This window comes from Hydrogenophaga sp. (genome assembly GCF_965657535.1).
Lineage (GTDB): Bacteria > Pseudomonadota > Gammaproteobacteria > Burkholderiales > Burkholderiaceae_C > Hydrogenophaga.
This window is the reverse complement of sequence record NZ_CBFHOP010000008.1, coordinates 1-113,948: the sequence shown is the minus strand read 5'-3', so window position 1 is coordinate 113,948 and position 113,948 is coordinate 1. Positions and strand designations below refer to the sequence as shown.

At 63.8% G+C, this 113,948-nt stretch carries 96 protein-coding genes (1 of these 96 running past the window's edge); 37 read left to right on the top strand and 59 right to left on the bottom strand.

The window, feature by feature from the left end; translation table 11 throughout:
- Positions 1–397, top strand: partial view of an amino acid deaminase gene (locus ACTG4K_RS14800; RefSeq protein ID WP_439114979.1) — the end only. Its footprint begins 881 nt before the window's first position; only the last 397 of its 1,278 coding nucleotides appear in the window; its start codon lies off the left edge, out of view; it ends in the stop codon at positions 395–397.
- Between the two features lie 202 nt (positions 398–599).
- Positions 600–1,145, top strand: coding sequence for a phasin family protein (locus ACTG4K_RS14795; RefSeq protein ID WP_439114978.1), 546 nt, complete (start codon positions 600–602; stop codon positions 1,143–1,145).
- Positions 1,146–1,236: 91 nt separating this feature from the next.
- Here the strand turns inward: ACTG4K_RS14795 and ACTG4K_RS14790 are convergent, their stop codons facing one another.
- From ACTG4K_RS14790 to ACTG4K_RS14770, 5 genes are all read right to left on the bottom strand, one after another.
- Positions 1,237–1,683 carry a GNAT family N-acetyltransferase gene (locus ACTG4K_RS14790; RefSeq protein WP_439114977.1) on the bottom strand — a complete coding sequence of 149 codons (447 nt, stop codon included), beginning with the start codon at positions 1,681–1,683 and terminating at the stop codon, positions 1,237–1,239.
- A gap of 49 nt (positions 1,684–1,732) precedes the next feature.
- A complete protein-coding gene (locus ACTG4K_RS14785; RefSeq protein ID WP_439114976.1) occupies positions 1,733–2,203 on the bottom strand; it encodes a RidA family protein in 471 nt (156 codons plus the stop codon).
- 198 nt (positions 2,204–2,401) lie between these two features.
- Positions 2,402–3,445, bottom strand: a complete 1,044-nt coding sequence (locus ACTG4K_RS14780) for a transglutaminase family protein (RefSeq protein WP_439114975.1) — start codon at positions 3,443–3,445, stop codon at positions 2,402–2,404.
- Between the two features lie 2 nt (positions 3,446–3,447).
- Positions 3,448–6,132, bottom strand: a complete 2,685-nt coding sequence (locus ACTG4K_RS14775; RefSeq protein ID WP_439114974.1) for a circularly permuted type 2 ATP-grasp protein — start codon at positions 6,130–6,132, stop codon at positions 3,448–3,450.
- Positions 6,133–6,223: 91 nt separating this feature from the next.
- Positions 6,224–9,727: a DUF2126 domain-containing protein gene (locus ACTG4K_RS14770; RefSeq protein WP_439115113.1), complete on the bottom strand. Its 3,504-nt coding sequence runs from the start codon at positions 9,725–9,727 to the stop codon at positions 6,224–6,226.
- A 183-nt stretch (positions 9,728–9,910) separates the two neighbouring features.
- Here ACTG4K_RS14770 and ACTG4K_RS14765 point away from each other — a divergent pair, with 183 nt between their 5' ends.
- The 6 genes from ACTG4K_RS14765 (at position 9,911) to ACTG4K_RS14740 (ending at position 19,815) form a co-directional block, all read left to right on the top strand.
- Positions 9,911–12,358 carry a DNA internalization-related competence protein ComEC/Rec2 gene (locus ACTG4K_RS14765; protein ID WP_439114973.1) on the top strand — a complete coding sequence of 816 codons (2,448 nt, stop codon included), beginning with the start codon at positions 9,911–9,913 and terminating at the stop codon, positions 12,356–12,358.
- Positions 12,359–12,467: 109 nt separating this feature from the next.
- On the top strand, positions 12,468–13,907 hold the full coding sequence (locus tag ACTG4K_RS14760; RefSeq protein ID WP_439114972.1) for a circularly permuted type 2 ATP-grasp protein: 1,440 nt from the start codon (positions 12,468–12,470) through the stop codon (positions 13,905–13,907).
- A 159-nt stretch (positions 13,908–14,066) separates the two neighbouring features.
- Entirely contained in the window at positions 14,067–15,029 is a 963-nt protein-coding gene (locus ACTG4K_RS14755; RefSeq protein WP_439114971.1) for an alpha-E domain-containing protein, read from the top strand.
- A gap of 81 nt (positions 15,030–15,110) precedes the next feature.
- Positions 15,111–15,947, top strand: a complete 837-nt coding sequence (locus ACTG4K_RS14750) for a transglutaminase family protein (protein ID WP_439114970.1) — start codon at positions 15,111–15,113, stop codon at positions 15,945–15,947.
- Positions 15,948–16,330: 383 nt separating this feature from the next.
- Entirely contained in the window at positions 16,331–17,746 is a 1,416-nt protein-coding gene (locus ACTG4K_RS14745) for a hypothetical protein (protein WP_439114969.1), read from the top strand.
- A gap of 1,169 nt (positions 17,747–18,915) precedes the next feature.
- Complete coding sequence (locus ACTG4K_RS14740) at positions 18,916–19,815, top strand: hypothetical protein (protein WP_439114968.1); 900 nt, start codon at positions 18,916–18,918, stop codon at positions 19,813–19,815.
- Positions 19,816–19,866: 51 nt separating this feature from the next.
- On the opposite strand, the gene ACTG4K_RS14735 is transcribed toward ACTG4K_RS14740, so the two are convergent.
- Entirely contained in the window at positions 19,867–20,058 is a 192-nt protein-coding gene (locus tag ACTG4K_RS14735; RefSeq protein WP_439114967.1) for a hypothetical protein, read from the bottom strand.
- A gap of 36 nt (positions 20,059–20,094) precedes the next feature.
- Here ACTG4K_RS14735 and ACTG4K_RS14730 point away from each other — a divergent pair, with 36 nt between their 5' ends.
- The gene (locus ACTG4K_RS14730) at positions 20,095–21,411 is read left to right on the top strand and encodes a hypothetical protein (protein ID WP_439114966.1); all 1,317 of its coding nucleotides are present in this window, start codon (positions 20,095–20,097) and stop codon (positions 21,409–21,411) included.
- 317 nt (positions 21,412–21,728) lie between these two features.
- Here the strand turns inward: ACTG4K_RS14730 and ACTG4K_RS14725 are convergent, their stop codons facing one another.
- Both ACTG4K_RS14725 and ACTG4K_RS14720 read right to left on the bottom strand, forming a co-directional pair.
- Positions 21,729–22,088: a DUF6876 family protein gene (locus tag ACTG4K_RS14725; RefSeq protein WP_439114965.1), complete on the bottom strand. Its 360-nt coding sequence runs from the start codon at positions 22,086–22,088 to the stop codon at positions 21,729–21,731.
- A 325-nt stretch (positions 22,089–22,413) separates the two neighbouring features.
- Positions 22,414–22,986 (bottom strand): tyrosine-type recombinase/integrase, encoded by a 573-nt coding sequence (locus ACTG4K_RS14720; RefSeq protein ID WP_439114964.1) that lies wholly within the window; start codon positions 22,984–22,986, stop codon positions 22,414–22,416.
- Positions 22,987–24,095: 1,109 nt separating this feature from the next.
- On the opposite strand from ACTG4K_RS14720, the gene ACTG4K_RS14715 reads away from it, so the two are divergent.
- From ACTG4K_RS14715 to ACTG4K_RS14705, 3 genes are all read left to right on the top strand, one after another.
- Positions 24,096–25,562 (top strand): DEAD/DEAH box helicase family protein, encoded by a 1,467-nt coding sequence (locus tag ACTG4K_RS14715; RefSeq protein ID WP_439114963.1) that lies wholly within the window; start codon positions 24,096–24,098, stop codon positions 25,560–25,562.
- 348 nt (positions 25,563–25,910) lie between these two features.
- The gene (locus ACTG4K_RS14710) at positions 25,911–26,348 is read left to right on the top strand and encodes a DUF6641 family protein (RefSeq protein WP_439114962.1); all 438 of its coding nucleotides are present in this window, start codon (positions 25,911–25,913) and stop codon (positions 26,346–26,348) included.
- A 70-nt stretch (positions 26,349–26,418) separates the two neighbouring features.
- Positions 26,419–26,631: a hypothetical protein gene (locus ACTG4K_RS14705; RefSeq protein ID WP_439114961.1), complete on the top strand. Its 213-nt coding sequence runs from the start codon at positions 26,419–26,421 to the stop codon at positions 26,629–26,631.
- Positions 26,632–26,734: 103 nt separating this feature from the next.
- Here ACTG4K_RS14705 and ACTG4K_RS14700 read toward each other — a convergent pair whose 3' ends face one another.
- From ACTG4K_RS14700 to ACTG4K_RS14680, 5 genes are all read right to left on the bottom strand, one after another.
- Complete coding sequence (locus tag ACTG4K_RS14700; protein WP_439114960.1) at positions 26,735–26,965, bottom strand: TIGR02450 family Trp-rich protein; 231 nt, start codon at positions 26,963–26,965, stop codon at positions 26,735–26,737.
- Positions 26,962–28,086 carry a lytic murein transglycosylase B gene (gene mltB, locus ACTG4K_RS14695; RefSeq protein WP_439114959.1) on the bottom strand — a complete coding sequence of 375 codons (1,125 nt, stop codon included), beginning with the start codon at positions 28,084–28,086 and terminating at the stop codon, positions 26,962–26,964. The genes ACTG4K_RS14700 and mltB overlap by 4 nt, the downstream gene beginning before the upstream one ends.
- The gene (locus tag ACTG4K_RS14690; protein WP_439114958.1) at positions 28,083–30,074 is read right to left on the bottom strand and encodes a transglutaminaseTgpA domain-containing protein; all 1,992 of its coding nucleotides are present in this window, start codon (positions 30,072–30,074) and stop codon (positions 28,083–28,085) included. The genes mltB and ACTG4K_RS14690 overlap by 4 nt, the downstream gene beginning before the upstream one ends.
- A 142-nt stretch (positions 30,075–30,216) precedes the next feature.
- Positions 30,217–31,263 carry a DUF58 domain-containing protein gene (locus tag ACTG4K_RS14685; protein ID WP_439114957.1) on the bottom strand — a complete coding sequence of 349 codons (1,047 nt, stop codon included), beginning with the start codon at positions 31,261–31,263 and terminating at the stop codon, positions 30,217–30,219.
- Positions 31,264–31,375: 112 nt separating this feature from the next.
- Positions 31,376–32,296 carry an AAA family ATPase gene (locus ACTG4K_RS14680; protein ID WP_439114956.1) on the bottom strand — a complete coding sequence of 307 codons (921 nt, stop codon included), beginning with the start codon at positions 32,294–32,296 and terminating at the stop codon, positions 31,376–31,378.
- Between the two features lie 26 nt (positions 32,297–32,322).
- Between ACTG4K_RS14680 and ACTG4K_RS14675 the strand changes: the two genes are divergently transcribed.
- The 3 genes from ACTG4K_RS14675 to ACTG4K_RS14665 all read left to right on the top strand — a co-directional run bounded on the left by ACTG4K_RS14675 (position 32,323) and on the right by ACTG4K_RS14665 (position 35,484).
- Positions 32,323–33,276, top strand: coding sequence for a histone deacetylase family protein (locus ACTG4K_RS14675; RefSeq protein WP_439114955.1), 954 nt, complete (start codon positions 32,323–32,325; stop codon positions 33,274–33,276).
- Entirely contained in the window at positions 33,269–34,054 is a 786-nt protein-coding gene (locus tag ACTG4K_RS14670) for an enoyl-CoA hydratase (protein ID WP_439114954.1), read from the top strand. The genes ACTG4K_RS14675 and ACTG4K_RS14670 overlap by 8 nt, the downstream gene beginning before the upstream one ends.
- Positions 34,055–34,191: 137 nt before the next feature.
- Positions 34,192–35,484, top strand: coding sequence for a mechanosensitive ion channel family protein (locus ACTG4K_RS14665; RefSeq protein ID WP_439115112.1), 1,293 nt, complete (start codon positions 34,192–34,194; stop codon positions 35,482–35,484).
- Here the strand turns inward: ACTG4K_RS14665 and ACTG4K_RS14660 are convergent.
- The 3 genes from ACTG4K_RS14660 to ACTG4K_RS14650 form a co-directional block, all read right to left on the bottom strand.
- A complete protein-coding gene (locus ACTG4K_RS14660) occupies positions 35,461–36,756 on the bottom strand; it encodes a TRAP transporter large permease (RefSeq protein ID WP_439114953.1) in 1,296 nt (431 codons plus the stop codon). The genes ACTG4K_RS14665 and ACTG4K_RS14660 overlap by 24 nt on opposite strands.
- Positions 36,753–37,262, bottom strand: coding sequence for a TRAP transporter small permease (locus ACTG4K_RS14655; RefSeq protein ID WP_439114952.1), 510 nt, complete (start codon positions 37,260–37,262; stop codon positions 36,753–36,755). Before ACTG4K_RS14655 ends, ACTG4K_RS14660 begins: the two co-directional genes overlap by 4 nt.
- Positions 37,263–37,369: 107 nt before the next feature.
- Complete coding sequence (locus tag ACTG4K_RS14650; protein WP_439114951.1) at positions 37,370–38,383, bottom strand: TRAP transporter substrate-binding protein; 1,014 nt, start codon at positions 38,381–38,383, stop codon at positions 37,370–37,372.
- Positions 38,384–38,740: 357 nt separating this feature from the next.
- On the opposite strand from ACTG4K_RS14650, the gene ACTG4K_RS14645 reads away from it, so the two are divergent.
- From ACTG4K_RS14645 to ACTG4K_RS14630, 4 genes are all read left to right on the top strand, one after another.
- Positions 38,741–39,490, top strand: coding sequence for an electron transfer flavoprotein subunit beta/FixA family protein (locus ACTG4K_RS14645; protein ID WP_439114950.1), 750 nt, complete (start codon positions 38,741–38,743; stop codon positions 39,488–39,490).
- Between the two features lie 11 nt (positions 39,491–39,501).
- Positions 39,502–40,434 (top strand): electron transfer flavoprotein subunit alpha/FixB family protein, encoded by a 933-nt coding sequence (locus tag ACTG4K_RS14640; protein ID WP_439114949.1) that lies wholly within the window; start codon positions 39,502–39,504, stop codon positions 40,432–40,434.
- A gap of 84 nt (positions 40,435–40,518) precedes the next feature.
- The gene (locus tag ACTG4K_RS14635; RefSeq protein ID WP_439114948.1) at positions 40,519–42,309 is read left to right on the top strand and encodes an acyl-CoA dehydrogenase; all 1,791 of its coding nucleotides are present in this window, start codon (positions 40,519–40,521) and stop codon (positions 42,307–42,309) included.
- A 108-nt stretch (positions 42,310–42,417) separates the two neighbouring features.
- On the top strand, positions 42,418–43,398 hold the full coding sequence (locus ACTG4K_RS14630) for an NAD(P)H-dependent flavin oxidoreductase (protein WP_439114947.1): 981 nt from the start codon (positions 42,418–42,420) through the stop codon (positions 43,396–43,398).
- Positions 43,399–43,461: 63 nt separating this feature from the next.
- Here ACTG4K_RS14630 and ACTG4K_RS14625 read toward each other — a convergent pair whose 3' ends face one another.
- Complete coding sequence (locus tag ACTG4K_RS14625; protein WP_439114946.1) at positions 43,462–45,759, bottom strand: penicillin-binding protein 1A; 2,298 nt, start codon at positions 45,757–45,759, stop codon at positions 43,462–43,464.
- A gap of 407 nt (positions 45,760–46,166) precedes the next feature.
- Between ACTG4K_RS14625 and ACTG4K_RS14620 the strand changes: the two genes are divergently transcribed.
- The gene (locus ACTG4K_RS14620; RefSeq protein ID WP_439114945.1) at positions 46,167–46,388 is read left to right on the top strand and encodes a hypothetical protein; all 222 of its coding nucleotides are present in this window, start codon (positions 46,167–46,169) and stop codon (positions 46,386–46,388) included.
- A gap of 55 nt (positions 46,389–46,443) precedes the next feature.
- Here the strand turns inward: ACTG4K_RS14620 and ACTG4K_RS14615 are convergent, their stop codons facing one another.
- Both ACTG4K_RS14615 and ACTG4K_RS14610 read right to left on the bottom strand, forming a co-directional pair.
- Positions 46,444–46,932, bottom strand: coding sequence for a hypothetical protein (locus ACTG4K_RS14615; RefSeq protein WP_439114944.1), 489 nt, complete (start codon positions 46,930–46,932; stop codon positions 46,444–46,446).
- An 11-nt stretch (positions 46,933–46,943) separates the two neighbouring features.
- Positions 46,944–47,753 (bottom strand): SDR family NAD(P)-dependent oxidoreductase, encoded by an 810-nt coding sequence (locus ACTG4K_RS14610; protein ID WP_439114943.1) that lies wholly within the window; start codon positions 47,751–47,753, stop codon positions 46,944–46,946.
- 191 nt (positions 47,754–47,944) lie between these two features.
- Between ACTG4K_RS14610 and ACTG4K_RS14605 the strand changes: the two genes are divergently transcribed.
- Positions 47,945–48,406 (top strand): MerR family transcriptional regulator, encoded by a 462-nt coding sequence (locus tag ACTG4K_RS14605; RefSeq protein WP_439114942.1) that lies wholly within the window; start codon positions 47,945–47,947, stop codon positions 48,404–48,406.
- Positions 48,407–48,450: 44 nt separating this feature from the next.
- On the opposite strand, the gene xylB is transcribed toward ACTG4K_RS14605, so the two are convergent.
- The 9 genes from xylB to ACTG4K_RS14560 all read right to left on the bottom strand — a co-directional run bounded on the left by xylB (position 48,451) and on the right by ACTG4K_RS14560 (position 58,846).
- Complete coding sequence (gene xylB, locus ACTG4K_RS14600) at positions 48,451–49,902, bottom strand: xylulokinase (protein WP_439114941.1); 1,452 nt, start codon at positions 49,900–49,902, stop codon at positions 48,451–48,453.
- 180 nt (positions 49,903–50,082) lie between these two features.
- Positions 50,083–51,018 carry an AraC family transcriptional regulator gene (locus tag ACTG4K_RS14595; RefSeq protein ID WP_439114940.1) on the bottom strand — a complete coding sequence of 312 codons (936 nt, stop codon included), beginning with the start codon at positions 51,016–51,018 and terminating at the stop codon, positions 50,083–50,085.
- A 26-nt stretch (positions 51,019–51,044) separates the two neighbouring features.
- Positions 51,045–52,466 (bottom strand): D-arabinitol 4-dehydrogenase, encoded by a 1,422-nt coding sequence (gene dalD / locus ACTG4K_RS14590; RefSeq protein ID WP_439114939.1) that lies wholly within the window; start codon positions 52,464–52,466, stop codon positions 51,045–51,047.
- Positions 52,467–52,491: 25 nt separating this feature from the next.
- Entirely contained in the window at positions 52,492–53,226 is a 735-nt protein-coding gene (locus ACTG4K_RS14585) for an SDR family oxidoreductase (protein WP_439114938.1), read from the bottom strand.
- 31 nt (positions 53,227–53,257) lie between these two features.
- Entirely contained in the window at positions 53,258–54,301 is a 1,044-nt protein-coding gene (locus tag ACTG4K_RS14580; RefSeq protein WP_439114937.1) for an ABC transporter ATP-binding protein, read from the bottom strand.
- A 143-nt stretch (positions 54,302–54,444) separates the two neighbouring features.
- On the bottom strand, positions 54,445–55,275 hold the full coding sequence (locus tag ACTG4K_RS14575) for a carbohydrate ABC transporter permease (RefSeq protein ID WP_439114936.1): 831 nt from the start codon (positions 55,273–55,275) through the stop codon (positions 54,445–54,447).
- 10 nt (positions 55,276–55,285) lie between these two features.
- On the bottom strand, positions 55,286–56,146 hold the full coding sequence (locus tag ACTG4K_RS14570; protein WP_439114935.1) for a carbohydrate ABC transporter permease: 861 nt from the start codon (positions 56,144–56,146) through the stop codon (positions 55,286–55,288).
- Between the two features lie 83 nt (positions 56,147–56,229).
- Positions 56,230–57,537, bottom strand: a complete 1,308-nt coding sequence (locus ACTG4K_RS14565) for an ABC transporter substrate-binding protein (RefSeq protein WP_439114934.1) — start codon at positions 57,535–57,537, stop codon at positions 56,230–56,232.
- A 283-nt stretch (positions 57,538–57,820) separates the two neighbouring features.
- Positions 57,821–58,846 carry a LacI family DNA-binding transcriptional regulator gene (locus ACTG4K_RS14560; protein WP_439114933.1) on the bottom strand — a complete coding sequence of 342 codons (1,026 nt, stop codon included), beginning with the start codon at positions 58,844–58,846 and terminating at the stop codon, positions 57,821–57,823.
- A gap of 159 nt (positions 58,847–59,005) precedes the next feature.
- Here ACTG4K_RS14560 and ACTG4K_RS14555 point away from each other — a divergent pair, with 159 nt between their 5' ends.
- The 5 genes from ACTG4K_RS14555 (at position 59,006) to ACTG4K_RS14535 (ending at position 63,246) form a co-directional block, all read left to right on the top strand.
- Positions 59,006–59,551, top strand: a complete 546-nt coding sequence (locus ACTG4K_RS14555; protein ID WP_439114932.1) for a gluconokinase — start codon at positions 59,006–59,008, stop codon at positions 59,549–59,551.
- Positions 59,552–59,554: 3 nt separating this feature from the next.
- Positions 59,555–60,055 carry a TRAP transporter small permease gene (locus ACTG4K_RS14550; RefSeq protein WP_439114931.1) on the top strand — a complete coding sequence of 167 codons (501 nt, stop codon included), beginning with the start codon at positions 59,555–59,557 and terminating at the stop codon, positions 60,053–60,055.
- Complete coding sequence (locus ACTG4K_RS14545; RefSeq protein WP_439114930.1) at positions 60,052–61,329, top strand: TRAP transporter large permease; 1,278 nt, start codon at positions 60,052–60,054, stop codon at positions 61,327–61,329. The genes ACTG4K_RS14550 and ACTG4K_RS14545 overlap by 4 nt, the downstream gene beginning before the upstream one ends.
- A 71-nt stretch (positions 61,330–61,400) precedes the next feature.
- Entirely contained in the window at positions 61,401–62,417 is a 1,017-nt protein-coding gene (locus ACTG4K_RS14540) for a TRAP transporter substrate-binding protein (RefSeq protein WP_439114929.1), read from the top strand.
- Between the two features lie 52 nt (positions 62,418–62,469).
- Positions 62,470–63,246: a hypothetical protein gene (locus ACTG4K_RS14535; RefSeq protein WP_439114928.1), complete on the top strand. Its 777-nt coding sequence runs from the start codon at positions 62,470–62,472 to the stop codon at positions 63,244–63,246.
- A gap of 868 nt (positions 63,247–64,114) precedes the next feature.
- Here ACTG4K_RS14535 and ACTG4K_RS14530 read toward each other — a convergent pair.
- The 7 genes from ACTG4K_RS14530 to ACTG4K_RS14500 all read right to left on the bottom strand — a co-directional run bounded on the left by ACTG4K_RS14530 (position 64,115) and on the right by ACTG4K_RS14500 (position 70,299).
- Positions 64,115–64,744 carry a glutathione S-transferase N-terminal domain-containing protein gene (locus ACTG4K_RS14530; protein WP_439114927.1) on the bottom strand — a complete coding sequence of 210 codons (630 nt, stop codon included), beginning with the start codon at positions 64,742–64,744 and terminating at the stop codon, positions 64,115–64,117.
- Between the two features lie 193 nt (positions 64,745–64,937).
- Positions 64,938–65,513: an RBBP9/YdeN family alpha/beta hydrolase gene (locus ACTG4K_RS14525; protein WP_439114926.1), complete on the bottom strand. Its 576-nt coding sequence runs from the start codon at positions 65,511–65,513 to the stop codon at positions 64,938–64,940.
- Positions 65,510–66,190: a DsbA family oxidoreductase gene (locus ACTG4K_RS14520; RefSeq protein WP_439114925.1), complete on the bottom strand. Its 681-nt coding sequence runs from the start codon at positions 66,188–66,190 to the stop codon at positions 65,510–65,512. Before ACTG4K_RS14520 ends, ACTG4K_RS14525 begins: the two co-directional genes overlap by 4 nt.
- Entirely contained in the window at positions 66,187–67,245 is a 1,059-nt protein-coding gene (locus ACTG4K_RS14515; protein ID WP_439114924.1) for a 3-keto-5-aminohexanoate cleavage protein, read from the bottom strand. The genes ACTG4K_RS14520 and ACTG4K_RS14515 overlap by 4 nt, the downstream gene beginning before the upstream one ends.
- Positions 67,246–67,280: 35 nt before the next feature.
- Positions 67,281–68,129 carry a TauD/TfdA dioxygenase family protein gene (locus tag ACTG4K_RS14510; RefSeq protein ID WP_439114923.1) on the bottom strand — a complete coding sequence of 283 codons (849 nt, stop codon included), beginning with the start codon at positions 68,127–68,129 and terminating at the stop codon, positions 67,281–67,283.
- A gap of 29 nt (positions 68,130–68,158) precedes the next feature.
- Positions 68,159–69,139 carry a quinone oxidoreductase family protein gene (locus ACTG4K_RS14505; RefSeq protein ID WP_439114922.1) on the bottom strand — a complete coding sequence of 327 codons (981 nt, stop codon included), beginning with the start codon at positions 69,137–69,139 and terminating at the stop codon, positions 68,159–68,161.
- Positions 69,140–69,264: 125 nt separating this feature from the next.
- Positions 69,265–70,299, bottom strand: a complete 1,035-nt coding sequence (locus tag ACTG4K_RS14500) for an AraC family transcriptional regulator ligand-binding domain-containing protein (RefSeq protein WP_439114921.1) — start codon at positions 70,297–70,299, stop codon at positions 69,265–69,267.
- A gap of 142 nt (positions 70,300–70,441) precedes the next feature.
- Here ACTG4K_RS14500 and ACTG4K_RS14495 point away from each other — a divergent pair, with 142 nt between their 5' ends.
- From ACTG4K_RS14495 to ACTG4K_RS14480, 4 genes are all read left to right on the top strand, one after another.
- Complete coding sequence (locus tag ACTG4K_RS14495; RefSeq protein ID WP_439114920.1) at positions 70,442–71,422, top strand: tripartite tricarboxylate transporter substrate binding protein; 981 nt, start codon at positions 70,442–70,444, stop codon at positions 71,420–71,422.
- A gap of 159 nt (positions 71,423–71,581) precedes the next feature.
- Positions 71,582–72,751, top strand: a complete 1,170-nt coding sequence (locus ACTG4K_RS14490) for a porin (protein WP_439114919.1) — start codon at positions 71,582–71,584, stop codon at positions 72,749–72,751.
- 3 nt (positions 72,752–72,754) lie between these two features.
- Positions 72,755–74,383, top strand: coding sequence for a 3-(methylthio)propionyl-CoA ligase (locus ACTG4K_RS14485; protein ID WP_439114918.1), 1,629 nt, complete (start codon positions 72,755–72,757; stop codon positions 74,381–74,383).
- A gap of 15 nt (positions 74,384–74,398) precedes the next feature.
- On the top strand, positions 74,399–75,427 hold the full coding sequence (locus ACTG4K_RS14480; protein WP_439114917.1) for a YeiH family protein: 1,029 nt from the start codon (positions 74,399–74,401) through the stop codon (positions 75,425–75,427).
- 178 nt (positions 75,428–75,605) lie between these two features.
- Here the strand turns inward: ACTG4K_RS14480 and ACTG4K_RS14475 are convergent, their stop codons facing one another.
- From ACTG4K_RS14475 to ACTG4K_RS14445, 7 genes are all read right to left on the bottom strand, one after another.
- Entirely contained in the window at positions 75,606–75,980 is a 375-nt protein-coding gene (locus ACTG4K_RS14475) for a methylglyoxal synthase (RefSeq protein WP_439114916.1), read from the bottom strand.
- Between the two features lie 94 nt (positions 75,981–76,074).
- A complete protein-coding gene (pgi, locus tag ACTG4K_RS14470) occupies positions 76,075–77,661 on the bottom strand; it encodes a glucose-6-phosphate isomerase (protein WP_439114915.1) in 1,587 nt (528 codons plus the stop codon).
- 43 nt (positions 77,662–77,704) lie between these two features.
- A complete protein-coding gene (locus tag ACTG4K_RS14465) occupies positions 77,705–78,340 on the bottom strand; it encodes a bifunctional 4-hydroxy-2-oxoglutarate aldolase/2-dehydro-3-deoxy-phosphogluconate aldolase (protein ID WP_439114914.1) in 636 nt (211 codons plus the stop codon).
- Positions 78,341–78,464: 124 nt separating this feature from the next.
- A complete protein-coding gene (gene edd / locus ACTG4K_RS14460; RefSeq protein ID WP_439114913.1) occupies positions 78,465–80,291 on the bottom strand; it encodes a phosphogluconate dehydratase in 1,827 nt (608 codons plus the stop codon).
- A gap of 23 nt (positions 80,292–80,314) precedes the next feature.
- Positions 80,315–81,016, bottom strand: coding sequence for a 6-phosphogluconolactonase (pgl, locus tag ACTG4K_RS14455; protein WP_439114912.1), 702 nt, complete (start codon positions 81,014–81,016; stop codon positions 80,315–80,317).
- A gap of 99 nt (positions 81,017–81,115) precedes the next feature.
- Positions 81,116–82,591 (bottom strand): glucose-6-phosphate dehydrogenase, encoded by a 1,476-nt coding sequence (gene zwf / locus ACTG4K_RS14450; protein WP_439114911.1) that lies wholly within the window; start codon positions 82,589–82,591, stop codon positions 81,116–81,118.
- A 113-nt stretch (positions 82,592–82,704) separates the two neighbouring features.
- Positions 82,705–83,718, bottom strand: a complete 1,014-nt coding sequence (locus ACTG4K_RS14445; protein WP_439114910.1) for a PfkB family carbohydrate kinase — start codon at positions 83,716–83,718, stop codon at positions 82,705–82,707.
- A gap of 148 nt (positions 83,719–83,866) precedes the next feature.
- On the opposite strand from ACTG4K_RS14445, the gene ACTG4K_RS14440 reads away from it, so the two are divergent.
- The 5 genes from ACTG4K_RS14440 (at position 83,867) to ACTG4K_RS14420 (ending at position 88,696) form a co-directional block, all read left to right on the top strand.
- The gene (locus ACTG4K_RS14440) at positions 83,867–84,871 is read left to right on the top strand and encodes a sugar ABC transporter substrate-binding protein (RefSeq protein WP_439114909.1); all 1,005 of its coding nucleotides are present in this window, start codon (positions 83,867–83,869) and stop codon (positions 84,869–84,871) included.
- A 197-nt stretch (positions 84,872–85,068) separates the two neighbouring features.
- Entirely contained in the window at positions 85,069–85,998 is a 930-nt protein-coding gene (locus ACTG4K_RS14435) for an ABC transporter permease (protein ID WP_439115111.1), read from the top strand.
- Positions 85,999–86,805, top strand: a complete 807-nt coding sequence (locus ACTG4K_RS14430) for an ATP-binding cassette domain-containing protein (protein WP_439114908.1) — start codon at positions 85,999–86,001, stop codon at positions 86,803–86,805. It abuts the gene before it with no gap.
- Positions 86,806–86,957: 152 nt separating this feature from the next.
- Positions 86,958–87,410: an RbsD/FucU family protein gene (locus ACTG4K_RS14425; RefSeq protein ID WP_439114907.1), complete on the top strand. Its 453-nt coding sequence runs from the start codon at positions 86,958–86,960 to the stop codon at positions 87,408–87,410.
- Positions 87,411–87,544: 134 nt separating this feature from the next.
- Positions 87,545–88,696, top strand: a complete 1,152-nt coding sequence (locus ACTG4K_RS14420) for an ROK family protein (protein WP_439115110.1) — start codon at positions 87,545–87,547, stop codon at positions 88,694–88,696.
- 18 nt (positions 88,697–88,714) lie between these two features.
- On the opposite strand, the gene ACTG4K_RS14415 is transcribed toward ACTG4K_RS14420, so the two are convergent.
- From ACTG4K_RS14415 to ACTG4K_RS14335, 17 genes are all read right to left on the bottom strand, one after another.
- A complete protein-coding gene (locus tag ACTG4K_RS14415; protein WP_439114906.1) occupies positions 88,715–91,198 on the bottom strand; it encodes a glycogen/starch/alpha-glucan phosphorylase in 2,484 nt (827 codons plus the stop codon).
- Between the two features lie 23 nt (positions 91,199–91,221).
- Positions 91,222–92,676, bottom strand: coding sequence for a glycogen synthase GlgA (gene glgA, locus ACTG4K_RS14410; RefSeq protein WP_439114905.1), 1,455 nt, complete (start codon positions 92,674–92,676; stop codon positions 91,222–91,224).
- A 26-nt stretch (positions 92,677–92,702) separates the two neighbouring features.
- Complete coding sequence (gene glgC, locus ACTG4K_RS14405; RefSeq protein WP_439114904.1) at positions 92,703–94,010, bottom strand: glucose-1-phosphate adenylyltransferase; 1,308 nt, start codon at positions 94,008–94,010, stop codon at positions 92,703–92,705.
- A 60-nt stretch (positions 94,011–94,070) separates the two neighbouring features.
- Positions 94,071–95,714 (bottom strand): alpha-D-glucose phosphate-specific phosphoglucomutase, encoded by a 1,644-nt coding sequence (locus tag ACTG4K_RS14400; protein ID WP_439114903.1) that lies wholly within the window; start codon positions 95,712–95,714, stop codon positions 94,071–94,073.
- Positions 95,711–97,774: a glycogen debranching protein GlgX gene (glgX, locus tag ACTG4K_RS14395; RefSeq protein WP_439114902.1), complete on the bottom strand. Its 2,064-nt coding sequence runs from the start codon at positions 97,772–97,774 to the stop codon at positions 95,711–95,713. Before glgX ends, ACTG4K_RS14400 begins: the two co-directional genes overlap by 4 nt.
- Positions 97,761–99,959: a 1,4-alpha-glucan branching protein GlgB gene (gene glgB, locus ACTG4K_RS14390; protein ID WP_439114901.1), complete on the bottom strand. Its 2,199-nt coding sequence runs from the start codon at positions 99,957–99,959 to the stop codon at positions 97,761–97,763. The genes glgX and glgB overlap by 14 nt, the downstream gene beginning before the upstream one ends.
- Before the next feature lie 53 nt (positions 99,960–100,012).
- Positions 100,013–101,152 carry an ABC transporter ATP-binding protein gene (locus tag ACTG4K_RS14385; protein WP_439114900.1) on the bottom strand — a complete coding sequence of 380 codons (1,140 nt, stop codon included), beginning with the start codon at positions 101,150–101,152 and terminating at the stop codon, positions 100,013–100,015.
- A gap of 28 nt (positions 101,153–101,180) precedes the next feature.
- On the bottom strand, positions 101,181–102,824 hold the full coding sequence (locus ACTG4K_RS14380; protein ID WP_439114899.1) for an alpha-glucosidase family protein: 1,644 nt from the start codon (positions 102,822–102,824) through the stop codon (positions 101,181–101,183).
- A gap of 70 nt (positions 102,825–102,894) precedes the next feature.
- Positions 102,895–103,731: a carbohydrate ABC transporter permease gene (locus ACTG4K_RS14375; RefSeq protein ID WP_439114898.1), complete on the bottom strand. Its 837-nt coding sequence runs from the start codon at positions 103,729–103,731 to the stop codon at positions 102,895–102,897.
- A gap of 85 nt (positions 103,732–103,816) precedes the next feature.
- Positions 103,817–104,725, bottom strand: a complete 909-nt coding sequence (locus ACTG4K_RS14370) for a carbohydrate ABC transporter permease (RefSeq protein WP_439114897.1) — start codon at positions 104,723–104,725, stop codon at positions 103,817–103,819.
- Positions 104,726–104,805: 80 nt separating this feature from the next.
- Entirely contained in the window at positions 104,806–106,086 is a 1,281-nt protein-coding gene (locus tag ACTG4K_RS14365; protein WP_439114896.1) for an ABC transporter substrate-binding protein, read from the bottom strand.
- Positions 106,087–106,292: 206 nt separating this feature from the next.
- Positions 106,293–107,363 (bottom strand): LacI family DNA-binding transcriptional regulator, encoded by a 1,071-nt coding sequence (locus tag ACTG4K_RS14360; RefSeq protein WP_439114895.1) that lies wholly within the window; start codon positions 107,361–107,363, stop codon positions 106,293–106,295.
- 164 nt (positions 107,364–107,527) lie between these two features.
- Positions 107,528–108,448: a carbohydrate porin gene (locus tag ACTG4K_RS14355; RefSeq protein WP_439114894.1), complete on the bottom strand. Its 921-nt coding sequence runs from the start codon at positions 108,446–108,448 to the stop codon at positions 107,528–107,530.
- Between the two features lie 393 nt (positions 108,449–108,841).
- Positions 108,842–109,486, bottom strand: coding sequence for an ABC transporter ATP-binding protein (locus tag ACTG4K_RS14350; RefSeq protein ID WP_439114893.1), 645 nt, complete (start codon positions 109,484–109,486; stop codon positions 108,842–108,844).
- The gene (miaA, locus tag ACTG4K_RS14345) at positions 109,483–110,460 is read right to left on the bottom strand and encodes a tRNA (adenosine(37)-N6)-dimethylallyltransferase MiaA (protein WP_439114892.1); all 978 of its coding nucleotides are present in this window, start codon (positions 110,458–110,460) and stop codon (positions 109,483–109,485) included. Before miaA ends, ACTG4K_RS14350 begins: the two co-directional genes overlap by 4 nt.
- The gene (locus ACTG4K_RS14340) at positions 110,457–111,818 is read right to left on the bottom strand and encodes a multidrug effflux MFS transporter (RefSeq protein WP_439114891.1); all 1,362 of its coding nucleotides are present in this window, start codon (positions 111,816–111,818) and stop codon (positions 110,457–110,459) included. Before ACTG4K_RS14340 ends, miaA begins: the two co-directional genes overlap by 4 nt.
- Positions 111,819–111,974: 156 nt before the next feature.
- Positions 111,975–112,817, bottom strand: coding sequence for an alpha/beta hydrolase (locus ACTG4K_RS14335; protein WP_439114890.1), 843 nt, complete (start codon positions 112,815–112,817; stop codon positions 111,975–111,977).
- Between the two features lie 78 nt (positions 112,818–112,895).
- Between ACTG4K_RS14335 and ACTG4K_RS14330 the strand changes: the two genes are divergently transcribed.
- A complete protein-coding gene (locus tag ACTG4K_RS14330; RefSeq protein WP_439114889.1) occupies positions 112,896–113,300 on the top strand; it encodes an HIT family protein in 405 nt (134 codons plus the stop codon).
- 216 nt (positions 113,301–113,516) lie between these two features.
- A partial coding sequence (locus tag ACTG4K_RS14325; protein ID WP_439114888.1) for a transposase occupies positions 113,517–113,948 on the top strand: 432 nt, incomplete at its 3' end.

The window sequence follows — 113,948 nt, the reverse complement described above, 5'->3', positions numbered from 1 at the left end:
CTGTGTGGGCGAGCGGCTGAACCTGCGGGAAACGCTGAAGCCCGCGCTGGAAGTGCTGGCCTGCGTGCAGAGCCAGCCCGAGCCCGGCCTGGCGCTGCTGGGCATGGGCAAGCGCGATGTGTCTTACGACCTCGATCTGCCCCAGCCGGTGTGGCGCTCGAACGGCCGGGGAGGGGCAACGCAGCCGGTGCCGAGCCACTGGCACATAGACGCCCTGAACGACCAGCACGCCTACCTGCGCTACGATCCGGCCGCGCCCGAAGCCGAGTGGCCCCGGCTGGGCGACACCGTGGCCAGCGGCATCTCGCACCCCTGCACCACGTTTGACAAATGGCGCTGGCTACCCGTGGTGGACGATGGGTACTGTGTGGTGGACGCGGTAAGTACCTGGTTTTGAGCGTTACAGCGGGACACCCCGCGTGTACCGATGTGACATAGTTGGGGGAATGCCCCTAACTTTGTTGCAGTGCAGCAAAAATGCTTGCCATCCTCGGGAATACCCGTAGAATTGCGATCATGCTGCACTGCAACATAAATCGGCGATCCGATGCATGTTCAACCGGCGGCTCCTCTGTCACATCCACTTTAAGGAAACCGAAATGAACAACCCTGCCGACCAAATCATCGCCGCCAACAAAGCCAACATGGAAGCCTTCGAAGGCGCCTTCAAAAAGGCCTTCGCCGGTGCAGAAAAGCTGGTCGAACTCAACATGGCCGCTTCCAAAGCCGCCGTGAGCGAGTCCTTCAGCCACGCCAAAGCCGCTATGTCGGCCAAGACGCCCCAGGAATTCATGACGCTGCAAACCGGCTTCTTCCAGCCCCTGGCTGAAAAGTCGACCGCTTACTTCCAGCATGTGCAGAGCATTGCCACCGAAGGCAGCGCCGACATCACCAAGCAGATCGAAGCCAACATGGCCGACGCACAGAAAGCCTTCGGCGCTTCGGTGGACCAGCTCGTGAAGAGCGCCCCTGCCGGTACCGAAACCGCTGTGGCCGCTTTCCAGAGCGCGTTGAACAACAGCCAGAAAGCTGTTGAGTCCGCCCAGGCCAGCATCAAGAAAGCCACCGCAGCGGCCCAAGCCAACTTTGCTGTGGCCACCAAGCAGACCACCGACATGGTGAAAAAGGCCGCCAAGGCTGTCTGATACCGGTTTGGCGCAAATGGCTCTCGGGCCGTGTCATACCCCCAAAAAAAGAGGCTCCTTCGGGAGCCTCTTTTGCGTTGTACCGTGCGGGTCAGGAAACGGCAGCCCCGCCCACGCGCCTGGTGTAGGCCAAAAAAATACGCTCTCGCACCCAGCCCAGCGACTCGTAGAGCGCCTGAGCTTTCAGATTGGTCCGCGCCGTGGTGAGGTCCATTCGTACCCTTCCGTCTGCGAAAGCCCGTGCCTCGGCTGCCAGCAACAGCAGCCGACCGGTACCCCGTTTTCGTGCAGGCGGCGACACAAACAAGTCGTAAAGGGTGTAGGTGGGCGCAGCCTCCACCGAGCAGAACGAGGGAAACATTTGGCAAAAGCCGACCAACTCGCCCGATGCCACTTGAGCCACCAACACCACCGATTCTCCTCGCTCGAAGCGTTCGTGCAAAAAGCGCTGCGACAGTGCGAGGTCCGGGGCCTGCTCGTAAAACTGGCGGTACTGGTCAAACAGTTTTGCCACAGCCGGCAATTCAGTGGCTTGCATGGGATGAACCGACACAGACATAGACCACTGCAATGTGGGTGGCTTTGACTTACCCCAGTTCGGCGATCAACTCAATTTCGACACAGGCACCCATCGGGATCTGCGCCACGCCAAAGGCACTGCGGGCGTGGGCGCCGGCTTGGGGGCCGAAGACTTCTCCGAAGAGTTCGCTGGCGCCGTTGGTGACGAGGTGTTGTTCGGTGAAGGTGCCGGTGCTGTTAACCAGGCTCATGACTTTGACGATGCGTTTGACGTCATCGAGCGTTTTGCCCGTGGCCAGGCAGGCGGCGGCCAGGGTGCCCATGAGGTCAATGGCGATGGCTCGGGCGGCGGCTTTGCCTTCTTCGGTGTCCATGGTCAGACCGAGCTGGCCGACCCAGGGTTTGCCGTCTTTTTTTGCGATGTGGCCGCTGAGGAAAACGAGGTTGCCGGTTTGCACGAAGGGCACGTAGGCGGCGGCAGGAATGGCGACGGGAGGCAGCTCAATGCCGAGCTGGGACAGTTTGGTGTAGACGCTCATGGGGTGGTCTCCTGAATGGGGGAAAGCGGTTTGAATAGAGCGTTTCATTCTAGCGACCGGGCCTAGGCTGGACCCGCTGCATGAAGCAAATTCATGGGGTGGTGCGGTGGCTGCGGGGCTTTGACAGTCTCAGCCGCAACGGTCGTTGGTGCTCGGCCCAAGTGGCAAGCCGGGGTGGGCCCGACGGGTGCTTTGGGCTCAGTTGGCTGGCGCTTGTAGCGCGGCCAGTTCTTCGGGTGGTGCCACGGTCACGCCCACTTCCAGGGTGTGCCGGGCGCCGCCCTGGATGACGCCGCGCATGGGCGACACGTCGGCAAAGTCGCGGCCGGTGGCGAGGGTGACGTAGTCTTCGCCGGGGCTGCCCCAGCCGCAGCGGTTGTTGGTGGGGTCGAAGTCAAACCAGGCGCCGGCTGCCCCGGTGGACGGGCTTTCTGCGCCGGCTTGCGGTTCCTCTTCGCGCTCGGTTTCCGTGGGGTCTGGGTCTTGCGGGGCGCGGCGCGCATCGCGGCCCAGCATGTCTGGCGGGTAGGGCACGTACACCGATACCCAGGCGTGCGATGCGTCGGCGCCGATGAGGCGGGGCTTGCCGGGTGGCGGCTGGGTGAGCAGGTAGCCGCTCACATACCGCGCGGGCAGGCCCAGGCTGCGCAGGCAGCCTAGCATGATGTGGGCAAAGTCCTGGCAGACGCCTTTGCCTTGCTCCAGTGCCTGCAGCGCCGGGGTGTTGACTTCGGTGCTGGCGGTTTCGTATGTCAGCTCGGTGTGGATGCGTTCCATGAGCGCTCGTGCCGCTTCGAGCATGGGCATGCCAGGCTTGACCGCGGGGCGGGCGAAGGCGGCAAAAGCGTCGTCGCGCGGCACGTAGGGTGAGGCAAACAAAAATTCGCTGGCCGGGTCAAACGGGGCTTGGGCGCGGTAGCGGAAGTGTTCACGCACGCGCTCCCACGTGAGCTTTTGCCAGGCCGCGCTGTGGGGCAATTCCGATGGCGCGCAGGTCAAGACGGCGCTGTCGGCTTGCACGGTGAGCGTGTCGTGGGGGGCTTGCAGTGAAAAGAAGGTGCGCAAGTTGCCAAACACGTCGGTGGTCTGGCTGCGGCTGGCAGGTTCGGGCGTGATGCGCAGCGTGTGCTCTAGCACCCGCTGGCCCGCCGTGTTCACTGGCGACAAATGCACCATGTGCTGCGCCATGTCGATGCTGCCCTGGTAGCGGTAGGTCGTGCGGTGGATGATGCGAAGCAACACGCTCAGGCTCCCAGACTCTGGTTTTGCCGGTCGGCGTGGCTGAAGTGCAGGCGCGAAATGTCGTTGGACAGGTTGCCGGCGGCCAGCTCGCAGGCATCCAGCAGCGTAGCCAGGTCGCCCCAGGTGCGCTGGCCGTCGGCCGAGCGTTGCCAGCTGCTCAGGTCGTGGAGCAACCAGGTGTCGGGGTCGGGCAGGGCCATCGCCAGTTCGGCGTCTTGCGGAGTGGCGCTCTGGGCCAGCTTGGCCAGGCGCGAGCGCAGGGTTTGTACCACCCAGGCGAGCGAGCGGGGGTTGTCGCGGTCGAGCACTAGCAGATCGATCAGGGCGACCATGTCGCGCCGCTGCTGGTACATGGCGTGAAAGGTGATGGTGCTGTCAAACAGCGCCACCACCGCCTCAAAGCCTTCGGCGTCGTGCAGGCAGTGGTGTTCCAGACCGAGCATGAGCGCGCGCGACAGGGTGATGAGCCTTTCAATATGGCGGCCCACCGAGAGCAGGCGCCAGCCGTCGTCGCGCACCATGCGGTCGGTTTGCGAACCGGTGATGGCGGCCAGCAGTTCGCTGGCGTTTTGCAGCGCGCTCAGGGCTTCGGCGGTGGCGTATTCGGCGTCGGTGGACAGGGCGGCGCAGTCGCGTGCAAAGGCGGCCTCGGTGCGCTCGATCACGTTCCAGTGTTCTTGCGACAGGCGTTCGCGCACCTGCGCCGCCGAGGCCTTGAGCGCCCGCAGGTTGAAGCCCACGCTGAACGACTGCGCCGCCTGCGGGCTGCCCGCTGGTGGCGCCAGCGCTGCAATGAGGCTGCGGGCAAACACGCGGGGCGACTGCGCGGCGCCGGGCACGTCGGGCAGCACCAGCGAGTGTTCGCGCGCGGTGGCCGACAGCCAGGCCATGAGCGCGGGGGAGCTGGGTTCTTCCCCGCTCAGCTGGTTCAACACGATCTGCGCGAGCCGGATGCTGTTTTCGGTGCGTTCGGTGTAGCGGCCGAGCCAAAACAGGTTTTCAGCGGCGCGGCTGGTGACGGGGCGTTTCTGGGTGGCAATGGCGAGTGTGCTGGGCGCTGACTGCAGCAGCGTGGTGCGGTCGACCGCGCCTTCGGTGAGCACCCAGCAGTCGGCGCTGCTGCCGCCGCGCTGCATGGCGGCAATGAGCTGGCCGCGCGGCGCCAGCCGCACCAGGCCGCCCGGCAGCACGCGCCAGCTTTGCGGGCCGTCAGCCAGGGCAAACACCCGCAACATGGCCGAACGGGGCGCTATGGCCCCCACACCCGGCGTTGCCTGGCCGCCCGAGGAGGTGCCGTTGTTTTTGGGGCGTCCCGGCGAACCACCGATGCGCTCGTCGGCCCAGGTGGGCGTCTGGCTGAGCGGCAGCCAGGCCTGCACGGTGTAGTCCTCGGGGTGGCGCACCATGCGGCCCGACCATTCGTCGAGTTCGCGCGCGCTCAGGCTCTGGCCCATAGCGGTTTCCAGGCCCGAGCGCGGGTAGGTGGGCTTGATCACGCTGCCCTTGAGCAGCGGCAGCACCTCGCGCAGGGCGGCGTCTTCACCGCACCACCAGGTGGCCAGCGACGGCAGGGCCAGCTCTTCACCCAGCAGGTGGCGGCTGATGGCGGGCAGGAAGCCCAGCACGGCGCTGGATTCGAGCGGCGCCGAGCCGGGTGCGTTGGCCAGCAGCAGGTTGCCCGCGCGCAGCACCTGCAGCAGGCCGGGCACACCCAGCGTGGAGTCGGAGCGCAGTTCAAGCGGGTCTAGCCATTCGTCGTCCAGCCGCTTGATGAGCGCGTGCACTGGCTCCAGGCCTTTGAGCGTCTTTAGGTACAGGCGCTGGTCGCGCACGGTGAGGTCGTTGCCCTCCACCAAGGTGAGGCCGAGGTACCGCGCCAGGTAGGCGTGTTCAAAATAGGTTTCGTTGTAGGGGCCGGGCGTGAGCAGGGCAATGCGGGCGTTGTCACCCTCAGGCGCCATGGCCTTGATGCCGTCCATGAGCGCGCGGTAGCTGGCGGCCAGGCGCTGCACCTTCATGTCGGCAAATGCTTGCGGGAACTGGCGCGAGATGGCGATGCGGTTTTCAAGCAGGTAACCCAGGCCCGACGGTGCCTGGGCGCGCTGGCCCACCACCCACCAGCGGCCATCGGGGCCGTGCGCCAAGTCAAACGCGACGATGTGCAGCCAGGTGCCACCGGGTGGCTGCACGCCTTGCATGGCGCGCAAATAGCCGGGGTGGCCTTGCACCAGCGCGGCGGGCAGCATGGCCCGTTTGAGCAGTTCGCCCGGGCCGTACAGGTCGGCCATCATGGCGTTGAGCAGGCGGGCGCGCTGCAGCACACCGGTTTCTATGTGGGCCCAGTCTTGCGGGTTGATGATGGTGGGAAACAGGTCGAGCGCCCAAGGGCGCTGCTGGCCTGTGGCGGCGTCGGCGTAGACGTTGTAGGTCACGCCGTTGTCGCGCACCTGGCGCTGCAGGTTGTCGGCGCGGCGGTTCAGGTCGGTAAAACCTTCGGCGCCCATGTGCTCGAAGAAACTGGCCCAGTGGGGGGCCAGTGCATCTTCAGCGGCGGCTTGGCCGGGCCTGTGCTGGCGCAGCTCGTCGCGGTGGCCGGCGTCGGCCGGTAGGGACAGTGACAAAGCCCAGTCCCCGGGCTGGCCGGGGCTGGGCTTGTCGAGTGGCGGGTCGGATGCTTCTGTGTTCACTGCGCCCGAGTATGCCCGCTGGGTAGCGGGCTGCCCGTGCACAGGTGAAACCCCAGGTGTTTCCTTCACAAGTTTCTACGACCGCTGGTGCTCAGGTGCGCAGGTCGAGTGTGCACGGAAATTCCCGGCTCGATGCAGCGGGCGTGACCACCAGTTTGCCCGGTGTGTGGCCCATCTGGAAGAAGCGCGACATGCGCCGGCTTTCGGCCTCATAGGCGTTGATGGGGAAGGTGTCGTAATTGCGCCCGCCGGGGTGGGCCACAAAGTACTGGCAGCCGCCCAGCGAGCGCTGCATCCAGGTGTCCACGATGTCAAACGTGAGTGGTGCGTGTGCAGGAATGGACGGGTGCAGGGCCGATGGCGGGCTCCAGGCCTTGTAGCGCACGCCTGCGACGTAGTCACCCACGGTCCCGGTGCTGTGCAGCGGCAGGGCGCGGCCGTTGCAGGTGATCACATGGCGGCTGTCGTTCCAGCCGCTCACCCGCACTTCAATGCGTTCCAGCGACGAATCCACATAGCGCACGGTGCCGCCCGGCGCGCCCTCTTCACCCATCACATGCCAGGGCTCCAGGGCGCTGCGCAGGGTGAGTTCGATGCCGCGCGCAGCCACCTCGCCCACCAGCGGGAAGCGGAACTCGAAGTGCGGCTCAAACCAGGCCGGGTCGAAGTGGTAGCCAAAGTCGGCCAGGTCGGTGAGCACGTCCTGGAAGTCCATGCGCACATAGGTGGGCAGCAGGTAGCGGTCGTGCAGCTCGGTGCCCCAGCGGGTGAGCTTGCCGTGCCACGGTTGTTGCCAGAAGCTCGACACCAGCGCGCGCAGCAGCAGTTGCTGGGCAATGCTCATGCGGGCGTGGGGCGGCATCTCGAAGGCGCGCAGCTCCAGCAGGCCCAGGCGGCCGGTGGGCGCGTCGGGCGAATACAGCTTGTCAATACAAAACTCGCTGCGGTGGGTGTTGCCGGTCACATCGATCAGGATGTTGCGCAGCGTTCTGTCAACGAGCCAGGGCGGCATGTCCTGCCCGTAGGTCTGGCGGTTTTTCTCGATCTGCGCCAGCGCAATTTCCAGCTCGTAGAGCTGGTCGTTGCGGGCTTCGTCCACCCGAGGCGCCTGGCTGGTGGGGCCAATGAACATGCCACTGAACAAATACGACAGGGAAGGGTGGTTGTGCCAATAGGCCACCAGGCTGCCCAGCAGCTCGGGGCGGCGCAGAAACGGGGAGTCGGCCGGGGTGGCGCCGCCCATCACAAAGTGGTTGCCGCCGCCGGTGCCGGTGTGGCGCCCGTCGGTCATGAACTTTTCGGCACAGAGCCGGGTTTCGTGGGCCGCGCCGTACAAAAACTCGGTGTGGTCCACCAGCTCGCCCCAGTTGTGGGCGGGGTGGATGTTGACCTCGATCACGCCCGGGTCGGGCGTGACCTGCAGCGTTTTCAGGCGTGGATCGCGCGGTGGCGGGTAACCCTCCAGCACGATGGCCATGCCCAGCTTCTCGGCTGTGGCTTCCACGGCCGCGAGCAGGTCCAGGTAGTCTTCCAGCCGCTGCATGGGCGGCATGAACACGTAAATGTGCTGGTTCTTGCCACCACCCACTTTTTCGGCCTTGGGGCCGTTGGCACGGTGCGGGTCGCGCGTTTCCACACACAGGGCGGTGCGGGTGAGCCAGGCGGCCGATTCGTTGCGCTGCGGAAACTGGGCCGACAGCGGTTGCGCCGGCGCTGCGCCGGGGCCGGGTTGGCCGGGGCGCAGGCCGTCCACGGCAGGGCCGGTGGCGTTGTAGTCCATACCCTGCAGGGCCACGGTGCCCCCTTCGGCAAAACCGCCGCCCGCCTGGTGCGGCGACACCTGGTGCTTCACGGTGGCGCCTTTGGGCAGCGGGTCGCGGGCGGTGTGCGGGTCTTGTTCAATGTGGTACGGGTAGTCGCCGGCCGACACCCAGGGCAGCGAGTCCAGTGGCAGGCGGTAGCCCATGGGGGAGTCGCCGGGCACCAGGTACATGCGCTCATCACGGAAAAACCACGGCCCGGTGGACCAGCGGGTGCCCGAGACGCGGTGGTAGGCACCTTTGCCGGTGTTGGACAGCGGGCCGTCGCCGTCGGCCTGCAGCGGCAGCACAAAGCCCACCGTGGCGTCCAGACCCTGGGTGAACACGCGGCGCAGGCGGGCACGCTCCAGCTCGTCGTCCAGCTTGGCGTCAAACGGGTCCACGTTGACCGGCAGGCGGCGCTCGCGCCACAGGTAGTACCAGGTGTCCTCGTAGCCGGGTGTGATGTATTGGGTGGACAGGCCGAGCTTGCGGGCCAGCGCCTGCGTGAAGCGCCGGGCGTCTTCCGCGTCAAAGCGGGCCTGGTCGCGCTCGTCGGCCAGCAGCGCCGGGTTGTTCCAGCAGGGCTCGCCGTCGGCGCGCCAGAACAGCGACAAGGCCCAGCGCGGCAACTGTTCGCCGGGGTACCACTTGCCCTGGCCCATGTGCACGAAGCCGCCCGCCCCATAGCGCTCGCGCAGCCGGCCGAGCAGCTCGGTGGCGTAGCCGCGCTTGGTGGGGCCCAGGGCGTCGGTGTTCCATTCGGCGGCGTCGCGGTCGGCGGTGGCCACGTAAGTGGGCTCGCCACCCATCGTCAGGCGCACGTCGTGCTTGTCCAGGTCGGCGTCCACCGCTTCGCCCAGGGCCAGCACGCTGGCCCATTGTTCTTCGGAGTAAGGCTTGGTCACGCGGGGTGACTCGTACACCCGCGTCACACCCATGTGGTGGCTGAATTCGACCTCACACTTGTCCATGGCGCCTTCCACCGGCGCCGCGCTGGACGGCTGCGGCGTGCAGGCCAGCGGAATGTGGCCTTCGCCGGCCAGCAGGCCTGACGTAGGGTCCAGCCCGATCCAGCCAGCGCCGGGCAAAAACACCTCGCACCAGGCGTGCAGGTCGGTGAAATCTTGTTCGGGGCCGTTGGGGCCGTCGACCGACTTCACGTCCGACTTGAGCTGGATCAGGTAGCCCGACACAAAGCGCGCCGCCAGGCCCATGTGGCGCAGTATCTGCACCATCAGCCAGCCTGTGTCGCGGCAGGAGCCGCTGCCCAGCGTGAGCGTTTCCTCCGGCGTCTGCACGCCAGGCTCCATGCGGATGGTGTACGAAATATCGCGCTGCAGCATCTGGTTCACGTCGACCAGAAAGTCGATGGTGCGGCGTTCGGTACGGTCCACCTTCGTCAGGTAGGCCTGCAGCAGTGGTGTGACCGGTGCGGTGGCCAAGTAGGGAGCAAGCTCTTGAAGCTGGGCTGCGTCGTAGGCAAACGGAAACTTCTCGGCCTTGGGCTCCAGAAAGAAGTCAAACGGGTTGTGTACCGCCATTTCCACCACCAGGTCGATGGTGACCTTGAATTCGGTGGTGGGCTCGGGGAACACCAGGCGGGCCTGGTAGTTGGCAAACGGGTCTTGCTGCCAGTTGATGAAATGGTCTGCTGGCTCGATGCGTTGGGAATAAGACAACACCTTCGTGCGGCTGTGTGGCGCAGGGCGCAGGCGCACCACCTGCGGACCGAGTTTGACCAGGCGGTCGTACCGATAATGGGTGATGTGGCTCAGGGCAACATGAATGGCCATGCTGGTGTCTTTCAACAGGGGGGTAAAAACAATGAATTCGCTGGCGCGCGCGTTGCCGTCACGGCCTTTGCCCATGCTAGCAAGTCTTGCGCCAGACGGCTATGACTGCTGGCCAAGCCCCGCCACCGCCAGACGGCCGAAGCGCCGCCTGTTTTGTCAGCGTCGCCTTGGCGCGGCGTGAGCATGGCGCACCCCAGCCTGATTTTCTTGCTGGCCTGGATGCTCGGGGTGGCGCTGCAGTTGCAGCAGGCGACCCTGTGGTCCTTGGGGGTGTATGCGGGTTGCTTGCTGTCTGCTGGGCTGCTGCTGCCGTTGGGGCTTGTCGGGTCTGCGCGGGTGGGCTCGCGTGGTTTGTTGCTCGGCGCGCTGCTGGCGGGTGCGCTGGCCGGCCTGGGTCTCACGGGTGCCCGCGCTGCCCACCACGCCGCGCAGGCCATGCCCCACCACTTGCAGGGGCTGGACCTGGTGGTGACCGGGCGCGTGGCCTCGCTGCCGCGGCGCACCGAGCTGGGCGAGCGCTTTGATCTGGTGGTTGAAACCGCCACCCGAGCCGGGCAGCCGGTACCTTTGCCCGAGCGCCTGCAGCTGAGCTGGTATGGCAGCGCCGCGGCAGCGTTTGAAGAGGCCAGCGCCGGCACCCGGCAAAGCCCTGGTCTGCGCGCCGGCGACCGCTGGCGCTTCACTGTGCGCTTGCGCAGCCCGCATGGCAACGCCAACCCGCATGGCTTTGACCGCGAACGCCAATTGTGGGAACAAAGCATTGGCGCCACCGGCTATGTGCGCAACGGCCCGCGAGACCCCGCTCCCCAGCGCCTGGGCCGCACAGCCTGGCATCCGCTGGACGCAGCCCGCCAGTGGGTCAGCGAGCGCATTGACGCGCAGGTGGGCGATCCCCGCAGCGCCGGCGTGCTGGCGGCGCTGGTGGTCGGCGACCAAAGCGCCATCGAGCGCGCCGACTGGGACCTGTTTCGCACCACCGGCGTGGCCCATTTAATGAGCATTTCCGGCCTGCATGTGACCATGTTTGCATGGTTGGCGACCGCGCTCATGGGCGTTTTGTGGCGGCGTCTGGCTCGGGTGCGGCCGCAGGCCTTGCTGGCGGTGCCCGCCCCGCTGGCGGCTGGTGTGGGCGGGGTGGCGCTGGCCACCGCTTACGCGCTGTTTTCGGGCTGGGGCGTGCCTTCTCAGCGCACGGTGATCATGCTCGCGGTGGTGGTGGGCTTGCGCCTGTCGGTGCGGCGCTGGCCGTGGCCGGTGGTGTGGCTGCTGGCCATGGTGGCGGTGCTGTTGCTGGACCCCTGGGCCTTGCTGCAGCCGGGCTTTTGGCTGAGTTTTGTGGCGGTGGGTATTTTGTTTGCCACCGATCCAGGGCAACCCCTGGCCCGTGCGGCACAGGCCGAGCAGGAACCGCGAGCCCGGCGATCCCTGCGCGCCGCTGGCGGGCTGCTGCGCGAACAGGCGGTGGTCACGGTCGCACTGGCCCCGCTCACGTTGCTGTTGTTTGGCCAGTTTTCGGTGGTGGGCTTGCTGGCCAACTTGTTGGCCATTCCGTGGGTCACGCTGGTCATCACGCCGCTGGCCATGCTGGGCCTGGCTGTGCCGCTGCTGTGGGAAGCCGCCGCCCTGGCCGTACAGGCGCAAGCCGCGGTGTTGCAGTGGCTGGCCCAGTGGCCCTGGGCCGCCATTTACCGGGCCATACCGCCCGCGCCGCTGGCGCTGGCCGGGGTGCTGGGGGGTGTGTTGCTGGTGCTGCGCCTGCCCTGGGCGGTGCGCGGTGCTGGGCTGCTGCTGGTGTGGCCGGTGCTGCTGTGGGCGCCGCTGCGCCCCGCCTTGGGGCAGTTCGAGTTGCTGGCGATGGATGTGGGGCAGGGCAGCGCTGTGTTGGTGCGTACGGCCCGGCACACCCTGCTTTACGACACTGGGCCGCGCTACAGCCCTGAGAGCGATGCTGGGCAGCGCGTGATCGTGCCATTGCTGCGCGTCCTGGGTGAGGCGCCCCACACCGTGGTGGTGAGCCACCGCGACAGCGACCACGCCGGCGGCATGGCTGCCGTGCGCAGCGCCTGGCCGCAGGCGCGGTGGCTGTCGTCTTTTGACGCCGAGCCCGCGCAGCGTTGCGTGGCCGGACAGCGCTGGCAATGGGACGGGGTGGACTTTGAGGTGCTGCACCCGCAGCCCGCGCACTATGGGCCCGACGGACAGGGCCTGCTCAGCAGCAACGCCATGTCGTGCGTGCTGCGCGTTGCAAGCGCCCAGCACAGCGCCTGGCTCGGGGGTGACATCGACGCCGAGCAGGAAACCCGCCTGGCCCTGGCGCAGCCCGATGCGCGCGCCACCGTGTTGCTGGCGCCGCACCACGGTAGCCTCACGTCCAGCAGCCCGGTGCTGCTCAACACCCTGCGCCCGCGCTGGGTACTGGTGCAGTCGGGCTACCGCAACCGCTTCAACCACCCGGCGCCTGCGGTGCTGGAACGCTACCGCCAGCGGGCCATGCGCTGGGTGACGTCGGCCGAATGCGGCGCCGCCACCTGGCGCAGCGCTGAGCCCGATGCGGTGCACTGCCAGCGAGACGTGGCCCGGCGGTACTGGCACCACCCGGCGCCGGCATTCGCGGCGACGCAGCGCGATTGAACGCGGTTTCGCAACGGCTTCCCAGGTTTTTCTTTTGCACCGATTCGAGGCCGAGTTGGCGACGCCTGGCCCAGTCCTTGCTATGCTGTAACCAGGAGAGAAAACGCCCATGAGCCGACCCATGTTTGATGAAATGAACACCTCGCCCACCGAGGTGCGTGCCCATTACGAAAACTACGCCCGCTGGCTGGCGCAGCAGCCCGAGGAGGTCATGGCGTCGCGCCGTGAAGAGGCTGAAATGATCTTCCGCCGCGTCGGCATCACCTTTGCGGTGTACGGCGCCAAAGACGAAGACGGCTCGGGCACCGAGCGGCTGATTCCGTTTGACCTCATTCCCCGCATCATTCCAGCCAAGGAATGGAGCAGCATGGAAGAGGGTCTGGTGCAGCGCGTCACCGCGCTCAACCGCTTCATTCACGACGTGTACCACGAGCAGGAAATCATCAAGGCCGGCATCATCCCGGCCGACCAGATTTTCCAGAACGCCCAGTTTCGCCCCGAAATGATGGGCGTGGACGTGCCAGGTGGCGTTTACTCGCACATCTCGGGCGTGGACATCGTGCGGGCCCCGAACGCCGCCGGCGAGGGCGAGTACTACGTGCTCGAAGACAACCTGCGCGTGCCCTCGGGCGTTTCCTACATGCTGGAAGACCGCAAGATGATGATGCGGCTGTTCCCCGATCTGTTCGGCCAGAACCGCGTGTCCCCGGTGGCCCACTACCCCGACCTGCTGCTCGAAACCTTGCGCGCCGTCAGCCCAGCCACCACAGCCGAGCCCACAGTGGTGGTGCTCACGCCCGGCATGTACAACAGCGCCTACTTTGAACACGCCTTTTTGGCCCAGCAAATGGGCATCGAGCTGGTCGAAGGCCAAGACCTGTTTGTGAAAGACAACTTCGTCTACATGCGCACCACACGCGGGCCGAAGCGGGTGGACGTGATCTACCGCCGGGTGGACGACGACTTTCTGGACCCGCTGGTGTTCCGTCCCACCTCCACGCTGGGTTGCGCGGGCTTGCTGGGCGTGTACCGCAGTGGCAACGTGGCCATTTGCAACGCGGTGGGCACGGGCGTGGCAGATGACAAATCCATCTATCCCTACGTGCCCAAGATGATCGAGTTTTACCTGGGCCAAAAACCCATTTTGAACAACGTGCCCACTTTCATGGGGCGCAACCCTGAAGACCTGAAGTACATGCTCGCTCACATGGAAGAGCTGGTGGTGAAAGAGGTGCATGGTGCGGGCGGCTACGGCATGTTGGTGGGCCCGGCGTCCACCAAGGCCGAGGTGGAAGAGTTCCGCGCCCTGGTGAAAGCCAAGCCCGAGGGTTACATTGCCCAGCCCACACTGAGCCTGTCCACCTGCCCCACCTATGTTGAGAGTGGTGTGGCGCCGCGCCACATTGATCTGCGTCCTTTTGTGCTCAGCGGCAAAGACGTGCAGATGGTGCCCGGGGGCCTGACCCGCGTGGCGCTGAAAGACGGCTCGCTGGTCGTCAACTCGTCACAAGGCGGCGGTACAAAAGACACATGGGTGCTGGAAGACTGATCCCCCCGCGCAGCAGCACCGGCATGCACCCCCGCTCTGCTTCGCGTCACCCCCTCAAGGGGGCGGCACCAGAGGCCTGGCCAAGCCGGTTCCTCGGTGCCGCTGGAATGAATCACTTTTTGCGCTGCTTGTGTGGCGCTGTTTGCCGGAGTTATTGAAATGCTGTCACGCACCGCCGACCATTTGTTCTGGATGTCCCGCTACACCGAGCGCGCTGAAAACACCGCGCGCATGCTCGACATCAACTACCAGACCTCGCTGCTGCCACAGTCGGCCGCTGTAGCCCAAGTGGGCTGGGAAGGCCTGCTGGTGATCAGCGAGCTGATGCCCAGCTACACCGCCAAATACGGCAAGGACATCACGCCGCGCAACGTCATGGACTTTATGGTGCGCGACGAGTCCAACCCGTCGAGTATCTGTTCGTGCCTGCGCGCCGCGCGTGAGAACTCCCGTGCCGTGCGGGGTGCGCTGACCACAGAACTGTGGGAAACGCAAAATTCCACATGGCTCAAACTGGCGGGCTATCTCAAGTCCAAAGACTTCGAACGCGATCCCGGCGCATTTTTTGAATGGGTCAAACACCGTTCACACCTCTCTCGCGGCGTGGCCATTGGCACCATGCTGCAAGACGAAGCTTTTCACTTCTACCGCATGGGCACTTTTCTGGAGCGTGCCGACAACACCGCGCGCCTGCTGGACGTGAAGTTTCACGCCGTGCAAAGTGACTTTTTCGGTGCAGCCAGCGAGCTGGACCAAGAGTACGACTTCTACCACTGGAGCGCCATTTTGCGCAGCGTGAGCGGCTTTGAGGTCTACCGCAAGGTGTACCGCGACGTGATCACGCCCGAGCGCGTGGCCGAACTGCTCATCTTGCGGGCCGACATGCCGCGCAGCCTGGCCGCGAGCCTGAACGAAGTGGTGAACAACCTCAGCGTGGTGGCCAACGACCATTCCAGCGAAACCCTGCGCCGTGCTGGCAAGCTCAAGGCCGACCTGCAATACGCCCGTATTGACGAAATTTTGTCTACCGGTTTGCACGCCTTCCTGACGCAGTTTCTGGACCGCGTGAACGAACTGGGCGGACGCATCAGCCAGGACTTTCTGGTGCCGACCACGCACTGAGCTGCTGATCGGTTCACCAGCAGATATGCCCATGCGGGGCGTGCACAATGCGCGCTGACCCGAGCACGCCCCTACGCCCGCATGAAACTCCACATCAGCCACACCACCCGATACACCTACAGCCAGCCGCTGCTGTATTCGTTGCAAACCCTGCACCTGTGGCCTGCCAGCGGCCCGTGCCAAACGGTCGAGCAGTGGGACATTCGCACGCCCGGCACCCTGCACGCCCAGCCCGACGGCCAGGGTAACCAGGTACACAGCTTCAGTCTGGTCGCCCGTGCCGAAGCGGCCTTGAAGCGCATCACCGTGATCGCCCAGGGCCAGGTCACCACCCACGGTACAGCCGCGTTTGCCGACAACGGCCGTCTGCCACCGGCATTTTTTCTGCGGTCCACCCCGCTGGCCGAACCGCACCCCCGCATGGCCATGTGGGCGCTGCAAACCGTGCCAGCCCTGGTGGCAGCGCGTGCGCGTGGCGAGCAGCCCACCGTGGCCGATCTCGTGGCACTGGCCAGCGCTGTGGCCGACAAAGTGCAGTACCGGCCAGGCAGCACCGGCGTGGAAACCACCGCGCTGGAAGCGTTTGACTGGGAGCTCGGCGTGTGTCAGGACCAAGCCCATGTGATGGTGGCCGTGTGTCGCAGCATCGGCTTGCCGGCACGTTATGTCAGCGGCTATTTCTTCGCCGAAGGCGAGCCCGAGCTGGCCAGCCACGCCTGGGTGGACGTGTGCACCGATCTCCAGGCCAGCCACTGGCTCAGCCTGGACGTGACCCACCGCTGCCCCACCGACGAACGCCGCATACGCCTGGCCGCCGCCACCGACTACACCGCTTGTTTGCCCATCAAAGGGCTGCGCCGAGGCGGCGGTGAGGAGCGCATGACAGTGGACATCCAGATTGAACCGCTGGCAGGCTGACGCCGCGCCCGACACCTCAGCGGCGTTCCAGCAGCGCCTGTATGGTTTCTCCCAGCTCAATCACCGCCAGCGCGTAGTAGCTGCTCCAGTTGTAAAAGAGTTCTAAAGTATTCATTTACGGTATCCGAAGGTGCCGTCTAGGCGCCAAACACCGTCCGTAGTAGCTTCACGCCAGCGCCGTGCATTCGGGATCAATCTTGCCATCAAAAACGGCGTGTCACTCCATTGCCAGCTCCAGTGCCACAGCCACGGTCCTGCCATTGTTTTGAGCACAGGTGTAGCTAACCTTTCGGTGTGCTACAGGGCATGGAAGCACATTGGGTCTGGCCATGGCATCAGCGTAGTAACTCCCCACGCTACGGCCTCGGCTGTTCGACGGCGTCGTGCTGGACCGTTCACGAGCCTGTGTGGCAGCGCAGCCAACGCAGCTCGACCAGGTTAGCTACAAATTTTCGGTTTCAGGTTGCCCTTATCACGTGGCCGAAACTACGCTTGCAGCTATGCAGGATGTGGCAAGGCAGCAGGCAGCAAACGACACCCACTACCTGCCCGCACGGCACCGCACTCTGCCCATCGTTGCGTCCATCACGCCCATTGCCAACTACCCCAGCAAGTTGCGCATCTTCCAGACCAACGCCAGCCGGTATTGGCAAGTGCGCTGCTTCCTTAAAGGCCGAACCTACACGCAAAGCCTGAAGACCACGAACAAACAAGTGGCCATCAGCGCGGCCAAGCAGTTCTTCCACACGAAAACCGCCGAGCTGTATGCCGACCGGCTTGAAGTTCGTGAAGTCAAGAAGAAAAACAAGTTCGCCGATCTGGTGCCGGCAGTGGTGCAGGGCTTGCAAGCCCGGGTCAAGCGAGGGGAGTTCGCCGCGGCCAACATCCCCATCTTTTTGCAACGGATGCACAACAGCATCCTGCCCCACTTGGGCCATATGGCCATCGAAGACATCAGCTACCGCAACCTGAGTGACTTTATGGAGCAGCTGAGTGGCCGGGACTTGACGGCCACGACCGTGCATCAGCATATGGTGGCCATACGCAAAGTTTTTGCTCACGCACACGGCAGCGGCATCATCAAAACCTTGCCCAAGTTTCCGGTCATCAAGGTTTCGGACAAGCCTCGGGGCAGTTTTTCACTTGGTGAATACCGGGACTTGGTCAGACTGGCGAGGCAGCGAATCGGCCAGCCTGTGCCCGAACATTTCACAAAGAAATACCGCAGCAGCAATGCCATCTTGGCGCAACACGGCCAGATCAATGCCGACTTGCACTGGCTCATACGCTTTATGGTGAATGGGTTTATGAGGCCAAGCGACATCAAGTTCTTGAAGCACAAGCACGTCACCATCGTGCGTGGCCGGCACATCTACCTGCGTCTGAACCTGCCGGAAACCAAGAAGCACGACAAACCCATCGTCACGCTGCAGCCTGCCGTGTTTGTTTATGAACGCTTGTTGGCACGACAACGGGCCGAAGGCTATGGAAGGCCAGATGACTATGTGTTTCTTCCCCAGCTACAGGACAGGAAGTGGCTGTTGGTGGCGTATGGCTGGCAGTTTATGTATCTGCAGAGCTTGGCGGGCATCGAGGGCAATGCGGCCAACGGACAAACACGCACGATCTACAGCCTGCGGCACACGGCCATGACATTCAGGCTGCTGTATGGGGGCAACATTGATCTGATCACACTGGCCAAGAACGCCCGCACCAGTGTCGAGATGATCGAGCGCTTTTACACCTCCAACTTGACGGCTGAGATGAACATCGACCTGCTGCAGGGACGGCGGCAGTAGCTTGGCGGGGATGTCGTGAAACCCGACATCGCCAGTGTCGATTGAAGTGACGCTGGGGCTCTCATTTTGAGAGTTTGCACAGCAAGCCCTACACGCTGCCTTCAGGTCTTCCAGCAGCCCACGCCAGCACGCCGGGGAGATCAGCGCTTGTAGGGCTGATTTGACGTGCTGCAACACGGGTTGTCGTTTTTCAGGACAACCGACTTGCTCGCCGCGTGAACCGCTGGAGCATCACTTTGATCAGCAGTTTGATCATTTTTGTGCCATTCTGGTCCTGGCTGCGCGGCGGACGAGAGTTTTCAGGTAGCTGACTGCGAGTGGGGCAGCTGTGAGCTGCTGTAACTGGAGCAAGTGTGGGGAGCTGGACGGCGTGTGTCGGGTTACACGACCACGGCAACACAGCAGGCTTTACAAAAAATGTCATTTTTGACAACAATGGCTTGCACTCTGGTCTCGTCAGCGCGGCCATAGCCCTCGCTGGTGCTCAATCCTTTCACCTGTCTGCACTTCATTGCATTAAATAAGATGGACGAAAGTAAGCTACATCACATTGTTACAAGCACTTCCGATAGTGGAACATCAATCGACCTACATTTTGACGACGAGGGAAACCTGTATGTCAATAAAAAGCAGGTGATTGTAAAAACAAAGCTGTCACTATCACAAAGTGTTAATTGGTCGATCGTAATAACCGCGATCGCGACTGTGATCGCAACATTCACCTCTATTGCGGTGGCACTCAAATGGACGCCACAATAAAGCGACGTCGTGGGTTGAACTCCCATTTTGAGATCGCAAGCCCTACACGCTGCGATCAGGTGGCCCAGCTACCCGAGCCAGCGAAGGTCGGGCTGCGTGTGCTGCAGGGCTGTATTGACGTGCTGCAAGAGCTTTGTCCTGAGGCACGACTTCAGGTGGCTGCTGCTTTCTTGAAGAAAGCTCTCAAGCTGTGCCGGTCGGTCGCTGCTCGGTGGACTTGGCGCCGTTTGCCTGCTGCAACACAGATTGTGGTTTTTCAGGATAACCGACTTGCTCGCCGCGGAAAGTGCTGTGGCATCAATTTCGGTATTTTGGTGACAAAATATATGAAATTGTCAACGTGTGTCCAGTGTCTTAATAGATATATTTTGAGGTGTCTTTCAGAATGGCGTATTGATGGAGGAGGGTTTATGATGATAGGCGTTTTAAGAGGGTTTGCTACTGCTCTTTTTTTAATGATTGCTGGTGTATCTAATGCTCAGAATTGTGTAAAAGATTCAGTTACTACAAGCTTTAGATGTTTTGGATCTCAAGCTAGTCATCCTCAATATTATGGTGAATGGCAAGATGGGACACCTACTGGAGTAGGAGTGATAAAGTATAGTGACGAAAAAGTATACATTGGTGGAGTGGCTAACGGAATCCCAGAGAAGCGAGGTGTTATGTTGCAGGGCTGGAACTATGGATATGGGCTTTGGAGTAGCGGTTGGTTGGCGAGAACAGAGGACATGTCACATAGTTTTATATATGAGCAACTCTCATACATGGGAGAAAATCTCGATCCAAAAAAGAGTCCGGAGCAGCTTATTGAGACACTGGGAATTAAGCCTTCAATTGTCCCTCGGTTTGCCTATCTCGAATTGCCCCGTAATCCTTCAGGCCAGGAGAAAACACAAAGCACGGATGATATTGAATGCGCAAAATTTGGTTTCGTGCTTGGCACACCAGATTATTCTCGATGCCTGCAAGCGCTTGCAGAAGCAAGGGCGGAAGCAAAGCAGAGGCAGGCAGAGTATGAGCTTGATCTGAAGCGATATGAGGCCGAAAGGCGGGCTTATGAGCAAAGACTTGCCCAATACGAAGAGCAAAAAAAACAGGCGGATAAGCAAAAGCTTATTAAATTCGGTTCAGCTCTAATGGGTGGAAAATCATCGTCCTTTTGGGAGAATTTAAACAACGCAAACAGGGAATTGAGTGGCCTTCCACCTCAAGCGCCAAGTCAACCTCAATCTAGAAACTTTACAATAATCAGACCAAGCGGTGGCGCTGTTAATTGTAATGTTTTTGGGTCAATCATAACGTGTAACTAAATAGGGCTCAACAATAGTTGAGGTTCATATCTCTATTGCCAGGTTCTTGGATCACTTGCTGTCCATGCAAATGCGAACAACGTAATAAGCCATGAGATCTTTTGGAATGTCGCTAGGATCATCTGCGATGAGTTTAACGAGGATGCTAAATTGATCATCTGTAATAGGGTTTATATGATTATCTGGAAAGCCTCCCTCATAAAGGTATGAAAGTAATCGTTGAAGTAATTCTTCTCTTTCCATATGATTTTCCTATTGCAGATTTTGGGGTGAAATGAAATGCAGTTTAATGGTATCACATCTCTTCTAATTTCTCTCACTGCATCTATTGTGGGTTTTGGACTGGTTTATTTTATTGGCAGGCATTTGATGCCAGAAGTCAGTTCGAAGGCTAAAAATACACTGAGGAATTTAGCCTTGCTATCCGCGGGTTTTGGTCTTTCGATGAGCTTAAACGAATTGATTGGGTTTCCGTTGCAGGGGCTTAGCGTTCGTGTCGACAAGGTTGGTGGATATATAGTCTTTAACATTATAGTCTTGCCATTGTTGTTCTTGATTGTTCGAGCGTTCATAAAAGGCTCAAGCGGCATAGAGGCAAAACAAGCGATCCCAAATGGAGAAGAAAAACCCCTAAGATTAGATGCAACTATCGAGGATAGGCATTGGGAGCAAGCGTCACGTGAGTTGAACGGGGACAGGCACGAAGCAACTTGGGCAAAAGCAATGGCAAGTGCCGAAGGCGACGATTCCAAGACTAAGGCACTCTACATTAAAATCCGTGCTGCTGATTTGCATCGCGGTGAGCATTTGAAAGACCTAATATTAGGTGGTGTTGACAATGCTTCTTCGTCAAATCGGGTGCAGCAGAGCGAAGGTTTTCCGAAGTATGCGGCATCGGATGCTGCTACTTCATCGAAAGATGGTTTTACTACAGTGACTGATGTCACAGCTCCTTCGAATAACAAATTAAATGTGTGGGAGGCCGCGCTTAATGAATATGAGGGTGCCAATAGAGATAGAGGCTTGTATGCAAAACTTTTTGTTGAGCATGACGGCGATGATAGCAAGGTGAAAACCGCATACTTAAAAAGAAGGGCTGAGGAAATATCTCAAGAACAGAGTGCTGCAGCGGCAAAGGAAAGAACTATTGAGATGGCATCCATTGCCAAGGCAGTTAATGCTGCCATCGAAAGTGGCTCATTTACCGAAATAGAGGTGGGCGGTCGAAAATGCTTGAGGTTTATTGACGGCTACATCGGCTTTTTAAGCCTAAACAGATACTATGTGTTTAATGACGTTGATGTGCTGTGTCTGCAACTCGATGCCATCGAGAAGGACATTGGACATAAAGTGAATGGTCCGATCATTGTTCGCCCGCTTGAGGCAACGACCGATGAGGTGTGCCTGAAGGAGAAGAGATATTCGCAGGCTAGAATTGGAGGTGTCAATTACTATCTTCTGAATAATGGTAGGGTCGTTTACTTCTCGACTGGAAAATTTTATGCATTTGAGGATTTAGCTCTTCTGAGAAATGCTGTGCAAAAAGGCGATCATCACAAGCTTGCAGACTCTATTTATGGAATGAATTTAGGTTGAAAATAAAGCTCCCTGAGTAAACTAGATATTTTTGAGGAGTGTTGCAGTTGATGGTGGTCAAATAAGATTGGTGTGTGTCGTTCTAAATGCATCCTCATCAAGAAAAAAAGCCCACTGTGCATCAAACACAGTGGGCTTTTTCTATTAAGTGCGAGCTTTACTTGGCGGGCTTGGCTGCTGACAGCATCGCTGCTGCTACCAACGTCTGTGCCACCAGTGCCCGCTTTGTGCACCGTGTTGCACGCAGCTTGTCGTTTTTCAGGACAACCAAGCACCCCGTGCTTTCTTCAAGAAAGCACGACCTGTTCGTCGTGACCTCAATACTCCCCAGGTAGCATCAACACCCAATGCTCACCATCCCAGCAGGCATACAAAGTCTGCTGGGACAAGGGAAAGTCGGTGTATGGGATGGTCTGCTGGGCATGCACAAGACCATTCCCGTCTTCAAGTGACAACACAGCGGCCTTATCCTCGACCACAAGTCTGACCAAAACAAAGTGGTCACGGCAGCCAAGCTGGATCAAGTGACTTATAGCAGCATCCAAAAGCCAGTAGCAGCCAGCGTTGTCGGCCAGATATTTCACCCCATCTGTAATCAGAAACTTTGGGGCAATGCGGTAGTAGTGCACCGTTCCTGTGAATTGAGCGAGTGCAGATTCAAGTTCGTTGGCGTCCATTTCTGTGTCCTCATTGTGTTGCTGTGGACACAGTGTGCTTTCGGCCTGGCGGTCTGGGCAACCGAAAGCCCGATACAGTAATGGGCTATTGAAAATCAAGCCCTACAAGCTCTGATCGGCACAACCGAAGAGTCAGGGTGCTGGGCTTTGCTTGCGTTCGCTTGTAGGTCTGCTTGACGTGAAATAGACGGTGAAAAGTCTCAAAATGAGAGTTGTTCAAACATCACTCTCCTCGATGCCGACTGCGATGAAACCTTAATTTAAGGTTTTCACACGAGCTCCACAGCCCTTCGCTGCACATCCACAGTGTGGCGTTGGGTGGTGGTTATGACAGCTCAGCAGCACGGCGAAGCATGTCGTCCGATGCATCGATATAGACAGCGGTCACTGCCGGGTGCCTGTGTCCCATCAAGCGCATCAACACGCGAAGTCCCACGCCCGACCCGGCGATTTTTGTGGCGTATGACCGTCTTCCCGAGTGGCTTGAACATCCATCCAACTCGGCCCCACGATAAAGATGAATGAAATGCTGGGCAAGTGAGTTCGAACCAAAGCCTTCTCGGGGATTCTTTTGTGACGGAAACAAGGCACGCTGCCGATCATCCGTGCGTATGGTCGCCAGGTATGCGGTCCATACTTCTCGCAGGCGCTGGTTGATGAAAACCGTTCTGGCGTGTTTGCCTTTCGTCTGTTCGGCGGTCAATCTGATCTCTCTGCGCACATGGCCGTTCGGTGCCATCACATGACCGACTGTTAGTGCTGCAATTTCACCAACACGCATTCCGGATAAATGGCTTGTCAAGATCAAACAGCGGTCGCGTGCCGCGTGCTTGCGTGTCAGAGTGTAGTCGAGCACCTGCAGAAGTTCCTGCTCGTTCAGAGTGCGTGCCTGTGCCATTTTGTGCTCCTGCTGAAATCACATAATTTGTGTGCAATCAGCATAAATTCTGCGTTTATGGTCGAGCAACAAGAGCAGTGGTGTCCGGCCAAAGCGTCGGGTTATCGGTGTGATCTCTTGAAGATCAACAGGTTAGCGCAGCAATCCGATCTTTCAGCAGTTTTATTAGATTTCAATTGAGCGTTGCATTCGTGGCTAAATGGATACGAAATGAATTTATTAAGAATAGCAAGCCCTACAAGCTGCGATCAGGTCATCCAGCAACCCGCGCCAGCGAAGCCAAGTAAAAATGCGTTGTAGGGCTGATTTGACGCCGTGTGCGCTTGCTGCTGCGCTTTTGCGTCCTGTGTCGTGCAGTGCTATCCGTTGTCGGGAAACACGACTTCAAATTCTTTAAGTTATCGAGCATGGTGAGCAGCGGTCATTTCTTTAAGAAAGCAGGCGTCCTGTGTTTTTTACATGACCTCAAATGCTTGCCAAAATCTCATACCTAGATCAAAAAGTGGCTAGATGAAGGAGGGATGGCATAACGAGGGAAGTCCAATGAAGAAAGAGGGAATGGCATGCAAGCAAGCAAGCCAACAGGGGACTTCTGATGTTCCCATGTCTTTTGAACTTATTACTATAAGCGTGTGACTTTTTGCGATCATGAAAAAGTCACACACTTGTTTATGAGACTTCTTGGCAGAAGTGAAGCTGCCTAGTGGGCACCACAAGTTGTCCGGAAACACGACATCTCAAGTGTCAAGTAAAGCGACGCTGGCACATGTGAGTGTGCTTAAAGAAAGTCGCAGTGCTGTGTGTGCTGCACATGACCACAAGTGCAAGCTCAGACCTCTATAGCTGCCCCAAAAAACTGCGCTGCAATTTCAGCAGCATGTGGAGATCTCAGGCCATGGTGATTGCAGCACACGGCCTCTCGATCTACTGCAGATATTCGCAGCACCATTGTTCCTCACATAAATAAACATGCATTGAGCTACTGGCTTGATGTTATTCGCTACCGCCAGAATACGGGATTTGCAAGTCCCGTATTCACTTAAATGGCTGTGGTGAGTAGGACCGATGGTCGGTCCATGTGGAATGAATAACAACAAGGAAGAAGAACAATGAAAAGAACACAGATCACTGTGGATGCAAGGGGCGCGGGTCAAGGCAAAACACGCAAGGGCATCTACCCCATGCTGACCCACTTGGCAAAGACAAACACGCCCACACTCATCGTGGTGCCCAGCCAGCTGCTTCAAGAGCAATACTGCACCGACAACCCCACACTCAAGATCAGGAAGATCAACAGCTCACATGACTCGGGCAGTGGGCTGAATGTGTCTGCTGAAATCCTCAACGCCCTGTCCCATCGAGAGCAGATGGTGATCATTACCGAAGAGGCCTTTCGACGAACCCACATCAGCTGGGACATCAAGTGCGACTACCACTTGATCATCGACGAAGCCATCAACCCCTACAGCATCGAAGAGTTGCGCATTGATCCGAAGATCGCACTGCAGTTGGACAAGATTTTCAGTGTCGAAGATGAGGGCAAGGCGTGGGGTCAATACGATTCCTATTACAAAATCGAAATTGAAAAAATGGACATCTCTGCAGAAGAAAAGCAGCGGATGCACATGGAGCTTTCACCCAAAAGCTGGGCCTGCTTAAAACGCACGGCAGTGGAGAGCAGTTCGATTTTTGAAGAAAGTTTGCAGTGGCGTCGCCTGATGAATCCGAACACTCGGCTGTGGGTCACATGGGCGCATTGGCAAAAGATCAAGGCGGGCGACACACGGGAGCTGAGCATCGCCGTGGAGTTGAGTGACAGCATGATGAACGGCTGGATTTCTGTGCATGTTGCCGCAGCCGCATTTGACAGCACTTTCATGAGCATGTGGCTGAAAGCGAATGGCGTGAGCTATTTGACCAGTGTGCCTTTCGCTCCCCACAAGCAGGCCCCAATATTTCACATGCCCCAAGACGAATTCAGCTGGAGCAAATACAGACGCAACGCACAGCCCGATGCGCTGCCGGAGTTTTACCGTTATGTGGAAAGTCAGTTGCAGGGCGGTCCATGTCTGGTGGTTCGAAACAACGACGAGCTAAACGCAAAGCTGAGCAACGAGCAAAAGATCACACACAATGTTCATGGCATCAACACCTACAGCGAAAGCACGGCGGTGTGTTTGAGCACCGCTCTCAAGCCCGGTTGGTCTTTCAAGTCATTTCTTACTCAACAAGCAGAGATGGCCGGTATTGGTGATCAAGATCGTGATGGCTTCATCGCGAAGGCATTTGGCAGCTACATGTTCTATCAAATCCTCATGCGCAGTGCCCTGCGTGTTGAAAGCAACAGCAAGCCAGTTCATTGTTTCGTGCTTGATTATGAAATCGCAATGGGATTGATGGACTATTTTGACGCAGCAGCTCAGATCAAACAGATCAGTCCATTTGCTTTGACCTGCATGAACAAGAGCCCTCGTAAGAAGAGCAAAATCGCCATGACACCAGCTGAAAAGCAAAAGCGTTACAGAGAACGCAAGGCCAAGCAAGCCCAAGTTATCAGCAACATCAAGAGGTGTTGATTCCCCCGATAAAGTATGACCGTTACTTTTTTCTCTTATATAGCTTTATAGAGATTTTCGTAACGGAATTTGAGATGTGATATGTGGATGAATGTGTGAGATGCATGTGAGATATCTCTGAGGTGTGTGAGTTGTTGCTTGAACGAAAAAAACTCATTGCTATCGCCACTTTTGAATGGAGTGACTACGCGAAGCGATTCACTAAGAAAGACAGAATGGGAAGTAACGCATTCGAGCCCAGATGATCAAAAACCCGCCAACTCAATGGGACTCCCAACACATCCGGTTGCCCAGGCCATATGGCCGAAACTAAAGTTAGGACATCAACAACACACAGGAGAAATTGATATGTCCGCACTCGCAGCACTTAAATTGACCACTGCAAAGAAGTCACAAGCCATGACGCCCGCAGTGCATCGCCGCTTGAAGCTCTCAAAGAAGTTGTGGGAGCAGATCGAACTGGCCAAAGCAACTAGCACCGGGGGCACCTTTGTGGTGCGCCGCTTCAAGAATGTTCGTGATGATGAGGGCAATAGCCGCAGCGTTGAATTGCCCAAAAAAGTGCGGCCTTGGTGGTGGAACACAACGGATGGCAAGCTGGCGATGAACATCCGTTATGGTGCTCGTGCAATCGAACTCGGCAAGGGGAAATCCACTATCGAGATGGCCACAGCGGATGATCTGGTGCCCACACTTGAGCTGATCAAGCGGGCTGTGGAAGCAGGGGAGCTGGACGCTCAAATCGAAGCAGCGGGCATCAAGCTGCGTGAGGGCTTCGTCAAGTAAGGGCTCGTGGTGCCTGGGCTGCGCTGAAACCCCTCAGTCAAGGCCGTCAGGGCTGTGGGGTAAATACTTGATGCGATTTTATGAATTCAAACCCCACACCAAGCCCGTCAAGCCTCTGACGCCCCCACAAGCCCGCCTCAACAAGCTCAAGCAAACAGTGGAACTAGGCAAGACCGCCCTCAAGACCGAAAAAGCCTTCCAGAAGCGCCAACGCGGCTTGGTCAAGCAGAGCAAGCAGGCCAACAACGGCCGCAGCACCAACAACCCCAATCAGACCTTGTGATTCGGGAAAACCCCCTCGAACCCCGGCTTTCTTGAAGAAAGCTTTGGGTGCACCGTGGCCTCGACTGGGGCGTCAGGCAGGCATAGCTGCAATGCCCATCCACTCACACCCAACCTTGTCGCCACACCTTGGCATTTTGTAGCTCACGCCACGAGAGGAACTGCGTGGCTCTGGAGGACGCGGCTTCCAGTTCCACAAACTCGATGGGTGCGTCATGTAGCTCAGGCTTGATCACGCGGCTGACCAGAAAGTGCTTTTGTTTGGCCACCGGCGGCACCGTGATCCACTTGCTGAGGTGTAGCTTGTTGGGCTTTACGGGGTTACCTGCAGTCATCTGAGCCGGAATGATCGAGTTGCCATGGCGGTCTGAATCTCCTGACCCAACTCGATCACGGCCATCGCGTAGTAGCTGCTCCAGTTGTAGCGGGTCACCACGTAGAAGTTGTCGGTGCCGGCCACGTAGCTTCGGGGGTCAGAGCCGTTTTCCAGTTCCACCAGGGCGAGCTGACCGGGGTGTTGCAGCGCAGCGCCATCCAGCACAGCGCCTTTGGCGGTGAAGCTGGCCACGCTGAAAGTGGGCAGGATGTCGGGGGCCAGCAGGGCGTCTTTGTCGAGCTTCTCTGCATCGAAAGTGACCGGGTAGTGCGTGGGTTGGCCGGTTTGCCAGCCGAACACTTTGAAGTAGTTGGCCACCGAGCCAATGACGTCGGCCGTGCTGTTGAACAAGTCCACCTGGCCGTCGCCGTCGAAGTCGATGGCGTATTTGGCCCAGCTGCTGGGCATGAACTGGGGCCAACCCATGGCGCCTGCGTAGCTTCCGCGCAGGGCTTGGGGGTCCATGCCGGTGCGCTGGGTGAGGTTCAGGTAATGCTCGAGCTCGCTTTTGAAAAATTCGGTGCGCGCAGCGGCGCGCGGGTGGCTGGCGGGAAAGTCAAAGGCGAGTGTGGTAAGTGCATCAATGACGCGGAAGTTGCCGGTGTGCTGGCCGTAGAGCGTTTCGACACCGATCACGCCCACGATGAGGCTGGCGGGCACACCGAACTCGGCTTCAGCGCGGGCCAGTGCGCTGCGGTTGTCTTCCCAGAAACGCTGGCCAGCACGCAGGCGCACCGGCTCAATGAAGCGGGCACGGTAAGCGGCCCAGTTTTTTGGGGTGCCGCTGGGTGCGGGCGCCATGAGCCGTGCCACGGTGGGAATGCGCTGGGCTTGCGCCACTTGCTGGCGCACCCAGGCCGGGTCGAGGTTGCGGCGGTTGGCCAGGTCGTCTGCAAAGGCCATGGCACCGGGGTGCTGGCCGTAGGTGTACGCCGGTTGTTTGGCCGCTGCGGCCGGTCGCACCTTGGCCGGGCTGGCGGTTTGGGCGCTGGTGGCGGTGGCGCCGGTGGCGAGGTACAGAGCCACCACGGCGCTGGCTGCGCTGCGAAACGGTAAAAATCGACGACCCTTGAAAATCACTGGTTACCCTCCTTGGGCCATGCAAGCTGCTGGAATTCGCGTTGCAGTGTAGCCAGCGAAACGGGGCTTTCGCGGCTGTAGCGGTGGGATTCGAGCTTGAGCAGCCATTGCGTCACGCTCTGGCTGAAGGGGGTGTCGCCAAAACGCTGCTGGGCCTCTTGGGCCAGGGCGCGCGGCGGCAGGTTTTCAGTGTTGCTCAGCCCCAGTTTGTGCAGGCGCTGGCGGGCGCGCTGTAGCAGGCGCAGCCAGGGGTCGTGTTGCTGGCGTTCCCACAGCGTCCAGGCCGCGCCTGCCAGGCTCACCAGCACCACCACGGCAATGAGGATGTAGGCCAGGTCGGTCCAGCTGGGGCTTTTGAAGCCCAGGTTCTTGAGCAGGTCAAGCTGTTTGCCTTGGGTGTAGTTCAGTACCCACTGGTTCCAGCGGTTGTTCACCGCTTCCCACACGGCGCGCAGTTGGGCCGACAGGTCGGGGTTGAGCGTGCGGATGGCACCGGCCAGCACGCCTTCGGGAGCGCGCAAGCGATCCAGCGAGCCGGTGCGCCCCGGCGCCACGGCCGAGGTGGGGTCGACCCGCACCCAGCCCTGGCCTTGCAGCCACACCTCGGTCCAGGCGTGGGCGTCGCGCTGGCGCACGGTCCAGAAGCCGTCCACCGCGTTGAGTTCGCCACCCTGGTAGCCGGTGACGATGCGGGCCGGAATGTCCAGCGCACGCATCAGAATCACAAAGCTGCTGGCAATGTGTTCGCAGAAGCCTTCGCGCCGGTCGAACCAGAATTCGTCGGCGGTGTGCTGGCCGTACACGCCGGGCTCCAGCGTGTAGGTGTAGCCGCCGGTGCGCAGGCGTTCCAGGGCGGCGTTTACCAGGGCTTCGCTGAAGGCGGGGCCGGCGCCCACCTCGCGCCGCAGCTGCTGCGCCAACATGAGGGTGCGGGGGTTGTAGCCGGCGGGCAGCTCGATCTGGTCCTGCAGGGCCACGGCGGTGGTCAGCGGGCCGTGCCGGAACACCGGGTGGCTTTCGGCGCGGTAGCGCACCAGCTCGTTCATGGGGCGGCGGGTGAGCCATTGCAGCTCGGGCGTCATGAAAGCCTGGGTGCCGGGCAGCAGGGGTGCACTGGCGGCGGCTTCCAGCAGAAACAGCCAGGGCCGTTGGTGCGGTTCCATGGTTACTTCGTAGCGCACTGGCTCGCCGCTCACCTGCAGGTTGGCCTGCAGTTCCATGTGGGCCGGGAAGCCCGAACGCAGCGGGCGCCATTCCGCGCCGTCAAAGTCGGTCAGCACCGGGCCACGAAAGTACAGGTCGCGTTGCGGTGGGGGCTGGCCGTCAAAGCGCACGCGCAGCGCAATGCTGTCGTCGAGCACCAGTTCGGCGATTTGGCCCACCCGCATTTGCCCTGAAAGGCCGCTGCGGCCGGCCATGCCGTCGTTGGGAATGCCCCAAAGTGGTGCCATACGGGGAAACAGCATGAACAGCACCAGCATGATGGGCGCACCCAGCAGAGCCATGCCCCCCGCGATGCGCGCCGCCTGGGCCAGCGGCGGGCGGCCCACTGGCATGTGCGCGTTGACCAGCGCGGTCAGCAGCCCCAGCAACGCGATGAGAATGCCCGCTGCCGTGAGCAGCGACTGCGAATAGAAGAAGTGGGTCAGCAGGGTGAAGAAAGCCAGGAAGAACACCACGAAGGCGTCGCGCCGGGCGCGCAGTTCCAGCGTTTTCAGGGCCAGCAGCACCACAATGAGCGTCACGCCCGCGTCGCGCCCCAAAAGGGTGCGGTGGGTGGCCCAGGTGGCACCCAAAGTGAGCACCAGCAAGCCCATGCGCCAGGCCCAGCCCGGCAGTGGCAGGCCTTTGAGCGCCAACACCGTGCGCCAGACCAGCACACTGGCGGTGAGCGCGGTGCACCACCAGGGAATGTGGCCGATTTGCATGGCGACCACCCAGGCGATGACCACCAGCAAGAACAGCGTATCGCGGGTGTCGCGGGGCATGGATTTCAACGATGTCAAAGCCATGGCATGCGCGGACTTTGGTCGACGGGGGAGGTCGGGGAGCGGTTCACCGGGGGACACCGCCGGACCGGGCGGTGGGTGTCGCAACCTGGGGCGTAGGGCGAAGCGCTGCGGGCAGATCTCATACCAGTGCCAATGCCTCCAGGCAGCGGGCGCGGTGCCCCGGGCCCTGGTCTGGCGCAATGTCGCGTCCGGGCAGGCGCAGGCCGTAGTCGAGTCCCAGGCGGTCGGCCATGAGCACCCAGGCGGTCAGGCGAGAGAGCCGTGCTTCCAGCGCGCTGTGGCCGCACTGCGCGTGGTCGAGCCAGAGCTGTTGGCGCTGGGACGACAAGGCGTCTCGGCTCACCAGTTCGTTGCGCCCAGCGGCAAATGCCTGAGCGGCCTTTTTCCACACCACGGTTTTGAGCGGGTCACCACGGCGGTAGGCGCGCACGCCGTCAAATTCACCGGTGCTTTGCACCCGCGCGCTGCCTCCATGGCCGGGCTGCGGCTCGCCCGCCGGTAGGGCTGGCGGATGCGCTTCTGGCGTGGGGTACACCAGCACCTGGGCGGCGGGGCGCCACACGGTCCACACCCGAAAGGTGCCGAGCGGAAACAGGGTTTGCACTTTCAGCGCAGGCAGCGCGTGCAGGCCGCGTTGGGGTGCTGCCCAGGCCACTTGCACCTCGGCGCTGCCTTGGGCGGGCACGTCAGTCCAGGCCAGGGGCGTGTGGGCAGCGTCCACCCCGATCACGCCCGCGCCCAGGCCGTAGCGCGTGCGCTTGTGTGCACTGGCCAGCCGAATGTCCAGCGCCACGGCCTGCCCTGCGTGCACCGGGTTCGGCGGGTTCAGGTGCAGCGTCACACCGCGTAGGTTGCCGTGGCACACGTGCATGCCCACCACAGCGCTGCCCGCCAGCAAAAAAGTAAGCAGGTAGCCCAGGTTGAGCTGGTAATTGATGCTGGCCACCAGCAACAGCAGCAAGGTGAGCGCCAGCATGGCGCCCGCCCGCGTGGGCACGATGTAGACGTTGCGCTGCGTCAGCGTGAGCGTGTCGGTGCGAGGCAGGCGGTTGTGAAACCAGCGCTGAAAGCGGCCACGCAGATGGCGCAGCGGGTGGCGCCAGCCAGAGGCTGCAGACGAGGGAGAAAGTTGCGGCTCGTGGGAGCGTGCTGATGTCAACGTCATGACCACCATGTTGGCGCGAGAGGGCGGTTATTAGAAACACCGCGGAACCGGCTTTGCCGGGCCGCTGGTGTTGCCCCCTCGAGGGGGTCGCGCGCAGCGCGGCGGGGGTGGTTCATGGTAGTTGCGTGGCGTCGACCATGGCGCGCACCTGTTCCACCGGGCCCCGGCCCGCGTCACTCACCGGCACCAGGCGGTGCGCCACGGTCTGCGGCAAGATGGCGGCGATGTCGTCGGGGGCCACGTAGTCGCGGCCCTGCAGGTAGGCCTGCGCCTTGGCCGCGCGCACCACGGCCAGCGCTGCCCGGGGCGACAGGCCTTGTGCAAACCAGCGCCCCGAGCGGGTGGCGGCTACCAGGTCTTGCAGGTAGTCCAGCACCGGCTCGGCCGTGTGCACGGCGGCCACTGTCTGTTGCAGGCGCGTCAGGTCCGCTGGGGTAAGCACGGGCGGCAGGTGCTCCAGCATGTCGCGCCGGTCGGCGCCGCGCAGCAGTTCGCGCTCGGCGGCGCGGTCGGGGTAGCCCAGCGACAGGCGCATGTGGAAGCGGTCCAGCTGCGATTCGGGCAGGGCGTAGGTGCCCAGCTGGTCGTGCGGGTTTTGCGTGGCAATGACGAAAAACGGGTTGGGCAGCGGGCGCGTTTCGCCTTCCACGGTGACTTGTTTTTCTTCCATCGCTTCGAGCAGCGCGCTTTGCGTTTTGGGGCTTGCGCGGTTGATCTCGTCGGCCAGCAGCACCTGGGCAAACACCGGACCGGGGTGAAACACAAAACCTTCGCGGCCGCGCTCGTAGATGGACACGCCCGAGAGATCGCTGGGCATCAGGTCGGCGGTGAACTGCACGCGCGAGAACTGCAGCCCGAAGGAGCGCGAAAGGGCGTGGGCCAGGGTGGTTTTCCCCACCCCCGGCACGTCCTCAATCAACAGGTGACCACCGGCCAAAAGGCAGGCCACACAGTCGGAAACCTGCTGTGATTTGCCCACAATGACCGTGTTAAGCTGATTCAAAAGTTGGTGTATTTTTGTGTCGGCGTGCATGCCGCGAACCATACCGTAAAACCCAAATGAGCCAGGCCACCGGATATTTCACCCACAAGCATTGTTGGCGACATGAGATGGGCAACGGGCACCCTGAATGCCCGCAGCGGCTCGACGCGATTGAAGACCGCTTGCTCATCACCGGGCTCGACCAGGCGCTGGAGCGCCGCGAAGCCACCCCGGCTTCCATGACCGACATGGAGCTGGCCCACGGCCGCATGCACCTGGCTTCGTTGCGGGGCCTGAGCGACGGCCTGCGCGACGAGATCGCCGCCGGCGGCCCCAGCCATGCGCAGGTGGACCCCGACACGGCCATCAACATCCACAGCTGGGACGCGATTTTGATGGCCGCGGGCGCTGCCATTGACGCCACCGACGCCATCATGGCCGGTGAAATGGTGAACGCTTTTTGCGCCGTGCGCCCACCGGGCCACCACGCCACACGCAACCAGGCCATGGGCTTCTGTTTTGTGAACAACGTGGCGGTGGCCGCCAAGTACGCGCTGGAGCGCCACGGCTTGAAGCGCGTGGCGATCATCGACTTTGACGTGCACCACGGCAACGGCACCGAAGACATCGTGGCCGGCGACGAGCGCATTTTGATGTGCAGCTTCTACCAGCACCCGTATTACCCCGCCTGCGACCACGCCAGCGCGCCCAATCTGGTGAATCTGCCGGTGCCGGCCTACACCAAGGGCATGGAGATTCGTGAGTTGATCGACATGATGTGGATGCCCCGGCTGGACGCGCACAAGCCGCAAATGGTCTTCATCAGCGCCGGGTTCGACGCTCACCGAGAAGACGACATGGGCCAGCTGGGCCTGGTGGAGCAAGACTACATCTGGATCACCCAGCGCATCAAGGAAGTGGCGCAGCGCCACGCCCAGGGCCGGATCGTGAGCTGCCTGGAAGGCGGTTACGACCTGAGCTCGCTCGCCCGCAGTGTGGAGGCGCATATTCGCGTGTTGGCCGATGTCTGAGAAATTACCCCACGAACCGCTGCGCTCAGAGCGCGACGCGCGCGGCGTCTACACCCTCACGCTCAACACCCCGCGCAGCTTCAATGTGTTGTCCGAAGCCATGATGGCGGCGCTGCAACACGCGCTGGACGCGGTGGCCGCCGACCCGCAAGCCCGGGTGGTGGTGCTGGCCGCCGAGGGCCGCGCGTTTTGCGCTGGGCACGACCTCAAAGAAATGAAGGCCAAGCCCGATGTGGCTTATTACCAAACGCTGTTTGCCACCTGCTCCAGGCTGATGATGAGCATCCGCAAACTGGAGGTGCCGGTGATTGCACGCGTGCAGGGTCTGGCCACGGCGGCGGGTTGCCAGCTGGTGGCGCAGTGCGACCTGGCGGTGGCGGTGCAGGGTGCCACGTTTGGCGTCAACGGCATCGACGTGGGCCTGTTTTGTGCCACGCCCAGCGTGGCCTTGTCGCGCAACATGGGCCCAAAACAGGCGATGGAAATGCTGCTCACCGGCGACTTCATTTCAGCCGACCAAGCGCAGGCACGCGGCCTGGTGAACCGGGTGGTGGCCGCCGACGGACTGGATGCCGAAGTGGACCGGCTGGTGGGCCGCATCGTGGCCAAACCGCGCCTGGCCATTGCCATGGGCAAGACCCTGTTTTACCGCCAGCTGGAAACGGGCATGGAGTCGGCCTACCAGCTGGCCGGGCAAACCATGGCCTGCAACATGGCCCATGACGTGGCGCAGGAAGGTGTGCAGGCGTTCATTGAAAAACGCCCGCCCAACTGGTAGAGCCGCTAGGCCGCAGCATGGGTGTGCGGTCTGATTTCCGAGATTTGTTTGCTTTCATTGCGTGGTCTTCCATGACGCCTACCGTTTCCATTGCCGCATCCACGTCCAACACCACGGCCGCCAGCGAACTGGCGCCCATGGCAGACCTGGACGTCTGGTTGGCCGGCTTTCTGCAGCCCACCGTCTGGATAGAGCTCCTGGCGTTGGCGCTGTGCGTGTTCGTCGCCTGGGGCTTCACTGCCTTGCTGCGCCGTAGCCTGGGCATGCGGGACGAAAAACTGTCCGTCATGTTTGGCCGCCGCGTGGTGGACGGCGTGATGTTTCCCTTGCTGTTGCTGGCACTGGCCTACCTCGCCCGTGCTGCGCTGGTGAAATTTGTGTCGCTGGCGGTGTTCAAGGTGGTCATTCCGGTGTTTGTTTCGCTGGTGGTGATTCGTGTGGGCGTCAAGGTGCTGCAAGTGGCTTTTGCCAGTGCGCCCTGGGTGCGGGTGCTGGAGCGCACCATTTCGTGGGTGGCCTGGCTGGCCATGGTGTTGTGGGTCAGTGGTTTGCTGCCGGTGGTGTTGCATGAGCTGGACCAGATCACCTGGAAGGTGGGGGCCTCCACCATCAGCGTGCGCACCCTGATTGAAGGGGCGCTGACGGCCGGTGCCGTGCTCATTCTGGCCTTGTGGGTGTCGGCCGCCATTGAAACCCGGCTGTTGAAATCGGCCGTGGGGGGCGAGTTGTCGCTGCGCAAAGCGGTGAGCAACGCCACGCGGGCGCTGCTTATGTTTGTGGGCCTGATCATGGCGCTCTCTGCCGTGGGCATCGACCTGACCGCGCTGTCGGTGCTCGGTGGTGCGATCGGCGTTGGCATTGGCTTTGGCCTGCAAAAGCTGGCCGCCAATTACGTGAGCGGTTTTGTGATTTTGGCCGAGCGCAGCATGCGCATTGGCGACAACGTGCGGGTGGACAACTTCGAGGGCCGCATCACCGACATCAACGCCCGCTACACCGTGATTCGCTCGCCCACCGGGCGCGAGTCCATCGTACCGAATGAGATTCTGATCACCAGCCGGGTGGAAAACCTCTCGCTGGCCGACGCCAAAGTCTGGCAGTCCACCGTGGTGGGTGTGGCTTACGAGAGCGATGTGGACCTGGTGCGCCGGCTTCTGGTTGACGCAGCGCTGGCACAGCAGCGTGTACTTAAAGACCCGGCCCCCAGCGCCGCGCTTTCGGCCTTCGGCGCCGATGGACTGGAGTTCACGCTGGGCTACTGGATCGCTGATCCGGAAAACGGGCAGCTCAACCTGCGCTCAGACATCAACATGGCTATCTTGAGCGCCTTGCGCGCGCACGGCATTGAGATTCCGTACCCCCAACGCGTGCTGCACATGAAGCACGCGCCCGGGGCGCTGCCGCCATCAGCGGGTCATGAAGCTGGGTAACCACAAGGCGATGGCTGGCACGGCAATCAAAATGCCAAGCCGCACGATGTCGGCCAACACAAACGGCCAGACCCCCTTGTAAATGGTGCCCAGCTTGACGTTGGGCAGCAGCGAGTTGAGCACAAACAGGTTCAACCCCACGGGCGGCGAAATCATGCCGATTTCCACAATCGTCACGATCAGGATGCCGAACCAGATCGGGTCGAAACCCAGGCCGGTGATGACCGGGAAAAACACCGGAATGGTCAGCAGCACAATGGCCAGCTCTTCCATCACCATGCCCAGCGCGAGGTAGATGCCCATCATCATCACCACTACCATGAGGGGGTTGGGGCTGAACTGCAGCACGAAGTCGCGCAGGTCGCCTGGCATGGTGGTGAAGTTGATGAAGTTGGTGAAGATCATTGCGCCGATCAGGATCGTGAACAGCATCGCCGTGGTGCGGGTGCTCTCGATCAAAATGTCCAGCAGTACCCGTGGCGTGAGTGCGCGGCGCGCCAGCGCAAAGAAAAAAGCCCCAGCCGCGCCCACACCGGCGCCCTCAGTGGCGGTGAACACGCCGCCGTAAATACCGCCAATGACCAGCGCAAACAGCACCGCCACGCCCCAGATACCGCGAATGGCACCCAAACGCTGCGCCCAGGTGAAGCGCTTGGCCGGTGGGCCGGCTTCGGGGTCGCGCCAGGTGACAAACACCACCGCCATACACAGGCAGGCAATGGCCACGATGCCCGGGAGAATGCCGGCCACAAAGAGCTGGCCAATGTCGGTCTCGGTGATGATCCCGTAGATGACCAAGATGGTGGAGGGCGGGATCAGAATGCCCAGCGTGCCGCCGGCGGCGATGGAGCCGGTGGCCAGCGTGTCTTTGTAGCCGTGCGCCTTCATTTCCGGGTAAGCCACGCGCGACATCGTGGCGGCCGTGGCAATGGACGAGCCGCAGATGGAACCAAAGCCACCCGACGCGATGATGCTGGCCATGGCCAACCCGCCGCGGCGGTGCCCCACAAAAGCATTGGCGGCGGTGAACAGCTCTTTGGCCATGCCGGCGCGCGCCACAAAGTTGCCCATCAGCACAAACAGGGGAATGACCGACAACACGTAGTGAAAACCGGTTTCAAAAATGACCTGGCTGGTGCTGGCGTAGGCGGGCATCCAGCCGCGCATGAGGCCCAGGCCCACCACGCCGGCAATGGTCATGGCCACGGCCAGCGGCACCCGCAGAAACGCGAGGATGAAAACGGCCAGAAAGCCCAGGGTGGCTTCGATCATGAGGAGGCTCCTGCGCCTTGGGTGTCGCCGTGCAACACAGGCGCCGGCGGAACAAAAACAAACAACACATGCACCAGCGCGGTCAGCAGCAGCAGAGCCGCCATGAGCCAGGCCACGGGCGCAATGGCCAGTTGCAGGTGAACGGTGGTGTCACCGTATTCGGCAAACCGTTCAGCCCGCATGACCATGAGCCGTGCGAGGAAACCAAACACGCCCGCACACACCAGGTGCACCAGGCGCGCCTGGAAGCCTTTGAGCCAGTCGGGGATGAAGGCGTCCAGCGAGTCGAACACCACGTGTTCGCTGCGCCACGAAACCAGTGGCATGGCGCCAAAGATCACGATCACCATGAGCATTTCGGTCAGCTCCAGGCCGCCCGGCACCGAATGGCTGAAGAATTTTCGGCCGGTCACGTCCACCAGCGTGAGCCACATGATGGAAAACAAAGCCATGGCTGCCATCAGACCGGTGGACCAGGTCAGCAGCTTTTCGAGGTTCTTGAACATGGTCTGGGTATCAGGACATCAAAAAAAGGCCGGTTGGGCAGTAACGCTGGTCACTGCCCCTCCGGCCCGACGGGCTGAGCGCGGTGTATGAAAACCGAGCCGCCGCCTTACTTTACCTTGGCGATTTCAGCACGGAACTCGGCCAGCACTTTCTTGGGGTCTTTCAGGCCCTTGACTTGTGCGCTTGCAGCCCACTTGGTTTCCAGGTAGTCCTGCTTGTCGGCCACAGCCTTCACAAAGGCGGGGTTCGCCATGATGCGCGTCACGCCCTGCGTTTTTTGCAGTTCGCGGCTGGCGGCGTCTACCTTGTCCCAGCCTTCGCCAAACATGCGAGCGGCCACTTCACCCGAAAGCTTGTCCACCACGGCTTTGTCTTGTGGGGCCAGGGCGTTGTATTTGCCGGGGTTCATCATGAAGACGAAGCTGGTGTTGTAGAGGCCACCCGGAAAGGTGGTGGCGTGCTTGACCATGCTGAGCTTGAACGAGGCCACCGACTCGTCGGGGAAGAAAGTGCCGTCCATCACGCCGGTGGACATCAGTTCGAAGGACTCAGGCGCAGCCTTGAGCGTGGTGTTCCAGCCCATGGCTTTGGACAGCTCGTTGATGTTGCCGCCACCAATGCGGAACTTGAGCGAGGCCGCGTCAGCGGCCGAAGCCACCGGTTTCTTGCTGTTGAAAATGATGCCAGGGCCGTGGGTGAACACACCCAGCACCTTCACGCCGCGGTGCTCGCCCAGCGGGGCGAAGTATTTGCTGTAGATGCGCTGATAAGCCACTGAGGTCGGCACGGCGCTGTCGCCCAGAAAGGGAAATTCGGCTACCTGCGTGTTGATGAAGCGCCCGGGGGTGTAGCCGTCCACCGTGTAGGAAATGTCGGCCAGGCCGTCGCGCACCGCGTCAAAGGTGCCAGGTGCTGCCACCACGCCTTTGGGCAAGATGTTGCACTTCATGCGGCCAGTGCTTTCTTTTTCCAGCATGTCGCACCAGTTTTTCTGCACCGTGCTCAGCGTGTGGGTGGGTGGCAACCAGCTTGACACCGTGAACACGGTCTGGGCGGACACAAGGCCGCTGGACAGCACGGTGGTAGACAGGGCAGCAGCGAAGACGTGACGAAGTTTCATGCGGTATCTCCTGGCGGTATGAATATGGTTACTGAATATAAATAAAAAGCCCTTTTTGACTATAGGCGAATAGTCGTTGCGAGCGTCTCCAGACTTACCCGAATTAGCCGACCGATGGGTTGGTTAATGGTCGCTCGAATGACAGTGTTCGGCGGCTCGGGGTTTTTGCCTTGGTGCGCGTGAGGCGTTCACCTATAATCTTTAAAAAGCACGGTCGTTCGTTTTTGTTGGGTTCGGGTGAAATCCCGGCGAATGGCCGCTAAAACGGCGGTTCGCAAAAGGCCCGGCTTACAATGCGTTAGTTGACGTATACGTCAATTGAGATCACCCACTCACAACCATCAGGAGCATCCCAGCATGAAGATTCTCGTCCCCGTCAAACGCGTGGTGGACTACAACGTCAAGGTGCGCGTCAAGAGCGACGGCAGCGGTGTGGACATTGCCAACGTCAAGATGAGCATGAACCCGTTTGACGAGATTGCGGTGGAAGAAGCCGTGCGCCTGAAGGAAAAGGGCGTGGCGACCGAAGTCATTGCGGTGTCTTGTGGCGTGACCCAGTGCCAGGAAACCCTGCGCACCGCCATGGCCATTGGCGCAGACCGCGCCATCCTGGTGGAAACCGCCGAAGAACTGCAGCCTCTGGCCGTGGCCAAACTGCTCAAGGCCCTGATGGACAAAGAGCAGCCCGGCCTGGTGATTCTGGGCAAGCAAGCCATCGACGACGACTGCAACCAGACCGGCCAGATGCTGGCTGCGCTGGCTGATTTGCCCCAAGGCACCTTTGCGTCCAAAGTTGAAGTGGTGGATGGCAAGGTCAACGTGACCCGCGAAGTCGACGGTGGCCTGGAAACGCTGGCGCTGAGCCTGCCCGCCATCGTCACCACCGACCTGCGCCTGAACGAGCCGCGCTACGTGACGCTGCCCAACATCATGAAGGCCAAGAAAAAGCAGATGGACATCGTCAAGCCCGAAGACCTGGGTGTGGACGTGAGCCCGCGCATCAAGACGCTGACGGTGAGTGAGCCGCCCAAGCGCGGCGCGGGTATCAAGGTGGCCGACGTGGCCGCCCTGGTGGACAAGCTCAAGAATGAAGCCAAAGTGATCTGAGGAAGCACCCCATGACCGCACTCGTTATTGCCGAACACGACAACGCCGCCATCAAGGGCGCCACCCTCAACACCGTGACCGCCGCCGCAGCCTGTGGTGGGGACGTGCATGTGCTCATCGCCGGGCACAACGCCGCCGGTGCCGCCGCCGCTGCGGCGCAGATTGCTGGCGTGTCCAAAATCATCCACGCCGACGCTGAGTACCTGGCCCACGGCCTGGCAGAAAACATGGCCGCCCAGGTGCTGGCCATCGCCTCGAACTACAGCCACATCCTGTTCCCGGCCACCGCCAGCGGCAAGAACATCGCCCCGCGCGTGGCCGCCAAGCTCGACGTGGGCCAGATCAGCGACATCACCAAGGTGATGGCTGCCGATACGTTCGAGCGCCCGATTTACGCCGGCAACGCCATGGCCACGGTGCAGAGCCTGGACGCTACCAAAGTCATCACCGTGCGCACCACGGGCTTTGACCCGGCCGCCGCCACCGGTGGCGCGGCCACCGTAGAAACCGCAGCGGCACAAGCCGACAGCGGCAAGAGCACCTTCCTGGGCAGCGAAATCGCCAAGAGCGACCGCCCCGAGCTGACCGCCGCCAAGATCATCGTCAGCGGTGGCCGGGCGCTGGGCAGCGCCGAAAAGTTCAACGAAGTGATGACGCCGCTGGCCGACAAGCTCGGCGCCGCACTGGGCGCCAGCCGCGCTGCGGTGGACGCGGGCTACGCGCCGAACGACTGGCAAGTGGGCCAGACCGGCAAGATCGTGGCGCCACAGCTCTACATTGCCGCCGGCATCTCGGGCGCCATTCAGCACCTGGCTGGCATGAAGGATTCCAAGGTGATCGTGGCGATCAACAAGGACCCTGAGGCCCCGATCTTCTCGGTGGCCGACTACGGGCTGGAGGCCGATTTGTTCACAGCTGTGCCTGAGTTGATTGCAAAACTTTAAGCCGCTGCCAACCCTGTCAGGGCATCGTTCGCGATGCCCTTGTTGTATCTGCTGACATTTGACATTTCCAAAGAGACACACCCCATGAGCTACACCGCACCCCTCAAAGACATGTTGTTCAACATGGAGCACATCGCCGGCATTGCGGCGGTGTCACAAATGCCCGGGTTTGAAGACGCGGGTCTGGAAACCGCGCAGGCGGTGCTGGAGGAGTGTGCCAAGCTCAACGAGGGCGTGATTGCGCCGCTGAACTGGGAAGGCGACAAGAATCCGTCGTTCTTTAAGGACGGGGCGGTGACCACCACGCCCGGTTTCAAGGAAGCCTTCAAGCAGTACGCCGAAGGCGGCTGGCAGGGTTTGCAGCACCCCACCGACTTCGGTGGCCAGGGCCTGCCCAAGACCATCGGCGCGGCCTGCGGTGAAATTTTGAACAGCGCCAACATGAGCTTTGCGCTGTGCCCTCTGCTTACCGACGGCGCCATTGAAGCGCTGATCACCGCCGGCAGCGACGAGCTCAAAGCCATCTACCTGGAAAAGCTGGTGAGCGGCGAATGGACCGGCACCATGAACCTGACCGAGCCGCAGGCTGGCTCCGACCTGGCCGCCGTGCGCAGCCGCGCCGAGCCGCAGCCCGACGGCACCTACAAGGTGTTCGGCACCAAGATCTACATCACCTATGGTGAGCACGACATGGCCGAGAACATCGTCCACCTCGTGCTCGCCCGCGTGACCGGCGCGCCCGAAGGCGTGAAGGGCATCAGCCTGTTTGTGGTGCCGAAGTTCATGGTCAACGCCGATGGCTCGCTGGGTGCGCGCAACGACGTGCACTGCGTGAGCATCGAACACAAGATGGGCATCAAGGCCTCGCCCACCGCCGTGCTGCAGTACGGCGACCACGGCGGCGCGGTGGGTTACCTGGTGGGCCAGGAAAACCGCGGCCTGGAGTACATGTTCATCATGATGAACGCCGCACGCTACGCGGTGGGTGTGCAGGGCATTGCCATTGCCGAGCGCGCTTACCAAAAGGCCGTGGGCTACGCGAAAGACCGCGTGCAGAGCCGCCCGGTGGACGGCTCGCTGAGCGCGGCTGCGCCCATCATTCACCACCCCGACGTGAAGCGCATGCTGCTGACCATGCGCGCCAGCACCGAAGGCTGCCGCGCCATGGCCGCTGTGGCCGCTGCGGCCTACGACGCTGCCCACCACCACCCCGACGCCGACACCCGCAAGCAAAACGCGGCCTTCTACGAATTCCTGGTGCCGCTGGTCAAGGGCTACAGCACCGAGATGAGTCTGGAGATCACCAGCCTGGGTGTGCAGGTGCACGGCGGCATGGGCTTCATTGAAGAAACCGGCGCGGCGCAGTACTACCGCGACGCCAAGATTCTCACCATCTACGAAGGCACCACGGCCATTCAGGCCAACGACCTGGTGGGCCGCAAGACCGCGCGCGATGGCGGCACCGGCGCCAAGGCGATCGCTGCGCAGATCGAGAAAACCGAAAGCGAGCTGGCCCAGCGCGGTAGCCCCAATGCCCAGGCCGTACTCAAGCGCCTGAAAGCGGCGCGCGAAGCGTTTGTGGACGTGGTCGAGTTCATTGCGGCCAACACCCGCAGCAACCCCAACGCCGCGTTTGCCGGCAGCGTGCCTTACTTGATGCTGGCCGGCAACCTCATGGCAGGCTGGCAACTGGCGCGCTCGCTGATGGTGGCCGAAGACCAACTGGCCGCCGGCACCGACGCGGTGTTCATGCAGGCCAAGATCACCACCGCGCGTTTCTACGCCGATCACATTCTGAGCCGCGCCCCTGGCGTGCGCGACAGCATTGTGGAGGGCGCTGACGCTGTGACCGCGATGGCGGTGGACGCCTTCTGAAGCACTGTTGAGCCCCGGGTCTGTCGCACCAGCTACAGACCGCCGCGCGGGCCTGACCCAGAATGCACCCGCGCCTTCAAGCCTACACAAAACCACAACGGAGACCCCATGACGACCCGCCAACGCTACCTGCCCCCGGTGCTGCAGAAGATCCGGTTTCCGGTGATCGGCTCGCCGCTGTTCATCATCAGCAACCCCAAGCTCGTCATTGCCCAGTGCAAGGCGGGCGTGGTGGGCTCCATGCCCGCGCTCAATGCGCGCCCTGCCTCGCAGCTCGACGAGTGGCTGGCCGAAATCACCGAAGCCCTGGCCGCGCACGACGCTGCCAACCCGGACAACCTGGCGGCGCCCTTTGCCATCAACCAGATCGTGCACAAGAGCAACGACCGCCTGGAGCAGGACATGGCGCTGTGCGCCAAATACAAGGTGCCGATCATCATCACCAGCCTGGGCGCGCGCGAGGACGTGAACCAGGGCGTGCACAGCTGGGGCGGCGTGGTGCTGCACGACGTGATCAACAACGTGTTTGCCCACAAGGCGATTGACAAAGGCGCCGACGGCCTCATTCCCGTGGCGGCCGGTGCTGGTGGTCACGCCAGCGTGAAGAGCCCGTTTGCGATGGTGCAGGAAATCCGCGAGTGGTTTGATGGTCCGGTGGCCCTGTCGGGCTCCATCGCCTCGGGCGGTGCCGTGCTGGCGGCGCAGGCCATGGGCGCCGACTTCGCCTACATCGGTTCTGCCTTCATTGCCACCGACGAAGCGCGCGCGGTGGACGGTTACAAGCAGATGATCACCCAGAGCAATTCGGACGACATCGTTTACAGCAACTTCTACACCGGCATTCACGGCAATTACCTCAAGGGCAGCATCCAGAATGCCGGCATGGACCCGGACCACCTGCCCGAGAGCGACCCGAGCAAGATGAACTTTTCCACCGGCGAGGGTGCCAACGCCGCCAAGGCCTGGAAAGACATCTGGGGTTGTGGCCAGGGCATTGGCGCCATCCGCGAAGTGGTGCCCGCTGCCGACCTGGTGGCGCGTTTCAAGCGCGAATACGCTGAGGCCAAAGCGCGTATTTGTGGCAGCTGAAACCCAAGCTGCACATAAAAACCGACCCAAGGGTCGGTTTTTTTACGCTGGTCGTTTCCAGGTTCAGGGTTTGAACAGTTCTTGCAGCGCGTCCAGCAGCGTGGGCGGGCCGGCGTATTGCGTGCCGCCTGCGTCTGAAATGCTGCTGACCCAGCCGCCGCCGTCCACCCATTCGCTGTAGAGCCATTCGCCGTTCACCCGGCTCAGGCCGGCTGGGGGTTGCGGCGGCTGCGCTACAGGCACGCCTTTCAGGGCCGCCGCCATGAAATCGATCCAGATGGGCAGCGCCAGAGCGCCGCCAGACGCACCGCCACCGAGGCTGCGCGGCTTGTCGTAACCCATCCACACGGCGGTGGCCAGGCTGGGGTGGTAGCCGGTGAACCAGGCGTCCACCGCGTCGTTGGTGGTGCCGGTCTTGCCGTAAATGTCGGTTCGATTGAGCAAGGCTTGCGCCCTGGCGGCCGTGCCCGTGCGGGTCACGTCGTTCAGCAGGCTGCTCATCACGTAAGCGTTGCGTTCGGGCAGGGCGCGGTTGTCTTCCGTCAGGGCGGCAGGGGGTGGTGCTTCAAACAGCACCTTGCCTTGTGCGTCGGTGATCTTTTCAATGATCACGGGCGCCACGCGCCAGCCGCCGTTGGCCAGCGTGGCATAAGCGCCGGCCATTTGCAGCGGCGTCACCAGGCCAGTGCCCAGCGCCAGCGTGAGGTTGTCGGGGTGGCGCTGGGCATCCATGCCAAAGCGGGTGCTCCATTCGCGCGCGCGCTGGGTGCCCACGTGCTGCAGCACCCGTACGCTGGCGAGGTTGCTGGATTGGGTGAGCGCCGTACGCAGCGTGATGGGGCCGCTGTATGCGCCGTTGCCGTTGCCGGGGCTCCAGCCGTTGGGCGCCGTGAAGGGCAGGTCGTCCACCAGTGTGGCCGGCATCACGCGAGCTTCCAGCGCGGCCGAATACAAGAGCGGCTTGAAGGCCGAGCCGGGTTGGCGCCAGCTTTGCGTGACGTGGTTGAACGGCTGGCGCGTGAAGTCAAAGCCCCCCACCAGCGCGCGTACCCGGCCACTTTGCGTGTCCAGCGCCACCAGCGCGGCTTCGGCCTCGGGCCACTGGGCCATGGCCCAGGTTTCACTGGTTTTGGCATGGCCTTTGCTGAGCACCCGAACCACCGCGCCCCGGGTGAGTTTCAGCGCGGGCTTGGCCTTGGCGCTCAGCCCGGGCTGTACCCAGCGCAGGCCTTCGCCTTTCACGCTCACACGTTCGCCGCTGGCGAGTTGCACGCGCAGTTCCTTGGGTGATGCTGAAAGCACCACCGCCACGCGCAGGGTCTCGTCGTCGCGGTGGTCTTTCAGGGCCAGCGCCGCAGCACTTTCCAACTCTGGGCCGTTGCTGGCAGGCAGGGCCTCAAAGCCTTCCGGGCCGCGCCAGGCGCCCCGGCGGTCAAAGGCCAGCACACCGCTTTGCACCGCATCAAACGCGGCGCGTTGCTCGGCCGCGCGCAGCGAGGTGGTGACCCGCAGGCCCGTGGTGTAGGCGCCGGCGCCGAAGCGGTCGACCACGGTACGCCGCGCCATTTCGGCCACGTGTTCAGCGTTCACGCTGCGCTGGCCGGGCGGGCGAATGCTCAACTTTTCGGCGCGTGCGACCGCCAGTTGCTGCTCGGTGATGGCACCGGTGGCGCGCATGCGCTCCAGCACCACCCGCTGGCGCTGCACCGCGCGGTCAAAGTTGGCCACCGGGTTGGCGTAATACGGGTTTTGCGGCAGGCCAGCGAGCATGGCGGCTTCCGCCAGCGTGAGTTGGTCCATGGGCTTGCCGAAATAGGTGCGCGCTGCGGCGGCAAACCCGTAGGCGCGCTGGCCCAGAAAGATCTCGTTGAGGTAGATCTCCAGAATGCGGTCTTTGGACAAGGCTTCTTCCACCTTGAAGGCCAGCAAAATTTCTTTGGCTTTGCGCTCCACCGTCAGCTCCCGCGTGAGCAGCATGGTGCGCACCAGCTGCTGCGTGATGGTGCTGGCGCCCTGCTTGCGTCCGCCGGTCAACATGGCGAACGCGGCGCGTGCCATGCCCTTGGGGTCCACACCCGAGTGCTCACGAAAGCGCGCATCTTCCACCGACAGCACCGCGTCTTGCAGCAGCTTGGGGGTGCGGGCCAGTGGCACATAGTCGCGCCGCTCGGCGCCAAACTGTGCAATCTCCACGCCGTCGGCGGTGAACACCTGCAGCGGCAGTTTGGGTTGGTAGTTGACGATGCGGTCGATCGGCGGCAGCTCAAACGTAGCGGCGGCCGCAGGGCGCGCGCCGAGCCACAAGGCGGCGGGTGCCAAGACCAGGGCCATAACCGCAGGGCGAAGGGATATCAGGGGCATGGAGCCGAATTATCCGGGGCGCGTGTGAACCGGGGGTGAAGTGGGGCGCAAAGGCTGTAACGGCATGTCAGAGGCGGAGCGTTTGGCGGGTGTGTGTACCCACCACCCCAAGGCCCGCGCGAGCAGCAGCCGGGTACGCGCCGGTGCACAGGGCTGCGGTTGGCAGGGGCATGGGCGCTTTGTGGGCCGCCGTGTCGGGCTTGGGTGCAACGGGGTGCCAGCTTGCTGGCTGCGCCGGGCCCGAAGCTGGGCCTGTCGCATTCCTTCAAATGGGCCCCGGTGTTTGGGACCCTGCCGCGACAGGAACGCAAATGCATTAACCTGACACCGTTGTTCGGTTTCATGGGAATGGTTCCCAGCGACACCGAGCACGTGGCCGCATGTGCCAAGACCCACCCGATCACGCGATGAAAACCATTGACGAAATGCTCAACCTGGCGTTGCTCACCCCCGAGCAGCACCACCAAATCAGCACCTGGATTGCGCAAGCCAATTCGCCCGACGAGATTTTGAAGATGCCGCCAGCGCTGTGGAAGGCCGTCGAGCGGGCCAGCGCGATCATGGGCATAGACGAAGACCTGGTGCGCCCGCCGGCCCTGGACGCGGACGACATGGCACACCACGGTTGAGCCAGCCCGGTTGGTGGGATCAAAAGGCCACGGCCTGGGCACAGCCCGCAGCGCTTCAGCGGGGCATTGAATGGAGCGCAGACAAGTAGTCAGAACCCCGGGCCTCGGCAAAGATGTCCAGTGTCAGCGTCAAGGCGGCCTGCAAGACCAGGCCCACGCCGATACCTGCAGCCAGGTCGTGGCGCTGCAGAAAAGCAATCAGCCCCACCCCGACGATCAGCAACAGCATTTCGACCGCCTTGTAGATCGAAAAGTTGTTCATGACCGTCTGCATGCGGGTGGTTTCTTCGGCTTTCAGCGCCACCGGGTTCGCCTGCAGCTGAGCGCTCAAGGTGGACAATTGGGTGTCGGTGCGGAGGTAGACCGAGCCACCCACCACCATCTGCATCAGCGCAATGACCACCAGCGGGTAGGCCATGGACTTCAGGCGATGACCGTTCAGCCAGAGCCACACACCGATGCCGATGGCCACCAGGCCAACGGCCAGAAAAATCAAGCTCTCCTGTTTTTCTGCACTGAAGTAGCTGCTCATGTGGTTGATCATGGTGCGGGCCATCAGGCGATGGGTCGGGTCAAGGCTTTGACCACCTTGGTGGCCAGGTTGCGGGGTGTGAATCGCATGCTTTGCGCCATGACCGCATTCATGAAGCCCGGGATGTAAACCCGCTGCCCACGTTGCATGGCGCGGTAACCCAATGCGGCCACTTCTTCAGAAGTGGGCAGTTTTTTGCCCTTCACCAACGCCGAGTTGCCCAGGTCGGCCTTGTCCTGAAAGCCCGATGCCGTGGGGCCGGGGCACAGCGCCGTCACGGTCACGCCGGTGTCTTCCAGCTCGGACGCAATGGCCTGCGAGAAGCTCAGCACAAACGACTTGGTGGCGTAGTAGACCGCCATGTAGGGGCCTGGTTGAAAAGCCGCCGTCGATGCCGTGTTCAAAATCTTGCCGCGTGTGGCCAGCAGGTCGGGCAAAAAGAGCTTGGTCAGCACCACCACCGTATGCATGTTGAGCTGCATCATGGCCAGTTCCTGCGGCAGTGCCGAGTCTTTGAACTCGCCAAAGGCGCCGAAGCCCGCGTTGTTGACGAGGGCGCTCAGGACAATGCCGTGCGCTTGTATGTCGGCGTGCAGCTGGGCTGCACCACCGTGGGTTTCAAGGTCTGCACCAATGACCGTGACGCCCACCTTGAACTGCTTTTTCAATTCATCGGCCAGGGTCTGCATTTTGGCCACGCTGCGAGCGGCCAGCACCAGCTGGTAGCCATCTCGCGCGAAGTGATGGGCCAGCGCCTGGCCAATGCCGGATGAGGCGCCCGTGATGAGCGCTGTTTTGTGGGGTGTTGGGTGGGGTCTTGGGTGGGTTGGCAAAGCGATGCTCCAAAGTGCTTGTGGCGATAGAGGCATTAAAAACCCGGCACCTTGGTGCCAGGTCAAGGGGCTTTTTTTGAAACCACGCGATTGAAATGCCTTGACCTGGTACCTGGGTACCGGGTTTAGCATGAGCAAAAGCGTTTTGATGCCTTTGAAGACCCACCCTGGCCACCTGACACCACCCCACCATGAACACCGTCATCACCGCTCAGGCTTTCCAGGCTTTGCAGACCACCAGCGCTTTGTGCAAAGCGGCCAGCGTGACGCGCGGGCAGTTGCGCTTGTACGAGGAAGCGGGGTTGATCGCGCCACAGAGCCGCACTGAGGCCGGTTACCGCCAATACGGCGGCGACACGCTGGACCGGCTCAAGGCCATCATGCATTTGAAGGAACTCGGCTTTACGCTGGCCGAGATCGCGCTGCTGCTTGCCGAGCGCGACCACGGCGAACTCGATGAACGCGCCGTTCAGCAACTCGCCGGTGACGTCCTGTCAAAAATCGACAAACGCATCGCTGGGCTGCAAGTCATTCGCGGCTATGTCGCACCAGTTGCTGTGGGCGACATGGGCGTTTTGCAGGACGAAGACTGCCACTTTGTTGTTGAATTCATGACCGCTTTGTCGGCTGCTAAAACCAGGCGCCGCGCCTGAACCTGCGCGCCCAGCGCCCAGCAGTGAACCGACCGTGGTGGGTCTCAAGCCAGTGCCGCATACAACGCCACGAAGCGCGCATGCCGCTCGCGCAGCCATCTGGCGCGCGTCGCATCGGGCGTGAAGCTCTGCAGCACGGGCGGGGTGGTGCATACCGCGTCCAGCGCGCCACCGGTGGCGAGCCAGGCCAGGCGGGCTGCGCCCATGGCGCCGCCGCTTTCCGAGTCCTGGTGCACGGTGAGCGTGAGGCCAAAGGTGTCGGCCAGCTGCTGGGCCCACCAGGCGCTGCGCGAGCCGCCGCCCACCAGCGAGAGTGTGTGAAGCGGTGGCTCGGTGGGCGGGATGGTGCGCAGGCCGTCGAGCAGGCCGAAGCCCACGCCTTCGGCCACAGCGTAGGCCAGGTGCGCGCGGCCGTGCTGGGCGCGCAGGCCGGTCCAGGCGCCGCTGGCGAGCGGGTTGTTGTGGGGTGAACGTTCGCCGCTCAGGTAGGGCAGGAAGACCGGGGCGGTTTGCTGCTCGCCGGGGCTGAGGGTGCCGGCGGCGCCCAGCAGGGTGGCTTCGTTGTCAAAGCCGAGCATCTGGGTGGCCCAGGTCACGGCGCTGGCGGCGCTCAGCATCACGCTCATCACATGCCAGCGGCCGGGCAGGGCGTGGCAAAAGGCGTGCAATGCCTGGGCTGGGTTGGGCGCGAAGGCCGCGCCGCTGACGAAGACCACGCCCGAGGTGCCGAGCGACACAAACCCCTCGCCCGGGCGCACCAGGCCCATGCCGACAGCGCTGGCGGCGTTGTCGCCCGCGCCACCGGCCATCGGTACGTGCGCTGGCAGGCCCCAGCGCTGGCACAGCTCGGGCTTGACGAAGGCTGAGACCGCGCTGCCGTCCACCAGGCGCGGCATGTGCGCGCGGCTGAGGCCGGTGGCTTGCAGCACCGTGTCGGACCAGTCACGCCGGCCCACGTCAAGCCACAGGGTGCCGGCGGCGTCGGACATGTCACTCACCGCTTCGCCGGTGAGTTTCAGGCGCAGCCAGTCTTTGGGCAGCAGCACGCGCCGGGTTTTGGCAAACACGGCGGGTTCGTGTTCGCGCACCCACTGCAGCTTGGGCGCGGTGAAGCCGGGCATGGCCAGGTTGCCGGTGATGGCTGCCAGATCGGGCACGTCGCGGGTGAGCTGTTCACATTGCGCACCGCTGCGGCCGTCGTTCCAGAGGATGGCCGGGCGCAACACGGCATCGCAGGCGTCGAGCAGGGTGGCGCCGTGCATCTGGCCCGACAGGCCGATGCCCTGGAGCTTTGCAAGCGCTTGGGGGTGTTCGCGCTGCAACTGGCCCATGACGGTTTCGAGCGCCTGCCACCAGGCCGCCGGGTCCTGTTCGGACCAGAGGGGCTGCGGGCGCTGCACGGTGAGCGGCGCGCGGGCGGTGGCGATGACCTGGTGCTGGTCGGAGAGCAGCAAGGCTTTGAGTTCGGAGGTGCCGAGGTCGAGACCGAGGTACATGTTTTGTGTTGGATGGAGAGGACGATCTGGCGCGTCGGGTCGCCCCAGGCCAGATCAGCCCCTGCAGGGGCTTGCCCGCAGCGCGAGGTCCAACCCAGGGCACCGTCGGGCCGACTTTGCCGGACGGCCAGTGCCGCCCCCCTGGGGGGGTGACGCGAAGCGGCGCGGGGGGTGCTTCACCTAGGCGGCACCGCGAAAGCGTGTGAAGGACTGCTTGCGGAACTCCGTCGGCGTCATGCCCCGGATTTCCAGAAAGCGGCGGTTGAAGTTGGCCACGTTGTTGAAGCCCACGTCAAAGCAGATGTTGGTCACTTGCTGGTCGGTGTCCATCAACAACTGGCAGGCGCGGCTGATGCGCACGCGGTTGACGAAGTCGGTGAAGGTGTTGCCGGTGGCCTTGCGAAAGAAGCGGCTGAACTTGCTCTCGCTCATGTCCAGTTCGGCGGCCAGTGCAGCAGCCGAGTGTTCATCGGCCAGGTGCTCGGTGATGCGGCTGACCAGGGCGTTGATCTGGTCGAGCGAGGCGTCGTCGTCGGTGCTTTGCAGCTGCACGCTGGAGAGCAGGCGGTAGTCGGTGCAGGCGGCCAGGTCGCTCAGAAAATCGCAAAACGCGGTGAAGCGCTTGAGGCCTCGGGTGCCTTTCACCTTGCGCCAGTGTGCTTCGGCAGACTCGGACATGCCGAAAAACTCAATGCCGTGTTTGGCGCGCTCCAGCAGTGGCAGCACCTCGGCCAGCTCGGGGATGTTTTCGCTCGCGCGCACCAGCGGCTCGTGCGAAAACTGGATCACCAGGTCGCGCTGGGCCACGCCGCCCTCGGGCATGTCCAGGCTGACCCAGTTGTGCGGCAGGCGCGGGCCGGTGAGCACCAGCTGCCCGGCCTGGAAAGGCCCGATCCAGTCGCCCACAAACAGCTTGCCGCTGGTGCTGGTGATCAGGTGCAGCTCGTATTCGTCGTGGTAGTGCCAGCGCGCCAGCGGCGTGGGGAAACCGTGCGCCAGGCAGCGCACAAAGCCCACGTCGGTGGACGACTCGTAGCCCAGGTTGGGCGAGCGGGCCAGCTCCAGCTCCAGTTCGGGCTTGATCTGGCGCGGGACGGTGCGGCTGCGAACGGTCATTGGAGTTCCAGGTCTGGCCGCCCCGATCAGGCAGCGGCGGTTGCGCTCACGCCGGTGTGCGCAGTCACGAAGCGGCCCACGCGCTCGCGGGCGCGCCGCACAGCGTCGACCAGCCGGGCGTCGCCGGCCAGCTCGCCCCACAGCGTGGCGTCGGCACAAAAGGCGGCCACGGGGTCGGGCGCTTCGCAGATGGCTTGAGCAACTTCTGGTTTCATGGCCTGGTCCTGGTAGGTGTACGCAATGTCGCCCGCGTGCCAGCGCTGCAAGTAAGCCAGGAACAGCGCCGGCAGCATGGCCACGCTGTCTACCGTTTCGCCGCGCGCCAGCCGCTCGCGCAGGGTGGGCGCGATGAAGCCCGGGATTTTGCTGAAGCCGTCCATGGCCACGCGCTGGTTGGTGTCGGCAAGGGCCGGGTTGCTGAATCGGTCGAGCACCACATCGCGGTATTGGGGCAGGTTGATGGGGCAGGGTTTTTCGGGTGTATGCAGCACGGGGATCACGTCGTCGGTCACGTAATCGTAGGCGAACCGGCGGATCACCGCGTGTTGTGTGCCCTCGTGGATGTAGTGGTAGCCCACCAGCGTGCCGGCCCAGGCGATGCAGCTGTGCGTGGCGTTGAGCAGGCGGATCTTGGCTTCTTCAAAGGCGTCAACCGAGTCCACCATGTCCACGCCGACCTTTTCCCACTCGGGGCGCCCGGCAATGAAGTTGTCTTCAATCACCCACTGGATGAAGCTTTCCCCCATGAGGGCCGCCGGGTCGTCCACGCCGGTGGCCGCTTTCACGCGCTCGGCCACCTCGGGCGTGGGGCGCGGGGTGATGCGGTCCACCATGCCGTTGGGGCTGCTGGTGTGGGAATCGACCCATGCCATGAGCGGTCCGTCGCCCAGCGCGTCAATGAACTGCAGCAGGCCGCTGCGTGAGCGCTCGCCGTTGTGGCGCAGGTTGTCGCAGTTCATCAGCGTGACCGGGCCGGCGCTGGCCGCCATGCGCGCGCGCAGCAGCGTGACGAGGCTGCCGTAAAGGGTGTGACCGGCCTGGCCGGCTTTCACCGCTGCCAGATCGGCGCGCAGGTCGGGGAAGCTGGCCCAGTCCAGCTGGTTGGCTGCGTCCAGGTAATAGCCGGCCTCGGTGACGGTGAAGCTGATGATGCGCGTGGCCGGGTCGGCCGCCACCGCCACCAGGGGTGCCAGGTCGGGCTGGTACGGCAGCACGCGGTCAATGGATGTGATGCGCGTGTAGCTGCGCTCGCCTTGCGGTGTGACCGTTTCCAGCGTGTAGGCACCACCTTGCGCTTGCAGGGTGGCGATGGTGTCCAGCATGTCGGGCCGCAGGTTGCCCGCAGCGATGCTCCAGCCGGTGTCACCGAGTTGGCGCAGCTGGTGGACATAAACCGCCTGGTGTGCGCGGTGGAACGAGCCCAGGCCCAGGTGCAGGATGGTGTTCATGGTTCGTGTGGCAGGTGGAAAAGGTTCAGAGGTCGAAGTTCGTCGGCATCATGACCACGTCGCGGATCGTCATGCCGCGCGGGCGCGTGAGCATGAACAGCACGACGTCGGCCACCTCCGCCGCATCCAGCAGGCTGGCGCTGGCCTTGGCCTGGGCCAGCTTGTCGGCCGGCCAGTCGGCGAGCAGCGAGGTGATGACTGGGCCCGGCGAAATGGCGCCGACGCGGATGCCGTGCTTGAACACCTGGCGGCGCACGGTCTGCACAAAGCAGTCGATGGCCCATTTGCTTGATGCGTAAACCGGCTCCCAGGGCGTCGGAAAGTGCGCGGCCAGCGAGCTGGTGACGATGATGTCGCCGCTGCCGCGCGCGATCATGTGCGGCAGCACGCCGCGCACGTTTTTCATCACCACGTTGATGTTCAGCTGGAGCATGCGGTCGATGGCATCGTCGGTGGCGTCCACCAGGTCACCGCCCACGTACAGGCCGGCGTTGGCGTGAAAAACGTCGAGCCGCCCGGCCAGCGCCAAAATGCGCTCGGGCAGGGCTGCGCACTGTGCGGTGTCCAGCAGGTCCAGCGTCAGCGGCAGGGCGGCGGCGCCCAGTGTGTTGCAGGCTTCGGCCAGGGCTTGGGTGTCGCGGTCGATCAGCACGACCTGCGCACCGGCTTCCACCAGCGCCTGGGCGCTGGCAAAACCGATGCCCGATGCGGCGCCTGTCACGGCGGCTACCTGGCCGTTCAAGGGGTGTGGAGCGCTCATGTGCTTGGTAGGGTGTGTGAACGGGGCGTTTTCACGCGGCTTTGCGGCGCACCACATGGCCGGTGGCGTCAAACCAGTGGGCGTGGTCGGTGGCCACGTCCAGCGTGACCGGATTGCCGGCCACCAGGGGCGTGCGCTCGCTCAGGCGGGCCACCAGCTGAGCGCCTTCGGCCGTGCTCACATACACCAGCGTTTCGGCGCCCAGGGCTTCCACCAGGTCCACCTGGCCCCGAATGGCGCCTTGCCCGCTGGGGTGCAGCACCACGTTTTCGGGGCGCAAACCCATGGAGCCGCCCGCAGTGCCTGCCGGGGCCAGTTGCTGCACGGCTGCGGGCAATTGCGCCAGTGGCACCACGTTCATTTGGGGTGTGCCAATGAACTGGGCCACGAACTGGTTGGCCGGGTGGTCGTACAACGCCAGCGGCGTGCCCACTTGCTCAATCAAGCCGTCGCGCAGCACCACCACGCGGTCGGCCAGCGTCATGGCTTCCACCTGGTCGTGCGTCACATAAATGGTGGTGGCGCCCAGGTCGCGGTGCAGCTTGGCAATTTCTACACGGGTCTGGCCGCGCAGCGCCGCGTCCAGGTTGGAGAGCGGTTCATCAAACAGAAACACCTTGGGCGCACGCACGATGGCGCGGCCAATGGCCACCCGCTGGCGCTGGCCGCCCGAGAGGTCTTTGGGCGTGCGCTGCAGGTAGGGCGTCAGGTTAAGAATCTTCGCGGCCCGTTCCACCTTGTCTTTGATGACCGCCGGGTCTTCCTTGGCCAGCTTGAGCGCGAAGCTCATGTTTTCATACACGCTCATGTGCGGGTACAGCGCGTAGCTCTGGAACACCATGGCCAGGTCGCGCTTGCTTGAAGGCAGGTGCGTGATGTCGCGGCCCTCCAGGCTGAGCGTGCCGCCGTCGATGTGCTCCAGCCCGGCAATGAGCCGCAGCAGGGTGGACTTGCCGCAGCCCGATGGGCCCACAAAAACGATGAACTCGCCGGGCTGGATGTCCAGGTCGATACCTTTGATGGCGCGGTGGTCACCGAAGAATTTTTCGATGCCTTTGAGTTGCAGGTAGGCCACTGGAATGACTCCTCAGATGTTCGATGCTGCAGGAGCGCTGCGAGCGAAGGGGTGTTGGTCAGAGCGACCGCGGAACCGGCTTTGCCGGGCCGCCAGTCGCGCCCCCTGGAGGGGGTCGCGCGCTGTGCGGCGGGGGTGTGCCGTCATTTGACGGCGCCGAAAGTCAAACCTTGCACGAGCTGTTTCTGGCTGAACCAGCCAAAGATCACGATGGGCGCAATGGCCATCAGCGAGGCGGCGGAGAGCTTGGCCCAGAACAGACCTTCGGGGCTGGAGTAGCTGGCAATCAGCGTGGCCAGCGTGCCGCCCTTGGCAGCGGTCAGGTTCAGGCTCCAGAAGGCTTCGTTCCAGCTCAGCACCAGGCACAGCAAGCCGGTGGACGCAAACCCGCCCATGGCCAGCGGCAGCAGCACCAGGCGCGCCTCTTGCCAGAGCGTGGCGCCGTCCATGCGCGCGGCTTCCAGAATTTCGTGGGGAATGTCCTTGAAGTGCGAATACAGCATCCAGACCATGATGGGCAGGTTGGAGAGCGTGAACACGATGATCAGCGCGAGCTGGGTGTCCAGCAGGTGGCTTTTCTGCGCCAGCACGTAGATGGGCACCAGCGCACCCACGGCGGGCATCATCTTGGTGGAGAGCATCCACATCAAAATGTCTTTGGTGTATTTGCCCTTGATGAAGGCCATGGCGTAAGCCGCCGGGGCCGCGATCAGCAGGCCGATGAGCGTGGACAGCACGCTGGTGATGACCGAGTTTTTGGCGTACAGCAAGTAATCGCTTCGCTCTTGCACTTCGTGAAAGTTTTCCAGCGTGGGTGCAAAGATCAGCTCGGGCGGTACCGCAATCGCTTGCAGCTCGGTTTTGAACGCGGTCAGCAGCAGCCAGCCCAGCGGAAAGAACAGCAGCAGTGCCACGCCCCAGGCGCCCAGGGTGCGCACGGCGTAGGCCGGTGTGTAGGTGGATTGACGTGCCATGGTGGTGTGCTCACTTGTCCAGGTTTTTGCCGACCATGCGGATCATGAAAATGGCGGCGATGTTGGCCAGCACGACCGCAAACAGCGCACCCGCCGATGCCACGCCGGCATCAAAATTGAGCAGGGCTTGCTTGAAGATGAGGAAGGCCACGTTGGTGCTGGCGTCGCCCGGGCCACCACCGGTGGTGGTGTAGATTTCGGCGAACACGCTGAGCAAGAAGATGAGTTCGATCATCACCACCACGGCCACCGAGCGGCCCAGGTGGGGGATGTAGAGGTAGCGCAGCTGCTGCAGGTAAGTCGCCCCGTCCATGCGCGAGGCCTCAAGCTGCTCGCGGTTCATGCTTTGCAGCGCGGTCATGAAGATCAGCGTGGCAAAGGGCAGCCATTGCCACGACACCATGATGATGATGGAGAACAGCGGGTGGTCGGTGAGCCAGTCCACGGGCTCCATGCCAAAGAAAATCCACACTTGGGCCAGCACGCCGTAGATCGGGTTCATCATCATGTTCTTCCACATCAGGGCATTGACGGTGGGCATGACGAAGAAGGGCGAAATCAGCAAGACGCGAACGAGGCCACGGCCAGCGAAGGGCTCGTTGATCAGCAGTGCCAGCGCAATGCCCAGCACCACAGTGATCAGAATGACGCTGCCCAGCAGGAGCACCGTATTGAGCACCGCCGCGCCAAAGGACGGGTCGGTGACGAAATATTCGAAATTTTCCAGACCGACGAAGCCGGTCTGCTCGGGGGCGAGCAGGTTGAAGCGGATGACCGAAAAGTAAATCGTCATCACCAGCGGCACGATCATCCAAAGGAGGAGCGTGGCCACCGCGGGGGTGAGCAGCAGGCGGGGGAGAAGGCGGTTCATGGCGTGCCTCGGGGGCTTGAGGGGCAACTCCCTCTCCCGCGAGCGGGAGAGGGGAGGGAAGAGCCGCAGCGCGGCTCCCTGGCTCACTTGTAGTAACCGGCCCGCTTCATTTCGCGGTCAGCAGCCACTTGGCCCGCCTTCAGTGCGGCATCCACCGAAACCTTGCCTGCCAGCGCAGCGCTCATCTGCTGGCCCACCGCGATGCCGATCGACTGGAACTCGGGAATGGCCGCGAACTGCACGCCCACGTACGGGCTCTTGGGCAGCGTCGAGTCGTTCGGGTTTGCCGAGTCGATGGCCGTTTTTTCAGCCGTGGCAAAGCGTGCAGCCTTCAGGAAGTCCGCGTTGGCGTAGGTGCTCTTGCGGGTGCCCGTGGGCACGGTGCCCCAGCCGTTGGTTTTGCCCACCAGCTGGATGTAGTCTTTAGAAGTGGCCCAGCCGATGAACTTCTGCGCAGCGTCCACTTTCTTGGAGCCCGCTGGAATCGCCAGCGACCAGGCCCACAGCCAGTTCGCACCCTTGGGCGTCACTTGCGTGGGCGCCTGGGCAAAAGCCATCTTGTCGGCCACCGACGATTGCTTGGGGTCGCTCACGAACGAGGCCGCAATGGTCGCGTCAATCCACATGCCGCACTTGCCCGAGTTGGTCAGCGCCAGGATCTCGTTGAAGCTGTTGGCCGACGAGCCTGGAGGGCCGTAGTTCTTCAGCAAGTCCACGTAAAACGTGATCGCGTCTTTCCAGGGTTTGCTTTCCAGCTGGGGCTTCCAGGTCATGTCGAACCACTGGCCGCCAAAAGTGTTCACCAGCGTGCTCAGGAAGGCCATGTTGTCGCCCCAGCCCGGCTTGCCGCGCAGGCAGATGCCGTACACGCCCGCCTTGGGGTCGTGCATCTTGGCGGCCAGGTCTTTGATCTGCGTCCAGGTGGGGCGCTCGGGCACGGTCACGCCGGCTTTGTCGGCCAGGTCCTTGCGGTACATGAGCATGGAGCTTTCGCCGTAAAAGGGTGCTGCGAACAGCTTGCCGTCCACGCTCAGGCCATTGCGCATGGCGGGCAGCAGGTCGTCTACGTCGTAAGCAGCGTCGGTTTTCAGCTCTTGCAGCCAGCCTTTCTTGCCCCAGATCGGCGTCTCGTACATGCCGATGGTCATCACGTCAAACTGGCCGCCTTTGGTGGCGATGTCGGTGGTGACGCGCTGGCGCAGCACGCCTTCCTCCAGCGTGACCCATTTCAGCTTGATGTCCGGGTTGGCGGCCTCGAAATGCTTGCCGAGCTTTTGCATTTCGATCATGTGACCGTTGTTCACGGTGGCAATCACAAGCTCGGTGTTGGCGTGTGCCAGGCCGGCGCTGAACAGCGCGGCGGTGAGGGCGGTGGCGAAGCGAAGTTTCACGGTTGTCTCCTGTTGGGGTGTGTTGCCATTCGACGGTCATCGCAGACCGTGTGGGAATTGTGAAGACGAAGCCCTTCGAAATTTGTACGCAAAAGGGCATTTCTTGTACGCTCTTGCATATCTTGGCTGGGAATTACCCTAGTTTGTGGCGCAAAGTTTGTGCTTGGTGGGGCCGGTGGAAATTGGGCAGGGGCCGTTTCGCGTGGTGGAGGGCACTGGGGCGCCCACCAGATAGCCCGGGCAGAGCGCCCGCTGCGGTGGTGTGAATGGCTGTGGTGTGCGCTCAGCTGCTGCCGCGTACCACCAGCTCGAAACCCAGGTCCAGCGAATGCTGGGCGGGCAACTCGCCACGCATCAGGCTGAGCAGCATGCGGGCGCTGGCCTCGCCAATGGTGCCACGTGGGGTGCGCACGGTGGTGAGTGGCGGCACCATCTGGTCGCTGCCCGACAGGTCATTGAAGCCCGCCACCGCCAGGCGGCCCGGGACGTCAATGCCCAGCCGCAGGGCGGCCAGCAGTGCGCCCTGGGCCAGGTCGTCGTTGCAGAAAAAGACGGCGTCCACATCCGATCGGGTGCGCAGCAGGTCTTGCAGCAGTTCACCACCCAAGCGCATCGACGAGGGTTGGGGGCTCAGCAGCTCCAGGCGAGCGTCGTACAGCCCTTGCTCGCGCAGGCAACGCCGGTAGCCTTCGGCGCGTTGCATCGTGCGCGGGTCGAGTTGGGCCGCCACAAACGCGATGCGCCGGCGCCCGCGCTGCAGCAGGTGCTGGGTGATGGCGTGACCCGCGTCGACCTGCGAAAAGCCCACGCAATACACACCGCTGGCGCTGGTGAGTTCCATCAGGTGCACGCAAGGCACGCCGCTGCCCGCAATCAGCTGGCGGGCCGCTTCGGTGCGGTCAAAGCCGGTGAGCAGCAGGCCGGCCGGGCGGTGTGCCAGGTAAGAACGCAGCAGCTGTTCTTCTTGCTCGGCGCTGTAGTGCGTCACGCCAATCAGCGTTTGAAAACCCTGCGGCAGCAGCGTGCCGTGTACGGCCTCCAGCACGTCAACAAACAGGGCGTTGGACAGCAGCGGCACCAGTACCGGCACCTGGTTGCTGCGCTGCGAAGCCAGCGCCCGGGCGGCCGGGTCGGGCACATAGCCCAGTTGTTTGGCGGCTTGCTTCACGCGCTCCACCAGCTCAGGCGCCACACTGCGTTCGCCCCGCAGCGCGCGTGAGGCGGTGATGGGGCTCACTTCAGCGGCGCGGGCCACGTCGCTCAGGGTGGTGCGGCCACTGGGGCGGCGCTTGCGGTCGGTAGGGTTCAAGGGTTTTCCCTGATTTTTGTGGGTTGGTTTTTTGCATAGGATAGCGCTATCCAAATCAGTTCGCAACCGCGGACTGAGCACGCAGACCCTGCCGGTTTTTTCTATTCGAATCCCGCCAGCGTCTGATTTTTTTGACCCCGTTGGGACAGCGCTATCCAAATGCCTTCTGCGTTAAAAGAACTGACTTCAGGGCCGTTTCTGGTGGTGATGGGTGTGGCCGGTTGCGGCAAATCCAGCCTTGGCCAACGTTGCGCTGAGGCCCTGAACATTCCGCTGCTGGAGGGCGATGATTTCCATTCCGCCACCAACATCAACAAGATGCGCAGCGGTACCCCACTGGACGATGCCGACCGCGAAGCCTGGCTTGACCTGCTGGCGCAGCAGTTGCAACAGCACCCCGGCGGCGTGGTGTTGACGTGTTCTGCGCTGAGACAGCGCTACCGCAACCGGCTGCGCACAGCCGTGCCATGTTTGCGGTTTGTGTTTCTTGATCTCACGCAAGAGCAGGCGCGTGAACGCGTGGCCTCCCGCGCAGCGCACCTGTTTCCGGTAAGCCTGGTGGCCAGCCAGTTCGCCACGCTGGAAGACCCGAGCCTGGAGCCCGGTGTGTTGCGGCTCGACGCCAGCCGCCCGCTGGACCAGCTGCTGCCCGAGGTGGTGCGCTGGGCGCAGGCGGCGTTTTCTGTCAACCCGCTGGAGGCCTGAGCCATGTCATTGGGCAAATTCCTGAAAAATCTGGTCGAAGGCCTGATGGCCTTGTGCATGCTGGGCATGGTGCTGGCGGTGTTTGGCAACGTGGTGCAGCGCTACTTTTGGGGCACGGGCTGGGTGGTGTCTGAAGAGCTGTCGCGGCTGCTGTTTGTATGGCTGGTGTGTCTGTCGGCCACGCTGGCGTTTGGCGAGGGCAAGCACCTGGGCTTTGACTTGGTGACCGCCCGCCTGAGCGGTGCCAAGGCGGCGGTGCTGCGTTGGCTGTCCCGGGGCCTGATCGCAGTGGCTTTGTATTACCTCATCGACGGTTCCTGGTCACAAGTGCTCGTGGGTATGGACAGCCGCAGCCCGGTGATGAACTACCCCCTGGCGCTGGGCGCCGCGGGCACGCTGGTCATGGGCGTGTGCATGGCCGTGTTGCTGCTGCTGCAAAGCTGGAACGATCTGCGCGGCCACACACCACCCCACGGCACGGCCAACGAGGGAGCGCAAGCATGACCATCGCGATTTTTCTGGCGGTGCTGTTTGCCACCATGACGGTGGGTGTGCCTATTGCGTTTGCGCTCATGCTCACTGCGCTGGCGCTGATGGTGCACCTGGACTTTTTCGATGCCCAGTTGCTGGCGCAAAACGTGCAAGCCGGGTTTGACAGCTTTCCGCTGCTGGCGGTGCCCTTCTTCATCTTGGCCGGCGAGCTGATGAACGCGGGTGGCTTGAGCCGCCGCATCATCGACCTGGCACGTTCCATGGTGGGGCATATTCCGGGCGGCTTGGGCTATGTGGCCATTGCGGCATCGCTCATGCTGGCTTCCATGAGCGGCTCGGCCATTGCCGACACCGCAGCCCTGGCCACGCTGTTGCTGCCCATGATGCGCAAGCAGAACTACCCCGACGGCTCCAGCGCGGGCCTCATCGCCTCGGGCGGCATCATCGCGCCCATCGTGCCGCCGTCCATGCCCATGGTGATCTACGGCGTGACGACCAATACGTCCATCAGCAAGTTGTTTCTGGCCGGCATCGTGCCGGGCATTCTGATGGCCTGTGCGCTGGTGATGGTGTGGCGCGGCATTGCCCGCAAAAAGCAGCTGCCCGTGGCTGAAAAAACCAGCTGGACCGAGCGCCGCAGCGTGCTGGGCGACAGCGCCTGGGCGCTGATGATGCCGGTGATCATCATTGGCGGTTTGCGCTTCGGCTTTTTCACGCCCACCGAAGCCGCCGTGGTGGCTGCGGTGTACGCGCTACTGGTGGCCACGCTGATTTACCGCGAACTGAACCTGCAGCGCCTGTACCGCGTGCTGGTGGACGCATCGCGCACCACGGGCGTGGTGATGTTTCTGTGTGGTGCGGCCACAGCCGCGTCTTACATGATCACGCTGGCCGACTTGCCCAGCCAGCTGGCCGCCAACATGGGTCCACTGCTGCAAAGCCCCATGCTGTTCATGGCCGTGGTGTGCCTGTTTTTGCTGGCTGTGGGCATGGTGATGGACCTCACCCCCACCATCTTGATTCTGGCGCCGGTGCTGGCGCCGCTGGCCGCCAAGGCTGGCATCGACCCAGTGTATTTCGGCTTCGTGTTCATCTTTGTGGGCTGCCTCGGCCTGCTCACTCCGCCGGTGGGCACCGTGCTCAATGTGGTGGCCGGTGTGGGCGGTCTGCGCATGGAGCCGGTCATCAAAGGTGTGATGCCGTTCCTGGCCGTCTATTTCACCATGCTGGTGCTGCTGATTCTGTTCCCCGCCATTGTGTTGTGGCCTTTGAAGTTGATGTTCTAGCCGCTGCGCACGCGCAGTTCGTTTTCGTTCCCCCCGCGGCCTTGGTCGCTTTCATCCTCAGGAGACAAACCATGAAACTCAAACAACTCGCCGTGGCCGCCGCGGTCACCCTGGCCACACTGGGCGCCAGTCTGGCCCAGGCGCAAGACATCAAGAACCGCATCATTCGCTTCGGCTATGGCCTCAACGAGGTGTCTAACCAAGGCCGCGCCGCCAAGGTATTTGCCGACGAGGTGGAAAAAGCCTCGGGCGGCAAGATGAAGCTGCGCGCCATCGGCGCTGCTGCGCTGGGCTCCGACGTGCAGATGCAGCAGGCGCTGATTGGTGGCGCGCAGGAAATGATGGTGGGCTCCACCGCCACGCTGGTGGGCATCACCAAGGAAATGGCGATCTGGGACACGCCTTTCCTGTTCAACAACACCAAAGAAGCCGACGCCGTGCTCGACGGCCCCGTGGGCCAGAAGGTGATGGACAAGCTGCAGGAAAAAGGTCTGGTGGGCTTGGTGTATTGGGAGAACGGCTTTCGCAACCTCACCAACAACAAGCGCGCCGTGACCAAGCTGGAAGACATGGACGGCATCAAGCTGCGCGTGATGCAGAACAACGTGTTCATCGACAGCTTCAAGACCCTGGGCGCCAACGCCGTGCCGCTGCCCTTCTCGGAGCTGTTCACCGCGCTGGAAACCAAGACGGTTGATGGCCAGGAGAACCCCTACAACACCATCCTGTCCAGCAAGTTCTACGAGGTGCAGAAGTACCTGACGGTGACCAACCACGTCTACAGCCCCTGGATCGTGCTGGTGAGCAAGAAGTATTGGGACGGGCTGAGCAAAGACGAGCAAAAGGTGTTGCTCGACGCCGCCAAGAAGAGCCGCGACTTTGAGCGCAAAGACACCCGCGCCGAAGCCGACAAAGCGCTGGCCGACCTGAAAGGCAAAGGCATGCAGATCAACGAGCTGTCACCTGCTGAGGCCAACCGCATGCGCGAAAAGCTGGGCGCCATCAACGCCAGTATTTCTGCCAACGTGGGCGAGGCCCTGTGGAAAGAAGTGCAAGGCGCGGTGTCCCAGGTGCGCGGCGGCAAATAAGCCACGCCAGCACACCCCCGCCAGCCTGGGTGCTCGCGGGTAACATGCCCGCATGACCCGCCTGCAAACCCAGCACCAACGCCTGTACCAACTGCCCACCGCCGACAGCACCACCCAAAGCATGTCCGGCGGCGGCCTCATCGGGCCAGAAGGCCAGGTGCGTGCCATGGTGCTGGCGCTGGGCAAGCCTGCCGACTGGGCCACCCTGTCACCCTTGTGGCGCGGTGTGCAGGCCGACCTGGCCTTGCCCGCGCCCGCCATCGCCGTGAACGGTGTCGATGCGTTTGAACTCTGGTTTTCACTCGCCCAGCCCGTGCCGCTGGGTGAAGCGGTGGCGTTTCTCCAGGGCCTGCAACAGCACTACCTGGCCGACCTGAAGCCCGACCGGGTGAAGCTGTGGCCTACCGCAGACGCCACGCCATGGCCAGCACCCCGCATTCCTGCGCGCCACGCGCCCGACCGCTGGTCCGCCTTCGTCGCCCCCGATCTGGCCGCTGTGTTTGGCGGCGACGATCCGTCGCTCGACCTTCAGCCCGGCGAAGACGCCCAGGCCGAACTGCTCAGCCGGCAGGGTTGCATTGCACCAGACGACTGGCGGGCTGCACTGAAGCTGTTGCAGACCGCAGCGCCTGCGCCTGCGCCAGCTGTGGCAGCCGCACCGGTAGCGCCTGCGTCGTCGGCTGCAACAGCCCCATCAGCCCCAAGCCCGCACCATGCCGCGCTGGTCGGCCCCTACGAAGACCCGCGCCTGTTTTTGCTGGATGTGATGAACGACAGCAGCGTGGCGCTGGCGCTGCGTGTGGATGCGGCCAAGGCTTTGTTGGGGTGAGGGGAACGGGGCTGGAGTTCATGGGCTGTTTTCGAGCCGTTGCGGTCGTCCGGTCACTCAAGGTCAAAGTCTCGTGTGCAGGGATATCGGCCGGTGGGTGCTGCCAAGTGTGCTGATGACGATTGCCTCGAACCGGCTGTTGGGCATAGCGACCGGCGCTGGTCTGTGTGGCGTTTATACGAGGTGCAGGAGTCATAGGGCTTCTGCGACCTGGCAGGCGCAGCAACACTATTGCTCCGGCCCAATGAAGTAGCAACCGTTCGGGCTGAGCCTGTCGAAGGGTTTCGACAGGCTCAGCCCGAACGGAATTCAAGACTTCACCGGGCCGGATCTGTAACCGCTTCACCATCGCTTAGACAGGCGATTTCGACCCAGTGAAACCGTTCAATTCAGAGCAGCGGCTGAGCGTTTTGCAACGACGGACTGTCATTGGGTGCTGACCAGGGTGCTCGCGCTGATTGCCACGTAGCGGCTGTTGGGAACAGCGACCGGTGCTGGTCGGACTGGCGGTTGCATACGGAAAGCCCGTAACAAGGTTGCCGCGACCCGGCTGACGCCGCTTCACCGACAGCTCATCCCTGGTGATTGGGATGCTATCGGTAGAGAAGGCAGAAACTCATCACGACGCACGACGCACGACGCACGATGCGCTGCCGTGATGACCGGGAGCGACTGGTTTCGTGAAAGGTTATGTCGCGCTGCCTCCAAGCCTCGGACCACGGGTGAATCAGGTGTGCGGATGATGGAGCCCCCACTCGCCATTCTTTTTGGCGTGTAGCGACAAATTTTTAACTTGTGACGAATTCATTGGATGGCTTGAGAAGGCAAAGGCGGGGTCTTGTCACCCGGTTGAAGCGCTGGTGGCAGCTCAAGGCTGCGTCGTCGATTCCCAGGCTCTTGCACGCATGACACTGGCTCGCTGTTCGTACCCACGTCCAAAGCGATGCAGTTCGGTGAAGCGATCAAAGTCGGCACCCAGTGCCCGCACCCACGCGCCGAACACGCCGAGGTAAGCGTCAGCGATGGTGAAGTGTTCGCCGTCCAGCGTGGCCCGGTCTTGAAGAGCCGATTCAATGGGCTCCAAAGCTTCTTGCAACCGCAGCAGGGCTTGCTCGCGAACAGTGGCTTGCCCTTTCATATCGAGGCAGTACCGTTGCGGCCGGTTGATGGCTCGAAAACACCCCGTATGAATTTCGGCGTTGAGGTAACCCACCCATGCCTGGGTGCGTGCGCGCAACACCGTGCCCACGGGCGCCAGCAGGCCACTGCTTGGCGACTGATCGGCCAAGTAAGGTAGCAATGCCGAATTTTCTGTCAGTACCTCGCCTGCCGCCGTGATCAGAGTGGGCACACGGCCCAGCGGATTGACTGCCCGGTGTGGTGCCGCCGGGTCTCTGAGGTCGACGGGGACCACATGGATGGGCAACCCTGCCTCTAGAACCACCACATGGCAGGCCAGGCTGCACGCGCCTGGCGAGACGAACAGCGTCGCCCTCATGCCCGCTCAAAAATGCTGGCGATACCCTGACCGCCGCCGATGCTCACGCCCCAAGCACTTGCCCTCCACGCCGGCACGAGCCAGCGATTCGCGCACCGCGGTGTCGCCCGATTCGGCGTGTAGACCTTCTTTGAGGCCGCCGACAAAGGGGTTACGGCGGTGCGCACTGCGCTGACCACGTCAACGTCTCGTTTCATGGTGACCGCTTCAAGGGGACCAGGCGCTGGAGCAAGGTGGTGGCCAGTGGCCAGGGGCCAAAGCCCGAGGCCGGGTTGAGATGGCCCACTTCGCCCAGATCTTCGACATCACTGCCCCAGTCGCGCGCGAGTTGGCAGACCGCATCGAACTCTCCCAGTACATCGTTGCGGCTGGCGGCCACCAGCGAGGGAAAAGGCAGGCGCCGGCGCGGCACAGGCAGCCAGCCGGCAGCGTCCAGCGCGTCGAGCGGCGGGTAGGCTGGGGGCAAAGGTCTGTCAAAGATGGGCGGTGTGGCCAGCAGCGCACCGCTCACGCGCTGGGCCAGGGCAGTTTGCCGCACCCAATGGGCTACCAGCACACAGCCGCCGCTGTGGGCCACCAGCAGCACTGGCGCGCTCTGGCGAGCGATGGCTGCCTCCAGGTCGGCGATCCGCGCACCCAGGGACAGGTTGTCGCGCCCTAGGGGCGTGAGGCAGTGGGCGCGGGGCAGACGCTCGGCCAACCAGGTCTGCCAGTGCTTTGCCACGTGGTCGCGCAGACCGGGGACGATAAGGGCGATGGGTGCGGTCACGGCAAGGCGGGGGAAAGTTCGTCGGACACAGCGTCGGACAAAGCGGCCTGCATGGCCTGCAGCAGCACGGCAGGCGCTTGCGCACCCGACAGCGCAACCCGCTGGTTGAAGACAAAAAACGGCACACCCGGCACTGATGGGGCAGCGGGCAGTGGCAGCGCCCAGCAGGCGACCACATCGGTGTGGTCCAGCCCCAGAGTCTGGGCCTGCAGCAGCAGCCACGGCCGCTCGGCGATGCGTTCGCCGCGCTGAAAGTGGGCCTCAAACAGGCGCTCAAGCAAAGCCAGGCGGCCTGTTTCGCCCAGCTGACGACCGGCCAGCGCCAGCAGTTGATGGGCCGGGCCGCTGTCCGGAAAGACGCGAATGCGCGCGAAGTCAATTGTCACGTCTGCCTGTTGCGCGGCGGCCTGCACTTCGGCCTGGCGGCTGCGCACCGCGCCGGGGCCGCCCAGCCGCTGCTCGTAAAACGTGTTGTAGTCCCAGCCCTCGGGAGGCACACCCTCGATCAGGCGAACCGAGTGCCAGCGCATCACCACGGCGTCCTGTGGCCGTGTCTCACGCCACTGTGCGACTGCTTGGTCGAGGTGTCGTTTGCCGATCAGACACCAGGGGCAGACGAGATCGAACCAGACGTCGATCTGCACCGCCGCTGGCGGTCCGTCGGATGCGGTGCTCATGCCACCTTGCGCAAAAAACCCTGTTGTCCGCCGCGCGGGTTGGGCGCGAAGCCATTGGCGGCCAGGGTCTCTTCCACGGTGTCGTAGAACACGCCGATCTTCAGGATCTCGCGCGCTTCTTTGCCGTTGGCCACCGGGCGACCGAACTCGTTGGCGATACGCACCAGCTGTTGAATCTGCTGGACGGTGCCCATCTTCTCGCTGCGCGACTGGTTCCAGATGTTGTCTTCGATGCCGCAGCGCACATGCAGGCCCAGCGCCATGCCCATCATGTTGATGGGCAACACGTTGCGCATGCTGCTTTCCACGGTGAGCATGGAACCATCGGGAATGGCGCGCACGAAGTTGCTCAGGTTGTAGAGGTTGGGCGCGTCCATGCCGCCGCTGATGGCGACCCAGTTCATCACCAGCGGGCCTTTGTAGACGCCGCGGCGGATCAGCCGCTCCACGGTCTCGAAGCTGTTGATGTTGTAGAACTGGAACGCACTCTGGATGCCGGCCGCCGAGAGCCGGCGGATGTGTTCCTCGAACCACGCCGGGTTGGAAGGCACGATCATTTCGCTGTAGGCGCGGCGGTTCTCGGGCAGGGCGAGCGAGGTGCCGGCGATGTCGCGTTCGTCCATGTGCTCCAGCACGTTCATCTGCGTGGTGTTCACCGTTACCGTCACCTGGTCGGGCTTGGGGTCGAGTTCGGCGAGCATGTGGCGCGTGTCGTCGCTCAGCCACTTCGCCGCGGCGCCGTCGCCTTCGGGCGCGAAGCTGATGGAGCCGCCGACCTGGATGATCATGTCGGGCACGGCTTGGCGCACACCGGCGATCAGCTCGTTGAATTTGGACAGGCGTTTGCTGCCCTTGCCGTCGAGCTCACGCACATGCAGGTGCAGCACGCTGGCACCAGCGTTGTAGCAATCCACCGCTTTCTGGATCTGCGCCTCCATGGTCACGGCGATGTCGTCGGGGAAGTCGGAGGGAATCCACTCCGGGCCATAGGGCGCGGCGGTGATCACCAGCTTGTTCTGGTTTTCGGGGAAGAGCGAGCCGTCGAGGAAGTTCATGGGGGATCTCCGGAATCAATTTGAAGATGTGGCGTTCAGAAGGTGGGCGTGCCGACGATGCCAGCGCGTTCCATTTTTCGGTGGCAGGGCGGGTAGTCCATCACCGCGTAGTGCTGCGTGGCGCGGTTGTCCCAGATGGCCATGCTGTTGGGCTGCCAGCGCCAGCGCACCTGGTATTCGGGGATCAACGCCTGGCTGATCAGGTACTGCAGCAGCGCGCTGGCGCCCTGCGTGTAGTCCTGCCCCACGCGCACGTTGTCGGGGGTGTGAAAGTTGGTGAAGTGGGTGGTGAAGGCGTTGACGAACAGCACCTTCTCGCCGGTCTCGGGGTGGATGCGTACCACGGGGTGCTCCGGGTCTGGGAACTGGGCCTTGAGGGCCAGGCGCTTTTCGATGGGCATGGCGGCGCCGAAGCTGGCCTCGATGCTGTGGCGCGCACGCAGGTGCGCGATCTGCGCCTTCACCGGCTCGGGCAGGCGCTCATAGGCCAGCGCCATGTTGGACCACATGGTGTCGCCGCCCACCGGAGGGCATTCCACGCAGCGCAGCACGCAGCCCATGGGCGGGGCGTCGCGCCAGGTGGCGTCGGAGTGCCATGAGTTTTCGTAGCGGTCGTTCGGCGCGTCGGGCGTCTTGTAGATGCGAACCAGGCCGGGGTGTTCCGGGTCGCTGCCGGCCACGGGGTGGTCTTCCAGTTCGCCGAAACGACGGGCGAAGGCCACGTGGTCGGCGCGAGAAATATCTTGATCACGCAGGAACAGCACCTTGTGCTGCAGCAGCGCGGCCTTGATCTCTGCGAACAGGCCATCGTTGCTCACGGCGTCGGCCAGGTTCACGCCGGTCAACTCGGCGCCGATGGCGCAGGTGAGGGGTTCGATCTTCATGGGCTTGTCTCTTTCTTTTGGGGTCGGCTTCAAATTACGAAGATCGACGAGCCGGTTGTCTTGCGCGACTCCAGGTCGCGGTGCGCTTGGGTAGCGTCTTCGAGTGTGTAGCGCTGCTGGATGTCGATCCGGATGCGACCCGCGCCCACATGGCCGAACACTTCGGCGGCGAGTTCGGCCTTCTCGGCCGGGTCGGCGATGTAGTCAGCCAGCGCCGGACGCGTGAGGTAGAGCGAGCCCTTCATGGCCAGCAGGTTGGGGTTGAAGCCGTCGATGGGGCCGCTGGCCGTGCCCACGCAGACCATCAGACCGCGGCGCTTGAGCGAGTCCAGCGATGCCATGAAGGTGGTTTTGCCTACGCTGTCGAACACCACGTCCACGCCTTGGCCACCGGTGAGGTCCCTCACCCGGGCGGCCACGTCTTCGTGGCTGTAGTTGATGGTGTGGGTGCAGCCGTGGGCCTTGGCGACTTCGGCTTTCTGATCGGTGGACACAGTGCCGATGACGGTGATGCCCAGCAGCCTGGCCCACTGTGAAACGATCAGGCCCACACCGCCGGCGGCGGCGTGCAGCAGCAACGTGTCGCCGGCCTTGAAAGGGTGGATGCGGCGCATCAGGTAGGCCGAGGTAAGGCCGCGCATGGTCATGGCGGCGGCGGTCTCGAAGCCGATTGAATCGGGCAACTGGATCAGCGGTGCGGCGTCGATCAGGCGCTCGGTGCTGTAGGCGCCCAGGGTGTTGAGGAAGCCGGTGTAGGTAACGCGGTCGCCCACGGCGACGTTGCTCACACCTTCGCCCAGCGCTTCCACCACACCAGCCGCTTCCACACCCATGCCGGCAGGCAGCGGAACGGGATAGCTCCCGTTGCGAAAATAGGTGTCGGCAAAGTTTAGTCCGACAGCGGCGTGGCGCAGGCGAACCTGGCCAGGGCCGGGGTGGCCGACTTCGACCTGTTCCAGTTGCAGGACTTCGGGACCGCCGGTGCGGTGCATGCGGATGGCAGTGGCCATGGTGGGTGTCTCCTTCGTGCGTTCGTGTGGCCTGGTGTCCAGACCATGGAATGCATCGTAGGACCAGCACCTCGAATTTGCTTGTCTGATTGGGACATTGATTTGCGAATGTGGGACAGTCAGGGTCAACCCTGACGCACATCCGCTTTTGCTTTTTCCTGTCTTCTCCAGGCGGTCACGCTGCAACCAAACGTGCTGCGAAACCAGTGCGAGAACGCGGCTGGCGCGGCAAAGCCCAGCAGCTGCGTCACCTCGGCCAGCGGCAGGTCGCTGTCGCGCACCTGGCGCAGCACCAGCTCGGCGCGCACCGACTGCAGCAGCTTGGCAAAGGTCTGATCGTCGCGCGCCAGGTGGCGGTGGATGGTGCGGCGGTCCACGCCCAGGTGCTGCGCCACCTGCTGCGAGGTGCAGCGCCCGCCTGGCAACAGCGCGGCAATGAGCTGGCGCACCGTGGCCTGTGTGCTCTGGTGCTGGCCAGATAGCGCACGATCCAGGTACTGTCGCGCGAAACGGGCCATCTCAGGGTTGGCGCCCTGCTGGGGCACCAACAGGTCTGCTGCGTTGCAGACGATACCGTTGAAGTCGCTGTTGAAGTCCACCACGGTACCGAAGAAAGCGCGGTGGGCGCTGGCGTCGCGCGGCGGTCGGTGGTTGAAACAGACGCGCACCGGTTTCCACTGAGGCCCCAGCAGCTCGCGCACGATGCGGTACATGACACCAACAGCTAACTCCATCGACTGGCGCGTGCTGGCCGTCTGCGCCACCAGGATCTCTTCACGGATCATCAGGAATTGTCCGTGCTCCTCGATGCGGGTGAGCAGCGAGGCATTAAGCAGGCGCAGGTAGCGGCAGAGGGTGTCGAGCGCGGCGCGCGCGGTCGGCTCCTCTTTCAGCACCAAGCTGATGGGTCCAAGGTTGGAGAGCTGGCGCCGGCCGGCCAGGCGCAACGCAAAGTCATCCACGTCGCTGGCTTGGGCGCTGTCTTCTAGCAGGGCCCGTACCGCGACCGTGCTCAAGGGTGTTTCGGGGTCTTCCAGGCTGCGCGGGGAGAGCCCCGCGTGGCGCAGCATGGCGTGGGCATCGAGGCCCACCTCCTGCGCGAGATCGAGGTAGCCCGCCAGACTGGCGCTGCGCACGACGGGAACGTAAGGGTAATCCATGAATGTCCCAATTTCGAAAATAGCTGTCCCAAATTATCAAGCAATCTCGTGGATCGAAACCTAGGATTCACCCCACGGTCCAGTACAGAGACCGCATGAGACCGGTACCCCGGTCGACATCCCCACAGACAGGAGACAACGCATGACAACTCGCCCCTTCTTCCCGTTGCGCCGCAGCTTGTGTGCCGCCGCCCTCGCATTCGCCCTGCCCGCCGCCATGGCCTGGCCTGACAAGCCCATCCGCATGATCGTCCCGGCGCCGGCCGGCGGCACCATGGACGTGGTGGCTCGCATCGTGGCCGACCGGCTGCAGGCCAACACCGGTCAGCCGGTGGTGGTGGAGAACAGGGCCGGCGCCGGCGGTGCCATCGCCGTGCAGGCAATGCTGGCCGCACCGCCCGATGGCAACACCATCATGATGACTGCGAGCAACGTCTTGACCGAGATCCCGCATGTGATGAAGACCTCTTTCGATCCGCTCAAGGATGTGAAGCCGGTCACGGCCATCGCGCGCGCCACCTTGTTGCTGGTCGGCTCGCCCAATGTGCCAGCCAAGGATGCCAAGGGAGTGGTCGCCTGGGTCAAGGCCAACCCGGGCAAGGTGAGCTTTGCCTCTTACAGCGCGGGCACCAGCTCGCACTACGCCGGCATGATCCTCAACCAGAAGGCTGTGCTGGACATGCAGCACGTCCCTTTTGCCGGCTCGCCACCCGCGCTGGCCCAGGTGATGGGTGGCCAAATCCCGTTGATGTTCGACGGCATGGCCACGTCCAAGAAAATGGTGGAAGCCGGCAAGATCCAGGCTTTCGGCGTGGCTGCGAAGAAGCGGTCGCAGCACCTTCCTAACGTGCCCACCATGGCCGAGCAGGGCTACCCCGAGCTCGACTTCAGCAACTGGGTCGGCATCATCGTGGCGGCTGGTGTTCCCTCCGCCATGGTGGACAAGATCAACGCTGCGGTGGACAAAGCGGCTGCAACGACTGAGGTGAGCGACCGCCTGCTGAGCGCTGGCTTCGAGCTCGGCGGTGACGAGACCGCCGAGCAGATGGCGAAATCCGTGCGCGCCGACTTCGAGCGCAATGCAGGCATCGTCAAGACCTTCGACATCAAGCTCAACCCATGATGTGTTGAGCTGAAATCCAGCGCATCGCCGTCAAGGCGGCGCTGCGCTGCCCCAGATTCCTAACGTTTTCCCTACCGGCTGACCTGAGCCCGCCGGTGAGGCCCCCGTGCGCGAATTCAACGCGCCCCTGTTTTGCCCCAACCACCAAGGAACCAGAAAATGAACACCTCCAATCACCCCACCCTGTACACCCAAGCCCGTTGCAAGGGCTCAAGCCCGCGTTTGCTGTCGCGAAAAGCCTGGCTGAGCGCTGCCATGCTGATGGCCAGCGCCCCTTGCGTCCTGGCGCAGGACGCTCCCTCCGTGCAGCTCTTCGGTACCGTGGCAGCGTCGGCCGTCAACCTGAGCAATCAGGCCGTCGGGTCCGGCACCCGTCTTGTGAGCGGACCCTGGACTGCTCCTTCCTACGGTCTGCGCGGCAGCGAGTCGCTGGGCGGCGGTCTGACGGCCAGCTTCCGTCTGGAATCCTCGCTGGAACTGCCCACCGGCGTCGGTGGCCGCACCGTGCTCGGCAGCGCCAAACACTTCGATAAGGCTACCTGGCTGGGCCTGGGCAACCAGCAATTCAACCTGACGGTCGGTCGTCAGCTCCACGCCGGGATCGACCGCATCGCGGAAACGCTGGACGTGTTCCACGCCAATGCCGATGGCAAGCTGCTGCTCTCCATCCTGGCACTGAACGCGACCAACACCTTCGGCGGCTTTGATACCCGGGTGGACGACTCCGTCAAGCTGCGCGCGCAGCTGCCAGGGGGCGTCAAGCTGGGCCTCAGCCATGCCTTCGCTAGCGCGGGCCGCGTTGGTCGCAGCCAATCGATGGACGTGGGCCTGCAGACCCCGGGCTACGGCCTGGGCGCCTACGTCCTGAGCTATAACAGCGATGGCACCCAGCTGAAGCAAAACACGTGGGGCCTGGGTGGTAACGTTCTGGTGGGAACCGCTCGTCTGTATGCCCACTACATGGAGGCCCGCCACGACAAGTCGGCTGGTGGCGCCACCGAGCAGCACAACCAGGTGTGGGGTCTGGGCGTGGGCATGCCGATCACCTCGGCGCTCTCAGCAAAGGCCGCCTACTACCGCGACAACGCCAGCTCGGTCGGCGGCACCACAGGCCGCGAAGGTAAGCGCAGCACCGTGGCGCTGATGGGCGACTACGCGTTCTCCAAGCGCACCAGCCTGAACTTTGGTGTGTTCCGCAACAGCCTTTCGGGCGCGCTGGCGGCCGACCCGACGAGCCTTGTCGTGCTGGGTCTGATCGATCCGGCCACGCGCAACGTCAGCGGCAGCGCAATGACTGGCGTGTCGGTCGGCCTCAACCACCGGTTCTGAACCATGCTCGGCCAAATGATGCAGCAGCCGCTGCTGATCTCCTCGCTGCTGCTTCACGCCGAGCGCCACCACGGTTCGCAGGAAGTGGTGTCGCGCCGGGTGGAGGGCGATATCCACCGCTGCACCTACGCCGAACTGGCCGCGCGCTCGCGCCGCTTGGCCAAGGCGTTGGCCTTGCTGGGCGTGGCCCACGGCCAGCGTGTGGGCACCATCGCCTGGAACGGCTACCGCCACTTGGAGCTGTACTACGCCGTGTCCGGCTCGGGCGCGGTGCTGCACACGCTCAACCCGCGCCTGCACGCCGACCAGCTGGTCTGGATCACCGACCACGCGCAGGACCAGGTGCTGTGTTTTGACCAGTCTTTCTTGCCGCTGGTCGAAGCCGTGGCAAGCCGCCTGCCCACGGTGAAACACTTCGTGCTGATGGCCGACAAGTCCCGCATGCCCGCAGACTCGAAGATCCCGGGGCTGATCTGCTACGAGGACCTGATCGACTCACAGCCCAACGATCACTTTGACTGGCCCGGGTTAGACGAGCAGACCGCTTCAAGCCTGTGCTACACCAGCGGCACCACCGGCCACCCCAAGGGCGTGCTCTACAGCCACCGCTCCACGGTGCTGCACACCATGGCCTCGGCCCTGCCCGACGCGCTCAACATCAGCGCCCGCGACGTGGTGCTGCCCGTGGTTCCCATGTTCCATGTCAACGCATGGGGCCTGCCGTATTCGGCCTGTCTGGTGGGCGCCAAGCTGGTGTTCCCCGGCCCCGCCCTGGACGGCAAGAGCCTGCACGAACTGTTCGAAACCGAAGCCGTGACGGTCTCGGCCGGTGTGCCCACGGTGTGGCAAGGTCTGCTGGCGCACGTGGCCGGTCACGGTCTGCGCTTCAGTACCATGCGCCGCACCATCATTGGCGGCTCGGCTTGCCCGCCGGCCATGATGACCAGCTTCGAAGACACCCATGGTGTCCAGGTCATCCACGCCTGGGGCATGACCGAACTCAGCCCCATCGGTACGGTGGGCGTGCTCAAGGGGCACCAGGACATGCTGCCGCTCGAAAAGCGCCGCGCAATCCAGGCCAAACAAGGCCGAAGCGTCTTCGGCATCGACATGAAGATCGTTGGCGAGAACGGCGCAGAGCTCCCCTGGAACGGCACGGCGAGCGGTGAGCTGCTGGTGCGTGGGCACTGGGTGGTGGAGCAATACCTCCAGGGTGAGCAGAGCCCCTTGATCAACGGCTGGTTCCCCACCGGCGACGTGGCCACCATCGACCCGGACGGTTTCATGAATATCACCGACCGGGCCAAGGACGTGATCAAGAGCGGCGGCGAGTGGATCGGCTCCATCGACATCGAGAATATCGCCATGGCGCACCCGGCCGTTGCCATGGCTGCCTGCATTGCGGCGCGCCACCCCAAGTGGGACGAGCGCCCGCTGCTGGTCGTGGTCAGGAAGCCCCAGGCCGAGGCAACGAAAGACGAACTTCTGGCCTTCTTCGACGGCAAAATCGCCAAGTGGTGGACGCCCGATGATGTGGTGTTCGTGGACGCCATCCCCCTGGGTGCCACTGGCAAGATGCTCAAGAACCGGCTGCGCGATTTGTTCCAGGACCATTTGCTGCCCCCTGCCTGAGAGACACAACACGCCATGACCGATCCCCTCGCTCGCGCGAAGCCCCTGCTGCCCGGCTTGGCCGTCAGCGCCGTGGTGGCGCTGTCGGCCATGTTTCTGGCTGAGCACTACGGTGCGCCGGTCATGCTGCTCGCTCTGCTGCTGGGCATGTCGCTGAACTTCCTGACGCAAGAGGAGGGTGGTCAGATGAACCGCAGCGCCACCGGCATCGACTTCACCGCCAAGCAGGTGCTGCGCCTGGGGGTGGCCCTGCTGGGCCTGCGCATCACGGCCTACCAGGTGATGGCGTTGGGCTGGCAGCCGGTGGCCATGGTGGTACTGGCGGTGGCCCTGACCATCGTCTGCGGGATCGTGCTGGCCCGACTCATGGGATTTCAGATGTTCTTCGGCCTGCTCACGGGCGGAGCGGTCGCCATCTGCGGTGCCTCGGCTGCGCTTGCCCTGTCGGCTGCCATGCCCAAGCACCCGAAGAAGGAGCAGGCCACGCTGTTCACCGTCATTGGCGTGAGTACGTTATCAACCCTGGCCATGGTGCTTTACCCCACGCTCACGAAGGCGCTGGGCATGGACGTGGTAACCGCGGGTTATTTCATCGGAGGCACCATCCACGACGTCGCGCAGGTGGTGGGCGCGGGCTACAGCCTGTCGCACGAAGCGGGCGATGCAGCGACGCTGGTCAAACTCATACGGGTGGCGATGCTGCTGCCGGTGATCGCGCTGGCGGCCATGCTGGCGCGCCGCCAGATGGTCACGAATGGCGAAGCCATGAGCGGCCCGCGCCCGCCGCTGCTGCCGTGGTTCGCGGTGGCCTTTGCGGTGCTGGTGGTGATCAACAGCACGGGCTGGCTGCCGGCGGCGGTGGTGAGCGCGGGCAAGAGCGCCTCGCAAGGGTGCTTGATCGCCTCAATGGCAGCCATCGGAATGAAGACCCACCTGAAGGACATTCTGACCGTGGGCTGGAAGCCTGTGGCGCTGATGGTGCTAGAGACGGCATTCCTTGCCGTCTTGTTTTATGGTTTGTTGGTGTTTCTACCTCTGAACTAGCGCATTGAGGTCGGTCGCCCCAGTTCGGCTGATCGAGCTGCAAGCATGCAACTGCCATAGAGCGTCGATCAGATCCTTCGGAACACGATTTGCTGTTTCAGAAAAATGGCGTGTTTGATCGGCTATCGCTAGATGGCGGCTTTGCCTCGCCAACAGCCGCCCACCCAGCCACCGCTGTTCACGCCCGCAGCGAAACCATCTCACCCAGCAAAAGGCGCGCCGTCGCCACATTCGTTGCACACGGCACGTTGTGCACATCACACGCGCGCAGCAGCGCGCTGATATCGGGTTCGTGGGGTTGGGCGGTCATGGGGTCGCGCAGGAAGATCACGCAGTCCACCTCGCCCATGGACAGGCGCGCGCCTATTTGAAGGTCGCCGCCCAGCGGACCGCTGAGCAGTCGTTCCACGGTAAGGCCCGCCTCGGTCTGCAGGCGCCCGCCAGTGGTGCCGGTGGCCATGAGCGTGTGTTGCCGCAGCAGGGGGGCGAACTCGGTGGCCAGGGCCACCATGTCGTCTTTCTTGCGGTCGTGGGCGATGAGGGCGATGCGCATGGGGTTCATCCTACGGCGATCCGGCGCCGGGCCGCCCCAAGCCGGATCAGCCCCCTTGGGGGGCAACGACCCGCGCAGCGGTGGCGTGTGGGGGTCATTCAGCCTCCATCTGTTTCGCCATGGTTTTCCCAAGCTCCACGCCCCACTGGTCGTAGGCGTTGATGCCCCAGATGGCGGCTTGCACAAACACCTTGTGTTCGTAGAGCGCAATCAGCGCGCCCAGGCGGTGCGGGGTGAGGGCGTCGAGCCAGACGGTGCTGCTGGGCACGTTGCCTTTGAAGCTGCGCTGGCTGACAAACACTTCGGCTTGCTCTGCGCTAAGGCCTTCGGCCATGAGGGCTTGCAGGGTGTCGGCCTCGTTGCGGCCCAGGGCAAGTGCCTGGGCTTGCGCGCGCAGGTTGAGGTTGACCACGCGGTGGTGCTCGGCGGCCAGCGGCAGGGGTGTGTCTTCGGTTTCTACGCCAATGAATTCGACCGGCACGCAGTGCGTGCCCTGGTGCAGCAGTTGGAAGTAGGCGTGTTGGCCGTCAATGCCCAGGCCACCCCAGACGATGGGGCCGGTGTCGGTGTCGCAGGGTTGGCCATCTTTGCGGGTGCGCTTGCCGTTGCTTTCCATGTCCATCTGCTGCACGAAGGGCGCAAAGCGCACCAGGCGGCTGGGGTAGGTGGACAGCAGCTGGGTCGGGCGGTGCAAAAAGTTGCGGTTCCACACGCCGCTCAGGGCCAGGATGACGGGCAGGTTGTGGGCCAGCGGCGCGCTGCGGAAATGCGCGTCCATGGCCTGGCCGCCGGCCAGGAATTCGCGGAAAGCTTGTGAACCAATGGCCACGGCCAGCGGCAGGCCGAGCGCGGACCAGATGGAATAGCGGCCGCCCACCCAGTCCCAGAAGGTGAAGGTGTGTTCAGCCGGGTAGCCGGCGGCGCCGGACTTTTGCGGGGCTGCGGTGATGGCGACCAGGTGCGGGCTTTGCGCGGCGCCTTCGATGCCGGCGTCCGTCAGCCAGCGCCGCGCAGAGGCGGCGTTGGTCATGGTTTCCTGCGTGGTGAAGGTTTTGCTGGCCACGATGATGAGCGTGGTGAGCGGGTTCAGGCCGCGCAGCGTGCTGTGCAACGCCCAGGCGTCGGGGTTGCTGACGAAGTGCACGCGCACCCCGGTTTGGCCGTCGCTGCACAGCGGGGCCAGTGCGTCGGCCGCCATGCGGGGGCCCAGGTCGGAACCGCCAATACCGATGTTCACCACGTCGGTGATGGGCAGGCCGGTGCTGCCTTTCACATCACCCGTGCGCACGCGGTCGGCGAAGGCGCACACGCGGTCCAGCTCGGCTTGCACCAGGTGCTGGATGCTGGCGCCCCAGGGCGCTTGGTTGCCGGTGGCGCCGGGTGTGCCGCGCAGGGCCGTGTGCAGCACCGCGCGCTGTTCGCTGGTGTTGATGGTGTCGCCGCGGAACATGGCGTCGCGCTGCGCTTCTACCTGGGCTTCACCGGCCAGTTGCAGCAGGGCGGACAGGACAGACCCGTCGAACGCCTGGCGCGTGAAGTCAACGCGGATGCCGGTGCCTTCAGCGGTGGCTTGCATGGCGCTGCGCTGGGGCTGGGCCAGGCGCTCGCGCAGGTGCGGCTGTGGCAGGGCGGCGAGGGCGGCGAGCTGCTGCCAGGCGGGTAGGGCGGTGGGGCTGGTCATGGTTTTTCCCTGATTTTTCTTGCTGCGATTGTCGCGGCGAAGGTCAGCGCGCTGCCAGGGCTGTGGCCTCTTTGGCCAGCTGCGTGATCTTTTTCCAGTCGCCAGCCGCCAGTGCGTCGGCCGGGGTGAGCCAGCTGCCGCCGGCCATGGCCACGTTGGGCAGCTTCAAAAAGTCTTTCAGATTCTCGGGGCTGACGCCGCCGGTGGGGCAAAACGCCACATCGGGGATGGGTGCGCCCAGCGCCTTGAGCATGCCCATGCCGCCGGCCTGCTGGGCGGGAAACAGCTTCATGAGGCTGAAACCCTGTTCGCGGCGGTGCATCACCTCGCCGGGCGTCATCACGCCGGGTATGAAGGGCAGTTTGGCCGCTTTGACGGCGTCGACCAACGCATCGGTGCAACCGGGCGACAGGGCGAAGGTGGCGCCCGCGTCGATAACGCGCTGCACCTCGGCCACGTGGGTCACCGTGCCCGCGCCCAGGTGCATGTGCGGCACGGCTTTGGCCACGGCTTCGATGCTGGCCAGCGCGGCGTCGGAACGCAGGGTGATCTCCATCACGTCAATGCCGCCTTCGAGCAGGGCGTGCGCCAGTGGCACGGCGTGGGCCGGGTCGATGAGCACGATGACGGGCACGACGCGGGATTGGAAGGCGGGGCGGGAAAAGCAGGTGGTGGTCATGGTGTCTTCTGTGCGGAGCGGATCGAAGGAGATGGAGCCAACCGGGGTCAGCGCGGAACCGGCTTTGCCGGGCCGCTGCTGGCGCCCCCTGAGGGGTGACGCGCGCGGCGCGGCGCGGGGGGAATCAAGTGAACAGCGGAGACGCGCCGGATTCAGCCGTGCTCGCGTGCGAGCGAAACAAGCCAAACAGTTCGCGCCCAGTGCCGTGGCTGTTGTGGCTGAGGTCGGGGTGGGTCACGCTGCGGGCGGCCAGGGTGGCGGCGTCCACTTCCAGCTCCAGCACGCCACGCTCGCAGTCCAGCGTGATCCAGTCGCCGTCCATCACGCGGGCAATCGGGCCGTCGGCCAAGGCTTCGGGGCTCAGGTGGATGGCCGCGGGCACCTTGCCCGAGGCGCCGCTCATGCGGCCGTCGGTGACCAGCGCCACTTTGAAGCCTTTGTCTTGCAACACGGCCAGCGGCGGCGTGAGTTTGTGCAACTCGGGCATGCCGTTGGCGCGCGGACCCTGGTAGCGCACCACGGCGATCAGGTCCTTGTTGAGCTGGCCGTCGTTGAACAGGGCCAGCAGGTCTTGCTGGTCGCTCACCACCACGGCCTGGGCCCGCACAAAGCGGTGCTCGGGCTTCACGGCCGACACCTTGACCACGCTGCGGCCCAGGTTGCCTTGCAGCAAGCGCAGGCCACCGTCGGCGCTGAAAGGCTCGCTTACCGGGCGCAGCACGCTGGTGTCTCCGCTGAGCGCGGGCAGGTCGCGCCAGGCCAGGGTGTCGCCGTCCAGCCAGGGCTCCTGGGTGTAGGCGGTCAGGCCAAAGCCCATCACCGTGTTCACATCGCCGTGCAGCAGGCCGTGGGCCAGCAGTTCGCGCATCAGAAAGCCCATGCCGCCTGCGGCATGGAAGTGGTTCACGTCGGCGCTGCCGTTGGGGTACACGCGGGCCAGCAGCGGCACCACGGCCGAGAGTTCGGCGAAGTCGTCCCAGTCGATCAGCACGCCGGCAGCGCGCGCCATGGCGATGAGGTGAATGGTGTGGTTGGTGCTGCCGCCGGTGGCCAGCAAGCCCACGATGCCGTTGACCACGGATTTTTCATTGACGATGTCGGCCAGGCGAATGTGTGGCTGCCCGCCGCGCCCGGTGTTGATCAGGGCGCGCTCCAGCGCGGCTTTGCTGAGCGCTTCGCGCAGCGCGACACCGGGGTTCACAAACGACGAGCCCGGCAGGTGCAGCCCCATGATTTCCATCAGCATCTGGTTGCTGTTGGCGGTGCCGTAAAAGGTGCAGGTGCCGGGGCTGTGGTAGGCCTGGGCTTCGCTTTCCAGCAGCGCTTCGCGCCCCACCTGGCCCTGCGCGTATTGCTGACGCACCTTGGCTTTGGCGTCGTTGGACAGGCCGGTGGTCATGGGGCCTGCGGGCACAAAGGCGGCGCTGAGGTGGCCGAATTGCACCGCGCCCATGAACAGGCCGGGCACGATCTTGTCGCACACGCCGAGCATGAGGGCAGCGTCGAACACGTTGTGCGACAACGCCACGGCCGTGCTGAGGGCGATCACGTCGCGCGAAAACAGCGACAGCTCCATGCCGGCTGCGCCCTGTGTGATGCCGTCGCACATGGCGGGCACACCACCGGCCATCTGGGCCGTGGCACCCAGCGTGCGGGCGTGGCTGCGCAGCAGTTCGGGGTAGTGCTCGTAGGGCTGGTGGGCCGACAGCATGTCGTTGTAGGCGCTGACGATGCCCACATGTGGTGTGCGCTCGGCGTGGATTTTGAGCTTGTCCGCCAGCGGCAGCGCGGCCGTGGTGTGGGCCATGTTGGCGCAGCCCATGCCGGCGCGCTGGGTGCCCGCCCTGGCGTTGGCGACCATGGTGTTCAGGTAGTCGGCGCGTGGGCCGGCGCTGCGCTCGGTGATGCGTTGCGTGACGTGGGCGAGGGTGGTGTTCAGCGGTGTGGACATGGCGGTGTTCCGTTCTGTTCTGGTTAAGCGATCCAGACGCTGACCGGCGTCTTGGACTGGTTCAGCACGAGGGAAATGGGGAGCGTTTCGGTGGCCTTTTCAGCGGCGCGGCGGTACACGGCCAGCTTGGCGTCACCAGCGATGGCGAGCACCAGCTCGCGCGCGGCGAGCAGGGCGCTGAGCGTGAAGCTCAGGCGCGCGTGCGGCGCGGTGTCGGGCACCAACCAGGCCAGGTGCTGGTCGGTGGCAATGGCCCGCGCATAGCCCGGCGCGCCGGGAAACAGCGAAGCGGTATGGGCGTCTTCGCCCATGCCAAGCACGGCCATGTCCAGCGGCCAGGGCAGGTCGGCGGTGCGGGCCTCGGCGTCCAGCACCAGCGCATCGAGCACCTCGGCGTTGAACTGTGGGGCCAGTTCGCGGAAAAACGGGAGGAAACGGGCGGCCGCTGCTTTGCCTTGCAGCAGGTGGCGGGTCACCAGCGCGGTGTTGCTGTCGCCGTGGTCGCGGGGCACCACACGCTCGTCCACCAGCACCACGGTCACTTGCGCCCAGTCCAGGGCTTGCTCGCGCAGCGCTTCGAACATGGGGATGGGCGACTTGCCACCCGACACCGCCAGACTGGCCTGGCCGCGCTGGGCGATGGCTGTGCGCAGCGCGTTGGCGATGTGGGCGGCGATGGCTGCCGGCGTGGCGCCGGTGTGTTCGGTGATCATGGGTGTGGGCATGAGGTGTCCTCGTTCAAGAACACCGTGGAACCGGCTTTTCCGGGGCACTGGTGTTGTCCCCCAGGGGGGAAGACGCGAAGCGGCGCAGGGGGGCCATATTCAAGACTCCTCCACCCACGAAGATCCCTCGCGCGCCATCAGTGCCGACGACGCTGCCGGCCCCCAGCTGCCCGCGGTGTAGGCCTTGGGCTTGTCGTTCAACTGTTGCCAGCCGTTGATGATGGGTTCGACCCAGCTCCAGGCGGCCTCCAGTTCGTCGCGGCGCATGAAGTGGGTCAGGCGGCCTTTGATGACGTCGATCAGCAGGCGCTCGTAGGCCTCGGCGCGGCGTTCGGAAAATGCGGTTTCCAGGTCCAGGTTCAGGTTCACCGGGCGCAGCTTCATGCCGCTGCCGGGTTCCTTTGCCATCATCTGCAGCTGGATGTGTTCTTCCGGCTGCAGGCGAATCATCAGGCGGTTGACCGACTTGTGCGGCGAGTCCTGGAAGATGGTGAACGGCAGGTCGGCAAATTCGATGACGATTTCAGACTGGCGCGCCGCCATGCGCTTGCCGGTGCGCAGAAAAATGGGCACGTTGGCCCAGCGCCAGTTGTTGATGTGGGCCTTGAGCGCCACAAAGGTTTCGGTGGTGCTGCCTTCGGGGATGTTGTCTTCCTGCAGGTAGCCCACAGCGGCGTCGCCGTTGGACGCACCGGCGCTGTACTGGCCGCGCACGGTGTCGCGCGCCACGTCGGCCGTGGTCATGGGCCGCAGCGAGCGCAGCACCTTGAGCTTTTCGTCGCGCACGGCGTCGGGGTCGAGCGACACCGGCGGCTCCATGGCCACGATGCACAGCAGCTGCAGCAGGTGGTTTTGCACCATGTCGCGCATGGCGCCGGTGCCGTCGTAGAACCCCGCACGGCTGCCCACGCCCACCGCTTCGGCCACGGTGATCTGCACGCTCTTGATGAAAGGGCTGCGCCACAGCGGCTCAAAAATGGTGTTGCCAAAGCGCAGCACCATCAGGTTTTGCACCGTTTCTTTGCCCAGGTAGTGGTCGATCCGGAAGATCTGCTGTTCCTGGAAATACCGGCCCACGTCGTCGTTGATCTGGCGCGCCGATGCCAGGTCGTGGCCCAGCGGCTTTTCCAACACCACGCGGGCGCGCTCGTCGATCAGGCCGGCACCGTGCAAGTGGGCGCAAATGCCCACAAACAGACTGGGCGCCGTGGCCAGGTAGTACACGCGGTCCGAACCGCTCTGCATGGCAGCTGCCAGGGCGGTGAAGTCCTGGGCCTGGGTGGCGTCGACGCTGACGTAGTTCAGGCGCTCCAGAAAGCTGGTCCAGGTCGCCTCAGCAAAGGCCTTGTCTTCAATGAAGCCGCGCACCTTGTCCTGGATGAACGCGACAAAGGCGGTGCGGTCCCAGCTCTGTCGGCCCAGTGCGTGGATGCGCGTGGCGGCCGGCAGGTTGTTGTGCAAGTGCGCCATGTACAGCGCGGGCAGCAGCTTGCGCACCGAGAGATCGCCCACACCGCCAAAGATCACCAGATCAAGCGGGCCAGCAGGCGCAGGGCGGGAGGTTGAAGTGTTCATGTCTCTAATTTAGTTACTTGAATATCGTGATTCTATTGTAATCAAGTTACAAGCGGGTTTCCAAACGATGTGAGTCTCTTGCAAGCCCCGTGCGCGCCCTGCTGCGGGCCGGTTCAGAGCGCGCGGAACACCGGTTGCGCGCTGGCCACCCGGGCCTGTGCCTGTGCCAGGCTGGGCGGCACACAGCCGGTTTCCATCACGCACAGGCTGGCGCTGGCGATGGCGTGGCCGAGGATGTGCTGGACGTCGGCCGCGTCGAGCGACAGCTCGCTGGCGGTGCGCGCGGCCTGCATGGCCGGGCGTTGCAGCAGGGCGACCAGCATGCCAGCCAGAAAGCTGTCGCCCGCGCCCACGGTGTCGGCCACCTGGACCGGCAACGACTCGGCGCCGTGCCAGCCGCTGCCGTCGCGGTTCAGAATCACCGCGCCCTTGGCGCCCAGCGTGAGCGCCAGCCAGCGCGCGGGCGTTTTCGCCATCAGTTCGCGCGCTGCCATCAGCGGGTCGTCTTGCGTGAAGCCCAGTGTGGCAAGGTCGTCGTCGCTCACCTTTACGATGTCGGCCTCGCCGAGAGCGGCCATTACGCTGGCCTGGTAGGCCGCCATGTCGGGCACGATGGCCGGGCGCAGGTTGGCGTCGACCACCACCAGCCGGCCCGCAGCGCGCTGCGCCTTCAGCCAGGGCAGGTATTTGTCGCTGTCGTCGGCCACCAGCGCCAGGCAGCCCGTGGCCACGGTGGACAGCCGGGGCTGCTCGGCGCATTGGCGGGTCATCTCGGCCGCGTTCACCTGCCGGTCGGCCACGCCGTCGCGGTAGAAGCTGTAGCTGGCCTTGCCCTGGGCATCAAGCCCCACCACCGCGAGCGAGGTGGGCTGGTGCACCGGTGTGGGGTGCGCCAGCGTCACGCCAGCTTGGTGAATGCCGTGGGCCAGCCCGCGCCCGAAGCGGTCGGCCGACAAGGGGTTGAGGTACAGCGTGCCCACGCCTTGCAGACCGAGCGCGCGGGTGAGGTTGTAGACGGCGCCGCCGTCGCAGGGGCGCATGCGGCCGTCGGCTTCCTGAATGAGGTCGATCAGGGCTTCGCCCGCGGTGGCCACTTGAATGGGATGATGGGGGGTAGGGAAAACCATAACTAAATCCAATTGATTTATTAACCAGATCTCCAATATAGTTCACCCACTCCGCAGCACACAGCGTGTAAACCCCAAGAGGCGGGCTGCTGAGGTTCGTGTTCCCCGGTTCCTGTTGACGACCATCCACCCCTTTGAGGAGACCCCTGTGAAAAAAATCGCTTCCACCTTCGTGTTCACCGCCCTGGCCCTGGCCGTGGGTGCCGCTGCTGCCCAGGCACAGCCCGTGATCGGCTTGATCACCAAGACCGATTCCAACCCCTTCTTCGTGAAGATGAAGGAAGGCGCCACCGCCGAGGCCACCAAGCTCGGCGCCAAGCTGTTGTCTGCAGCGGGCAAGACCGACGGCGACAACGCCGGCCAGGTGACCGCCATGGAAAACATGATTGCCGCCGGCGCCAAGACCATCCTGATCACCCCCAGCGATGCGAAAGCCATCATTCCTGCCATCAAGCGCGCGCAGGCCCAGGGCGTGCAAGTGATTGCGCTGGACAGCCCGACCGACCCAGTGAGCGCTGTGGACGGCCTGTTTGCCACCGACAACTACAAGGCCGGTGTGCTGATTGGCCAGTACGCCAAAGTGGCGCTGGGCGGCAAGCCTGCCGTGATCGCCACGCTCGACCTGTTCCCCGGCCACCCGGTGGGCGCCCAGCGCCACAACGGTTTCCTGAAAGGTTTCGGCCTGACCGCGCCTGACGCGTCCAGCAACAACCTGGGTGGTGCCGCTGCGGGCGTGGCGTGCATGGCCGACAGCTTCGGTGACGCCGCCAAGGGCCAGACCGGCATGGAAAACTGCCTGCAGAAAAACCCCAACATCAACCTCGTGTACACCATCAACGAACCCGCAGCCGCCGGTGCTTACAAGGCACTGAAGGCCGCTGGCAAGGAAAAAGGCGTGGTCATTGTGTCGGTGGACGGCGGTTGCGCTGGCATCAAAGACGTGGGCGCTGGCGTGATCACCGCCACCAGCCAGCAGTACCCGCTGCGCATGGCCTCCATGGGCGTGGCCGCTGGTGTCGAATACGCCAAGACCGGCAAGAAGGTCAGCGGTTACACCGACACCGGCGTGACCCTGATTGCCGCCAAAGCGGTGGCCGGTGTGGACAGCAAAGACGTGAAGACCGGTATGGACCTGTGCTGGGGTGGAAAGTAAGTACGCCCCCCTGCGCCGCTGACGCGGCTTCCCCCCTCTCTGACGCGCCTGCGGCGCTCGGAGGGGGGACGGCACCCCTGGGGCCGGCGGAGCCGGACCCTTGGTGCCCCTGAGTGGGGCATCTCGCTCTCAGGAGCAGTTATTGAATCCTTGATGGGAGAATTCCCTTGAAAAACCTCGCAGCCAAACTTCCGCCCATGGGCACACTGGGGCCTTTTATTGCCCTGCTGGTGGCATGTGCCTTTTTTGCGTCGCAGAGCGACCGTTTTCTGACGCTGCAAAACTTCTCGCTGATCTTGCAGCAGGTCATGGTGGTGGGCACCATCGCCATTGGTCAGACGCTCATCATTCTCACCGCCGGCATTGACTTGTCGTGCGGCATGATCATGGCGCTGGGCAGCATCGTCATGACCAAAATGGCCGCCGACTTTGGCCTGAGCGCGCCGGTCGCGATCACGCTGGGCATTGCCGCCACGGCCGGTTTTGGCCTGGTCAACGGCCTGCTGGTCACCAAGGCCAAGTTGCCGCCCTTCATCGTCACGCTGGGTACGCTGAACATCGCGTTCGCTATTACCCAGCTGTATTCGGGCTCCCAAACCGTCACCGACGTGTCCGAAGGCATGACCTGGCTGGGCAACTCGTTTCGCATTGGCCAAACCAACGTGCTCTATGGCGTGGTGCTGATGCTGGCGCTGTACCTCATCACCTGGCTGTTCCTGCGCGAAACCGCGCCCGGGCGCCACATTTACGCCGTCGGCAACAGCCCCGAAGCCACCCGCCTCACGGGTATTTCCACCGACAAAGTGTTGATCGGCGTGTATGTGCTCGCCGGCGTGTTTTACGGCATTGCCTCGCTGCTGAGCGTGGCCCGCATTGGCGCCGGCGACCCGAACGCCGGGCAGACCGAAAACCTCGACGCCATCACCGCCGTGGTGCTGGGCGGCACCAGCCTGTTTGGCGGGCGCGGCATCATCATCGGCACGCTGATTGGCGCGTTGATTGTGGGCGTGTTCCGCAACGGTCTCACGCTCATGGGCGTGTCGTCTGTGTACCAAATTCTGGTGACCGGTATTTTGGTGATTCTGGCGGTGATGACCGACCAGATGTCCCGCAAAGGAGTCCGTTAAATGACCACCGCCCCCAACGCCCAGAGCCCGCTGGTGATTCAGGCCAAAGGCCTCGTCAAGCGCTATGGCCAGGTGACCGCTCTCGACGGCGCCGACTTCGAATTGCGTGCCGGTGAAATCATGGCCGTGATTGGTGACAACGGCGCCGGCAAGTCTTCGCTCATCAAGTGCCTGGCCGGCGCCACCATTCCCGACGAAGGCGAGATTTTCCTGGACGGCCAGGCCGCCCAATTTCGCAGCCCCATTGACGCGCGGCGCGCCGGTATTGAAACCGTGTACCAGGACCTCGCGGTGGCCCCGGCCATGACGATTGCTGAAAACCTGTTTCTGGGCCGTGAACTGCTGCGCCCCGGATTCATGGGCAAGGTGCTGCGCATGATGGACAAACGCAAGATGCTGGAAGAGAGCATTTCGCGCATGAACGACCTGAAGGTCGGCATTCGCAGCATGACGCAGGCGGTGGAAACGCTCTCGGGCGGCCAGCGCCAGTGCGTGGCCGTGGCCCGCGCGGCGGCGTTTGCGCAGCACGTGGTGATCATGGACGAGCCCACCGCCGCGCTGGGTGTGAAGGAGGGCAACATGGTGCTGGAGTTGATCCGCCGCGTGCGCGACAAGGGGCTGCCGGTCATATTGATCAGCCACAACATGCCGCATGTGTTCGAGATCGCTGACCGAATCCACATTGCCCGTTTGGGCAAACGCGCCGCCATTGTGGACCCCAAGAACATCAGCATGAGCGACACCGTGGCGGTGATGACCGGTGCCAAGTCGGTCAACGATTTGCCACCGCAAGCACTGGCCCATTGACCTCACCCCCATCGCTTGCGCATGGCGTGTAGCTGCTCTGCCCCCCATCGGCAATACCAGCGGCCCGTCCTGCGCTTGTCGAGGGCCGTTTCGCGGTGGTCCGGGTTGGAGCACTGCCGTCGTTGCTTCCGTTCAATGATTGAAAGACCAAAATGCTCAAAGGCATTGATCCCCTGCTCAGCCCCGAGCTGTTGAAATTGCTGGCCGAAATGGGGCACGACGACGCGCTGGTGCTGGCCGACGCCAACTTCACCGCCATGAGCCTGGGCGCAGGCAAACCTGTGTTGCGCCTGCCCGGTGTGGGCATGGCGCGCACGGTGCAGGCGGTGGCCAGTGTGCTGCCGCTGGCGGCCGATGTACCGCAGCCCGTGGCCTACATGCAGGTGTGCGGCAGCGCGCCGGGCTACCGCTCGGCCTTGCAGCGCGAAACCTTGGCCGTGCTGGCGCACGAGGGGCTGACTGAAGGCCAGGCCGAAGCGCTGGAGCGCTATGCCTTTTACGAGCGCGTGAAAACCGCCTACGCGATTGTGGTGACCGGCGAGGGTCAGCCTTGGGCCAACTTCATTTTGCGCAAAGGTGTGATCGGCGAAGCGCTGCGCGAATGAATGGGGTGCCGGACGTGTCAAACTTGGCCACTGTGACCGAAACCAACACCAACGAAACCCTGGCGGTTCCTGCGCCGCCCGATGCCGCCAACGATGCACCCCGCCTGCGCCCGCGCGGCTCCAACCAGGTGGGCATGCGCCAGTTCAACGAACGGGTGGTGCTGCAGGCGCTGCGTGCCCACGGCAGCTTGCCCAAGGCCGATCTGGCCCGTCTCACCGGTCTCACCGCGCAGACCATTGGCCTCATTACCGCTCGGCTCGACGAAGACCAGCTGCTGACCCGCGAAGCCCCGGTGCGTGGCCGCGTGGGCCAGCCTTCGGTGCCCATCGGGCTGAACCCCGACGGCGCTTTTGCGGTGGGCATCAAGATTGGCCGGCGCAGCGCCGACTGGTTGCTGGTGGACTTCACCGGCCGGGTGCGCCAGCGCCTGGTGCTGAACTACCCCTTCCCCGACATTCCGGTGCTGCTGCCCGCCATTAAGGCCAACCTGAACCGGCTGCTGGAAGACCTGGGCCCGCTGCGCGACCGCGTGGTGGGTGTGGGCGTGGCGGCGCCGTTTCAGCTCGGCGGCTGGCACCGCATGCTGGGCCTGACCGAAACACAGTCGCGGGCATGGAATGAGATGGATCTGGCCGCCGAAGTGCAGGCGCTCACCGACTTGCCGGTGAGCTTTGCCAAAGACACCTCGGCCGCCTGTGTGGCCGAGCTGTTCCAAGGGCGCGGGCGCGACATTGGCAGCTTTCTGTACCTGTTCATGGACACGTTCGTTGGCGGTGGCCTGGTGATCCATTCGCATCTGCACCGGGGCGCCCACGGCAACGCGGGTGCGGTGGCGTCGCTGCCGCTGCAGGTGGCGCACGGCGGCGATGTGCCGCCGCAGTTGGTCAGCCAGGCGTCGTTGTGGGACCTGGAACAACGCTTTCGCGAGCACACGCTCGACCCCATGGCCGCTTACGACGCGCGGGCGCTTCAGGCACCCTGGTTGCCCTACACGCAAGAATGGCTGGAACGCGCCGCGCAGGCGCTGGCCCACTGCATCGTGGCCGGCACCGCGTTTCTGGACGTGGAAGCGGTGGTGATGGACGGCGCCGTGGCGCCTGACCTGTTGCACAACCTGCTGGCGCGCACCCGTGATGCCATGAAGGCCTACAACTGGGAAGGCCTTCAGCAAATACCCCGGCTGGAGCTGGGCAGCATGGGCTCGGACGCGCGCGCGCTGGGCGGCGCTTTGCTGCCGCTGCACGCCTGCTTTGCGCCCGACCACGGTAGCTTTTTGAAAAGCTGAGCGCCTGCGCCAGCGGGGTCAGCGGCCGCTGGGTGTGAGGTTGGCCAGGGGCGGGCTGTGCCAGATGGTTTGGGCGTATTCGGCGATGGTGCGGTCGGCCGAAAATGGCCCCATACCCGCCACGTTGTGGATGGTCTGGCGCGTCCAGGCATCGGTGTCGCGGTAGGCCTGGTCCACACGGGCCTGGGTGGCCACGTAGCTGGTGTAGTCGGCCAGCAGCAGGTAGTGGTCGCCCCAGTTCACCAGCATGTCGTAGACCGCCTGGTAGCGGGCCGGCTCTTCCGGGCTGAAGGCGCCGTCGCGAATGGCTTCCAGCACCCGTTGCAGCTCGGGCAGTTCGTCCAGAAAACGGCGCGGCTGGTAGCCCGCGCTGCGCAGCGCCTGCACCTCGGGCGTGGTGTGGCCGAAGATGAAGATGTTGTCTTCGCCCACGTTGTCGCGTATCTCCACGTTGGCACCGTCCAGGGTGCCGATGGTGAGCGCGCCGTTGAGGGCGAACTTCATATTGCCGGTGCCCGAGGCTTCGGTGCCGGCGGTTGAGATTTGCTCAGACAGATCGGCCGCCGGGATGATGATTTCGGCCAGGCTCACGCTGTAGTTGGGTACGAACACCACCTTGAGGCGCTCGCCCACGCGCGGGTCGGCGTTGATGGTGGTGGCCACGTCGTTGATGAGCCGGATGATGAGCTTGGCCGTGTGGTACGCCGAGGCGGCCTTGCCCGCAAAGATCACCACGCGGGGCGTGTGGTCGGCGTCGGGCTGCGCCAGGATGCGCTGGTAGCGCGCCACCACGTGCAGCAGGTTGAGCAGCTGGCGCTTGTATTCGTGGATGCGTTTGACCTGCACGTCAAACAGCGCATGCGGGTTGACCTGCAAACCCATGTGCTGCTCCAGCCAGGCAGCCAGTCGCTGTTTGTTGGCTTGCTTGGCTTCGCGAAAGGCTTGCGCAAAACCGGCGTCGCTGGCCAGCGGGCGCAGGGCTTCGAGCTGGGTCAGGTCGCGCCGCCAGCCCCGACCCAGGCGGCTGTCGATCAGGCTGGCGAGCGCCGGGTTGGCCTGGGCCAGCCAGCGCCGGGGGGTGATACCGTTGGTCTTGTTGTTGAAGCGCTGGGGCCACAGGCGGGCAAAGTCGGCAAAGATGGACTGTTGCATCAGGTCCGAATGCAGGGCCGACACGCCATTGACCGAATGGCTGGTGACCACCGCCAGGTAGGCCATGCGCACGCGGCGTTCGCCCGACTCGTCAATCAGCGACAGCCGGCGAATCAGCTCGGGGTCGTGCACGCCAGAGGCTGCCAGCCCGGCCAGAAAGTGGCTGTTGATGTCGTAAATGATTTGCAGGTGGCGCGGCAGCACGCGGCCCATCATCTCCACCGGCCAGGTTTCCAGCGCCTCGTGCATGAGCGTGTGGTTGGTGTACGAAAACACGCCCTGACACAGCCTCCAGGCGTCGGCCCAGGGCAGGTGGTGCTCGTCGAGCAGCAGGCGCATCAGCTCGGGAATGGCCAGCACCGGGTGCGTGTCGTTCAGGTGGATGCTGACTTTTTGGGGCAGCGCTTCAAAGCCCGTGTGGGTTTTGAGGTAGCGGCGCAGCAGGTCTTGCACGCTGGCACTCACAAAAAAGTACTCCTGGTGCAGGCGCAGTTCGCGGCCCGACGGGGTGGAGTCGTCCGGGTACAGCACGCGCGACACGTTTTCGGAGTGGTTCTTGCTCTCCACGGCGGCGAAGTAGTTACCCCGGTTGAAGGCGCCGAGGTCAATTTCTTCGGTGGCTTTGGCCGACCACAGTCGCAGGGTGTTGGTGGCGTCGGTGCCGTAGCCGGGCACGATGGTGTCGTAGGCCATGGCCAGCACGTCGTGCGAGTCCACCCAGCGGTGGCGCACCGCGTCTTTGGGGCCTTCTTGCACCACATGGCCGCCAAACTGCACGCGGTACACCACCTCGGGCCGCGCAAATTCCCAGGGGTTGCCATGGGTGAGCCAGTAGTCGGGCACCTCCACCTGCTGGCCGTCCACGATGGTCTGGCGGAACATGCCGTAGTCGTAGCGGATGCCGTAGCCGTAGCCGGGAATGCCCAGCGTGGCCATGGCGTCGAGAAAGCAGGCCGCCAGGCGGCCCAGGCCGCCGTTGCCCAGCGCGGCGTCGGGTTCGAGCGAGGCCAGTACGTCGATGTCGGCGCCCAGCTCGCTCAGCGCTTGTTTGAGGGTGTCGCGCAGTTCCAGCGCCAGCGTGGCGTTGTCAAACGCGCGGCCCATGAGGAACTCCATGGACATGTAATACACGCGCTTGGCGTCCTGGTCGTACTGGGCGTGGGTGGTGCGCATCCAGCGCTCCACCAGGCGGTCGCGCACGGCGTAGGCCGCCGCTTGCAGCCAGTCTTCGGGGCGGGCGGCCGATGGGTCTTTGCCCACGGTGAACACGAGTTTGTTGGCGATCGACTGCTTGAGCGAGGCGAGGTCGTTGCGGGGGCTGTCGTAAGCGAAAGAAGCGGTCTGTGTCATGGGGTGTTCAAGAAGCGGAAGATTCAGGGCGCGATGAGTTCGCGGTAGAGCGCGGCGTATTGCCGGGCGGCTTCGTCCCAGGAAAAGCGCTGGCGCATGCCGGCGCGCTGCACCCGCTGCCATTGGGTAGGGTGCCGGTACAGGGCCAGGGCGCGCTGCAGGGCGTGGGCCAATTCAGCGGCGTCCATGTGGTCAAACACAATGCCCGTGGCCGTGTCGCTGGCCAGTGTGTCGGGCTGGGTGTCGGTGACGGAATCGGCCAGGCCACCCACGCGGCGCACCAGCGGCACGCTGCCGTATTTCAGGGCGTAGAGCTGGGTCAGGCCGCAGGGCTCGAAGCGCGAGGGCACCAGGGTCACGTCGCTGCCGCCAAACACGCGGTGGGAAAACGCTTCGTCGAACCCGATGCGCACGGCCACCCGGCCGGCGTGTTGTTGCGCCTTGGCCCGAAAGGCGGCTTCGAGGTGGGCGTCGCCGTTGCCCAGCACCAGCAGCTGGGCGCCACTGGCCACCAGCCCGTCCACCGTTTCCAGCACCAGGGGCAGCCCCTTTTGCTCGGTCAGGCGGCTGACCACGGTGAACAGCGGCGCATCGGCGTGGGTGTGCAGCCCGGCTTCGGTTTGCAGGGCGGCTTTGCAGCGGGCTTTGCCCAGCAGCTGGTCCTGGCTGAAGGGGTGGGGCAAAAGGCTGTCGGTGGCGGGGTTCCAGATCGTGTCGTCCACGCCGTTGAGGATGCCGCTCAGCTCGGCCTGGCGGCGGCGCAGCAGGCCGTCGAGCCCGCAGCCGTGTTCGGGGCTCTGTATTTCGCGGGCGTAAGTGGGGCTGACGGTGGTGAGGCGGTTGGCGTAGTGCAGGCCGGCTTTCATGAACGACACCTGGCCCCAGAACTCCAGACCTTCCATTTGGAAGAACGACCACGGCAGGCCCAGGTCGGGAAAGCGCGCGGCATCAAACAGGCCCTGGTACGCCAGGTTGTGCACGGTGAACACGCTGGGCAACAGCGCCTGGCCGCCGCCCGCGTGCACCAGGCAGGCGGGCACCAGGCCGGCGTGCCAGTCGTGCCCGTGCACCAGTTGGGGCGTCCAGCGGCTGTCACCGCCCTGGGCGAGCTGCACCGCGGCCCAGGCCAGCGCGGCGAAGCGTCGGTGGTTGTCGGCGTAAGGCTGTTTGTGGGCGTCTTCGTAGGGGTTGCCGGGGCGGTCGAGCAGGCCCGGTGCGTCCAGCACATAAGCCTGCACGGCGGGCGTGCCGGGCAAGCTGCCGTGCCACAGCCGCAGCTCGGCGCCCCAGGGGGCGTTGAACCGCAGCAGCTCGGCCGCTTGCTGCAAGCCCGCCAGCACCGCCGGAAAGCCGGGCAGCAGCACGCGCACGTCGCAACCGTGGGCGCGCAGGGCGTGGGGCAGGGCGCCGGTGACATCGGCCAGGCCCCCGGTTTTGAGCAGGGGGTGGTACTCGGCGCTGACTTGCAGGATGTTCATGGTGCGGGGAGAGATGTGCGCAGGCTTCAGGGCTGGGCGGTGGGGAGCCGGTTGAGCATGTCACGGGTGACCAGCACCACGCCGCCCGGGCTGCGTTCGAAACGCTGGGCGTCCAGCTCGGCGTCTTCACCGATCACCAGCCCGTCGGGCAACTTGCAGCCGCGGTCCACCACCACGCGGCTCAGGCGGCAGTTGCGGCCCACGGTCACCTCGGGCAGCAGCACGGCCTGGTCGACCAGGCAGAAGGAGTGCACGCGCACGTTGGAAAACAGCACCGAGTTGCTGACCACCGAGCCCGAGACGATGCAGCCGCCCGAGACCATGGTGTTGATGGTGAGGCCGTGTTTGCCGTCGGCGTCTTGCACAAATTTGGCCGGAGGCAGCTGGCGCTGGCTGGTCCAGATGGGCCATTCGGTGTCGTAAATGTCGAGTTCGGGCGTGACCGAGGCGAGGTCCAGGTTGGCTTCCCAGAAGGCGTCGATGGTGCCCACGTCGCGCCAGTAGGGTTTGGCATTCGGGGTGGACGACACGCAGGACATGGAGAACGGGTGCGCCACGGCACGGCCCTCGCGCACCACGCAGGGGATCACGTCTTTGCCAAAGTCGTGGCTGGAGGCGGGGTTGGCCAGGTCTTCTTCGAGCAGGCGGTAGAGGTAGGCCGCGTTGAAGATGTAGATGCCCATGCTGGCGAGCGACACGGTGTCGCTGCCGGGCATGGTGGGCGGGTGTTCGGGTTTCTCCACGAAGTCGGTGATGCGGCGCTCGGCGTCCACCGCCATCACGCCAAACGCCGTGGCTTCTTCGCGCGGCACTTCAATGCAGCCCACGGTGCAGCCTGCGCCCGAAGCCACATGGTCTTGCAGCATCAGCGAGTAGTCCATTTTGTAAACATGGTCGCCAGCCAGCACCACCACGTATTCGGGGTTGCTCGACTGGATGATGTCCATGTTCTGGTAGATCGCGTCGGCCGTGCCGCGGTACCAGTGCTCTTCGTCCACCCGCTGCTGGGCGGGCAGCAGGTCCACCATTTCGTTGAGCTCGGCGCGCAGAAAGCTCCAGCCGCGCTGCAGGTGGCGCAGCAGCGAGTGCGACTTGTATTGCGTGATCACGCCAATGCGGCGAATGCCCGAGTTCACGCAGTTGGACAGCGCAAAGTCGACGATGCGGAACTTGCCGCCGAAATACACCGCCGGTTTGGCGCGCTTGTCGGTGAGCTGCTTCAAGCGCGAGCCGCGCCCACCCGCCAGCACCAGGGCAATGGAGCGGCGCACCAGCATGTGGGGCTGCATGTGGCGGTCGGTGTTCAGGGGTGCGGGTTGGGGTGTGGGGCTCATGGTGTGTCTCCTGTTGGGTGGGTGTGGCGTGTGCCTGTGGCCGGGTCTGCGCTCGGGTGTTCAGGTGATCACGGTGGGGGTGTGCATGCCGGTGTGGTGGGTGATGCGGGCCAGGGCCTGGGCCAGCCCGATCAGCGGTGCCAGCGCTTGCTGGGCGGGCAGGTCGTGGCGGCTGGTGTCGGGTTCGTGGCGCTCCAGGTAAACGCGCAGGGTGGCGCCCTCGGTCCCCGTGCCAGAGAGGCGAAACACCATCCGCGACGAATCTTGCAGCACCACGCGCACGCCTTGCTGCTGGCTCAGCGAGCCATCCACCGGGTCGGTGTAGGCGAAGTCGTCGGCCCAGGCAATGCGCTGACCAGCCACGGTGGTACCCGCCAGCGTGGGCAGTTGGGCGCGCAGTTCGGCCATGAGCGTGTGGGCTTGCTCGGTGGCGATGCCGTCGTAGTCGTGGCGCGAATACACGCAGCGGCCATGCTCGCGCCACAGCTGGCGCACCAGCACTTCCACCGACTCACCGGTCACAGCCACCAGGTTCAGCCAGAACAGCACCGCCCACAGGCCGTCTTTCTCGCGCACATGGCTGGAGCCGGTGCCGTAGCTTTCTTCACCGCACAGGGTGACCTGGCCGGCATCGAGCAGGTTGCCGAAAAACTTCCAGCCGGTGGGGGTTTCAAAGCAGGGGATGCCCAGGGACTTGGCCACCCGATCCACCGCGGTGGATGTGGGCATGGAGCGCGCCACGCCGGCCAGACCGGCGCGGTAGCCGGGCACCTTGGTGGCGTTGGCGGCCAGCACGGCCAGGCTGTCGGACGGGGAGACCAGAAACCCCCGGCCGAGCACCATGTTGCGGTCGGCATCGCCGTCGGTGGCCGCGCCCATGTCGGGCGCGTCGGGGCCCATCAGGTGGTCGATCAGGTCGTCGGCGTAAGCGGGGTTGGGGTCCGGGTGCAGACCGCCGAAGTCTTCCAGGGGTTCGGCGTGTACCACCGTGCCTGCCGGTGCGCCCAGCTCGCCCTCGATGATGGCTTTGGCATACGGACCGCCCACTGCCCACATGGCATCAAAACGCAGCCTGAAACCCCGCGCAAACAGCGCGCGGATGGCGTCAAAGTCGAACAGCTCGCGCATCAGCGCGGCGTGGTCGGCCACCGGGTCGATCACTTCCACGTCGGTGGCCTCCAGCTTTTGCAGACCCAGCGTGTCCAGTGCCAGGTCGGCGCAGTCGCTGGTGGCGATGTGCTGCAGTGTCTGCGTGCGCGCGTAAATGGCTTCGGTCAACTTTTCGGGGGCGGGCCCGCCGTTGGCGCTGTTGTATTTGATGCCGAAGTCGCCCTCGGGCCCGCCTGGGTTGTGGCTGGCCGAGAGCACGATACCTCCGCTGGCGCCATGGCGGCGAATCACCGCGCTGACCGCTGGCGTGGACAAGATGCCGCCCTGGCCCACCAGCACCCGGGCATAGCCCCGCGCGGCGGCCATGCGCAAAATGGTTTGCACGGCGGTGCGGTTGTGAAATCGGCCGTCGCCGCCCAGCACCAGGGTGAGGCCGGTGGCGGGTTGGTCGGTGCCGTGCAACACGTCAAACAGCGCCTGCACAAAGTTTTCCAGGTAGTGCGCTTGCTGGAACACCGCCACCTTTTTGCGCAGGCCGGACGTGCCGGGGCGCTGGCCGCTGAACGGGGTGGTGGGCAGGGTCTGAAGGGTCATGACAATTCCTGAAAATGGCCGCCGGGCTGAACGGCCAGCCAGACGCAGCCAGCTGGCAGTTCGGCCGTGGCCGTGAGCGGCATGGGTTCGGTGTGCCCGCTGTGGGAGCACAGCTGGCGCTGCCAGGGGCCGGGCGGCAGCACCACGCGGTGGGGCTGGTTGCTGGGGTTTAAAAGCAACAAGCAGGCCATGCCCGGCCCGCTGAGCCGAAGCACCAGTGGCGCGGCGTGGGGCTGTTCCCATTCACCGGGGCCCAAGGGGTTGCCGCTGGTTTGAAACCACTGGGCAATGGCGCCTGCGCGGCTGGCGGCCGGACCGCTGTGCCACCAGTGGGCCAGCAGCGGGGTGAGCGACTGGCGCCAACCGATCAGATGGGCCACGAAGTCGGCGAGGTCTTGGTCAGCGGTGTCCCAGTGCAGCCAGGTGCTGGGGTTGTCCTGGCAGTAGGCGTTGTTGTTGCCTTGCTGGCTGTGGCCCATTTCGTCGCCGGCCAGCAGCATGGGCGTGCCCAGTGACAGCAGCAGCACCGCCAGCAGGGCGCGGCGCTGGCGCAGGCGGGCGGCCACCACGGCGGGGTCGTCGCTGGGGCCTTCCACACCGTGGTTCACGCTCAGGTTGTGGCTGTGGCCGTCGCGGTTGTGTTCGCCGTTGGCTTCGTTGTGGCGGTGCACATAGCTCACCAGGTCCATCAGAGTGAAGCCGTCGTGAGCGGTGAGGACGTTCACGCTGCTGTGGGCGGGCCGGCTGCCAAACACCGCGCTGGAACCGGCGAGCGTGTGCGCCAGTGCGCCGGGCGTGCCGCTCTGGCGCAGCCAGGCGCCGCGCTGGGTGTCGCGGTAGCGGTCGTTCCATTCCAGCCAGCCGGCAGGAAAGGCGCCGAGCTGGTAGCCGCCGTGCCCAATGTCCCAGGGCTCGGCAATCATCAGGCGCTCGCACAGCAGTGGGTCTTGCGCCAGCGCCATCAGGAAGGGCGCCCGCGGTTGAAAGCCGGTGTGCGGCGGCTCCCCGCGCGCCAGGATGGGGGCCAGGTCGAAGCGAAAGCCGTCGATGCCGAAGTCGGTGACCCAGCGACGCAGGCTGTCCATCACCAGGCGCAGCACCAGCGGCTGGTTCAGGTTCAGCACGTTGCCGCAGCCGGCCCAGTTGACGTAGCGCGATCGGTCGTTGGGCTGCAGCTGGTAATACAGCGCGTTGTCAATGCCGCGCAGCGACAGCGTGGGGCCGGCCTCATCCGACTCGGCCGAGTGGTTGAACACCACGTCCAGCACCACCTCCAGGCCGGCTGCGTGCAACGCGTCCACCAGGTCGCGGCATTCGTCGCGGGCGCGCTCGGGGGCGCTGGCGTAGCGGGTTTCGGGCGCGGCCCAGCCGATGGTGTTGTAGCCCCAGTGGTTGCTCAGGCCCAGCTGCAGCAGGCGCGGCTCGTCGGCCCGCTGCGCCAGCGGCATGAGGCACACGGTGGTGATGCCCAGGCGCTTCAGGTGGGCGATGGCCACCGGGTGCGCCAGCCCGGCGTAGGTGCCGCGCAGCGCCTCGGGCACGCCGGGATGCAGCGCGGTGAAGGCCTTGAGGTGCAGCTCGTACAGCACGCGCCGGGCCGGGTTTACCTGCGGGCGGGGTGCGTTCAGCGGCGGTGGGTCGGCCAGCACACGGGCCTTCAGCGCGGTGGCGGCGTTGTCGCGTGGGTCGGGTTGGCTGGGGTCGTCGGCGCGGTGGCCGTTGTGGATATCGTCACCGTCGTAGCAGCCCATTACCGCGCGGGCATACGGGTCCAGCAGCAGCTTGGCGGGGTTGAAGCGCTGGCCCTCGGCCGGGTTCCAGGGGCCTTGTACCCGGTAGCCGTACACCGCGCCGACCGCCAGGCCGGGCACAAACCCGCGCCAGAGGCCTTGCGCGTCCACGGCCAGAGCGTGGCGCGCGGTACAGGCCAGGCCAGCGCTGTCAAACAGGCACAGCTCCACACCCTGCGCATGGGGTGCCGCCAGGGCGAAATGCACGCCTTGCGGTGTGACGGTGGCGCCAAGCGCATGCATGCGTTCAGGGCTTTCAGGGCGTTTCATGGGGGGCCGGCGGCACCGGGGCCAGGATCACGCAGGCCAGCGGCGGCAGGTTCAGCACCACCGATTGTGCGTGACCGTGCGCCGCACAGGCCTGGGTATGGCCGACACCGCTGTGCTGGCCGCTGCCCCCGTACACAGCCGCGTCGGTGTTGATGATTTCTTGCCAGGCGCCCGCGAGCGGCAGCCCGATGCGGTAGCCCGGACGCGGCACCGGCGTGAGGTTGCACACCACCGCGATGGGGTGGCCTTCGCTGTCCAGGCGCAGCCACGACAGCACCGACTGGTCGGCGTCGTCGTGCGCGATCCAGGCAAAGCCCGCCGGGCTGGTGTCGAGCTGGTGCAGCGGCGTGTGGTGCTGGTAGACGCGGTTGAGGTCGCGCACCAGGCGCTGCATGCCGGCGTGGCGCGGGTCGTTCAGCAGGTGCCAGGGCAGCTGGCCGTCGGCCTGCCATTCGGTGGGCTGTGCGAATTCGCAGCCCATGAACAGCAGCTTTTTGCCGGGGTAGGCCCACATGTAGCCATACAGCGTGCGCAGGCCAGCAAAGCGCTGCCAGTCGTCGCCGGGCATGCGCTGCAGCAGCGAGCCTTTGCCGTGCACCACCTCGTCGTGCGAAAACGGCAGCATGAAGTTTTCGCTGAACGCATAGACCAGGCCGAAGGTGAGTTCGTTGTGGTGGTGCCGCCGGTGGATCGGGTCGCGGGCGAAATAGTGCAGGCTGTCGTGCATCCAGCCCATGTTCCATTTGTAGTGAAAGCCCAGGCCACCGCTGTGCAGGTCGGCACCGGGGGGGCGGCTCACGCCGGGGAACGAAGTGGACTCTTCCGCCACCATCAGCGCACCGTCGCGCTCCACGCCCACGGTGTGGTTCAGGCGGCGCAAGAAGTCGATCGCTTCCAGGTTTTCACGGCCGCCGAAGCGGTTGGGCACCCATTCGCCCTCGGCGCGGCTGTAGTCGCGGTACAGCATGGAGGCCACCGCGTCCACGCGCAGGCCGTCAATGCCAAAACGCTCCAGCCAGTACAGCGCATTGCCGATCAGGTAGTTGCGCACCTCGCGCCGGCCGTAGTTGTAAATGAGGGTGTTCCAGTCCTGGTGGAAACCTTCTTTGGGGTCGGCGTGTTCGTACAGGTGCGTGCCGTCAAACTGGGCCAGACCGTGGCTGTCGGTGGGGAAGTGGGCGGGCACCCAGTCCAGGATGATGCCCAGGCCTGCGGCGTGGGCGGCTTGCACGAAGTGGTCGAAATCTTCCGGGCTGCCAAAGCGCGCCGTGGGCGCGTACAGGCCCACCGGCTGGTAGCCCCAGGAGCCGTCAAACGGGTGCTCTGACACCGGCAGCAATTCGATGTGGGTGAAGCCCATGTCGCGCACGTAGGGCACCAGCGTGTCGGCCAGCTCGCGGTAGTTCAGCCAGCGCCAGCCGTCTTGCTTTCGCCACGAGCCCAGGTGCACTTCGTAGACGCTGATGGGTTGGTCCATCCGGTTGGCCCGGGCCCGCTCGGGGGCCATGGGCCGTGCGGGGGGCAAGCCGTGTACCACGCTGGCGGTGTCGGGCCGGAGCTGGCACCGAAAGGCATAGGGGTCGCTTTTGAGCAGGCGCTCACCGCCGGAGGTCACCACCTCGAATTTGTACAGCTCGCCGGCAGCCAGGCCCGGCACAAAAGTTTCCCAGATACCGCACTCGCCGCGCAGGCGCATGGGCAGGCGCCGGCCGTCCCACTGGTTGAACCCGCCCACCACCGACACGCGGGCCGCGCTTGGCGCCCACACGGCGAAGCTCACACCGGCCACACCGTCCAGCGTGCGCGGGTGGGCACCCAGGCATTCGTAGGGGCGCAGATGCGTACCTTCGGACAGCAGCCACACGTCCAGCTCGCCCAGCACCTTGCCAAAGGCAAACGGGTCGTCCAGGCGGGCGGTGTGGCCGTCGGCCCACTGCACCTCAAACTGGTGGGCAAAGGGTGCCGTTTCAACGCCGAGGTTCAACGAAAAAACATCGGTGCCGGGTGCGCGCAGCAGCGCACCCCGGTGGCGCCCATTCGCGCGTTCGATCAAGCCCACCTGCGCCGCACCCGGCAAAAACGCATGCACCCAGAGGGCGCCGCCCACGGTGTGCATGCCCAGCGCGTCGTAAGGGTCCGGGTGGTGCCCGGACTGGATGGCGTGAAGGTCTTGTGTTGTCAGCATGACCGGAACTCCCGCCTGAAGGTGTGGGTGAATGGGATGGGCGATTCAGCGGCTCAAGTGGGCAAGGATACGGTGCGCGTGAGCGCCTCGCCAGCGCTGTCAAACAGGTGCAGGTCCTGGGCGTTGACTTGCAGGCGGATGGCGTCGCCGGTTTTCTGGGTGGTGGTGCCTTCGAGCTTGAGGGTGATGGTGGGGGTGGCGGCGCCGAGGTCCAGGTACAGCAGCGAGGCTTCACCCAGTTTCTCAATGTGGGTCACCCGGGCCGGCAAGCTGTTGGGGCTGTTGTCGGCATCGGCCAGGCGCATGTGTTCGGGCCGCAGGCCCATGCTCACCGGCTGGTTGGCCGCCAGGTGGTCGGCCTGCACGGCGACCTCGAAGGCGTGCCCTGCCACGGTGATGTGGGCGCGGCCCTGGTCTGCCGACTGGAAGGTGGCGGGCAAGATGTTCATCTTGGGTGACCCAATGAATTCGGCCACGAACAGGCTGTTGGGCCGGTGGTACAGGTCCATGGGGGTGCCGATCTGGGCAATGGAGCCTTTGGTCTGCACCTCGTCGCCGACCCGCAGCAGCACGATCTTGTCGGCCAGGGTCATGGCTTCGACCTGGTCGTGCGTCACGTAGATCATGCTGGCGGTGCCAATTTCGTGGTGCAGCTTGGCGATTTCCAGGCGGGTCTGCACGCGCAGGGCGGCGTCCAGGTTGGAGAGCGGTTCGTCAAACAGAAACACGCGCGGCTCTTTCACAATGGCGCGTCCAATGGCCACGCGCTGGCGCTGGCCGCCCGAGAGCTCTTTGGGCAGGCGGTCCAGCAAGTGGGTGAGCTGCAAAATCTCGGCCGCTTCGCGCACCTTTTTGTCGATCTCGGCCGCGTTGGAGCCAAACACTTTCAGGCCAAAGCCCATGTTGTCGCGCACCGTCATGTGCGGGTACAGCGCGTAGCTCTGGAACACCATGGCCACGCCCCGGCGTGCGGGCGGCAGGTCGTTCACGCGCTCACCGCCGATGGACAGGTCGCCCGAGCTGATGTCTTCCAGACCGGCCACCATGCGCAGCAGCGTGGACTTGCCGCAGCCCGATGGGCCAACGAACACACAGAACTCACCGTTTTCGATCGTGAGGTTGGCGTTGTTGATGGTGAGCGGGGACTGAGGCGCGTAGCGCTTGCAGACGTTTTTGAAATCGATCCGGGACATGGGCTTCTCCGTCTGGGGGGGTGTGGGTTCAGGCCTGCAGAAACAGACCGCCCCAGGGCTCGAAATGGACTGTGCCGGCGTCCAGCCGCGCGCCAGTCAGGCCGCTGCCGGCCAGCGCGGTGGCCCCGGTCCATTCCGGCGGCAGGGCCAGGCTGGCGGCCTGGTCGCTGAAGTTGAAAACGCACAGCAGGCGCTGCGGGCCTTCTTCGCGCACGATGCTCAGCACCTGAGGGTGCAGCGGCAGCAGGGCCATGCGGCCATGCACCAGCGCAGGCTGCTGGCGGCGCCAGTGCAGCAGTTGCGTGAAGTAGCTCAGCAGGCTGTCCGCGTGCCCGGCTTGCTGGTCTACCGCCAGCGGGGTGTGGGTGGCGGCAACGGGCAGCCAGGGCTTGCTGGCGGTGGTGAAACCGGCGTGGGGCGCGGCGGCCACCCAGGGCATGGGTGTGCGGCAGCCGTCGCGGCCTTTGAACTCGGGCCACATGGTGATGCCGTAGGGGTCTTGCAGGTCTTCAAACGCCAGTTGCGCTTCGGGCAGACCGAGTTCTTCGCCTTGGTACAGGCAGACCGTACCGCGTAGGCTGGCCTGAAAGGCCGCGGCCAGGCGCAGCAGCTGCGGCTGGGGCGGTGTGCCGCCCCAGCGCGAGGCGGAGCGCTCGCAGTCGTGGTTGGACAGCGCCCAGCAGGGCCAGCCGTCGCCTACCACGGTGTTGAAGCGCTCCAGTGTGCCGTGTAAAAACGCGGTGCTGTGCTGCTCGCCCAGCAAGTCAAAGCAGTAGGCCATGTGCAGCTTGTCGCCCCCGGCGGTGTATTCGGCCACCCGGGCCAGGCCGTCGTCGTCGCCAATTTCTCCCACCATGGTGGTGTCGGGGTACTGGTCGAGCAGGGCACGCAGGCGCTGCATGAATACCAGGTTTTCCGGCCGGCTTTTGTCGTACTGGTGCCACTGCCAGCCATAGGGGTTGAAGGGGTTCACGGCCGGGTCGGGCTTGTCCGGATCGGGCGCGCCACGGCCGGGGTTGCTGCGCAATTCGGCGTCGTGGAAGTAGAAGTTGGCGGTGTCCAGGCGGTAGCCGTCCACCCCCAGGTCGAGCCAGAATTTCACCGTGTTCAGCAGCGCATCCTGCACGGCGGGGTTGTGGAAGTTCAGGTCGGGCTGGCTGGTCAGGAAGTTGTGCAGGTAGTACTGGCAGCGTCGCGTGTCCCACTGCCAGGCGCTGCCGCCAAAAATGCTCAGCCAGTTGTTGGGCGGTGTGCCGTCGTCCTGGGCGTTGGCCCACACGTACCAGTCGGCTTTGGGGTTGTGGCGGGTGGCGCGGCTCTCGGCAAACCAGGGGTGCTGGTCGCTGGTGTGCGAGAGCACCTGGTCGATCATCACCTTGAGGCCGAGGGCGTGGGCGCGTTGCACGAGCGCCTTGAAGTCGTCCAGCGTGCCAAACATCGGGTCGACATCGCAGTAGTCGCTGACGTCGTAGCCGAAGTCCTTCATGGGGCTTTTGAAGAAGGGCGAGAGCCAGATGCCGTCGGCACCGAGTGCTGCAATGTGTTCCAGCCGCTGGGTGATGCCAGGCAGGTCGCCAATGCCGTCGCCGTTGCTGTCCTGGTACGAGCGCGGGTAGATCTGGTAGATCACGCCGCCGCGCCACCAGCCGTTGTTGGGTGCTTTTGGTGTCATGGGGTTGGGGTCTTGAGGGGTGGATTCAAAAGGTAGATGCAGTATTTGGGCCAGCTCGGTCACGCCGTGTTCAGCCCTTCACCGCGCCGGCCGTGAGGCCCGAGACGATCTTTTTCTGGAACGCCAGCACCAGGCCGAGCAAGGGGATGGTCACCAGCACCGAAGCGGCCATGATGTTGCCCCAGGGAATGTCGTATTTGCTGGCGCCCGAAATCAAGGAAATCGACACCGGGACGGTGCGTTCGTTGTTGTCCAGCACGAAGGTGAGGGCAAAGAGGAACTCGTTCCAGGCCGCAATGAAGGCCAGCAGACCGGTGGACACCAGCGCGGGCCACAGCAGCGGCATGAACACGTCTTTGATGATGCGCCAGGGGCCGCAGCCGTCCATGATGGCGGCCTCTTCCAGTTCTTTTGGCAGCTGCTTCATGAAGGTGGTGAGCACCCACACGGTAAAGGGCAGGGTGAAGATCATGTAAGGCAGCACCAGGCCAATGGCCTTGTTGTACAGGCCCAGAAAACGGATCAGCTCGAACATGCCCGCCAGCACCGCCACCTGCGGAAACATCGACACGGCCAGTACCGCGGTGAGCAGCAGGCCCCGGCCCTTGAAGTTGATGCGGCCCAGCGCGTAGGACGCGGTGACGCCAATGAACAGCGACAGCGACACCACCAGCACCGACACCATGATCGAGTTCAGGATGTGGCGGCCAAAGGGTTGTTCGGCCAGGGTGAACAGCGAGATGTAATTGTCCAGCGTCACCGTGTTGGGCCATAGCGTTGATTCAAACAGCGCCGAGCCGGTTTTGAGCGATGTCGACACCGCGTAAATGAACGGGAACACCGAAATGACCACCACCACCGCGGCGGCCAGATAGAGCGCCACGCGCCCGTACCAAGCGGATTTCATGGTTGGACTCCTGCCGGGCCGCCCCAAAGGAGACCATAGCCCCCTTGGGGTGCAGTGATGACACGAAGTGAAGAACGCGGGGGCATCAGTCTTCTCCCAATTTCATGCGGCTGAGCTTGATGGCGGCCACCGTGCAAAGGCCAATGATGAGGAACAGCGCGGTGGACGCGGCCGAGCCGTAGCCCATGTAGCCGTTGTCGATCATTTCGCGCCGCACGAAACCGGACATGGAAATGGTGCTGTTGTTGTTGGAGGTCAGCACGTAAATCAGGTCGAACACGCGCAGCGCGTCGAGCAGGCGGAAGATCACGGCCACCATCAGCGCGGGTTTGATGAGCGGCAGGGTCACCTTCCAGAACACGCGCAGCGGGTGCACGCCGTCCACCTCGGCGGCCTCGTAGCAGTCTTTGGGCAGGGTCTGCAGCGCGGCCAGGATCAGCAGCGCCATGAACGGTGTGGTCTTCCACACGTCCACCGCCACCACCGTCCACAGCGCGTACTCGGGCTGCGCGGTCCAGGCGATCTTGTCGGTGATGATGCTGGCGTCCACCAGCCACTGGTTGATCACACCAAACTGGTCGTGCAGCATCCAGCCCCACATCTTGGCCGACACGATGGTGGGTATCGCCCAGGGCACCAGCACAGCGGTGCGCACAAACGTGCGGCCTTTGAAGTTCTGGTTCAGCAGCATCGCCACGCCCAGACCCAACAGGGTTTCGAGTGTGACCGAGACGATGGAGAACTTCAGCGTGTTGAGAATGGACACGCCCCAGTCGCTGGCAAAAAAGCCGTCGGTGTTGTTGGGGTTGGCGAACAGCCCGTATTCGCCAAAGTAGTTTTCAAATCCGACGAACTGGGTAACCGAGAGGTCATTGATGTTGGCGTCGGTGAAGCTGAACCAGATGGTGCGACCCAGCGGCCACAGGGCCACCAGTACCAGCACCAGCAGCATCGGGGCCATGAAGGTCCAGGCGGTGCGCGTCTTGTTGTTCATGATCGGTGTGTCTCCGGTTCAGACCGAGGGAAGGGGCCCGGGGCGGCAAGCCCCGGGCCTTGTGTGACCCAGGGGTCAGATCACCACTTGCCGCGCTTGACCTGGTTCAGACGGCCTTCCAGGCGCTTGAGGCTGTCTTCGGCCGTGGACTTGCCCGACAGCACGTCGTGCGTAGCGTTCCAGAACGCCGAGCTCACCTCAGGGTATTTCGCGCCGGTGGCGGTGGCTGGACGCGGCACGGCGCTGGTGAATACGCTGTACAGGCTGCCAAAGAAGGGGTTGGCGGCCAACACGTCTTTGTCCTGGTACAGGGCGGCAATGGTTGGGTTGTACGAGCCTTTGATGGCGCGCATTTTCTGCACGTCGGGGCTGGTCATGTACATCACCAGATCGGCGGCGGCCGCCTGGTTCTTGGAGTACTTGCTCACAGCCAGTTGCCAGCCACCCAGCGTGGCGGCGTTCTGGCCATTGGCACCGCCCTTGGGCAGGGCCGACACACCGATCTTGCCGGAGATCTTGGAGTCTTTGGCGTTGCCCAGCGACCAGGCGTAAGGCCAGTTGCGCATGAAGGCGGCGTTGCCGTTCTGGAACACGCCGCGGGCTTCTTCTTCGGCGTAGTTCAGCACGCCCTGGGGCGCGATGGTGCCGATCCAAGACGCGGCGGTCTTGAGTGCGGCCACGGCGTTGGGGTTGTTGACGGTGACCTCGCCCTTGTCGTTGACGATGTTGCCGCCGCCAAAGCTGTGGATCCACTCCACGGCGTCACAGGTCAGGCCTTCGTAGGCCTTGGCCTGAAACACGAAACCCTGGAAGTCGCGGTTGCCGGCGGCGCGCTCGCCGTCTTGGATTTTCTTGGCCGTGGCGGCCAGTTCGTCCCAGGTGGTGGGGGCTTTGGCACCGTATTTTTCAACCAGATCCTTGCGGTAGAACAGCAGACCCGCGTCGGTGAACCAGGGCATGGCCAGCAACTTGCCGTCCACGGTGTTGTTGGCCACGATGGCAGGGAAGTGTTCCTTTTCAATGCCTTTGGTGTAGGGCTTCAGGTCCAGCAGGTGGTCTTTGATCACGCCAGGCCACACCACGTCCACGTTGATCACGTCCAGGTCGGTCGACTTGGCGGCAAACATCTGGCGAAACAGCGCCAGGATGTCCGTGGTGCTGTTGGGGATGGTGAACAGCTTGACTTCGTGGCCGGTCTTCTTGGCCCACTCGGACGTGGTTTGCTTGCAGAACTCAAAGTCCTGGCCCACCGAGCCGCAGGAGATGGTGATGGTGGCGGCTTGGGCGCCAGCGATCCACAGTGGTGCGGTCAAGGCCAGGGCCGCAGCCTTGGCGATCAGGGCGGTAGCGTTTCGTTTCATTCGTTTGCCTCTTGGGTGTGGGTTGGTCTGTTGAACTGCCAGGCGTCTGTTGCGCAGTGGGGCAGTGGATGAATTGGAGCATTGATGCAAACGATTGCATGATGGGGTTTTCACCTACCCAGGGAAACGTAACGCGAACGAAATTTCGCACCGTTGTGGCGCGCACAGCAGCCGCTGGCTGCGTGGGCAAGCTGTTCAGTGGCGGCTCAGCGGCTGCTTTCGCGCTCGATCAGCTCGGTGGGCAGCACCACGTTGCGGCGCGGCTGGCCGGCAACGGCTTCAAACAGCAGGTCCACCAGGGCGCGTCCGGCCAGTGCATAGGGCTGGCGCACCGACGTGAGGGACGGGTGGACGTGCTCGGCCAACGCAATGTCGTCGTAGCCCACCAGCTTGACCCGCGAGGGCACGGCGATACCGCGCTCGCTCAGGGCGCCCATGATGGACACCGCGCACACATCGCTGCTGGCAAAAATGGCGTCGAATTCCAACTGCTGGTCAAGCCACTGGTCGATCACCGCCCGGATGCGGGAGTCGCTGAACAAAAAAGACTGGTGCAGCCGGGGGTCGGGCGTGAGCCCGGCCTCTTGCAGGGCTTTCAGATAACCCTGGTAACGCAGGCCGGCTTCGGGGTGGTTCACGTCACCAAAAAACGCAATGTGGCGGCACCCCCGCGCAATCAGGTGTCGGGTAGCCAGGTAGCCGCCCTGCAGGTTGTCGCTGCCCACGGTGGGGTAAATGGCGTCGGGCAGGTTGGCGCCCCACACGGCCATGGGGACGTCCATTTTGGCCAGCTGGTTCAGCCGCTCGTGCCAGGTCAGCTGGCCAATCACCACCAACCCGGCCACCTGCCCGCTGTCCACGATGGCGGCGAGCTGTTGGGGTGCGCCTTCTTTCATGCGCGAGAGCAGCAGGCTCATGCCGCGCTCGTCCAGCGCGTCGGCCACCGTGCCCACCACACTCAGCAAAAAAGGGTCCGAAATGGCCTGCATGCTGTCACCCAGAATCACCACGCCAATCGACTGCACGTCGCGCTTGCGCAGGTTGGCGGCACCCACGTTGACGCGGTAGTTCAGCGAGCGCGCCAACTCGGTGATGCGGGTGCGCGTGGCCTCGGGAATGAGGGGGCTGCCACTGAGTGCGCGTGAAACCGTGGATGTGGAAACGCCCGCCAGGCGGGCGATGTCGGTCATCTGCATTCGGCGGCGGCCTTCGGCGGGTGCCGCAGCAGCCTCATGGGGCGGCGTGGTGGCTTTTTTTACGGGTTTTGTGCGCTGCATCGGACCATTATTCCATCCTGCAAAGCCCGTTGTGTTGAGCAGGCATGCGCCCGGCGCGCAGGCGAAAAAAAGCCCGGTACCTTGCGATACCGGGCAACATGAAAAACCTGGGAGAAACGGCGGAGGCGCCCTGTTTCAAAGGGCGACCCGCCTGGTGACAGCAATCAGAACGCGTAGTTGATGCGCACGCGGGCAGCGGTCTGGCCCTTGGTGCCCGTGCCGCCCTTGGCAAAGCTCAGGGCTGGGGTGATGCTGGCGCCTTTCACGCCCATCAGCGGCAGCGTGTAAGCGGCGTACACGGTGGTGGCCTTCTGGGCTGCGGTGGCGCCCTTGCCAGACACCAAGCCGATGCCGGCAGCGCCGATGATGGCGTTCAGGCCGAAGGTCTTGTCGTCTTCCTTTTTGGCAAAGTTGACGTTGATGCTGGTGTCTTTGTTCAGCTGGTAGCCGGCCGACAGGCCCAGGCCCGTTTCGGAGCCAGCGGTGGAACCCACCACCTTGACCGATTCCAGACCGGCGCGCAGCGTCAGTGGGCCGGCGGCGTACATCACGGCGGGGCGAATGCCCTTGGCCTGGTCGGTCTCTTTGCTGAACACCAGACCCAGTTCCACGCGCAGGCCAGGGGCGGCGTTCAGGCCCAGAGCACCGTGAAACACGTCGCTGCCCTTGCGGCCGCGCAGGGTGTTGGCTTGGTAAGGGGTGTAGCCCTCCGCGTATTCCAGCACGGTGTCTTTGCCCACAGGGAACAAGTCCATGGCTTCAAAGCGGCCCAGCTTCACGTCGGCGGTGGCATTGCCGGCTTGCACCCACAGGTCGTCCACGCCGGTGTTGCCGTCTTTCTTGAGCAGCAAGCTGGCGCGAGCAGCCACAAAAGCGTCGCCGTTGGTGGCCTTGGCACCCACGTTGAATTCCACGCGGCCACCCAGCGACAGGTCGCTGTCGCGGGCGTTGGTGGCGGGTGCGTCAATCTTGTTGGTGTAAGTGGTGTCCAGTTCCAGATTGGCGTCCAAGGCCAGTTGGGCGTGGGCAGCCGCAGCCGAGGCACACAGGGCGGCCACAGCGGCCAGTTTGAAGACGTTTTGCATGAATTTGCTCCGAGGATGATGGAATGTGAGGAAGCTTTCGTGTCATCAAATTTCAGTTTGACTGAAGATGGACAGCAAGAAAGTGGCGTTATTCGATCATCAGTGCAAACGTTTGCGCTTGGTGTAAACCCTTGAATTAATGGATGTACCAAGTACGTAACTCGATTTTTGATATGGCTACAACACGCAGGGAAAACCCATATGGTGCAAAGGATTGCATTGTAATAAAGGTACATACATCAAATTGATTTATGTGGGGTGAAGGCCGGTCTCGTGGCGTGCAGAGGTGCTGTGGTCTGGCGTGTTCGGACGCGCTCAGTGCGTGCACACGTCACCCGCCCGACGCAAGGGGCGGTGGCTGTTTTTAGGCCTGCGCGTGCAGCGCTGACGAGGTCAGTGGCAGCCGGTTGCGCTCAGCCGCAGCTGGCGCTGGGCCCGCGCGGCAGCCGCTTCGGAGTGCGTCACCAGCACCAGCGCTGCGCCGGTTTGAGCGGCCTGTTGCTGCAGAACATCCATCACCTGGGCGGCGGTCGTGGGGTCGAGGTTGCCGGTGGGTTCGTCGGCCAGCAGAAGGCTCGGGCGGTGCACCAGTGCGCGGGCAATGGCCACGCGTTGCAGTTGCCCGCCAGACAGCTGGGCCGGCAAGCGCGCGCCCAGCGCGCCCAGGCCCACGGCGTCCAGCATCTGCGCCACGCGGGCGGTGTCGGGCCGCTTCAGCAGCAGCAGCGGCAGGCCCACGTTTTGCGCCACGTCCAGGTGCGGCAGCACATGAAAGGCCTGAAACACAAAGCCCAGCTTTTCGCGCCGCCAGTGGGCGCGCTGGGTTTCGTTCAGCGTGCCCAGGTCCACGCCATCGTGGGTGATGGTGCCGCTGCTCCAGTCGTCCAGCGCCGCCATGCAGTTGAGCAGGCTGGACTTGCCCACGCCCGATTCGCCCACGATGGCCACAAATTCACCGGGTGCCACGCGCAGGTTGATGTGGCTGAACACCGGGGTGTTGCCGTAGCGCTTGCTCAGGTCGCGTATGTCCAGGCTCATGCTGGCGCACCGAGCAGCGCCTGCACGCGCAGCAGCACCTGTTCCAGCGCATCGGGCGCATCGCAGGCGATTACCTGGCGCTCGGGCATGGCGCGCAGCCAGGTGATCTGGCGTTTGGCGAGCTGGCGGGTGGCGAAAATACCGCGGTCGCGCAGTTCGGCCAGCTGGCCCGGGCTGGGCGCGTTGTCGGCGGCGTCCAGCGCTTCCCAGGCTTGGCGGTAGCCCACGCAGCGCATGGAAGGCAGGTCGGGGTGCAGGTCGCCACGGGCACGCAGCTGGCGCACTTCGTCCAGAAAGCCGGCGGCCAGCATGGCGTCAAAGCGCTGGGCAATGCGGGTGTGCAGCCAGGTGCGGTCGAGTGGCTCCAGGGACAGCAAGGCGCCGGGCGGCAGCGGGTTGCTGTGCGTGGCGTCCTGGCGGGTCTGCAAAGCCGAAATGGGTTGGCCCGATACTTCAAACACTTCCAGCGCACGCTGGATGCGCTGCGAGTCGTTGGGCGACAGCCGCGCGGCGGTGGTGGGGTCCACCCGGGCCAGTTCGGCGTGCAACGCGGGCCAGCCCAAGGCCTTGGCGCGGGCTTCGATGCGCTCGCGCACGGCGGCGTCGGCGCGGGGCATGTCGTCAATGCCTTGCATGAGCGCCTTGAAATACAGCATGGTGCCGCCCACCAGCAGCGGTGTGCGCCCGCGCGCCTGAATTTCGCCCATGAGCCGGGTGGCATCGGTCACAAACTCGGCCGCGCTGTAGGCCTGTAGCGGGTCGCGTATGTCGATCAGGTGGTGCGGCGCTTGCGCCAGCTCGGCGGGGGTGGGCTTGGCGGTGCCAATGTCCATGCCGCGGTACACCAGCGCCGAATCGACGCTGATGATTTCCACCGGCCAGCGCTGCGCAATGGCCAGCGACGCCGCACTTTTGCCGCTGGCGGTGGGCCCGGCCAGGGCGATACAACGAACAGGCGAAGACCGCAGGCTCATACGTTCGGGCGCGAGGCTTCTTGCAGGGGGGGCGATGCTTCGTCGGCTTCCTGTGCACGCGGTGGAACCGGCTTTGCCGGGCCACTTGCGTGGTCCCCCGGCGGGGGGGCGTCGCGGAGCGGCGCAGGGGGGAGCTTGTTTCCTTCGCCGTGCCGTTGCACCAGCGTCCAGGCGGTGGCGGCAATCAGCACGCTCCAGAACCAGATGCCGTTGGTGAGTGGCAGCACACTGGCGCTGCCCTCGCCAATGGTGGCCAGGCTCTTGCCCAGCCAGCCGCCCATGAAAAAGGCGGCCAGCATCATCAGAAAACCGCTCAGCGCCGAGGCTGCGCCGGCAGCCTGCGGGAATGGGCTTACCGCACCGCTCTGGCCGCAAGGCTGGTGCACACCGTGGCCCATCATGAACAGGTAAAACGGCACCATGATGGCCCACAGGTTTTGCACGCCCATGAGCGCCATGACCCCCATGGCGGTGCCCCCAGTGAGCGTGAACGCGCCCGCAATGGCCACGGTGCGGCGCACGCCAAAGCGCAGCAGCAGGCGGCGGCAGGCCAGTGTGCCCAGGATGTAGCTGAGCGACATCGACATCATGACCAGGCCATAACTGGTTTTGCTCAGGCCCAGTACCTGGATGAACACAAACGAAGAGGCTGCCAGGAACGTGAACAGGCCGCCGTAAGACGTGGTGGCCAGCAACGCAAACGCGATGAAAGTGGGGTGCCGCGCGATGTGAGCCCAGGTGCGCAGCAGCGTGAGCGGCTGCAGCGCACGCGGGTTCTTTTGCTGCAGGGTTTCTTCAAAACGCCACACCAGCAGCGCCAGCGTGACCGCGCCAAACACCGCCAGCGCCAGCAGTGCGGTGCGCCAGCCAAACAGGTCGGACAGCAGCCCGCCCAGCGGCGCACTGGCGCAGGCGATCACGCCCAGGCCGGTGAGCCCTTTGGACATGATGCGGGCGCCTTCGGTGGGCGCATACAGGTCGCGCACGATGGCGCGCGCGCACATGACGCCAGCGCCCATGGCCATGCCCTGCAGCGCGCGCCAGGCAATCAGGTGTTCCATGGACGGCGAAAAGCTGCTGCCGATGGACGCCGCCACAAACGCGCCCATGCCCAGCAACAAAATGGGACGGCGGCCAAAGCGGTCAGACAGCGGGCCCCACACCAATTGAGAGAGGCCAAACGAGAGCAGCAGGGCGGTCAGCGTGAGTTGCGCCTGCGCCATGGGCGCACCGAAACCGTCGGTCAGCGCGGGCAGAGCGGGCAGGTACAGGTCGGTGGCAATCGGCTGCAGACCCAGCAGCAGCGACAGCGTCAGAACAATCAGGCCGGGGGCCATCGGGGAGGACTTGGAAGGCATTCGGTCGAGGGTAGCAGAAGCGCCCTGGGCGGGCGGGTTGCCGCAGCGCCACCCCCAACGCATGAAATGATCCAACCCAGGGCACCGCCGGGCCGGCTTTGCCGGACGGCCAGTGCCGCCCTTTGGGGGGTGACGCGAAGCGGCGCGGGGGGTGTTCTATTCCAGCCCAAACAGCTCGGCCAGCGCCACCCGGTACTGGGCCTGGCCCACTGAATTGGTGTTGTGGTGCGAGCCGCCTTCCACCAGCACAAACGCCTTCGGCCCGGTGGCGGCGTCATACAGGCGGCGGCCCAGGTCGGGGCTGATCAAACGGTCTTGCCCGCCGTGCACCACCAGCAGCGGCGAGCCAATGTCGGGCACCCGCTTCACGGCTTCAAAGCGCTGGGTGATCAGCGGCGACACAGGCAGCCAGCCCCATTTGAAGGTGCTCACCACATCGGGGATGGAAGTGAACGTGCCTTCGACCAGGGTGCCCGCTTCGTCGCTCACCTGCGCGGCCAGTTCAATGGCGATGGCACCGCCCAGTGAATGGCCAAAGATGTAGCGCGGGCGCCCCGGGTACTGCTGGCCCAGCCAGTCCCAGGCGGCGCGCGCATCTTCTGCGGCCAGCGTTTCCGAGGGCAGTTCGTTCGTGCTCTTGCCAAAGCCCCGGTAGTCCACACCCAGCACCGAAAAGCCCAGCTCTTGCATGCGGCGCATGCGAAAAGCCGAGCCAGTCACGTTCCATCGAGCGCCGTGCAGATAGAGCAACACGGGCGCGTCGGCACGGGCATCGAAGCTTGCGTGGGGTACCCACAGGCCGTGCAGTTTGACGGGCTGACCGGTTTCTTTGGACTGGAAGTCGATCCAGACGTCGGCCATGCCTTCGGCCGCTTCGGCGCCGCGCGACCAGCTGCGGTCGGACGGCTGAAAAATCCATTCGCGTTGGCGCTCGTCCAGCGTGGCACAGCCGGCGAGCAGGCCCAGGGCAACAACAGCTGCAAGGAACAGGCGTTTCATGGAGAAGGTGGAGGTTGTCCGGAGGGGAAAAGTTCAGGGCAGAATGGCCTTTTGGGCTTTTCTAGACCGTTTTCCATCATGACCGATACCGTCTTTACCCGCATTGTCCGCCGCGAAATCCCCGCCGCCATCGTGTTTGAAGATGAACAGGTCATCGCCTTTATGGACGCTGGCCAGGTGAACCCAGGCCACGTGCTGGTGGCCACCAAGCGCCAGGTGGCAACGGTGATGGAGCTGAGCGAAACCGAGGCCGGGCACCTGTTTGCCATCGCCACCCGGGTGGCCAAAGCGGTGCAGGCCGCGTTTGAACCCAGCGGCATGACGCTGCTGCAAACCAACCAACCCGACGGCTGGCAAACCGTGCCCCACGTGCATGTGCACGTATTGCCCCGCCACGCCAACGACGGCGTGGGCCTGGAATGGCCCCGCAAAGACCCGCCGCTGGCGGAGCTGCAGGCGCTGGCGGCGCGCATCCAGCTTTGAAGTACGCCACTTCGACTGGAGCCTGAAACCTGTCCGGAGCGCAGCGTTCCCGCCCAGGGCACCGCCGGGCTGGCTTTGCCAGACGGCCAGTGCCGCTCCCCTCAGGGGGGTGACGCGCCCTTAGCAGGCTGCTGAAATACTTCGTTTGCAAGTCGCCCTGAGAGGCACGTCGTGGCACAGTAACGGCGTATCCCGTTACCTCGAAACGACCATCTCATGCGCGGCGCTGACACCTACACCGAAGGCCTGTTCACCCTCAAGAAGCTCGACGATTTCGTGCCGATGAATCACCCGTTGCGTGTCATCCGCACGATGGTCAACAAGGCGCTGGCCGAGATGGGCGAGTTGTTCGCCCGGATGTATGAAGACGACATCAAGGGCGGACGTCCCAGCACCGCGCCCGAGAAGCTGTTGCGCGCCATGCTGCTGCAGGTGCTGTACTCCATCCGCTCCGAGAGGCAGTTGATGGAGCAAACGCAATACAACCTGCTGTTTCGATGGTTCATTGGGCTGTCGATGGACGATGCGACCTGGGTGCCCACGGTGTTCAGCAAGAACCGCGAGCGCCTGATCGAACACAAGGCGGTGGTGGTCTTCTTCAACGAAGTGCTCAAACAGGCCGACAGGAAGAAGTGGCTGTCCAAGGAG

Bases quoted from the DNA above. Each gene is read 5' to 3' on its own strand.
- ACTG4K_RS14540 (WP_439114929.1), top strand. From the start codon at position 61,401: ATGAAACTCAAACAACTCGCCGTGGCCGCCGCGGTCACCCTGGCCACA.
- ACTG4K_RS14615 (WP_439114944.1), bottom strand. From the start codon at position 46,932: ATGATCAACCACATGAGCAGCTACTTCAGTGCAGAAAAACAGGAGAGC.
- ACTG4K_RS14495 (WP_439114920.1), top strand. From the start codon at position 70,442: ATGACAACTCGCCCCTTCTTCCCGTTGCGCCGCAGCTTGTGTGCCGCC.
- ACTG4K_RS14725 (WP_439114965.1), bottom strand. From the start codon at position 22,088: ATGGACGCCAACGAACTTGAATCTGCACTCGCTCAATTCACAGGAACG.
- ACTG4K_RS14710 (WP_439114962.1), top strand. From the start codon at position 25,911: ATGTCCGCACTCGCAGCACTTAAATTGACCACTGCAAAGAAGTCACAA.
- ACTG4K_RS14530 (WP_439114927.1), bottom strand. From the start codon at position 64,744: ATGAGGGCGACGCTGTTCGTCTCGCCAGGCGCGTGCAGCCTGGCCTGC.
- glgC (WP_439114904.1), bottom strand. From the start codon at position 94,010: ATGAGCCCCACACCCCAACCCGCACCCCTGAACACCGACCGCCACATG.
- ACTG4K_RS14430 (WP_439114908.1), top strand. From the start codon at position 85,999: ATGACCACCGCCCCCAACGCCCAGAGCCCGCTGGTGATTCAGGCCAAA.
- ACTG4K_RS14355 (WP_439114894.1), bottom strand. From the start codon at position 108,448: ATGCAAAACGTCTTCAAACTGGCCGCTGTGGCCGCCCTGTGTGCCTCG.
- ACTG4K_RS14475 (WP_439114916.1), bottom strand. From the start codon at position 75,980: ATGCGCATCGCCCTCATCGCCCACGACCGCAAGAAAGACGACATGGTG.
- ACTG4K_RS14375 (WP_439114898.1), bottom strand. From the start codon at position 103,731: ATGAAATCCGCTTGGTACGGGCGCGTGGCGCTCTATCTGGCCGCCGCG.
- ACTG4K_RS14370 (WP_439114897.1), bottom strand. From the start codon at position 104,725: ATGAACAACAAGACGCGCACCGCCTGGACCTTCATGGCCCCGATGCTG.
- ACTG4K_RS14715 (WP_439114963.1), top strand. From the start codon at position 24,096: ATGAAAAGAACACAGATCACTGTGGATGCAAGGGGCGCGGGTCAAGGC.
- ACTG4K_RS14655 (WP_439114952.1), bottom strand. From the start codon at position 37,262: ATGTTCAAGAACCTCGAAAAGCTGCTGACCTGGTCCACCGGTCTGATG.
- ACTG4K_RS14435 (WP_439115111.1), top strand. From the start codon at position 85,069: ATGGGCACACTGGGGCCTTTTATTGCCCTGCTGGTGGCATGTGCCTTT.
- ACTG4K_RS14365 (WP_439114896.1), bottom strand. From the start codon at position 106,086: ATGAAACGAAACGCTACCGCCCTGATCGCCAAGGCTGCGGCCCTGGCC.
- ACTG4K_RS14545 (WP_439114930.1), top strand. From the start codon at position 60,052: ATGACCATCGCGATTTTTCTGGCGGTGCTGTTTGCCACCATGACGGTG.
- ACTG4K_RS14675 (WP_439114955.1), top strand. From the start codon at position 32,323: ATGAGCCAGGCCACCGGATATTTCACCCACAAGCATTGTTGGCGACAT.
- ACTG4K_RS14765 (WP_439114973.1), top strand. From the start codon at position 9,911: ATGGCGCACCCCAGCCTGATTTTCTTGCTGGCCTGGATGCTCGGGGTG.
- ACTG4K_RS14550 (WP_439114931.1), top strand. From the start codon at position 59,555: ATGTCATTGGGCAAATTCCTGAAAAATCTGGTCGAAGGCCTGATGGCC.
- ACTG4K_RS14705 (WP_439114961.1), top strand. From the start codon at position 26,419: ATGCGATTTTATGAATTCAAACCCCACACCAAGCCCGTCAAGCCTCTG.
- ACTG4K_RS14340 (WP_439114891.1), bottom strand. From the start codon at position 111,818: ATGCCTTCCAAGTCCTCCCCGATGGCCCCCGGCCTGATTGTTCTGACG.
- zwf (WP_439114911.1), bottom strand. From the start codon at position 82,591: ATGAACACTTCAACCTCCCGCCCTGCGCCTGCTGGCCCGCTTGATCTG.
- ACTG4K_RS14575 (WP_439114936.1), bottom strand. From the start codon at position 55,275: ATGGCACGTCAATCCACCTACACACCGGCCTACGCCGTGCGCACCCTG.
- ACTG4K_RS14360 (WP_439114895.1), bottom strand. From the start codon at position 107,363: ATGCAGCGCACAAAACCCGTAAAAAAAGCCACCACGCCGCCCCATGAG.
- ACTG4K_RS14425 (WP_439114907.1), top strand. From the start codon at position 86,958: ATGCTCAAAGGCATTGATCCCCTGCTCAGCCCCGAGCTGTTGAAATTG.
- ACTG4K_RS14585 (WP_439114938.1), bottom strand. From the start codon at position 53,226: ATGAGCGCTCCACACCCCTTGAACGGCCAGGTAGCCGCCGTGACAGGC.
- ACTG4K_RS14485 (WP_439114918.1), top strand. From the start codon at position 72,755: ATGCTCGGCCAAATGATGCAGCAGCCGCTGCTGATCTCCTCGCTGCTG.
- ACTG4K_RS14790 (WP_439114977.1), bottom strand. From the start codon at position 1,683: ATGCAAGCCACTGAATTGCCGGCTGTGGCAAAACTGTTTGACCAGTAC.
- ACTG4K_RS14660 (WP_439114953.1), bottom strand. From the start codon at position 36,756: ATGATCGAAGCCACCCTGGGCTTTCTGGCCGTTTTCATCCTCGCGTTT.
- ACTG4K_RS14480 (WP_439114917.1), top strand. From the start codon at position 74,399: ATGACCGATCCCCTCGCTCGCGCGAAGCCCCTGCTGCCCGGCTTGGCC.
- ACTG4K_RS14650 (WP_439114951.1), bottom strand. From the start codon at position 38,383: ATGAAACTTCGTCACGTCTTCGCTGCTGCCCTGTCTACCACCGTGCTG.
- ACTG4K_RS14645 (WP_439114950.1), top strand. From the start codon at position 38,741: ATGAAGATTCTCGTCCCCGTCAAACGCGTGGTGGACTACAACGTCAAG.
- ACTG4K_RS14505 (WP_439114922.1), bottom strand. From the start codon at position 69,139: ATGGCCACTGCCATCCGCATGCACCGCACCGGCGGTCCCGAAGTCCTG.
- ACTG4K_RS14630 (WP_439114947.1), top strand. From the start codon at position 42,418: ATGACGACCCGCCAACGCTACCTGCCCCCGGTGCTGCAGAAGATCCGG.
- ACTG4K_RS14510 (WP_439114923.1), bottom strand. From the start codon at position 68,129: ATGAAGATCGAACCCCTCACCTGCGCCATCGGCGCCGAGTTGACCGGC.
- ACTG4K_RS14640 (WP_439114949.1), top strand. From the start codon at position 39,502: ATGACCGCACTCGTTATTGCCGAACACGACAACGCCGCCATCAAGGGC.
- miaA (WP_439114892.1), bottom strand. From the start codon at position 110,460: ATGAGCCTGCGGTCTTCGCCTGTTCGTTGTATCGCCCTGGCCGGGCCC.
- ACTG4K_RS14605 (WP_439114942.1), top strand. From the start codon at position 47,945: ATGAACACCGTCATCACCGCTCAGGCTTTCCAGGCTTTGCAGACCACC.
- ACTG4K_RS14400 (WP_439114903.1), bottom strand. From the start codon at position 95,714: ATGACCCTTCAGACCCTGCCCACCACCCCGTTCAGCGGCCAGCGCCCC.
- ACTG4K_RS14500 (WP_439114921.1), bottom strand. From the start codon at position 70,299: ATGGATTACCCTTACGTTCCCGTCGTGCGCAGCGCCAGTCTGGCGGGC.
- dalD (WP_439114939.1), bottom strand. From the start codon at position 52,466: ATGAACACCATCCTGCACCTGGGCCTGGGCTCGTTCCACCGCGCACAC.
- ACTG4K_RS14570 (WP_439114935.1), bottom strand. From the start codon at position 56,146: ATGAACCGCCTTCTCCCCCGCCTGCTGCTCACCCCCGCGGTGGCCACG.
- ACTG4K_RS14490 (WP_439114919.1), top strand. From the start codon at position 71,582: ATGAACACCTCCAATCACCCCACCCTGTACACCCAAGCCCGTTGCAAG.
- ACTG4K_RS14755 (WP_439114971.1), top strand. From the start codon at position 14,067: ATGCTGTCACGCACCGCCGACCATTTGTTCTGGATGTCCCGCTACACC.
- ACTG4K_RS14730 (WP_439114966.1), top strand. From the start codon at position 20,095: ATGCAGTTTAATGGTATCACATCTCTTCTAATTTCTCTCACTGCATCT.
- ACTG4K_RS14680 (WP_439114956.1), bottom strand. From the start codon at position 32,296: ATGCACGCCGACACAAAAATACACCAACTTTTGAATCAGCTTAACACG.
- ACTG4K_RS14465 (WP_439114914.1), bottom strand. From the start codon at position 78,340: ATGACCACCACCTGCTTTTCCCGCCCCGCCTTCCAATCCCGCGTCGTG.
- ACTG4K_RS14665 (WP_439115112.1), top strand. From the start codon at position 34,192: ATGGCAGACCTGGACGTCTGGTTGGCCGGCTTTCTGCAGCCCACCGTC.
- ACTG4K_RS14420 (WP_439115110.1), top strand. From the start codon at position 87,545: ATGCGCCAGTTCAACGAACGGGTGGTGCTGCAGGCGCTGCGTGCCCAC.
- ACTG4K_RS14515 (WP_439114924.1), bottom strand. From the start codon at position 67,245: ATGAACTTCCTCGACGGCTCGCTCTTCCCCGAAAACCAGAACAAGCTG.
- ACTG4K_RS14700 (WP_439114960.1), bottom strand. From the start codon at position 26,965: ATGACTGCAGGTAACCCCGTAAAGCCCAACAAGCTACACCTCAGCAAG.
- xylB (WP_439114941.1), bottom strand. From the start codon at position 49,902: ATGTACCTCGGTCTCGACCTCGGCACCTCCGAACTCAAAGCCTTGCTG.
- ACTG4K_RS14445 (WP_439114910.1), bottom strand. From the start codon at position 83,718: ATGGTTTTCCCTACCCCCCATCATCCCATTCAAGTGGCCACCGCGGGC.
- ACTG4K_RS14735 (WP_439114967.1), bottom strand. From the start codon at position 20,058: ATGGAAAGAGAAGAATTACTTCAACGATTACTTTCATACCTTTATGAG.
- ACTG4K_RS14380 (WP_439114899.1), bottom strand. From the start codon at position 102,824: ATGACACCAAAAGCACCCAACAACGGCTGGTGGCGCGGCGGCGTGATC.
- ACTG4K_RS14415 (WP_439114906.1), bottom strand. From the start codon at position 91,198: ATGACACAGACCGCTTCTTTCGCTTACGACAGCCCCCGCAACGACCTC.
- glgA (WP_439114905.1), bottom strand. From the start codon at position 92,676: ATGAACATCCTGCAAGTCAGCGCCGAGTACCACCCCCTGCTCAAAACC.
- glgX (WP_439114902.1), bottom strand. From the start codon at position 97,774: ATGAAACGCCCTGAAAGCCCTGAACGCATGCATGCGCTTGGCGCCACC.
- ACTG4K_RS14535 (WP_439114928.1), top strand. From the start codon at position 62,470: ATGACCCGCCTGCAAACCCAGCACCAACGCCTGTACCAACTGCCCACC.
- ACTG4K_RS14635 (WP_439114948.1), top strand. From the start codon at position 40,519: ATGAGCTACACCGCACCCCTCAAAGACATGTTGTTCAACATGGAGCAC.
- pgi (WP_439114915.1), bottom strand. From the start codon at position 77,661: ATGACCAGCCCCACCGCCCTACCCGCCTGGCAGCAGCTCGCCGCCCTC.
- ACTG4K_RS14670 (WP_439114954.1), top strand. From the start codon at position 33,269: ATGTCTGAGAAATTACCCCACGAACCGCTGCGCTCAGAGCGCGACGCG.
- ACTG4K_RS14335 (WP_439114890.1), bottom strand. From the start codon at position 112,817: ATGAAACGCCTGTTCCTTGCAGCTGTTGTTGCCCTGGGCCTGCTCGCC.
- pgl (WP_439114912.1), bottom strand. From the start codon at position 81,016: ATGCCCACACCCATGATCACCGAACACACCGGCGCCACGCCGGCAGCC.
- ACTG4K_RS14330 (WP_439114889.1), top strand. From the start codon at position 112,896: ATGACCGATACCGTCTTTACCCGCATTGTCCGCCGCGAAATCCCCGCC.
- ACTG4K_RS14760 (WP_439114972.1), top strand. From the start codon at position 12,468: ATGAGCCGACCCATGTTTGATGAAATGAACACCTCGCCCACCGAGGTG.
- edd (WP_439114913.1), bottom strand. From the start codon at position 80,291: ATGTCCACACCGCTGAACACCACCCTCGCCCACGTCACGCAACGCATC.
- ACTG4K_RS14785 (WP_439114976.1), bottom strand. From the start codon at position 2,203: ATGAGCGTCTACACCAAACTGTCCCAGCTCGGCATTGAGCTGCCTCCC.
- ACTG4K_RS14350 (WP_439114893.1), bottom strand. From the start codon at position 109,486: ATGAGCCTGGACATACGCGACCTGAGCAAGCGCTACGGCAACACCCCG.
- ACTG4K_RS14555 (WP_439114932.1), top strand. From the start codon at position 59,006: ATGCCTTCTGCGTTAAAAGAACTGACTTCAGGGCCGTTTCTGGTGGTG.
- ACTG4K_RS14685 (WP_439114957.1), bottom strand. From the start codon at position 31,263: ATGACGTTGACATCAGCACGCTCCCACGAGCCGCAACTTTCTCCCTCG.
- ACTG4K_RS14385 (WP_439114900.1), bottom strand. From the start codon at position 101,152: ATGTCCCGGATCGATTTCAAAAACGTCTGCAAGCGCTACGCGCCTCAG.
- ACTG4K_RS14795 (WP_439114978.1), top strand. From the start codon at position 600: ATGAACAACCCTGCCGACCAAATCATCGCCGCCAACAAAGCCAACATG.
- ACTG4K_RS14740 (WP_439114968.1), top strand. From the start codon at position 18,916: ATGATGATAGGCGTTTTAAGAGGGTTTGCTACTGCTCTTTTTTTAATG.
- ACTG4K_RS14720 (WP_439114964.1), bottom strand. From the start codon at position 22,986: ATGGCACAGGCACGCACTCTGAACGAGCAGGAACTTCTGCAGGTGCTC.
- ACTG4K_RS14595 (WP_439114940.1), bottom strand. From the start codon at position 51,018: ATGACCGTTCGCAGCCGCACCGTCCCGCGCCAGATCAAGCCCGAACTG.
- ACTG4K_RS14620 (WP_439114945.1), top strand. From the start codon at position 46,167: ATGAAAACCATTGACGAAATGCTCAACCTGGCGTTGCTCACCCCCGAG.
- glgB (WP_439114901.1), bottom strand. From the start codon at position 99,959: ATGCTGACAACACAAGACCTTCACGCCATCCAGTCCGGGCACCACCCG.
- ACTG4K_RS14625 (WP_439114946.1), bottom strand. From the start codon at position 45,759: ATGCCCCTGATATCCCTTCGCCCTGCGGTTATGGCCCTGGTCTTGGCA.
- ACTG4K_RS14770 (WP_439115113.1), bottom strand. From the start codon at position 9,727: ATGGCCATTCATGTTGCCCTGAGCCACATCACCCATTATCGGTACGAC.
- ACTG4K_RS14520 (WP_439114925.1), bottom strand. From the start codon at position 66,190: ATGAGCACCGCATCCGACGGACCGCCAGCGGCGGTGCAGATCGACGTC.
- ACTG4K_RS14750 (WP_439114970.1), top strand. From the start codon at position 15,111: ATGAAACTCCACATCAGCCACACCACCCGATACACCTACAGCCAGCCG.
- ACTG4K_RS14690 (WP_439114958.1), bottom strand. From the start codon at position 30,074: ATGCCCCGCGACACCCGCGATACGCTGTTCTTGCTGGTGGTCATCGCC.